This window comes from Brevibacillus sp. JNUCC-41 (genome assembly GCF_014844095.1).
Taxonomy (GTDB): domain Bacteria; phylum Bacillota; class Bacilli; order Bacillales; family DSM-1321; genus Peribacillus; species Peribacillus aracenensis.
On the sequence record NZ_CP062163.1, the window covers coordinates 115,343 to 230,685 of the forward strand.

The 115,343-nt window shown below is 43.0% G+C and carries 107 protein-coding genes, 1 tRNA gene, 1 pseudogene, 1 riboswitch and 4 other annotated features (2 of these 114 running past the window's edge); of the genes and pseudogenes, 13 read left to right on the top strand and 96 right to left on the bottom strand.

All coding sequences use genetic code 11. The annotated features are described in order from the left end of the window. From aspS to JNUCC41_RS00605, 3 genes are all read right to left on the bottom strand, one after another. Positions 1-1,729: the 5' portion of an aspartate--tRNA ligase gene (gene aspS, locus JNUCC41_RS00595; protein WP_192205926.1), read on the bottom strand. It extends 41 nt beyond the left edge of the window; only the first 1,729 of its 1,770 coding nucleotides appear in the window; the start codon lies at positions 1,727-1,729; its stop codon lies beyond the left edge, outside the window. A gap of 12 nt (positions 1,730-1,741) precedes the next feature. Beyond that, positions 1,742-3,013 (bottom strand): histidine--tRNA ligase, encoded by a 1,272-nt coding sequence (gene hisS / locus JNUCC41_RS00600; protein ID WP_192205927.1) that lies wholly within the window; start codon positions 3,011-3,013, stop codon positions 1,742-1,744. Between the two features lie 97 nt (positions 3,014-3,110). Further along, positions 3,111-3,347, bottom strand: a binding site (T-box leader). Between the two features lie 78 nt (positions 3,348-3,425). Then, positions 3,426-3,599 carry a hypothetical protein gene (locus JNUCC41_RS00605; RefSeq protein WP_048683752.1) on the bottom strand — a complete coding sequence of 58 codons (174 nt, stop codon included), beginning with the start codon at positions 3,597-3,599 and terminating at the stop codon, positions 3,426-3,428. A 128-nt stretch (positions 3,600-3,727) separates the two neighbouring features. Between JNUCC41_RS00605 and JNUCC41_RS00610 the strand changes: the two genes are divergently transcribed. Next, the gene (locus tag JNUCC41_RS00610) at positions 3,728-5,497 is read left to right on the top strand and encodes an N-acetylmuramoyl-L-alanine amidase family protein (protein ID WP_192205928.1); all 1,770 of its coding nucleotides are present in this window, start codon (positions 3,728-3,730) and stop codon (positions 5,495-5,497) included. 67 nt (positions 5,498-5,564) lie between these two features. On the opposite strand, the gene dtd is transcribed toward JNUCC41_RS00610, so the two are convergent. From dtd to JNUCC41_RS00640, 6 genes are all read right to left on the bottom strand, one after another. Next, positions 5,565-6,008 carry a D-aminoacyl-tRNA deacylase gene (dtd, locus tag JNUCC41_RS00615; protein WP_192205929.1) on the bottom strand — a complete coding sequence of 148 codons (444 nt, stop codon included), beginning with the start codon at positions 6,006-6,008 and terminating at the stop codon, positions 5,565-5,567. Positions 6,009-6,023: 15 nt separating this feature from the next. Further along, positions 6,024-8,222, bottom strand: a complete 2,199-nt coding sequence (locus tag JNUCC41_RS00620) for a RelA/SpoT family protein (RefSeq protein ID WP_192205930.1) — start codon at positions 8,220-8,222, stop codon at positions 6,024-6,026. A gap of 318 nt (positions 8,223-8,540) precedes the next feature. After that, a complete protein-coding gene (locus JNUCC41_RS00625; protein ID WP_061464220.1) occupies positions 8,541-9,053 on the bottom strand; it encodes an adenine phosphoribosyltransferase in 513 nt (170 codons plus the stop codon). Beyond that, positions 9,044-11,419: a single-stranded-DNA-specific exonuclease RecJ gene (gene recJ / locus JNUCC41_RS00630; RefSeq protein ID WP_192205931.1), complete on the bottom strand. Its 2,376-nt coding sequence runs from the start codon at positions 11,417-11,419 to the stop codon at positions 9,044-9,046. Before recJ ends, JNUCC41_RS00625 begins: the two co-directional genes overlap by 10 nt. 146 nt (positions 11,420-11,565) lie before the next feature. Then, positions 11,566-13,827: a protein translocase subunit SecDF gene (gene secDF / locus JNUCC41_RS00635; protein WP_192205932.1), complete on the bottom strand. Its 2,262-nt coding sequence runs from the start codon at positions 13,825-13,827 to the stop codon at positions 11,566-11,568. A 195-nt stretch (positions 13,828-14,022) separates the two neighbouring features. Beyond that, a complete protein-coding gene (locus JNUCC41_RS00640; protein WP_192205933.1) occupies positions 14,023-14,328 on the bottom strand; it encodes a post-transcriptional regulator in 306 nt (101 codons plus the stop codon). Between the two features lie 170 nt (positions 14,329-14,498). On the opposite strand from JNUCC41_RS00640, the gene spoVB reads away from it, so the two are divergent. Further along, the gene (spoVB, locus tag JNUCC41_RS00645) at positions 14,499-16,061 is read left to right on the top strand and encodes a stage V sporulation protein B (RefSeq protein WP_192205934.1); all 1,563 of its coding nucleotides are present in this window, start codon (positions 14,499-14,501) and stop codon (positions 16,059-16,061) included. A 28-nt stretch (positions 16,062-16,089) separates the two neighbouring features. Here spoVB and JNUCC41_RS00650 read toward each other — a convergent pair whose 3' ends face one another. After that, complete coding sequence (locus tag JNUCC41_RS00650; protein WP_192205935.1) at positions 16,090-16,764, bottom strand: DUF421 domain-containing protein; 675 nt, start codon at positions 16,762-16,764, stop codon at positions 16,090-16,092. Positions 16,765-16,937: 173 nt separating this feature from the next. Between JNUCC41_RS00650 and JNUCC41_RS00655 the strand changes: the two genes are divergently transcribed. Beyond that, positions 16,938-17,309 (top strand): TIGR04086 family membrane protein, encoded by a 372-nt coding sequence (locus JNUCC41_RS00655; RefSeq protein WP_192207988.1) that lies wholly within the window; start codon positions 16,938-16,940, stop codon positions 17,307-17,309. Between the two features lie 43 nt (positions 17,310-17,352). Here the strand turns inward: JNUCC41_RS00655 and yajC are convergent, their stop codons facing one another. From yajC to safA, 10 genes are all read right to left on the bottom strand, one after another. Further along, positions 17,353-17,637 carry a preprotein translocase subunit YajC gene (gene yajC / locus JNUCC41_RS00660; RefSeq protein WP_192205936.1) on the bottom strand — a complete coding sequence of 95 codons (285 nt, stop codon included), beginning with the start codon at positions 17,635-17,637 and terminating at the stop codon, positions 17,353-17,355. Between the two features lie 42 nt (positions 17,638-17,679). Next, on the bottom strand, positions 17,680-18,819 hold the full coding sequence (gene tgt / locus JNUCC41_RS00665; protein ID WP_076365000.1) for a tRNA guanosine(34) transglycosylase Tgt: 1,140 nt from the start codon (positions 18,817-18,819) through the stop codon (positions 17,680-17,682). 36 nt (positions 18,820-18,855) lie between these two features. Further along, positions 18,856-19,884 carry a tRNA preQ1(34) S-adenosylmethionine ribosyltransferase-isomerase QueA gene (gene queA, locus JNUCC41_RS00670; RefSeq protein ID WP_192205937.1) on the bottom strand — a complete coding sequence of 343 codons (1,029 nt, stop codon included), beginning with the start codon at positions 19,882-19,884 and terminating at the stop codon, positions 18,856-18,858. Between the two features lie 38 nt (positions 19,885-19,922). Further along, positions 19,923-20,129 (bottom strand): DUF2905 domain-containing protein, encoded by a 207-nt coding sequence (locus JNUCC41_RS00675; RefSeq protein WP_034308809.1) that lies wholly within the window; start codon positions 20,127-20,129, stop codon positions 19,923-19,925. Further along, on the bottom strand, positions 20,126-21,124 hold the full coding sequence (ruvB, locus tag JNUCC41_RS00680) for a Holliday junction branch migration DNA helicase RuvB (protein WP_034308811.1): 999 nt from the start codon (positions 21,122-21,124) through the stop codon (positions 20,126-20,128). Before ruvB ends, JNUCC41_RS00675 begins: the two co-directional genes overlap by 4 nt. Positions 21,125-21,135: 11 nt before the next feature. Next, entirely contained in the window at positions 21,136-21,750 is a 615-nt protein-coding gene (ruvA, locus tag JNUCC41_RS00685; RefSeq protein ID WP_192205938.1) for a Holliday junction branch migration protein RuvA, read from the bottom strand. 321 nt (positions 21,751-22,071) lie between these two features. After that, complete coding sequence (locus JNUCC41_RS00690; protein WP_370662556.1) at positions 22,072-22,581, bottom strand: BofC C-terminal domain-containing protein; 510 nt, start codon at positions 22,579-22,581, stop codon at positions 22,072-22,074. A 101-nt stretch (positions 22,582-22,682) separates the two neighbouring features. Continuing rightward, positions 22,683-23,282, bottom strand: a complete 600-nt coding sequence (locus tag JNUCC41_RS00695) for a YhcN/YlaJ family sporulation lipoprotein (RefSeq protein ID WP_192205939.1) — start codon at positions 23,280-23,282, stop codon at positions 22,683-22,685. 102 nt (positions 23,283-23,384) lie between these two features. Further along, positions 23,385-24,332 carry a phosphotransferase gene (locus JNUCC41_RS00700; RefSeq protein WP_192205940.1) on the bottom strand — a complete coding sequence of 316 codons (948 nt, stop codon included), beginning with the start codon at positions 24,330-24,332 and terminating at the stop codon, positions 23,385-23,387. Continuing rightward, on the bottom strand, positions 24,322-26,751 hold the full coding sequence (gene safA, locus JNUCC41_RS00705) for a SafA/ExsA family spore coat assembly protein (protein ID WP_192205941.1): 2,430 nt from the start codon (positions 26,749-26,751) through the stop codon (positions 24,322-24,324). Before safA ends, JNUCC41_RS00700 begins: the two co-directional genes overlap by 11 nt. A 321-nt stretch (positions 26,752-27,072) precedes the next feature. Here safA and ypfJ point away from each other — a divergent pair, with 321 nt between their 5' ends. Continuing rightward, positions 27,073-27,918 carry a KPN_02809 family neutral zinc metallopeptidase gene (gene ypfJ / locus JNUCC41_RS00710; RefSeq protein WP_192205942.1) on the top strand — a complete coding sequence of 282 codons (846 nt, stop codon included), beginning with the start codon at positions 27,073-27,075 and terminating at the stop codon, positions 27,916-27,918. An 88-nt stretch (positions 27,919-28,006) separates the two neighbouring features. Here the strand turns inward: ypfJ and nadA are convergent, their stop codons facing one another. The 3 genes from nadA to nadB are packed head-to-tail and all read right to left on the bottom strand — an operon-like array spanning position 28,007 to position 31,525. Further along, complete coding sequence (gene nadA / locus JNUCC41_RS00715; protein WP_192205943.1) at positions 28,007-29,113, bottom strand: quinolinate synthase NadA; 1,107 nt, start codon at positions 29,111-29,113, stop codon at positions 28,007-28,009. Beyond that, a complete protein-coding gene (gene nadC, locus JNUCC41_RS00720) occupies positions 29,110-29,961 on the bottom strand; it encodes a carboxylating nicotinate-nucleotide diphosphorylase (protein WP_192205944.1) in 852 nt (283 codons plus the stop codon). The genes nadA and nadC overlap by 4 nt, the downstream gene beginning before the upstream one ends. Continuing rightward, on the bottom strand, positions 29,942-31,525 hold the full coding sequence (gene nadB, locus JNUCC41_RS00725; RefSeq protein WP_192205945.1) for an L-aspartate oxidase: 1,584 nt from the start codon (positions 31,523-31,525) through the stop codon (positions 29,942-29,944). Before nadB ends, nadC begins: the two co-directional genes overlap by 20 nt. A gap of 102 nt (positions 31,526-31,627) precedes the next feature. Between nadB and JNUCC41_RS00730 the strand changes: the two genes are divergently transcribed. Together JNUCC41_RS00730 and JNUCC41_RS00735 are read left to right on the top strand one after the other, a co-directional pair. Next, positions 31,628-32,755: an IscS subfamily cysteine desulfurase gene (locus JNUCC41_RS00730; protein WP_192205946.1), complete on the top strand. Its 1,128-nt coding sequence runs from the start codon at positions 31,628-31,630 to the stop codon at positions 32,753-32,755. Between the two features lie 49 nt (positions 32,756-32,804). Beyond that, positions 32,805-33,335, top strand: coding sequence for a transcription repressor NadR (locus JNUCC41_RS00735; RefSeq protein WP_192205947.1), 531 nt, complete (start codon positions 32,805-32,807; stop codon positions 33,333-33,335). 493 nt (positions 33,336-33,828) lie between these two features. On the opposite strand, the gene pheA is transcribed toward JNUCC41_RS00735, so the two are convergent. The 10 genes from pheA to JNUCC41_RS00785 all read right to left on the bottom strand — a co-directional run bounded on the left by pheA (position 33,829) and on the right by JNUCC41_RS00785 (position 42,007). Continuing rightward, complete coding sequence (pheA, locus tag JNUCC41_RS00740) at positions 33,829-34,704, bottom strand: prephenate dehydratase (RefSeq protein ID WP_192205948.1); 876 nt, start codon at positions 34,702-34,704, stop codon at positions 33,829-33,831. A gap of 130 nt (positions 34,705-34,834) precedes the next feature. After that, positions 34,835-35,284 carry an ACT domain-containing protein gene (locus JNUCC41_RS00745; RefSeq protein WP_076364968.1) on the bottom strand — a complete coding sequence of 150 codons (450 nt, stop codon included), beginning with the start codon at positions 35,282-35,284 and terminating at the stop codon, positions 34,835-34,837. Between the two features lie 40 nt (positions 35,285-35,324). Next, the gene (gene obgE, locus JNUCC41_RS00750) at positions 35,325-36,614 is read right to left on the bottom strand and encodes a GTPase ObgE (protein WP_192205949.1); all 1,290 of its coding nucleotides are present in this window, start codon (positions 36,612-36,614) and stop codon (positions 35,325-35,327) included. A gap of 146 nt (positions 36,615-36,760) precedes the next feature. Further along, entirely contained in the window at positions 36,761-37,216 is a 456-nt protein-coding gene (locus tag JNUCC41_RS00755) for a Spo0B domain-containing protein (RefSeq protein ID WP_192205950.1), read from the bottom strand. A gap of 537 nt (positions 37,217-37,753) precedes the next feature. Then, entirely contained in the window at positions 37,754-38,044 is a 291-nt protein-coding gene (gene rpmA, locus JNUCC41_RS00760) for a 50S ribosomal protein L27 (protein WP_061143474.1), read from the bottom strand. Between the two features lie 12 nt (positions 38,045-38,056). Continuing rightward, a complete protein-coding gene (locus JNUCC41_RS00765) occupies positions 38,057-38,389 on the bottom strand; it encodes a ribosomal-processing cysteine protease Prp (protein WP_192205951.1) in 333 nt (110 codons plus the stop codon). 13 nt (positions 38,390-38,402) lie between these two features. Continuing rightward, a complete protein-coding gene (rplU, locus tag JNUCC41_RS00770; RefSeq protein WP_034308849.1) occupies positions 38,403-38,711 on the bottom strand; it encodes a 50S ribosomal protein L21 in 309 nt (102 codons plus the stop codon). 13 nt (positions 38,712-38,724) lie between these two features. After that, positions 38,725-38,808: a sequence feature (ribosomal protein L21 leader region), on the bottom strand. A gap of 75 nt (positions 38,809-38,883) precedes the next feature. Beyond that, a complete protein-coding gene (locus JNUCC41_RS00775; RefSeq protein ID WP_228467620.1) occupies positions 38,884-40,356 on the bottom strand; it encodes an Rne/Rng family ribonuclease in 1,473 nt (490 codons plus the stop codon). Between the two features lie 42 nt (positions 40,357-40,398). Then, positions 40,399-41,265: a M50 family metallopeptidase gene (locus tag JNUCC41_RS00780; protein ID WP_192205953.1), complete on the bottom strand. Its 867-nt coding sequence runs from the start codon at positions 41,263-41,265 to the stop codon at positions 40,399-40,401. Beyond that, the gene (locus tag JNUCC41_RS00785) at positions 41,258-42,007 is read right to left on the bottom strand and encodes a M23 family metallopeptidase (protein WP_192205954.1); all 750 of its coding nucleotides are present in this window, start codon (positions 42,005-42,007) and stop codon (positions 41,258-41,260) included. The genes JNUCC41_RS00780 and JNUCC41_RS00785 overlap by 8 nt, the downstream gene beginning before the upstream one ends. 258 nt (positions 42,008-42,265) lie before the next feature. Between JNUCC41_RS00785 and JNUCC41_RS00790 the strand changes: the two genes are divergently transcribed. Further along, on the top strand, positions 42,266-42,709 hold the full coding sequence (locus tag JNUCC41_RS00790) for a S1 domain-containing RNA-binding protein (RefSeq protein WP_192205955.1): 444 nt from the start codon (positions 42,266-42,268) through the stop codon (positions 42,707-42,709). 127 nt (positions 42,710-42,836) lie between these two features. Here the strand turns inward: JNUCC41_RS00790 and minD are convergent, their stop codons facing one another. The 9 genes from minD to JNUCC41_RS00835 all read right to left on the bottom strand — a co-directional run bounded on the left by minD (position 42,837) and on the right by JNUCC41_RS00835 (position 50,673). After that, positions 42,837-43,640: a septum site-determining protein MinD gene (minD, locus tag JNUCC41_RS00795; protein ID WP_034308862.1), complete on the bottom strand. Its 804-nt coding sequence runs from the start codon at positions 43,638-43,640 to the stop codon at positions 42,837-42,839. 2 nt (positions 43,641-43,642) lie between these two features. Beyond that, complete coding sequence (gene minC, locus JNUCC41_RS00800; RefSeq protein WP_192205956.1) at positions 43,643-44,326, bottom strand: septum site-determining protein MinC; 684 nt, start codon at positions 44,324-44,326, stop codon at positions 43,643-43,645. A gap of 116 nt (positions 44,327-44,442) precedes the next feature. Further along, positions 44,443-44,961: a rod shape-determining protein MreD gene (gene mreD / locus JNUCC41_RS00805; protein ID WP_192205957.1), complete on the bottom strand. Its 519-nt coding sequence runs from the start codon at positions 44,959-44,961 to the stop codon at positions 44,443-44,445. After that, a complete protein-coding gene (mreC, locus tag JNUCC41_RS00810; protein ID WP_034308869.1) occupies positions 44,958-45,830 on the bottom strand; it encodes a rod shape-determining protein MreC in 873 nt (290 codons plus the stop codon). Before mreC ends, mreD begins: the two co-directional genes overlap by 4 nt. A gap of 137 nt (positions 45,831-45,967) precedes the next feature. Next, complete coding sequence (locus JNUCC41_RS00815; RefSeq protein ID WP_034308871.1) at positions 45,968-46,987, bottom strand: rod shape-determining protein; 1,020 nt, start codon at positions 46,985-46,987, stop codon at positions 45,968-45,970. 149 nt (positions 46,988-47,136) lie between these two features. Next, a complete protein-coding gene (gene radC, locus JNUCC41_RS00820) occupies positions 47,137-47,811 on the bottom strand; it encodes a RadC family protein (RefSeq protein WP_192207990.1) in 675 nt (224 codons plus the stop codon). 64 nt (positions 47,812-47,875) lie between these two features. Next, positions 47,876-48,445 (bottom strand): Maf family protein, encoded by a 570-nt coding sequence (locus tag JNUCC41_RS00825; RefSeq protein ID WP_192205958.1) that lies wholly within the window; start codon positions 48,443-48,445, stop codon positions 47,876-47,878. A 192-nt stretch (positions 48,446-48,637) separates the two neighbouring features. Further along, on the bottom strand, positions 48,638-49,612 hold the full coding sequence (locus JNUCC41_RS00830; RefSeq protein ID WP_192205959.1) for a hypothetical protein: 975 nt from the start codon (positions 49,610-49,612) through the stop codon (positions 48,638-48,640). A gap of 308 nt (positions 49,613-49,920) precedes the next feature. Further along, positions 49,921-50,673: a prepilin peptidase gene (locus JNUCC41_RS00835; protein ID WP_192205960.1), complete on the bottom strand. Its 753-nt coding sequence runs from the start codon at positions 50,671-50,673 to the stop codon at positions 49,921-49,923. 518 nt (positions 50,674-51,191) lie between these two features. On the opposite strand from JNUCC41_RS00835, the pseudogene JNUCC41_RS00840 reads away from it, so the two are divergent. Then, positions 51,192-51,526: pseudogene (locus JNUCC41_RS00840) on the top strand (transposase); the annotation flags it as partial. A gap of 26 nt (positions 51,527-51,552) precedes the next feature. On the opposite strand, the gene JNUCC41_RS00845 reads toward JNUCC41_RS00840, so the two are convergent. After that, positions 51,553-52,842: a bifunctional folylpolyglutamate synthase/dihydrofolate synthase gene (locus tag JNUCC41_RS00845; RefSeq protein ID WP_192205961.1), complete on the bottom strand. Its 1,290-nt coding sequence runs from the start codon at positions 52,840-52,842 to the stop codon at positions 51,553-51,555. A gap of 98 nt (positions 52,843-52,940) precedes the next feature. Between JNUCC41_RS00845 and JNUCC41_RS00850 the strand changes: the two genes are divergently transcribed. Next, positions 52,941-53,882: an ATP-grasp domain-containing protein gene (locus JNUCC41_RS00850; RefSeq protein ID WP_192205962.1), complete on the top strand. Its 942-nt coding sequence runs from the start codon at positions 52,941-52,943 to the stop codon at positions 53,880-53,882. Then, entirely contained in the window at positions 53,851-54,693 is an 843-nt protein-coding gene (locus tag JNUCC41_RS00855; RefSeq protein WP_192205963.1) for an ATP-grasp domain-containing protein, read from the top strand. The genes JNUCC41_RS00850 and JNUCC41_RS00855 overlap by 32 nt, the downstream gene beginning before the upstream one ends. A 73-nt stretch (positions 54,694-54,766) precedes the next feature. Here the strand turns inward: JNUCC41_RS00855 and JNUCC41_RS00860 are convergent, their stop codons facing one another. Next, complete coding sequence (locus JNUCC41_RS00860; RefSeq protein ID WP_192205964.1) at positions 54,767-57,418, bottom strand: valine--tRNA ligase; 2,652 nt, start codon at positions 57,416-57,418, stop codon at positions 54,767-54,769. A 42-nt stretch (positions 57,419-57,460) separates the two neighbouring features. Further along, positions 57,461-57,689: a binding site (T-box leader), on the bottom strand. Between the two features lie 227 nt (positions 57,690-57,916). Between JNUCC41_RS00860 and JNUCC41_RS00865 the strand changes: the two genes are divergently transcribed. Beyond that, positions 57,917-58,108 (top strand): hypothetical protein, encoded by a 192-nt coding sequence (locus JNUCC41_RS00865; protein ID WP_192205965.1) that lies wholly within the window; start codon positions 57,917-57,919, stop codon positions 58,106-58,108. Positions 58,109-58,164: 56 nt separating this feature from the next. Here the strand turns inward: JNUCC41_RS00865 and ysxE are convergent, their stop codons facing one another. The 8 genes from ysxE to hemA form a co-directional block, all read right to left on the bottom strand. Then, positions 58,165-59,235 (bottom strand): spore coat protein YsxE, encoded by a 1,071-nt coding sequence (gene ysxE, locus JNUCC41_RS00870; RefSeq protein WP_228467479.1) that lies wholly within the window; start codon positions 59,233-59,235, stop codon positions 58,165-58,167. Between the two features lie 94 nt (positions 59,236-59,329). Next, positions 59,330-60,823 (bottom strand): stage VI sporulation protein D, encoded by a 1,494-nt coding sequence (spoVID, locus tag JNUCC41_RS00875; RefSeq protein ID WP_192205966.1) that lies wholly within the window; start codon positions 60,821-60,823, stop codon positions 59,330-59,332. A gap of 295 nt (positions 60,824-61,118) precedes the next feature. Then, on the bottom strand, positions 61,119-62,408 hold the full coding sequence (gene hemL / locus JNUCC41_RS00880; protein WP_192205967.1) for a glutamate-1-semialdehyde 2,1-aminomutase: 1,290 nt from the start codon (positions 62,406-62,408) through the stop codon (positions 61,119-61,121). Positions 62,409-62,449: 41 nt separating this feature from the next. Continuing rightward, positions 62,450-63,442, bottom strand: coding sequence for a porphobilinogen synthase (gene hemB, locus JNUCC41_RS00885; RefSeq protein WP_076364930.1), 993 nt, complete (start codon positions 63,440-63,442; stop codon positions 62,450-62,452). Beyond that, positions 63,439-64,236, bottom strand: a complete 798-nt coding sequence (locus tag JNUCC41_RS00890) for a uroporphyrinogen-III synthase (RefSeq protein ID WP_192205968.1) — start codon at positions 64,234-64,236, stop codon at positions 63,439-63,441. The genes hemB and JNUCC41_RS00890 overlap by 4 nt, the downstream gene beginning before the upstream one ends. After that, positions 64,236-65,168, bottom strand: coding sequence for a hydroxymethylbilane synthase (gene hemC / locus JNUCC41_RS00895; protein ID WP_192205969.1), 933 nt, complete (start codon positions 65,166-65,168; stop codon positions 64,236-64,238). The genes JNUCC41_RS00890 and hemC overlap by 1 nt, the downstream gene beginning before the upstream one ends. 9 nt (positions 65,169-65,177) lie before the next feature. Then, entirely contained in the window at positions 65,178-66,008 is an 831-nt protein-coding gene (locus JNUCC41_RS00900; protein WP_076364924.1) for a cytochrome C assembly family protein, read from the bottom strand. Between the two features lie 10 nt (positions 66,009-66,018). Then, complete coding sequence (hemA, locus tag JNUCC41_RS00905; RefSeq protein ID WP_192205970.1) at positions 66,019-67,365, bottom strand: glutamyl-tRNA reductase; 1,347 nt, start codon at positions 67,363-67,365, stop codon at positions 66,019-66,021. Positions 67,366-67,627: 262 nt separating this feature from the next. Here hemA and JNUCC41_RS00910 point away from each other — a divergent pair, with 262 nt between their 5' ends. Beyond that, positions 67,628-68,110, top strand: a complete 483-nt coding sequence (locus tag JNUCC41_RS00910; protein ID WP_192205971.1) for a LiaF transmembrane domain-containing protein — start codon at positions 67,628-67,630, stop codon at positions 68,108-68,110. 73 nt (positions 68,111-68,183) lie between these two features. Here the strand turns inward: JNUCC41_RS00910 and yihA are convergent, their stop codons facing one another. From yihA to JNUCC41_RS01070, 33 genes are all read right to left on the bottom strand, one after another. Further along, a complete protein-coding gene (gene yihA, locus JNUCC41_RS00915; RefSeq protein ID WP_034308918.1) occupies positions 68,184-68,765 on the bottom strand; it encodes a ribosome biogenesis GTP-binding protein YihA/YsxC in 582 nt (193 codons plus the stop codon). Next, positions 68,762-71,083, bottom strand: a complete 2,322-nt coding sequence (gene lon, locus JNUCC41_RS00920; RefSeq protein WP_192205972.1) for an endopeptidase La — start codon at positions 71,081-71,083, stop codon at positions 68,762-68,764. The genes yihA and lon overlap by 4 nt, the downstream gene beginning before the upstream one ends. A 254-nt stretch (positions 71,084-71,337) precedes the next feature. Then, positions 71,338-73,008, bottom strand: coding sequence for an ATP-dependent protease LonB (gene lonB / locus JNUCC41_RS00925; RefSeq protein WP_192205973.1), 1,671 nt, complete (start codon positions 73,006-73,008; stop codon positions 71,338-71,340). Positions 73,009-73,405: 397 nt separating this feature from the next. Next, positions 73,406-74,674 (bottom strand): ATP-dependent protease ATP-binding subunit ClpX, encoded by a 1,269-nt coding sequence (clpX, locus tag JNUCC41_RS00930; RefSeq protein WP_034308926.1) that lies wholly within the window; start codon positions 74,672-74,674, stop codon positions 73,406-73,408. Positions 74,675-75,105: 431 nt separating this feature from the next. Beyond that, on the bottom strand, positions 75,106-76,398 hold the full coding sequence (gene tig / locus JNUCC41_RS00935) for a trigger factor (protein ID WP_192205974.1): 1,293 nt from the start codon (positions 76,396-76,398) through the stop codon (positions 75,106-75,108). A gap of 183 nt (positions 76,399-76,581) precedes the next feature. Next, positions 76,582-77,616 carry a tetratricopeptide repeat protein gene (locus tag JNUCC41_RS00940; RefSeq protein ID WP_192205975.1) on the bottom strand — a complete coding sequence of 345 codons (1,035 nt, stop codon included), beginning with the start codon at positions 77,614-77,616 and terminating at the stop codon, positions 76,582-76,584. Between the two features lie 164 nt (positions 77,617-77,780). Next, the gene (leuD, locus tag JNUCC41_RS00945) at positions 77,781-78,380 is read right to left on the bottom strand and encodes a 3-isopropylmalate dehydratase small subunit (protein ID WP_192205976.1); all 600 of its coding nucleotides are present in this window, start codon (positions 78,378-78,380) and stop codon (positions 77,781-77,783) included. A gap of 28 nt (positions 78,381-78,408) precedes the next feature. Then, positions 78,409-79,818, bottom strand: coding sequence for a 3-isopropylmalate dehydratase large subunit (leuC, locus tag JNUCC41_RS00950; RefSeq protein ID WP_192205977.1), 1,410 nt, complete (start codon positions 79,816-79,818; stop codon positions 78,409-78,411). 70 nt (positions 79,819-79,888) lie between these two features. Beyond that, positions 79,889-81,001, bottom strand: coding sequence for a 3-isopropylmalate dehydrogenase (gene leuB, locus JNUCC41_RS00955; RefSeq protein ID WP_192205978.1), 1,113 nt, complete (start codon positions 80,999-81,001; stop codon positions 79,889-79,891). A gap of 15 nt (positions 81,002-81,016) precedes the next feature. After that, positions 81,017-82,552, bottom strand: coding sequence for a 2-isopropylmalate synthase (locus tag JNUCC41_RS00960; RefSeq protein WP_192205979.1), 1,536 nt, complete (start codon positions 82,550-82,552; stop codon positions 81,017-81,019). Further along, positions 82,539-83,567, bottom strand: coding sequence for a ketol-acid reductoisomerase (gene ilvC / locus JNUCC41_RS00965; protein WP_192205980.1), 1,029 nt, complete (start codon positions 83,565-83,567; stop codon positions 82,539-82,541). Before ilvC ends, JNUCC41_RS00960 begins: the two co-directional genes overlap by 14 nt. 54 nt (positions 83,568-83,621) lie before the next feature. Next, positions 83,622-84,134, bottom strand: a complete 513-nt coding sequence (gene ilvN, locus JNUCC41_RS00970) for an acetolactate synthase small subunit (protein ID WP_192205981.1) — start codon at positions 84,132-84,134, stop codon at positions 83,622-83,624. A 3-nt stretch (positions 84,135-84,137) separates the two neighbouring features. After that, entirely contained in the window at positions 84,138-85,853 is a 1,716-nt protein-coding gene (ilvB, locus tag JNUCC41_RS00975; RefSeq protein ID WP_192205982.1) for an acetolactate synthase large subunit, read from the bottom strand. 115 nt (positions 85,854-85,968) lie between these two features. Then, positions 85,969-86,229, bottom strand: a binding site (T-box leader). 368 nt (positions 86,230-86,597) lie between these two features. Continuing rightward, positions 86,598-86,873 (bottom strand): GNAT family N-acetyltransferase, encoded by a 276-nt coding sequence (locus JNUCC41_RS00980; protein WP_081395481.1) that lies wholly within the window; start codon positions 86,871-86,873, stop codon positions 86,598-86,600. Between the two features lie 449 nt (positions 86,874-87,322). Then, positions 87,323-87,682 (bottom strand): YidH family protein, encoded by a 360-nt coding sequence (locus JNUCC41_RS00985; RefSeq protein ID WP_192205983.1) that lies wholly within the window; start codon positions 87,680-87,682, stop codon positions 87,323-87,325. Positions 87,683-87,726: 44 nt separating this feature from the next. Further along, positions 87,727-87,900, bottom strand: coding sequence for a hypothetical protein (locus JNUCC41_RS00990; RefSeq protein WP_192205984.1), 174 nt, complete (start codon positions 87,898-87,900; stop codon positions 87,727-87,729). Positions 87,901-88,229: 329 nt separating this feature from the next. Beyond that, on the bottom strand, positions 88,230-88,586 hold the full coding sequence (locus JNUCC41_RS26585; protein WP_228467481.1) for a GIY-YIG nuclease family protein: 357 nt from the start codon (positions 88,584-88,586) through the stop codon (positions 88,230-88,232). Between the two features lie 18 nt (positions 88,587-88,604). Beyond that, positions 88,605-89,360, bottom strand: a complete 756-nt coding sequence (locus JNUCC41_RS00995; protein ID WP_228467482.1) for a DUF2087 domain-containing protein — start codon at positions 89,358-89,360, stop codon at positions 88,605-88,607. Between the two features lie 214 nt (positions 89,361-89,574). Continuing rightward, the gene (locus JNUCC41_RS01000; protein ID WP_048688856.1) at positions 89,575-89,775 is read right to left on the bottom strand and encodes a hypothetical protein; all 201 of its coding nucleotides are present in this window, start codon (positions 89,773-89,775) and stop codon (positions 89,575-89,577) included. A 192-nt stretch (positions 89,776-89,967) separates the two neighbouring features. Continuing rightward, positions 89,968-90,041, bottom strand: a tRNA-Arg gene (locus tag JNUCC41_RS01005). Between the two features lie 172 nt (positions 90,042-90,213). Next, a complete protein-coding gene (locus JNUCC41_RS01010) occupies positions 90,214-90,726 on the bottom strand; it encodes a metallophosphoesterase family protein (RefSeq protein ID WP_192205985.1) in 513 nt (170 codons plus the stop codon). A 2-nt stretch (positions 90,727-90,728) separates the two neighbouring features. After that, positions 90,729-91,340, bottom strand: a complete 612-nt coding sequence (locus tag JNUCC41_RS01015) for an XTP/dITP diphosphatase (protein WP_192205986.1) — start codon at positions 91,338-91,340, stop codon at positions 90,729-90,731. A gap of 214 nt (positions 91,341-91,554) precedes the next feature. Then, positions 91,555-92,676: a Ger(x)C family spore germination protein gene (locus tag JNUCC41_RS01020; RefSeq protein WP_192205987.1), complete on the bottom strand. Its 1,122-nt coding sequence runs from the start codon at positions 92,674-92,676 to the stop codon at positions 91,555-91,557. Further along, complete coding sequence (locus JNUCC41_RS01025) at positions 92,673-94,148, bottom strand: spore germination protein (protein ID WP_192205988.1); 1,476 nt, start codon at positions 94,146-94,148, stop codon at positions 92,673-92,675. Before JNUCC41_RS01025 ends, JNUCC41_RS01020 begins: the two co-directional genes overlap by 4 nt. Continuing rightward, positions 94,145-95,227, bottom strand: a complete 1,083-nt coding sequence (locus JNUCC41_RS01030; RefSeq protein WP_192205989.1) for a GerAB/ArcD/ProY family transporter — start codon at positions 95,225-95,227, stop codon at positions 94,145-94,147. Before JNUCC41_RS01030 ends, JNUCC41_RS01025 begins: the two co-directional genes overlap by 4 nt. Positions 95,228-95,440: 213 nt before the next feature. Further along, a complete protein-coding gene (locus JNUCC41_RS01035) occupies positions 95,441-96,520 on the bottom strand; it encodes a GerMN domain-containing protein (protein ID WP_192205990.1) in 1,080 nt (359 codons plus the stop codon). A gap of 289 nt (positions 96,521-96,809) precedes the next feature. After that, the gene (gene racE / locus JNUCC41_RS01040) at positions 96,810-97,613 is read right to left on the bottom strand and encodes a glutamate racemase (protein ID WP_098370035.1); all 804 of its coding nucleotides are present in this window, start codon (positions 97,611-97,613) and stop codon (positions 96,810-96,812) included. Between the two features lie 10 nt (positions 97,614-97,623). Next, on the bottom strand, positions 97,624-98,067 hold the full coding sequence (locus JNUCC41_RS01045; RefSeq protein WP_192205991.1) for a MarR family winged helix-turn-helix transcriptional regulator: 444 nt from the start codon (positions 98,065-98,067) through the stop codon (positions 97,624-97,626). A gap of 222 nt (positions 98,068-98,289) precedes the next feature. Continuing rightward, positions 98,290-98,514, bottom strand: a complete 225-nt coding sequence (locus tag JNUCC41_RS01050; protein ID WP_028392149.1) for a helix-turn-helix domain-containing protein — start codon at positions 98,512-98,514, stop codon at positions 98,290-98,292. Between the two features lie 106 nt (positions 98,515-98,620). After that, a complete protein-coding gene (locus JNUCC41_RS01055) occupies positions 98,621-99,100 on the bottom strand; it encodes an acyl-CoA thioesterase (protein WP_192205992.1) in 480 nt (159 codons plus the stop codon). A 268-nt stretch (positions 99,101-99,368) separates the two neighbouring features. Continuing rightward, entirely contained in the window at positions 99,369-100,142 is a 774-nt protein-coding gene (gene sdhB / locus JNUCC41_RS01060) for a succinate dehydrogenase iron-sulfur subunit (RefSeq protein ID WP_034308984.1), read from the bottom strand. Between the two features lie 17 nt (positions 100,143-100,159). After that, positions 100,160-101,911: a succinate dehydrogenase flavoprotein subunit gene (gene sdhA, locus JNUCC41_RS01065; protein WP_192205993.1), complete on the bottom strand. Its 1,752-nt coding sequence runs from the start codon at positions 101,909-101,911 to the stop codon at positions 100,160-100,162. Between the two features lie 70 nt (positions 101,912-101,981). Next, a complete protein-coding gene (locus JNUCC41_RS01070; RefSeq protein ID WP_192205994.1) occupies positions 101,982-102,590 on the bottom strand; it encodes a succinate dehydrogenase cytochrome b558 subunit in 609 nt (202 codons plus the stop codon). 384 nt (positions 102,591-102,974) lie between these two features. Between JNUCC41_RS01070 and JNUCC41_RS01075 the strand changes: the two genes are divergently transcribed. Continuing rightward, complete coding sequence (locus JNUCC41_RS01075; RefSeq protein WP_192205995.1) at positions 102,975-103,430, top strand: YslB family protein; 456 nt, start codon at positions 102,975-102,977, stop codon at positions 103,428-103,430. 62 nt (positions 103,431-103,492) lie between these two features. Here the strand turns inward: JNUCC41_RS01075 and JNUCC41_RS01080 are convergent, their stop codons facing one another. The 11 genes from JNUCC41_RS01080 to JNUCC41_RS01130 all read right to left on the bottom strand — a co-directional run. Further along, a complete protein-coding gene (locus JNUCC41_RS01080; protein ID WP_192205996.1) occupies positions 103,493-104,725 on the bottom strand; it encodes an aspartate kinase in 1,233 nt (410 codons plus the stop codon). A gap of 88 nt (positions 104,726-104,813) precedes the next feature. Further along, positions 104,814-104,990: riboswitch (Lysine riboswitch) on the bottom strand. Between the two features lie 61 nt (positions 104,991-105,051). Further along, on the bottom strand, positions 105,052-106,824 hold the full coding sequence (gene uvrC, locus JNUCC41_RS01085; protein WP_228467483.1) for an excinuclease ABC subunit UvrC: 1,773 nt from the start codon (positions 106,822-106,824) through the stop codon (positions 105,052-105,054). 103 nt (positions 106,825-106,927) lie between these two features. Beyond that, complete coding sequence (trxA, locus tag JNUCC41_RS01090) at positions 106,928-107,242, bottom strand: thioredoxin (RefSeq protein ID WP_076364856.1); 315 nt, start codon at positions 107,240-107,242, stop codon at positions 106,928-106,930. Between the two features lie 204 nt (positions 107,243-107,446). Next, positions 107,447-108,424 (bottom strand): electron transfer flavoprotein subunit alpha/FixB family protein, encoded by a 978-nt coding sequence (locus JNUCC41_RS01095; RefSeq protein ID WP_192205998.1) that lies wholly within the window; start codon positions 108,422-108,424, stop codon positions 107,447-107,449. A gap of 70 nt (positions 108,425-108,494) precedes the next feature. Further along, positions 108,495-109,268 (bottom strand): electron transfer flavoprotein subunit beta/FixA family protein, encoded by a 774-nt coding sequence (locus JNUCC41_RS01100; protein ID WP_076364852.1) that lies wholly within the window; start codon positions 109,266-109,268, stop codon positions 108,495-108,497. Between the two features lie 123 nt (positions 109,269-109,391). After that, positions 109,392-110,165 carry an enoyl-CoA hydratase gene (locus JNUCC41_RS01105; RefSeq protein ID WP_192205999.1) on the bottom strand — a complete coding sequence of 258 codons (774 nt, stop codon included), beginning with the start codon at positions 110,163-110,165 and terminating at the stop codon, positions 109,392-109,394. Between the two features lie 124 nt (positions 110,166-110,289). Next, entirely contained in the window at positions 110,290-110,877 is a 588-nt protein-coding gene (locus JNUCC41_RS01110) for a fatty acid metabolism transcriptional regulator FadR (protein ID WP_192206000.1), read from the bottom strand. Positions 110,878-111,077: 200 nt separating this feature from the next. After that, positions 111,078-112,775: an AMP-binding protein gene (locus JNUCC41_RS01115; RefSeq protein WP_192206001.1), complete on the bottom strand. Its 1,698-nt coding sequence runs from the start codon at positions 112,773-112,775 to the stop codon at positions 111,078-111,080. A 173-nt stretch (positions 112,776-112,948) separates the two neighbouring features. Then, the gene (locus tag JNUCC41_RS01120) at positions 112,949-113,707 is read right to left on the bottom strand and encodes a GNAT family N-acetyltransferase (RefSeq protein WP_192206002.1); all 759 of its coding nucleotides are present in this window, start codon (positions 113,705-113,707) and stop codon (positions 112,949-112,951) included. Positions 113,708-113,923: 216 nt separating this feature from the next. Further along, entirely contained in the window at positions 113,924-114,331 is a 408-nt protein-coding gene (locus tag JNUCC41_RS01125) for a DUF350 domain-containing protein (RefSeq protein ID WP_061464317.1), read from the bottom strand. A 65-nt stretch (positions 114,332-114,396) separates the two neighbouring features. Continuing rightward, on the bottom strand, positions 114,397-115,343 hold the end of the coding sequence (locus JNUCC41_RS01130) for an endonuclease MutS2 (RefSeq protein WP_192206003.1). 1,408 nt of this gene lie beyond the right edge of the window; 947 of the gene's 2,355 nt are visible here — the last part of the coding sequence; its start codon lies beyond the right edge, outside the window; its stop codon occupies positions 114,397-114,399.

Below are 115,343 nucleotides of genomic sequence, written 5' to 3' on the forward strand. Positions count from 1 at the left end.
ATTGCTTGTCACTTACAGTACTTGGTGCGTCAACGAGCAGGTCGCTTGCGCTTGCTGTTTTCGGGAACGCGATGGTGTCGCGAAGGTTCGTGCGGCCTGCAAGCAGCATGACCATGCGGTCCAGTCCAAGGGCAATCCCGCCGTGTGGCGGCGTTCCATATTCGAATGCATCCATTAGGAAGCCGAATTGTGCGTTTGCTTCTTCTTCTGAGAATCCAAGTACTTTGAACATTTTTTCCTGAACGTCGCGTTCGAATATCCGCAGTGATCCACCGCCAAGTTCGTAGCCGTTCAAGACAAGGTCATATGCTTGTGCACGGACGCTTGCTGGGTCTGATTCCAGTTTGTCCATGTCTTCACGGAATGGCATTGTGAATGGATGGTGTGCTGCATAGTAGCGTCCTTCTTCTTCGTCATATTCAAATAATGGCCAGTCCGTCACCCATAGGAAGTTGAATTTGCTTTGATCGATCAAGCCTCTTTCTTTTCCAAGCTTGTTGCGGAGTGCTCCAAGTGCATCGGCGACTATGCCTTTCTTATCTGCGACGAATAAGATTAAATCGCCCACTTCAGCTTCCAATGCAGATACTAATTGCTCTTGATCTTCTGCGAAGAATTTGGCGATTGGCCCTTTTACGCCGTCTTCTTCAACTTTCAGCCATGCAAGGCCTTTTGCACCGTAAATCGCTGCGAATTCAGCCAATGCATCAATATCTTTACGGGAATAATCCGCATTTCCGTCCTTAACGACGATCGCCTTAACTTGTCCTCCGTTTGCAACAGCACCGGTGAACACTTTGAAGTCACTGTCTTTGACGATTTCGGAAACATCTTTAAGTTCCATTCCGAAACGTGTATCCGGTTTGTCGGAACCGTAACGGCTCATCGCTTCATTGTACGTCATTCTAGGGAATGGCAGTGTTACGTCCAATCCTTTTACGTCTTTCATCACTTTAGCCATCATGTTTTCAGCGGTGTTGATGATATCTTCTTGGCTCATGAAGCTTGTTTCAATATCGATTTGCGTGAATTCGGGCTGTCTGTCAGCACGTAAGTCTTCATCACGGAAGCAGCGGGCAATTTGATAATAGCGTTCGAAACCGGATACCATCAATAGCTGCTTGAAGATTTGCGGTGACTGCGGAAGTGCATAGAACTCACCTTCGTGTACACGGCTAGGCACTAAATAATCACGTGCTCCTTCAGGTGTGCTTTTCGTTAAGATAGGTGTTTCGATATCAAGGAAGCCTTCACCGTCCAAGTAATCACGGATCGCTTTTGTTGTTTGGTTGCGCATTTTCAGAGTTTCGAACATCGCTGGACGACGCAGGTCCAAATAACGATATTTCAAGCGGATGTCTTCTGATACATCGGTTCTTTCATCAATGATGAATGGAGGGGTCTTTGCTTCGTTTAAAATTGTAACGTTTTCAGCTTGAACTTCGACGGTCCCTGTTGTTACGTTCGGATTGAAGTTGGCTTCATCACGTTTGATGACTGTTCCTTGGATATCAAGGACGTATTCATTACGGATCTTTTCGGCTGTGGCCAGTGCGTCTGCCGAGATGTCCGGATTGAAAACGACTTGGACAACTCCGCTTCTGTCACGTAGGTCGATAAAAATGACCCCGCCCAAATCCCGACGTTTTTGTACCCATCCTTTTAATGTTACTTTTTCACCAATAGTTGCTTCTGTCACTTCACCATTGAAGTATGTTCTGCCAAACATGGTATTTCCCCCTTAAGCCTGTAGCTTTTTGAATTGTTCAACGAATGTAGCAAGATCCATTTGGACTTGTTCACCGGTTTCCATGAACTTCACATTGATTTTATTATTTGCCAATTCATCATCCCCAAGTGTCGCCACATATCTTGCTTCAAGGCGGTCGGCTGATTTGAATTGTGCTTTCACTTTACGGTCTTGATAGTCTTTTTCAACGGTAAAACCGGCATTCCGCAATTGGTGAGCAAGTTTGACGGTATAATCCTTGGCTGTTTCCCCTAATGAAACAAGATAGCAGTCAATTCCCTTTTTGATCGGAAGCTCGATGCTTTCTGCTTGGAGGGCAGCAATCAGGCGTTCAATGCTAAGTGCAAAGCCGATTCCTGGTGTTTCCGGTCCGCCAAGTTCTTCAGCCAGCCCGTTATAACGGCCGCCTCCGCAAAGGGTAGTGATGGCGCCAAAGCCTTCTGCATCACTCATGATTTCAAATGCGGTATGATTATAGTAATCCAAGCCCCGCACTAGGGTCGGATCTTCGACGAATTCGATTTCCAAATCGGTTAAGTGCTGTTTCACCTTTTCGAAATAAATACGGGATTCATCATTTAAATATTCAATGATGGAAGGAGCCGTGTTCATCAATTCGTGATCGTGATCCTTTTTGCAATCCAGGATGCGCAAAGGATTTTTTTCGAGACGGTTTTGACAATCGCCGCAAAACTCGCCGATGCGTGGTTCGAAATGTTTGATCAACGCATTGCGATGCGCTGTCCGGCTTTCCTTATCACCAAGGCTGTTGATCACAAGTTTCAGCTTTTTCAAACCAAGTTCCTTGTAAAGGTTCATCGCAAGTGACAGAACCTCTGCATCGATTCCGGGATCCTTGCTTCCTAAAGCTTCAATGCCGAATTGAACGAACTGGCGGAACCGGCCTGCTTGCGGACGTTCGTAACGGAACATCGGCCCGATATAATAAAGCTTGACCGGTTGATTGGCCCACCCGAACATTTTGTTCTCGATATATGACCGTACAACCGATGCAGTGCCTTCCGGACGAAGGGTTAAATTCCTTTCACCGCGATCTTGAAATGAATACATTTCTTTTTGGACGATATCGGTTGTATCCCCTACACCACGTAAAAATAATTCCGTGTGCTCAAAAATCGGTGTGCGGATTTCTTTATATTGGTAACGGTGACAAATCTCACGCGCTGTGTTCTCGATATACTGCCAAATTTCCGTTTGGCCAGGCAATAAATCCTGGGTACCTCTAGGTATCTGAATAGACATGTGTGTTTCCTCCTTTAAAGCAAGACGCCATTTCTGATACGGCGCTATACTGATTTTTTCCAAACAAAAAACTCCCGCCCCTTGTAACTTATCCGTTACAAGGGACGAGAGTTTGGATATCCCGTGGTGCCACCCTAGTTGAAGCACAAAAAAAGTGCCTCCGCTCAAGAACAGTTAACGCCTGTTTTACGTCCATCTCCTATTAAGTAAATCCGTTCGGAGTGAAGCCTACGGAGGGTTCTTTCATTAAGTCATCATGTGGAATGCTTTCAGCCTCGGCATTTCCTCTCTTTTCATGTGTTTCTTAATTACTCTTCTCCATCATTGGTTATTGCAGTAATAAGTCTGATATTTTATAATCATACGGACGTTAACATCAAATGTCAAGGCAGACTGAGGATTTTGTCGCATTTTATTGGTTCATACGTTTTTTCAAATTTTTGATCGTCCGGACATTGACCCCGAATTCGGATGCCAATTCAACAAGGTTTGCGCTTTGTTCCTTTTGAATGAAATCGTGAAAATCGACACCCAGTACTTGATTGCCTCCGCTTAAGCTCGTTTGATCTTTTTCGCTGAATTTCATGTGGTTCCCTCCTAGAGTTATATAAGCTCTATTCTTTCCTAAAAAAAATGTTTTTTGCACAGGGAAAGAGGGAAATTTTCATTGAACGAGAATACATACATATAGACATTAAAGGGAGAGACAAGTTTATGAAGAAGAAATCGGGTTTATTCGGCCTGACACTGATGCTGATATTCTCAGCGATTTTCCCCATCAATCACGCTTTTGGAAAAGATGAAGGGGAAAATATCGTAACGACCCAAGTGGTCAATGTCCGTGAAGGTGCTGGCCTCAGTTTCCCTATCGTAAAAAAACTGGAAAAAGGGGAATCGTATCCCATTCTGAATGAGGATGGCGACTGGATCGAAATCCGGATCGGCGTCGGCAAAACGGGATGGGTTGCCAATTGGTTAGTGGAGAAACAAACGGGGTCTGAAACCAATCAGGTCAAAAAAGAATCCGGACAAGGCGTGATAACAGGCAGCTCCGTCCGTGTCCGCACAGGTCCCGGCACTACATTTCAAACGGTTGGGTCCTTGAGTAAAGGAACGGCTGTTGACATCATTGAAAAAAATGAAAATTGGATAAAAGTCGAAATGGCTGATATCGAAGGCTGGGTCTCATCTGACTACTTGAAGCTTCCCGCCGCACCAGGAAATGCAGTGAAGAAAGATTCAACTAAGGAAAAGGAAACGAATCCATCCGTAAAAACCGGTGTAACTTTGGTGGATCGGCTCAATGTCCGTTCGGAACCATCGACAAGCAGTGCCTCGCTTGGAAAGCTGAATAAAAATACGTCAGTGACCGTTTACGGGGTTGAAAATGAATGGGCTGAAATTGATTTCCAAGGAGTCCGCGGTTGGGTAGCTGAATCTTACATACAAGTAAGCGAAGATAAAGCTGATATGAAAAATGATACGGCAGGCGCCACCGCAAGGGTGACCGCTACGGGTTTAAATGTCAGGAAAGAAGCCTCTCTCTCAAGCAAGGTCATCGGTTCGGTGAACAAGGATGAGATTTACGCCGTGCTGCAATCAAAGGGAAATATGACACAAATAAAGCTCTCTGGTTCAAAAAAGGGCTGGGTCGTGAGTTGGTACCTGGAAAAAGAGAGTACTGAAGAAACGGGGAAGGAAAAAAAGGTTGATGTAAAAGGAAACAAGATTACCATCATTCATGATGGTACGATCCTTAGAAGCGAGCCTGATGGCAACTCAGAGATTGTAAAGCAGGCAAATGCAGGTGAAACTTTCTCCGCATCGGGTATGGAAGGCGACTGGTATTCCATTAAACTTAAGAGCGGAAAAACAGCTTATGTGGCTGGATGGATCGTGACGATCGAAGGGAATCCCGAGCAGATCCAACGGCCTGGCGTTGAGAAATACTTAAAGGATAAAACCATTGTGATCGATCCCGGCCATGGCGGCAGGGATAGCGGTACAATTGGCGTCGGTGGAACACTTGAGAAAAACCTGACGACTCGAACGGCAGAATTGCTGCGTGACAAACTTCAGGCTGCAGGAGCTAAAGTGATCCTGACCAGAAGCGGAAATACCTATGTTCCACTCCCTTCCCGGGTCAGCACTTCACATATACATAACGCGGATGCTTTCATCAGCCTCCATTATGATAGCACCAAGGACCAGATCACCAGCGGGATAACAACATACTACTATCATGACTATCAGCGTGCATTGGCGGCTACCCTGGCCAATTCACTCGGTTCTACCATGCAGGTGCCCAATCGTGGATCACATTACGGGGATTTCCATGTTATCCGTGAAAATAAACGGGTGGCTACACTCATTGAACTAGGTTATTTAAGTAATCCAGTGGAAGAATTGACGTTAACATCGAATGAATATCAAGAAAAAGTCACATCGGCCATCTATAATGGATTGGCACGGTATTTTAAATAAAGAGAAGAAAAGCCAGCTTCGCATCGAAGCTGGCTTTTCTGTTACAAAAAAAACCTGCCGCAGCAGGTTATTTTTTGCTTTCAAGTATTAATGTAACGGGACCGTCATTTGTAAGCTGAACATCCATCATGGCACCGAATTGACCTGTTTCCGTATGGACGCCTTTCTTGCGGAGTTCGTCGTTAAATGCTTCATATAATTCATTCGCCTCTTCAGGACGGGCGGCGTCCATGAAGTTGGGGCGACGGCCTTTGCGGCAATCGCCGTATAAGGTGAATTGTGAAACTGATAAAATCGAACCTCCCACATCCAATAGTGAATGGTTCATCTTTTCATTTTCATCTTCAAATATTCTTAGATTGACAATCTTATCGGCCAAATAGGCGGCGTCATCGATGGTATCCCCATGGGTGATACCAACCAACAGGACGAGCCCGCTGTCGATTTGCCCGATTATTTGGTCTGCGACAACGACTTTTGCCGCTTTGGAACGTTGTAAAACAACACGCATGGCAATAAAAACTCCTTAGTTCATTATCCTTCTGACGGAATAAACATCTGAAATTTGTTTTATGCGGTCGACGACCTTTTGTAAATGGGCAATGTTATGAATATAAATCGACATGTGAATGGTCGCTACCTTATTCCTGTCGGATTTACCCGAGACCGCTGAAATGTTGGTCTTGGTTTCATTGACGGCTTGCAGCACTTCGTTTAATAAGCCGCGACGGTCATAGCCGCTGATTTCAATTTCTACGATGTATTCCTTGCGTTCGTTAATCGTACTTTCCCATTCGACCGGTACGAGGCGATGATCAGCATCTCCGCTATCCAGGTTCGGGCAATCTTGTCTATGAACTGAAACTCCACGGCCTTTGGTTATATAACCAACGATTTCGTCCCCTGGAACTGGGTTGCAACAGCGTGATAAACGGATAAGCAGGTTATCAATCCCCGGTACCTGTACGCCTGAGTCACGTTTTTTAGATGTATTGGAGAAGGTTTTCAGATCGGCTACCGCTTCAGAAATATCTGCTTCTTGCTCGACCATTTTCTGCTTACGCCATTTTTCGGTAAGGCGATTAGCAACCTGAAGGGCTGTTATTCCGTTATATCCGACTGCTGCATACATATCCTCTTCATTCAGGAAGTTGAATTTATCCGCAACACGCCTGATATTCTCGGAAGCCAGGATTTCCTTCAGGTCGAACTCCATATCCTTGATTTCCTTTTCAACAAGCTCTTTGCCTTTTTCGATATTTTCTTCTCGGCGCTGCTTCTTGAAAAATTGGCGGATTTTATTTTTCGCTTGAGATGTTTGCGTTAGCTTAAGCCAATCCTGACTTGGGCCATATGAATGCTTCGATGTTAAGATTTCTATGATGTCGCCAGTTTTCAGTTTATAATCCAGCGGTACCATTTTCCCGTTCACTTTGGCACCAATCGTTTTATTTCCGATTTCCGAGTGAATCCGGTAAGCGAAATCAATCGGGTTGGATCCTGATGGCAATTCGATGACATCGCCTTTTGGAGTGAAAATGAATACCATATCGGAAAAAAGATCTATTTTAAGGGATTCCATGAATTCCTCGGCATTAGTCGCATCATCCTGGAATTCAAGAATTTCCCGGAACCATGTCAATTTTTCTTCCAATGAAGGCTGTTCACCGACATCTTTTCCCTCTTTATAAGCCCAGTGCGCAGCAACCCCGAACTCGGCAATGCGATGCATATCGGAAGTACGGATCTGCACTTCCAGCGGATCGCCTTTCGGTCCGATCACCGTCGTATGAAGCGATTGATACATATTCGGCTTCGGCATCGCGATATAGTCTTTGAATCGGCCAGGCATCGGCTTCCAGCATGTATGGATGATCCCTAAAACGGCATAGCAATCTTTTATGCTATTGACGACGATACGAACTGCAAGCAAATCATAAATTTCGCTGAACTGCTTATTCTGCAAAGCCATTTTGCGATAAATGCTGTATATATGTTTCGGCCTGCCGGATAGGTCAGCCTTAATGTTGACTTCCTCAACGTTTTTACGCACTTCATCAATGACTTCTTCCAGATAGTTTTCACGTTCTGCACGCTTTTTCTTCATCAGGTTGACGATTCGGTAATACTGCTGAGGATTCAAATACCTTAGAGCAGTATCTTCCAGTTCCCATTTAATCGTGCTGATACCAAGACGATGGGCAAGCGGTGCGAAGATTTCCAACGTCTCGTTCGATATCCTTCTCTGCTTTTCCTGAGGCAGATGCTTCAATGTCCGCATATTATGCAGTCTGTCCGCAAGCTTGATCAAGATGACCCGTATATCCTGGGCCATCGCCACGAACATTTTCCGATGGTTTTCCGCCTGTTGCTCCTGCTGTGATTTGTATTTGATTTTCCCTAACTTGGTCACACCATCCACAAGCATGGCGACTTCAGGACTGAAATTTTCTTCAATGTCCTTCAAAGTGATCTCCGTGTCTTCAACAACATCATGTAAAAAACCTGCCGCAATGGTTGCAGGGTCCATTTCAAGATCAGCCAGAATGCCCGCCACTTGAATCGGATGAATAATATACGGCTCTCCCGATTTACGGAATTGTTCTCGGTGAGCATACTCTGCATACTTAAACGCTCTATGGATAAATTCAGCTTCTTCCGGCTGAAGATATAAGCTGGCCCGTTCCACAACCTGCTCGGCAGTCAATATTTGATCATTAGCCATTTAATCACCTTAACCCCACTTTAACTGCCACCGGATATGATCCGGATTGAGTATGATTGGTAGCACTTCCCTTTATTCTGCAAAACGTGACAATTTTTGCGAAAAAAAATAAATCCGCTTAAACGGATAAAGTGCAAATAAACTTATTAGCAGAAAAACTCTTTATTATTACTATTATCGAAAAAAAAGGCAAGGATGTAAAGAGTTAAACGTGTATTTTATTAAGAATAGGGCATTTTTTCACTGGAAATTCGACAAAATCCAGCTAAAATGAGTAAAAAGAGAAAAAGAGCACCCTGTTAAGAGTGCTCTCGTTTATTAAAAGCTCATTAATGTCAAGACATCATAGCCGTCTAATTTATCTTTACCATCCAAGTCTGTCAATTCAATAAGGAATGCAATCCCGGCTACAATTCCGCCAAGCTGTTCAACCAATTTGATCGTCGCTTCGATTGTTCCCCCGGTAGCAAGCAAATCATCCGTGATCAGGATACGCTGTCCCGGTTTAATGGCATCTTTATGGATTGTCAATACATCCTTGCCATATTCTAACCCATATTCGACTTTTATCGTTTCACGTGGAAGTTTTCCTTCTTTTCTCACTGGCGCAAAGCCCACTTCCAATGAGTATGCGACTGGACATCCGATAATGAATCCGCGTGCTTCCGGCCCGACCACCAAGTCGATATTTTTATCGCGGGCGTACTCGACGATTTGGTCTGTTGCATATTTATAAGCTGCGCCGTTATCCATTAATGTTGTAATATCTTTGAAGACAATACCCGGTTTTGGCCAGTCTTGCACAATTGTTACATATTGCTTTAAATCCATTGCTTTGTTTCCTCCTCAAGGTCTGTTGCCTCATGAACTAAATAATGATTGAACCAATCGAATAATTGCTGATAGGAAGAATAAACAAGCTCTTGTTCAAGCTCAAATTGCTCTTTCTTTCTTGTATACGATTCAGATTCACTGAGATCGCGTTTTTTCGCATTGGTTGTAAGCATAATTAACCCATTCTCTATTGTAACAAAATCAAGCTCAAAAAACACCTTAGAAATAAAATCCACTGTATCTCTTGACCAGCCGCGATATTTAGCCAGGTCATCACCGTATCTTTTCACATCGAGCGGACCTTTTTTGGCAAGGAAGGCATAGAACCATTTAAAATGATCCCTTGTTGGCATCGTACTTAAGAAATGGTCCTGTTCATGGGAAAAGTGAGCGTAGATACGCGAAGGGTTCTTATTGGCAATCACCCGTTTCAAATATTCCCTGGACGGCGGCATGTCCATGAATGCCAAATGACCTTCGAAGCAGTCGAGCTGCTCTGCATCCAGTTCATTCTTGATATGAACGAGATCTGGATGGTTTTGCAAAAATGGGTATCTGCGATAAATATCTTCCGAGAAAATGACGATCTTCCGGTTTTGTACAGGAATGTCGGCAAGCCACTTCTCTGCCTGTCCCTTGCCGCGGTAATCGAATAACTGCCAATGGTTCACCGAGACATCCTGGACAAAGATCTGGGGCTTTTTCATATTATTCCACTCATTGATGGAAAGCTCACCAATAACCGAGACTTCAGCGTGGGGAGCTATTTCATCGACAAAATGACCGAGACCGAAGCCCACACCGTCAAGTTTGTGATTTTCACCATCTTCCAGCTGTACCTTCAAGTGATTTTGGTTGGCACCAATTTTGCGGACACTAGAAAGCTGGACGGAATCTATCAAAATCTTCGGCTTAGGATTCGTAACCCCGAATGGCGCCAGCAAGCTCATTTCCTGAATCGTTTGAATGGAAACTTCAGCTAAAGTCGTTGCCCCGTCCAAGTTTGTGATGGGTGTGAAGTCCTCTTCGTTCAGTTGTTCCTTCGCAATCAAGTTCATGCGGTCCCTGAGCTCCTGAACATCTTCTATTTTCAAGGTCATTCCAGCAGCCATCGGATGTCCACCGAAATGAGGCAGCATTTCACGGCAGGCGGAAAGACTTTGAAATAAATCGAAACCGGCGATGCTCCGAGCAGAACCTTTAGCTAATCCCTTTTCCCGGTCATAGCTCAATACAATCGTCGGCCGGTAAAAGCGTTCAACAAGTTTAGAGGCCACAATTCCCACAACTCCGGCGTTCCAGCCCTCCCTGCCGATGATGAGCACTCCATTGGACTCCGGCCGGTAGTTTTCCTCGACTTCAGCAATCGCTTCTTCCGCCATTGCCGCAACCATTTCCTGTCGCTCTTTATTGATATCATTGATTTCATTGGCAAGTTCCGTCGCTTCTTCCAGACTTTGTGACATCAATAAATCGACAGCGGGATCGGCATCTCCAAGGCGCCCGACAGCATTGATCCGCGGTGCCATCGCAAAGCCGATCGATTCTTCATTCAATGCTTCCTGCTGAACATTCGCCACTTTCATTAAGGCAACAAGTCCCGGGCGGCGCGTCAAACGTAACTGCTCGATGCCTTTCGCGGCAATGACGCGGTTTTCCCCTTGTAAAGGCACTAAATCCGCTATCGTGCCGATTGCCGCTATCTCAAGCAAATCCTCAGGCAATTCCCCAAGCAAGGCGTGTGCCAGCTTAAATGCGACCCCTACTCCGGCAAGCTCTTTAAATGGATAGGAACTGTCCTCAAGTTTAGGGTGGATGATTGCCAATGCCTCAGGCAGTTCCGGTCCCGGTTCATGGTGGTCGGTCAAAATATAATCCATGCCAAGCTCGCCGGCAAGTTTCGCTTCATCGACTGCAGAAATTCCGGTATCGACGGTTATTAATACCTTCACCCCTTGCTCGGCTGCAAGGCGGAATGCCATTGGATTCGGGCCATATCCTTCTGTAAACCGATTCGGGATATAAAAGTCAACATCGGCCCCCAATCTTGTCAGCGCCGTCATCATCACTGTCGTCGATGTCACGCCATCCGCATCATAATCACCAAATATACGTATTTTTTCTCCATTTTGAATCGCTTCTTTTATTCTATATACTGCTTTATCCATATCCTTCAATAAAAATGGATCATGAAAAGTTTGATTTTTTACAAATAAAAATGATCGGGCACTTTCAATCGTATTCAGGCCTCGATTCACAAGCAGGGCTGCAACCAAAGGTGTGATATGAAGCTCTTCAGCTAGTACAGCAACTTTGTTTTCATCGGCAGTTCGTAAGTTCCACCGGGTTTTTGGCTTTAACATTTATTCACCCCTCAACTTACTCATTATACAAAACGAATATACCAGTTTCAATTTTATTTTAAACTCATAATTGGCTGTAATTCCCTGTTCGATAAGCTTAGTTCAATAAAAAGAAGGCTGGCATCATGCCAGCCCCCTTTCACCTATTAAACTTGTCCTTCAAGACTTTGTTTCTTTTCTTTCGCGGTATTCAGCGGACCTTTCTTCTTCAATTCCCTGATTTTCAAATCAAGCCAGAATTGGGAAGCGATCAATAGCGATGAATACACGCCGCAAATTAAACCGATAAACAGGGCAATGGAGAAGTTACGGATAGCTTCACTGCCGAAGATCATCAATGCGATGACCGTGATGAGAACGGTCAGAACCGTGTTAATGGATCTCGTCAAAGTTTGCCTGATACTGATGTTCACAATGTTCTCAAGTTCTTCGACGGTTTTGATTTTACGGCTGAAGCGCAGGTTTTCACGAATACGGTCAAAGGTTACGATCGTATCATTTATCGAATAACCTACGATCGTCAGAACCGCAGCAATGAAGGTGATATCCACTTCGAGCCGGAGCAAGCTAAAAATCGTGATGATGAAGAAGGCATCATGTATGAGCGCGACCACGGCAGGTACGGCCATTCGCCATTCAAATCGTATCGATACATACAATATGATTCCGATTGATGCGATCGCTAACGCATACATGGCATTTTTCGCAAGCTCTTTTCCTACAGTCGGTGATACGGTGCTGACATTCGGTTCCGCTCCGTAATCCTTCTTGAAATGGTCCTTCAATTCAGCGATTTCCTGTTTATCGAGGACACCGACTGTCCGAACGACAGCATTTTTATTGTCTTTACCAGCGAGCCTGACATCCTTGATATCATCCGCGTCGATACCGACCTTTTCCATTTCGGTTTTGACTTGCTGAGTCGTCAAGACGTTTTTGGACGCAACCTCGATTCGGGTACCGCTCGTGAAATCAATCCCAAGATTCAATCTGAAGACGAGCAGGAAAATGATCCCGATAATGGTGACACCGATTGAAATGCCATAAAAAACTTTCCGATGTTTGACGAAATCAATTTTATCAAAGCGTGTTGGCAATGACATTAAATCCATTTTCTCGGATAAATCGTGAATGTATTTCTTCTTCACACCAAACCACGATGCATGTTTGTCCAGGAACCCGCTATTCACCCACAGGCTCATGAAGAGGCGTGTACCATAGACGGCTGTAATGAAACTCATTAAAATTGAAATGATCAAAGTGGTGGCAAACCCTTTAACCGAGCTTGTTCCATAATAGAACAGAACAGCCGCAGCCAGCAGGGTCGTTAAGTTGGCATCCATGATCGTAGCAAGTGAATTCTTGGTACCTTCTTTATAAGCCGCTTTAACCGATCTGCCAAGTTTCAATTCATCCCTGATCCGCTCATAGGTTATGATATTGGCGTCGACGGCCATCCCGACCCCGAGTACCAATGCTGCAATACCAGGCAGCGTTAGGACCGCATTCATCCAATCAAACACTAAAAGCGTCAAGAAAAGGTATATGCTCAACGTGACGACCGCAATGAATCCCGGGAAGCGGTAATACACTAGCATGAAGATAAAAACAAGTGCAATTCCGATGATTCCTGCGAAAATAGTATCATGCAGTGCACCTGCACCGAACTGGGCACCTACAGAAGTCGAATACTTTTCTTTTAAATCTACAGGCAAAGCACCGGCATTAAGAAGGGCTGCAAGCTCTTTCGCTTCTTCCACCGTGAATTGACCGGTAATATACACCTTCTTCGTATTGAAAACTTCACTGACAGCCGGAGCGGATATCATATTGTCCTGTGAGGCTGTATCCTTAATCGAATCTTTTCCTTCCTCGAAATCCAGCCAGATTGCAAGTACATTAGTCGGACTTGGCATCGAGGATATTTTTTGAGTGATGTCCTTAAATTTATTTACATCTTTCAATGTGACTTCGACAACCGGTTTATTATCTTGGAACGTTTGTTTCGCGCCGCCTTCTTTCAGGTCGGCACCGGTCATCATTTCCTTATCGTTGTAGTCACGAAAAGATAATTTAGCTTGTGTCGAGAGGATTTCGCGAGCGTTGTTTTGGTCTTTGACTCCAGCCAATTGAACGCGAATCCGGTCTTTCCCTTCGATTTGAATGTTAGGTTCGCTAACGCCCAAAACATTGACACGCCGCTCAAGCGAGCTTACTGTAGCCCGTAAAACTTCCGGGGTGATCTTTTCCCCAGACAGCGGTTTTACTTCATATAACACTTCAAAACCGCCTTGAAGATCAAGACCCAGCTTGATATCCTTTAGGATTCCTTTTGAAGTCGTCCCCATCGCTGCGAAAATCAATAGTGCGATTAGAAAAAACGCAACGATCCTGCTTCTTTTTACCATTATGTAGTAGGCCCCTTTCTATAATACGCCTGTTCCTGAAGTTAAAAAAACTGTCATTTTTAGTTTATATGATAACTGCAAACCCTTTGCTTCTTGAGAAAAAGGATACAGCTTCCCTGCTTTTTCCAAAAAAAGCATAACCATATCTATTATGAGTCATATACAAACAGCTGTCAATTTAAGTATATCTTTGCTTTATTCTTTAAAAAGTTCCTTCAGTTCTTCTTCAGAAAGCGGCTCAAATAGGTTTGGTGATTTATATGCTTCAACCATTTGGAAGTTCATGAACTGATTGCTCGAAAATGTCACGATATCTGCGACAAGTTCATGAAGGTGAATATTTTCCTGCGGACGCTTCCATTTATTTTTCGTTAAAGTTCCCCAAATGTCTTCCTCCGTTACGGCATTCAATCCGACCATTTGGAATTCCTCACGCTTGCTCTTCAAAAATGGACGTACCTTTAGATAATACCTTTGATAGGGATGATTCTTTTTTGCCATCACTTTGCCTCCAGTAAAAATGATTCTCAAATAAATGCGCATTTTCTTAGAAGGGTTTCGATCATTTGTTAGAACGCAAACAAACACTTTTGTCATGCTTTGTCCAAGTACAAGCATATAGATAATTGTATAGCATAACCGCTTTTTTGAGAAGGCAGGGAGGGAGTTCAATGTCCAAATTTTTAAAAGGGACGCTGATTTTATTAATCGCAAGCCTGATTACAAGGGTTCTTGGTTTCATTAACCGCATTGTCATCGCCCGCTTCATCGGCGAAGAAGGCGTTGGTTTATATATGATGGCATTACCGACCCTCTTTCTCGTCGTGAACATAACCCAGTTAGGCCTGCCAATCGCCATTTCGAAATACGTGGCTGAGGCCAATGCCAGAGGTGATGAGCGGAAAATCAAGAAAATCCTTGTCGTCTCTTTGGCCTGCACCATTACTCTATCGATGATTTTCACTCCTGCGATGCTGCTTTTCGCGCCGGTTCTCTCAGATTACCTATTCACTGATAAACGGACGCTATGGCCGCTCATGGCGATTGCCCCTATCGTACCGATCATCGCCGTCTCATCCGTACTGCGCGGTTATTTCCAAGGCAAGCAAAATATGAAGCCCTTCGCTTTCTCGCAAGTTATCGAACAGGTGGCCAGAATCACTTTCATAGCCGTCCTGACGAAGGCCTTTTTGCCATATGGAATTGAATATGCAGCAGCCGGTGCGATGTTCGCATCGATTATCGGTGAACTTGTATCCCTCTTCTACTTATTGACAAGCTTTAAATTAAAGAAACATTTTAAGTTCAGAAAGGGTTTCTTCAAGAATGTCAAATCCGGAAAAGGAACGTTCACGGAATTGATGGGGATCGCCCTTCCCTCCACAGGAAGCAGGATGATCGGATCGGTTTCGTGGTTTTTCGAACCGATCGTGGTCGCTCAAAGTTTGGCAATCGCCGGAGTCACCGCGGCCGCAGCCACCAGTCAATACGGGGAGCTGACAGGGTACGCACTGCCTTTACTCATGCTTCCATCATTTGTTACATCATCATTGGCGACGGCACTTGTCCCGGCAGTGAGTGAAGCCCGTACGACCGGAAACTTTTTACTCGTTGAACACAGGCTTCAGCAGGCCCTGAAAATCACCTTTATTACAGGCTGTTTAGCTATCGTCATTCTGTTCATCTTTGCCGAACCGATTTTACAAGTCATGTATGGCTCATCGCATGCTGCTGTTTTCATTAAATTCCTGGCACCTTTTTTCATCCTTTATTACTTTCAATATCCGCTGCAATCCATGCTGCAAGCATTGGATCTTGCAAAGGCCGCAATGTTCAACAGCCTGGCTGGGAACATCCTTAAAATCGGTGTGATCTGGTTACTGGCGTCAAAGGAAAGCTTCGGGATCATGGGTGCCGCAGTGGGGATAGCTGTCGGTACGATGCTCGTTACCTTCCTGCATTTTTCAACCGTGCTGAAGGTCGTTCCTTTCACGCTTCATTTCCGCAGCTATATATCAGCTTTGGTCCTTGCTTTAATTTCAGGATGGGGCGGTTATTATCTTTATCAATTCCCGCTCTCCTCACTGCCACTTGGCACACGGCTTATGTTTTCCGTGACGATCGTTATCCTGCTGTTCACATTTTTCCTGCTCATGACCGGCAGCATAAAAAAGGCGGATCTGATCAGGATTCCTGTAGTGGGCGGCTTTTTATCAAAATTCGCTTGGAAATAAAATGAACCGAAGCATTAAAAGGCTTCGGTCATTTCTTCGTTTCATTTTTATCGATATAAAATTGGCCATCTATGTACCCACAAATCGAAATTTCTGTAATCTTCGTTTCTCCCCGTTTTTTCAACTGGTGCCGGAGCCAAAAATGATTTTTGCCAATTCTATCGAGATTCCTCTCCTGTATTTCCCCGTCTATTATAAGGGGATAAGGTGTTTCCTTGGTTTTAGACCTTTTACCTTTGGTATTTTTGATGATTGAAAGCTTTCCTGAGGATTCGAGGATGGCGAATTGTACTTCATTTAAATCGCTTATCCCCTGTTCACGCAGCTGGGTCAATAAATCATCGAAATTATATCTTTGCCTACGCATCGCTTTTTCATCTATTTTCCCTTGATTGATGATGATTTGCGGCTTACCGTCCACGATGTTTCGAAACCTTATGCTTTTCAATGAAATGTAGGCCATGATTATTTGGATGAAAGCAAGTACGAACATCGGTATGATTTGCCTTAAAAATGGTTTATCCAAATCTTCAAAGGAAAGGACGGCAATGTCCCCTATCATGATGGATACCACCAAATCAAGAATGCTCAGTTCCCCAACTTCCCGCTTACCCATCAATCGGAAAAGTAATAATATGACTAGATAGATCACTGTTGTTCTAAAAATAATAGCCAGGGTATCCAATGAATAACACTCCTTCATCCATAGCATGGCTTGGGAGCTGAAAAATTACTCCATAATCTTTTCTAATTTTTCCGGAAGCTCATTAAACCTGGTCTAAAGGTTCGATATCGGGAATATGCTTGTACAAACACATAAACAGGCTATACGTATCAGCCTTTCAAAAAGGAGGAATACCCATCGAAACTAAAAAAATGAGTGTCGCCGTGATTTATGGCGTAGGCTCCATCTTTGCAATAGCGATGATTGCTAGTTTAATCGTTTCCATCCTTCTTCGTTTTACTTCATTGACGGAATCATCCCTGACATACGTGATCATGATCGTGTCCTTTTTATCGCTGTTCATTGGTGGATTCATTTCAGGAGGCAAAGGGAAAAAGCAAGGACTATTCTTGGGCGGGAGCACTGGGCTGCTTTATCTGTTGGTCGTGTTCCTTTTTCAATATTTAGGCCACGATGCACTCTTCACCATCAAGCAATGGATATACTATGGCTGTTTTGTGATTACGGCCATGATGGGCGGCGTGCTTGGGGTCAACATGAGTTCCGACTCCCGTCCCGATTAAAAAACAAACGAAAACCGGGCACATGGCCCGGTTTTCGTTTGTTTTATACGGATACTTCTTTATTCGGTGCGCTTTCCGTAATTTCACGGATTGCTGCACGGTCAAAAGTCAGTTTTGTGCCGTCTGGTGATTTAATGACGATTTTCAAGTCATCGATTGCATCGATTGTTCCGTGCATGCCGCCGATTGTAGCAACTTTATCACCTTTTTTCAAACTGCTTTGCATGTTTTGCGTAGCCTTTTGGCGTTTTTGCTGCGGGCGGATCAATAAGAAATAGAACAATACGAACATTAAAATCAATGGAAGTATTTGTGTTAAAGAACCCATCTTGTATATTCACTCCTTTCGTTCATTAAAATATTTATGGAATTAGAAGTTTCTCGCATTTGGTTCATTGAAACCATACTGCTCAAAAAACTCTTCCCTAAAGTCTCCAAGACGATCTTCTCGAATAGCTTGTCTGACCTGTTCCATCAAGTTTAACAGAAAGTGAAGATTATGGTAAGTCGTAAGACGAATCCCAAAGGTTTCTTCACATTTAATCAAATGGCGGATATATGCCCGGCTATAATTCTTGCAAACATGGCAATCGCAATTTTCATCGATTGGACCGAAATCGCGTGCATATTTCGCATTTTTCACAACCAGACGCCCATTGCTTGTCATGAGCGTACCATTACGCGCAATTCGCGTCGGCAGTACACAGTCAAACATATCGATACCGCGGAGTGCACCATCGATCAATGAATCCGGTGAACCGACTCCCATAAGGTAACGCGGTTTGTCAGTTGGCAAAAGCGGACTTGTAAACTCAAGGACGCGGTTCATGATATCCTTCGGTTCCCCTACGGATAGTCCTCCAATAGCATAACCCGGGAAGTCAAGGGAGACAAGGTCTTTTGCACTTTGTTTGCGAAGATTTTCAAACTCCCCGCCTTGAACGATTCCGAACAGACCTTGGTCATTTGGGCGCTCATGTGCATTCAAACAGCGTTCCGCCCAGCGCGACGTCCGTTCTACCGACTTCTTCATATACTCTTCAGTCGCCGGAAATGGAGGACATTCATCGAATGCCATCATAATATCGGAACCAAGCGCATTTTGTATTTCCATCGCTTTTTCCGGAGATAAGAATAATTTATCGCCATTCAGATGGTTCCTGAAATGTACGCCCTCTTCTTCAATTTTACGGAACTCGCTCAAACTGAAGACTTGAAAGCCGCCTGAGTCGGTTAAAATCGCCCGATCCCAGTTCATGAACTTATGCAATCCGCCAGCTTCCTTGATGATTTCATGCCCCGGACGCAGCCATAGGTGGTACGTATTGCTCAGGATGATGCCTGCCCCCATTTGTTTCAAATCTTCCGGGGACATCGTTTTGACAGTAGCCATCGTTCCAACCGGCATAAATGCCGGCGTTTCAAAAGAACCATGCGGCGTATGGACGCGGCCTAGCCTTGCCCCTGTCTGTTTACATGTTTTGATTAACTCATATCGTATTGCAGTCAACGCAATAACTCCCTTCAAGAGCCTCACACTCTTATATTACTTAATTAACATTGCATCTCCAAAACTAAAGAACCTGTATTTTTCTTCCACAGCCGTTTCATAAGCATGTAGGACATGCTCCCTGCCTGCGAGTGCAGAAATAAGCATGATTAAAGTAGATTTTGGCAAATGGAAATTCGTTATCATCGCATCGATCCCTTTGAACTCATAACCAGGATAAATGAAGATGCTCGTCCAGCCATTCTCTTCCTTGAAAACCCCATCATTGCGGGACGCAATCGTTTCCAATGTCCTTGTGGACGTTGTGCCGACCGTAATGATTTTCCCGCCCTTAGCTTTCACATCATTCAGCAATCTGGCTGTGCCTTCCGTCATTTGATAAAATTCCGAATGCATTTCATGGCTGTCAATATCGTCGACACTTACTGGACGGAATGTACCAAGTCCAACATGCAGCGTGATGAAGGCGATGTGGACCCCCATCCCTTTAAGTTTCTCAAGTAAATCCTCCGTAAAATGCAGGCCAGCAGTAGGTGCCGCAGCAGATCCACGTTCACGTGCATATACCGTTTGATAGCGGTCCTGGTCGTCGAGTTGCTCCTTGATGTATGGAGGTAACGGCATTTCGCCAAGCTGCTCCAGTATTTCATAAAATATGCCGTCATATTTAAATTCAAGGATTCGGCCGCCATGCTCAAGCACACCTGTACAGACGGCACTCAGCTTACCATCGCCAAAAACGATCGTCGATCCTTCTTTAATCCGTTTGGCCGGCTTCACAAGCGTTTCCCATACATCATCATGCTCTTGCTTAAGCAGCAATACTTCGATTTTTGCACCGGTTCCTTCTTTACTGCCGTATAGTCGGGCCGGAAGCACCTTTGTATCATTCAACACCAGGCAATCTCCCGGTTTGATATATTCCGTAATATGGCTGAATACATCATGCTGAAGCTTACCGGTTTCTTTGTCCAGCACCATCAATTTACTAGCTTCCCTATCTTCCAAAGGAACTTGGGCAATCAGTTCCTCCGGTAAATGAAAATCAAACATATCCAATTTCATCTGTTCCACTTCCTTACGTGTCTATCAAGCTGTAATCATTATTTAAAACGGCCGATCAAATAAAAAATCGCGGACAACACAACACTGACGATGATTGATGTAACGATAGGAAAGTAAAACGTCGTATTCCCCTTTTTCAGAAAAATATCTCCCGGCAGCCTGCCGAGATGTATATATTTCATCGCAAAACCAATCACGAATATAATCACACCCAGAATCATAACCATCTTTGGTATATTCATCATTCAGGCATCTCCATGCCGAAATGCTCATAAACTAGCTGTGTTGCCATCCTGCCTCTTGGGGTACGCTGAAGAAAACCGACTTGTAACAGATATGGTTCATACACATCTTCGATCGTATGTGCCTCTTCGCCAATCGTTGCCGCAATCGTTTCCAGACCCACTGGTCCGCCACGGAATTTTTCAATGATCCCTTTAAGTAATTTATGGTCAATATGATCGAGTCCTAAACGGTCTACCTGCATTAATTCAAGCGCATAATCGGCAAGCTCGGCCGTTATCGTACCATCACCGCGCACCTGGGCGAAATCCCGGACCCTCCGTAAAAGCCGATTGGCAATTCTCGGGGTGCCCCTTGACCTTCTTGCAAGCTCGGCCGCTGCTTGATCATCCATTTCCGTATCCATGATTCTTGCTGTACGGATGATGATATCAGTCAAATGGTTTTCCGTGTAATATTCAAGACGGCTCAAAACGCCAAAACGGTCCCTGAGCGGTGCAGACAATGAGCCTGCACGTGTCGTGGCCCCTACGAGGGTGAACGGCGGCAAGTCGATCCTGATCGAACGGGCTTCCGGTCCCTTACCGACTACAATATCCAGACAGAAGTCCTCCATAGCCGGATATAGCACTTCTTCAACGACACGCGGAAGACGGTGAATCTCATCGATGAACAATACATCACCTGGTTCAAGTGCACTCAAAATGGCCGCCAGATCTCCCGGCCGCTCAATGGCGGGACCGGAAGTCGTGCGGATGTTCACACCCATTTCATTGGCGATGATGACGGCAAGCGTCGTCTTTCCAAGACCAGGCGGTCCATATAAAAGTACATGATCGAGCGTTTCTTCACGCATCCTTGCCGCTTCGATGTATACACTTAAATTCGCTTTCACTTTATCCTGTCCGATATATTGCTTTAAGTTTTGCGGCCGCAGGCTTTGTTCAAAGGACAGTTCGTTCAAATCGGCTTCCTGATTGAATATTCTCTCCTCCATTGCGCCACTCCTTATCTTAACATCATTTGCAATGCTTTCTTAATATATTGCTCGGTCGTCATATCTTCAGCCTGCAATTTCTTGGCAACCTTTTGGATTTCCTTTTCAGAATAACCAAGAGCCTTCAATGCAAGAATGGCTTCATCCAATTCCTCCGTATAGCCATTTGGACTGAATGCAGCCGTTACGCCTTCGTTAAACAAGCTTGGAAACGCATCCGGAATAATGTTCTCAAGTTTCCCTTTTAAATCGAGAATCATCTGCCGTGCCGTTTTCTTTCCGACTCCCGGGAATTTCACCAAAAACGATTCATCTTCATTTTCGATTGCCTGTACCACCTGATCAACCTGGCCTGATGCCAATATGGCTAGAGCACCCTTCGGCCCGATTCCCGTTACATTTAATAATTTTGTGAATAACGCCTTTTCTTGACGAGTCTGAAACCCGTATAATGCGACCATATCCTCACGAACATAATGATACAAGAAAACTTGAATTTCTTTCTGGAATTGAGCGGAAAAAATAAAAGGATTCGGTGTCATCACTTGATATCCGATTCCCCCATTTTCCACAACTATGTATTCAGGTCCAATATAATCGACCTTGCCTTTTATATAATCATACAAATTCATTCTCTCCCTGATTTTGCTGTACCTCTCATTTTATCATAAAAAGGGGCGTTGTTCATTAAAAGTTATTTAGTGGGCGCAAAGACTTTTACAATGGAGGATATCCCGTTTCATTACATTTGGGTATTATCCATTCGTAGACAATTGGGGTTCTACCTAAATTTTAAACAAGTTGATTGGAACGGGTGTACTGGACTCCCTCGGGGAAAGCGAGTGACAGCAGTCAACGTTCACTTAGCACTAACCCTAAAAAAACTGCAGACAAACCCGATTTTCATCGAGTTTACCTACAGTCTGGAGGGTGGGTATCATCCCATCCTAGTTTACCGAATATGGCTCATATTCTTTAATGAGCTGTTTATATTGGTCTTTATTCATGATTGGAATCCCTTTTTGCAGTTCCTCCTGCTTGTATGCTTCAAGTTTACCAACGTCTATTTGGTAGAAAGTATGAATGATCTTGGCGTGCTCGGGCCTTCCGATAAAAATGGATAACGTACCATCTTCCCTCATCCCAAGGTAACCATTCGCTTTTAAAAGCGGCGATATGTCATTTTCAATTTTCTTCATGACAATCTGCTCTTCATTTTGATCGACCACTATCCATCCTTCATATTTTGACCAAAAGTCCTCCATCGACCAAATTGTTTCTGTCAATTTCTCTTCACTTAATTCACCATCCAGATACATACGCTGAAGAATGACCTTCCTTTCAATAGGCTCATTTTCCTTTTGAACGGTTTCTTCCGCAAAAACGGTTAGGCAAATTGGCAATATGAAAAGCGTCATGAAAAATTGGATTCTAAGTTGATTAATCAATATATTCACCTCTTAAGGCGTTTACTTTTTATGTAGTTTGACCCCAAATAAGGATTATTAACCAGAAAAAAATCAAAAAGAGCTGACTCCATATTGGGTCAGCCCACTTGTTATTTTAAGTGTTTTTCGTGAATGTTAAGGTTATCGAACATGTCATTGGCATCCAAAATGATCATTTCCCGCGTATCGCCATCCCGAAGATTGTTATCAAGTGTCATCGTCCTGAAATAGACACCTTCATCGGTGGTTACATATAGGGTGCGGCCATTTGTAAGGGGTTCGATTTCCCTCCTGATTCCCTCTTTAACATCATTTGCATGGCTGTAGTCATCAAGCCGCAAAGCGACCAGCATTTCATCTTTCATAATGATTGTCCTGGCATCGATGACCGGCTCCGCTTTCTTGGCGATACCATTAACTTGATCGGCAAAAGTACCTTCATAAGAATTATAATAAGATGATTTTGCCTTAAGCGGTTTACTTTCATGTCCATGGTAGTTACGGTCACTCTTACTGTACGCATCATCTTTATTGTATAAACCTTGCACCATATTCTCATAATTGATGTTGCGTACCAATGCATCTTTTTCATGGTACCCTGTATCATTCGTTATTTTTTCATTTTCCGCTGTATCATTATTAGCACATCCAACCAAACTGACGGCAGCCAATACCGTACAAAGCGGATGTGCCCATTTTATTTTCTGCACCAATAACCCTCCCATTGCAATAGAATGAGCTATATTCCGCTCATAATTAGCATGGGTGTCGAACGGGAAATGTACTCTGTAAGATACGGCCAAAAACCCGTTTTAATTCCTATTAAGGGAAGAAATCCTTTCCTTCAATTTTTCATTCATCTCCATTCGCTTCGAAAATCCTTCCACGGACATTTTCCAAACCGAATGAATCTGGGAAGAACTTTTATTAAGACGATTCCATTCACGGAAAATATCGGTAGGATAAGTTAAAGCATATAAAAAGGCCGGGTCTGACTGATACCTTTGCAATTGCGGAACTTCCCACATTTCGGTGGCCGCATCTCCCAAATGAGGCAAAATACGATTTGCATACTGTAAATAATCAATGCACCTCGGGGCATTCGCCATTAAGTCAAAATCGATTAACGTCAAAGTGCCGTCCGCTCTCCGCAAGAAATTATGGTGGGCACAATCACCATGAATGATGACTTTCTTTTCCTTATTCCATAAAGACTGATTTTTATCAAACCCCTCTAGCGACCATTCCCCCCATCTAATCCATTCCTTGATAATATCTTCGGAAACATATTGGCGAACATAAGAAAAGTTCTTTTTAAATAGTGATAAGCGTTCTTTCCACTTTTTTGATTGATTGAACACTGGAGCGTTAATGGAGACATGTTCCGACACATCATGGAAGCTTTCCAGTAACTGAATGCCCTCTAAGCGGTCCTTATGATTGGAGTATTTGAATTTTTTCTTACTCGGCGGAAAATAGTCCATACTGCCATACCATTTCCCTTTAAATTGAAAGGGCATTAGATTCTGATGAATATAATACGTTTGATGAAACCCCTTTTGTTTTAACAAAGAAGTCAATTCCCTTTGCCGATCCCATTTTTCAAAACTGTCGAATCCTTTAAGGATCATAGGATGACCCTTTTCAAAAGTTAATAAATAGACACTGCTTTGAATATGGTGGACATTCTTTGGCTTACGATTTAAATAAGAGAGGAGACGAGTGTTAAAAACACTGTCTCCTTGATAATTAGTAGTCATCGCTTTCATCTACATATGTCGGTATCCCAAATGTTTCAGGCGCACGGACGCCCCCGAATTGGCCTGGCTGGCCTCCCATTTGTCCAGGTAACATAGCTTCCGGCTGACCACCAAGCTGGCCGCGCATCATGTCTCGCTGACCACCAAATTGCCCCGGCATCATTCCTGGCTGACCACCAAACTGTCCCGGCATCATTCCTGGCTGGCCACCAAACTGTCCCGGCATCATTCCTGGCTGACCACCAAATTGTCCCGGCATCATTCCTGGCTGACCACCAAATTGTCCCGGCATCATTCCTGGCTGGCCACCAAACTGTCCCGGCATCATTCCTGGCTGACCACCAAACTGTCCCGGCATCATTCCTGGCTGACCATCAAACTGTCCCGGCATCATTCCTGGCTGACCACCAAACTGTCCCGGCATCATTCCTGGCTGACCATCAAACTGTCCCGGCATCATTCCTGGCTGGCCTGGGTTTTGACCGCCCATCATCATACCTGACTGACCTGGGTTTTGACCGCCCATCATCATACCTGACTGACCTGGGTTTTGGCCGCCCATCATCATACCTGACTGACCTGGGTTTTGGCCCCCCATCATCATACCTGACTGACCTGGGTTTTGACCGCCCATCATCATACCTGGCTGATCTGGGTTTTGGCCGCCCATCATACCTGGCTGGCCTGGGTTTTGACCGCCCATCATCATACCTGACTGACCTGGATTTTGACCGCCCATCATCATACCTGACTGACCTGGGTTTTGACCGCCCATCATCATACCTGGCTGGCCTGGGTTTTGGCCGTCCATCATCATACCTGGCTGGCCTGGGTTTTGGCCGCCCATCATCATACCTGGCTGGCCTGGGTTTTGGCCGCCCATCATCATACCTGGCTGGCCTGGGTTTTGGCCGCCCATCATCATACCTGGCTGGCCTGGGTTTTGGCCGCCCATCATCATACCTGGCTGGCCTGGGTTTTGGCCGCCCATCATCATACCTGGCTGGCCTGGGTTTTGGCCGCCCATCATCATACCTGGCTGGCCTGGGTTTTGGCCGCCCATCATCATACCCGGCTGACCTGGGTTTTGGCCGCCCATCATCATGAATCCATCATATGATTCTTCTGACTCATCTTCATATTGGGATGGCATCGCTATTCCCATCTGAGACTCTTTTGGTGACACCCCTGGGTATGGGGCATGTGATTGAACGGATTGATATTGGTGATAATCTGGATGGTGATGTGCATTGGCATCCATTTTCTTGTTCCCTTGATACTGCCCCTTCACTTCCGGCCCATAAGTTCCAAGTAACCCCTTATTACAGCCGCAATCCTCCTCACCAGCAGTCTGGGAATAATGCTGAGGGAAGTTTTGATTGTATAAAGAAGGCGATTCGCCTGGTGACTCATAACCTTGTTGCATATATGAACCTGCTGCATGAGCTTGTTGATTCATCCCTCCATAATAATGGTGCGGAACCGGTGCGGAGGCTTGATATGGATAATGTTGCGGGCTTGTTGCATTCATGCTCGCCCCTTGGACGAATCCTTGATCCATCATTTGCATGTCAGAAGATTCCTCAAAAATTTCAGAGCTCTCTTCCATCATTGGATAACCTTGCATTTCCGGAGCCGCCTGATACCCTTGTGCACCTTGATATGGTGCTTGCATGCCATTCATATGCGCCCATGGTGGCGGCTGAATGCAATAACCGCTTCCAGGCAAGATTGGCGTTACTGGAATACAATCATCCACCGGCTCACTATATTCCTGAGCTGGCTGTACAGCTGGCTTTTTCTTCTTTTTGGTCACTGCAGGCTTTTCTTTTTTCTTCGGTAAAGGTGGTGGTGCTGGAGGCTTTTGCACACTCATATTGGTCATGTTGACCATATAATAATTATTGACGTCAATCTCCGGGATCACCGGCATGGGCACCGGCACTTCTTTTGGAACGATTACTTGCTTCTCTTTAATGATTGGCTTTGGCTGAGCGATCTGCTTCTCTTTCTTAACCGGCTGTGGAACGATCTGCTTCTCTTTCATTGGTTTTTGAATGTTTGGCTGCTCTTTTACAGGCTGTTGAAATTTCGGCTGTTCTTTTACCGGCAGTTGAAATTTTGGCTGTTCTTTAACAGCCGGTTTTTTCATAATTTGCTGCTCTTTCATATTTGCTGACTGATTCGGTTGCGGTTGAATTTGGGATTCTTTCATTCCCGACTGAATATTCACGTTTGGTTTACCCGTTTCTTTAATTACTGCTCCGGATGTCCCTGGTATTTTAATTTTCATTCCGGGCATCATCATGTCCGGGTTGCTCAATTGCGTGTTAACTTTTTTAAGTTCTTCAAAACTGACGCCGTATTTTTTGGCGAGTTTCCAAAGTGTATCGCCTTTTTGGACTATATGAATTTTCACGCTGTTAACCCCTCCTGTGCATATGTCCATATATTCTATGAAGCAGTGGGTGAATTGCTATTATTTTTATCATGAAAACTTATGCGTGAAAAATGACTTTTATGATTGGATCAATGATTTAGGGACATAGAAGGTACTTTTTGGGAGAGGAAATAAATGATGGGACGGTCTCAAAAAAGGAAGTTCGCCCCTTTGAATTCCATTCCTGAAACTACATCTTTCAGGCTTCTGTCTAAACTCAGGGAAATCCGGGTATAAGAAAGGAAATGACCTAAGGCTTTGTCTTCAGGTACTTATCTTACATCCCTGGGGGTAATAATAATGAAATGGAAAGGTAGACAGGGCAGCACGAACGTCAAAGACAAAAGAGGCATGAGCGGAAAAGGCATGGCCGGAATCGGCGGAGGTATCGGATTGGTAATTGTCTTGATCGTGACGCTCCTTGGCGGTAATCCAAGCGAATTGCTAGGCAGCTTGAATTCCACTGAATCGAACAATGGCGGCTCTTATGTCGAAACTGATGAGGAGAAGGAACTTGCGCAGTTCGTATCTGTCGTCCTTGCAGAAACGGAGCAGGTCTGGACAGAAGAATTCCGTAAAAATGGGCTGGAATATAAGGAACCGAACCTTGTCCTGTATTCGGGCAGTGTCGAATCGGCATGCGGGGTGGCAGCTTCTTCGGTAGGGCCATTTTATTGTCCGGGTGACATGAAACTATATATTGATCTCAGCTTTTATCAAGAGTTAAAGCAAGAATTCCAGGCACCCGGGGATTTCGCCATGGCCTATGTCATTGCCCACGAAGTCGGACATCACGTTCAGACACTTTTAGGGACAACGGAAAAAGAAATGCCCGATCGTTCAAAGGTCAGCGAGACCGAATATAATAGGTTTTCTGTCCGTCTTGAATTACAGGCCGATTATTTGGCTGGAGTTTGGGCACATCATGTCCAAGGAGAGAATTTGCTTGAAGAAGGCGATCTTGAGGAGGCCTTGAATGCAGCAAGTGGTGTGGGGGATGACCGTATCCAAGAAAGGGCACAAGGTTATGTGGTGCCAGACAGCTTCACGCATGGTACTTCCGAACAGAGGAAACGGTGGTTCACTAAAGGATTTAAATCCGGTGATATGAATGAAGGCAATACTTTTAAAGCGAATAACCTTTAAAAGTAATTGCCTGTTTCGATTGCATAAGAAAAAGGGGGTCTAATCCCCCTTTTTCTTATGATCCAAAATCCTCTTAGAAAGCACTGACTCAAACGCGCTCCAGCATTCTGTTTAATGCTAGGATGGCATTATCCGCAATGCTTTTCTCCACTTTTATCGGATTGATGATGATACCTTTTTCAATGGATTCAAGCGCCCATAGCAGGTGAGGCAGATCAATCCGGTTCATTGTAAGACATGGACACATATTCGGATTTAACGAGATGATGTTCTTGTCAGGATTATTGGCGATAAGACGCTTGACAAGGTTCATTTCCGTGCCGATTGCCCAAGAACTGCCTGGTTCGGCTTTTTCGATCATATTTATGATGTACGATGTCGAACCCGCATAATCTGACAGGGCCACTACCTCACGGCGACATTCGGGATGAACGATGATATTCATTTCAGGCTGCTCCGCTCTAAGCGTTTCAATATTTGCCGTAGTGAAATTTTCATGGACTGAACAATGTCCTTTCCAAAGAAGTACCTTCAGATCTTCCAGTTCCCCTTCATAGATCAATTCATCTTTATGCGGATCCCAGACAGCCATTTCATTCAATGGGATCCCAAGGTCAAAGGCAGTGTTCCTCCCAAGATGCTGATCGGGAAGAAATAGGATTCTTTCTTTTTGCGAGAGGGCCCACGAGACCATCCCTTGTGCATTGGAAGACGTCACCGTCGCCCCACCATTTTTCCCTACAAAAGCTTTGATGGCCGCAGTGGAATTCACATAAGTTAGCGGAAGGATCGTATCGCCAAATAAATCCTGAAGCTTTGTCCATGCCCGTTCCGTTTGTTCAATATCCGCCATATCTGCCATGGAGCAGCCTGCACGCATGTCAGGTAGGATAACCGTCTGCCCTTCTTCTGTCAAAATATCGGCTGTTTCAGCCATGAAATGCACGCCACAGAACACGATATAATCCGCTTCACGATTTTGCGCGGAAAGCTGGGCCAATTGAAGTGAATCCCCCGTTGAATCTGAAAATTGAATGACTTCCTCCCGTTGATAATGATGACCTGGAATATAAAGACGGTTCCCCAGTCGTTTCTTAATATCAAGGACCCGATTCTCCATCTCTTCTTTTGTCATCGTTTTATATTTTTCAGGCAATGCATTTCCTGCTGTTTTAGCCATCTCCAATATATTCATTTCAATATCTCCTCCCCCTCTTTGACCTTTGCGCTAATATCAAGTGCTCTGACACTGTGCGTCAAGCTGCCCAACGAAATATAATCTACCCCTGTTTCCCGATATGAGGCTAGATTGTCTAAATGGATCCCTCCTGAAGCTTCCGTTATGATGTGGGCGGGAACCAATTTAATCAGTTGCTTGATTTCTTCGGGGCTCCGGTTATCGAACATGATGATATCTGCACCGGCTTCCACTGCTTCAAGTACCTGTTGTGGTGATTCCGTTTCCACTTCCACTTTAATGGTATGTCCCAGTTTGGATTTTACCGTTTGGACCGCTTTCGTTATGGACCCAGCGAAAGAAATATGGTTGTCCTTTATCATGACTGCATCATAAAGACCATATCGGTGATTGAATGCCCCGCCGGAACGGACCGCATATTTTTCAAGCATCCGCAGGCCTGGTGTTGTTTTCCTCGTATCACAAGCTCTCGTCTTCGTCCCCGCCAAAATCATGGCAGCTTTATGAGCCTGTGTCGCAATGCCGGACATACGCTGCACTAAATTCAAAATTACCCGTTCCCCTTTTAAAAGGGAGGCCATATCGCCGGTCATTTTCGCAAGCTGCTGTCCTTTTTCGAAAAATTCGCCATCTTGAACAAAAAGGAAAACCTCGATTTGCTTATCCAACAATGCAAATCCCGTCTTGATGACGTCCCCTCCACTAAAGACCCCTCCTTCTTTGGCGATGAATGTCAAAGTTCCTTGTTCACCTTGATCAAAAATCGTATCACTCGTTACATCGCATTCCCCTATATCTTCCATTAAAAATTGTTGCAGCATCTGCTTAAGCTTCAATATATTCATATAGTCGTCTCCCTTTCACTCGGTTTTTTACATCCTTGCAAGCAAGGATAACCGAATTCTCAAGCCATTTTGCGTCATCTTCGTCAGGATAGTCACTGCGGAAATGGCCGCCCCTGCTTTCCGTTCTGGTCAATGCGGATTCGGCAATCAGCCAAGCCACGATGATGGCGTTGATTTTCGTTATTTCTTGTATCGATAATGCCGTTACTTCCATATGCAGCAATTTTTCGATAGGAAATGTCTCAAGATAATCCTTCAGTCGAGTTAAACCCGTTTCATTTCGAACGATTCCCGCTTCGTTCATTAATTTTTCCCGCAATGTCGTAAGATCAGGTAGAAAGGGAATTTGACTGGAACTCTTGGACTGCTCTTTTTCTTCCGGTATCGACCTTGCCGGGACTTTAGCAAGGAAACGGCCAAGCGCATTTCCAAAAACCAATCCTTCGAGAAGGGAGTTGCTTGCCAATCGGTTTGCACCATGTACACCAGTGCATGCCACTTCACCAACTGCATACAAAGAGGGCACTGAGGTTTGCCCCGCTTCATCCACTTCAATCCCTCCCATTAGAAAATGGTTTCCTGGTGCAACCGGGATTTTCCCCAAATGAAGGTCCAGCCCGCTTTTTTCACATAATGAGCTCACTGTCGGAAAACGATTTTTAAAATCCTTAATCATCGAAATATCCAAAAATATCTTTTCACCGCGCTGCAAATAAGAAAAAATCGTCTGTGCAACAATATGCCTTGGTGCTAGATCTTTCAAGCTATGGACATCCTCCATGATCGGCCTTCCCATTTCCGTCACTAATCTCGCTCCATCCCCGCGAACCGCTTCTGAAACGAGCCCTTTCGCTTTGCCATTCACAAAAAGCAAGGTCGGATGGAATTGTATGAATTCCATATCACGAACTTTTGCACCGGCCTTGAATGCAAGTGCGATTCCATCACCTGAAACCGTTTGTGAATTTGAAGTGAAATGGTATAGGGAACCACAGCCGCCTGTAGCCAAAACCGTCTGTTCCGCATGATAGGCAACAAGTTCCCCTGCCTTATCAAGTGTTTTGACGCCTATGCAAGTATCATCTTGCCCGATGATCAACTCCACTGCAGCAACATTCTCCATCACAGTAATCGATGATTTTTTCAAGCACCCTATAAGATGTTCCATCATGTACTTTCCTGTAGCATCCCCGTGACTGTGGAGGATTCTTCGTTCACTGTGGGCGCCCTCCATGCCAAGCAATAGAGTTCCGTCATCATCATGGTCAAATCGCATACCCGAATCAATAAGTTCAGCTATAACAGAAGGTGCCTCTTCAACGAGCTTTTCCACTGCCTTCACCTTGTTATATCGCTGACCAGCTGCCAGCGTATCTTTTTTATGAAAGGATACTCGGTCACGATCAGATAATGCTGCGGCAATCCCGCCCTGGGCTAAATAAGAATTACCATGACGGATATTTGATTTTGTGATGAGTATCACATGCTTATGTTCACTTGCTTCCAATGCCGTTTTCAAGGCAGCAATCCCACTGCCTATCACGATGATTTCCGCTTTTACCATTCTTTCATTCCTCCTGTTTATTACAGGTGTCTTGACAACTATATTTACATATTATTAAACTATTATCAAGAGTTTTTTAGATTAAAGGATGGAAGTGATTTCTTGATTTATTTGGATTACGCTGCTACAACTCCGATTGATGAGGAGGCTCTCGACGTATTCAGCCAAGCAGCCCGGAAGTTTTTCGGGAATGCGAGCAGTTTGCATGATATTGGCTCTGAAGCGGCACGTTTATTGGATATGTCACGGCAGCAACTCGCAGAAATGCTGAACATAAAAAAGGAAGGAATCATCTTTACGAGCGGCGGATCGGAAAGCAATATGCTTGCGATCGATACATTCATCGCTTCGAAACCCTCCTGGCAGAACCACTTGATTGTAAGCCGAACTGAACATGCATCTCTTGCCAATTTCGTGGAAAAACTTGAACAAGAAGGATTCGAGGTTACTTATTTACGGCATTTGGAAGATGGCCGGGTTGATATTGAACATCTGCAGGAATGTATGTCGGAGAAAACATGCTTGGTCATTGTCCAGCATGTGAATTCGGAAATCGGGGTCATTCAACCCATTGAGCAAATAAGTGAAATCGTTCGAAAACACCAGGCTTTTTTTCATGTGGATTGTGTCCAATCATTTGCTAAAGTACCGCTTGGGAAGATAGCTGCCTCATGTGATGGACTATCCGTTTCCAGTCATAAAGTTTATGGTCCAAAAGGGATTGGGGCCGTCATTTTCCCGGCCATCCATCAGTTGAAGCCTTCGGTACCGAATATCACTCATGAATATGGTTTCAGACCAGGAACAGTGGATGTCCCCGGAATTGCTTCCTTCGTAACCGCTGCCAAGAAATTGGGGGATATCATGGAAGATGAACGAAAACGGATTTCCACACTTAGGATGCAATTGATCCGACTGCTAACGGAAAGGAAAATCAATTTTCAAATCATCGAAGCAAAAAACGAGCAATTGCCTCACATTCTGGGGCTGACCTTCGCTGGATTGCAAGGTCAGTACATCATGCTGGAATTAAATCAGAAAGGATTCGCTGTTTCGACGGGAAGCGCCTGTCAAATCGGTAAACAGGATCCTTCAAAAACGATGATGGCCATTGGGAAAAGTGAAGATGAAGCCCATCAATTCGTCCGCCTTTCCTTTGGCAAAAACACGACGGCCGACGACATTCACAAGTTGGCGGACTGCATCGAAGGAATAGCTGCCATTCGATAAAGCCCTCCAATCTGTGTTAGAATGTTTGTAATTAAAGAGGTGAATGTTTATGGAAAGAAAAAAATTACTCGGGGAAGAAAGACGGACGAAACTCTTACATTTATTGCAAACAAGCTCAGAGCCTGTAACGGGCAGCGAGCTTTCGCAGATAACGAATGTAAGCCGGCAGGTTATCGTTGGTGACATAACCCTACTCAAAGCGCGGAATGAACCTATCATTGCCACAAGCCAAGGCTATCTGTACTTACAAACGGGGAGCACGCAAAAGCCGGAAAGGATCATTGCTTGCCAACACGATCCTTCCCGGACCCAAGAAGAGCTATATTTACTTGTGGATATCGGCATCACGGTGAAAGATGTCAAAATCGAGCACCCCGTATACGGCGACCTAACCGCTTCCATCATGGTCAGCAGCCGGAAGGAAGTCCAGCAATTCCTTTCAAGGGTGACGGCAACGAACGCATCTTTTTTATCGGAACTGACGAGCGGCATTCATCTCCATACACTGAGCGCAGCATCTGAAGAACTGCTCGACGAAGCGGAGTGTGCTTTAAGGGATGCTGGCATTTTAGTCGATTGAAAGAAACGCAAAATCCTCAAAAGCCATATATTTTGAGGATTTTTTTATTGGCCATTATGCTCACCCATCAACGGAATTGCTTTCATTTGAGCTGCCTTCCCCGGAGTTTTCTTCCTCGTTACTATTCAACTGCCAGATAAGACGAATGACGGTACCGACCGCCTGAACCCAGCATCCCGTCACTTGGATTAATTCAGCATCAGATGGCTTCTCTTCCAAATAAGGATATTGATATTTTTGTAGTCCCTGTTCCTTACCTTGGTCTTTTTCTAGAACACTATTTTTTCTGCAATTCCGCTTATCGCCTGCAACAAATTTTCCTTAGCATGGAAAGCCTGCTCCGGTTAAACGAATTTTCGTATGCCTTTCCAAAGCGGTACCTCCGCCATACGCTTGAATAAAATCTTAACGAACACAAAAAATGCCCCGGAAAAACTCCCGGGGCACCCTTCTTATTCAGTGTATAAACCTCAGCTGAGGTTATACCATTCATTCATCGTTGCGGTATACCTGTTTGGACTTTAAAGCATGAATAGCTTCCCATGATCGAAACCGTACATCCTAATGCCTCGAGCTCAGAGATCGCTCCTGGGATGAGGACATCATCAAGGGACATTTCGATGTCGATGATGAAGAAGTAATTGCCCAATCCTGTTTTCATTGGTCTCGATTCAATCTTGGAAAGGTTAAGTTTCCTCCAGGAAAAAGCGGAAAGGACTTGGTGCAGCTGCCCTGAGTGGTCAGCAGGCAGCTGAATCATCAAGGTCGTTTTCTTGTCCCCTTCAACGGTCAAATGCCCTTCAAAGTCGACTTCACTGTTGGATACGACGATAAACTTGGTGTGATTATGTTCGTAATCGTGAATATTTTGTTTTACAATCGTCAAACCGTACTCTTCCGCAGCCATATCATTTGCAATCGCAGCAATATTGATATCGGGATTCTCCATCACCATCTTCGCAGCGGCTGCAGTGGATGTGACATACTCATATGGAACACCCCTTAGCTCATTATGTAGAAATTTGCGGCATTGAGCAATGGCATGGGAATGCGAATAAACCATGTCAGGTTTGAAACCAGGATATGCATGATCCGGATGCACCATATAATGCTGTTGGATTGGAATCGTGACTTCGCCTTTCATCGGTAATGTGACTTCATGGACTAAGTAATCCATCGTTATATTTACCGAACCCTCCAAAGCATTCTCGATCGGCACGAGCGCGTGATTCACTTCCCCGTCCCGAACAGCATCAAGGCAGTCCGGAATCGTGTTCATCGGTATTTTTATATCATTAGGAAATAGTCGCGATACAGCTAAATCCGTGAATGTTGCTTTTGGTCCAAGAAATGCAATTTTTGATGTCATATTATAAACTCCTTCTCACGGAAAATCTACTGTTTATGTTATGCCATTTTCTGATTTTTTACAATACTTAATCGTTAATTTCCTCTTTCAAAAGAAAACAGCCTGTACATCTGAAATGTACAGGCTGTTTTCATGCGCCGTTACCAATGATTTCGACTTTTTCGACGAACTCCATTTTACGCAGTTTAGTGAGCAGATCATCAATATCCATCGTCATCCCGCCCGTATTAAGGGATAGGGTGACATTTGCACGTCCCTGCAAAGGAATCGTTTGGTGGATGGTCATGATGTTGCAACCGGATGAGGCGACGAGCCGTAAGAGCTCCGATAGAGTACCAGAACGATCTTCGAGATAGAAGAACAGTGTAATCAGCTTTTCCTTAACAACTGTATGAAACGGAAAAACCGTGTCACGGTATTTGTAAAATGCACTCCTGCTTAGGTCCACCCGCTGTACCGCTTCCCAAACTGATTCTGCTTTTCCCCGTTCAATCATTTCTTTTGCATCCAGCGTTTTTTTCATCGCTTCGGGAAGGACATCCTCTCGAACGAGGAAAAATTTCTGATCGGCCTTATTCAAACTCCGCACGCCTCCTTTTGCCTGCCATCATGGTTTACAATCAATCCACAAATTCAAATTCATATTCAAGGATACGCACGATATCGCCATTTGTCGCACCTCTTTGGCGAAGGCCTTCGTCGACTCCGAATGAACGAAGCTGTCTGGCGAAACGACGTACGGACTCTTCACGGGTAAAGTCAGTCATTTTGAATAGACGCTCGACCTTGAATCCTGATACGGCAAAGCTGCCATCGGATTCGCGTTCAATGTTAAATTCATCAGACTGTGATGTATGTTTATAAAGAACCCGATGGATTCCAGTATTCTCTTCTTCATGATCAAGAGGGAACTCAGGAGTTTCTTCGATTTTATCCGCAATTGCATAAAGAAGCTCACGGATCCCTTCACGGGTCACGGCAGAAATCGGGAAGACAGGATAGTCCTCTTCCAGCTTTTCCTTGAAAGCCGCTAGATTATCTGCAGAGTCCGGCATATCCATTTTACTTGCAACAATGATTTGCGGACGTTCAGTCAAGCGCAGGTTATACTCTTCCAACTCTTTATTGATTGTTTGGTAGTCTTCATACGGATCACGGCCTTCAAGACCCGACATATCGATTACATGAACGATTACCCTCGTTCTTTCAATATGGCGCAGGAATTGATGTCCAAGACCCACTCCTTCTGAAGCACCTTCAATCAGACCAGGTAAATCGGCCATGACAAAGCTACGGTGATCTTCCGTTTCCACCATTCCGAGGTTCGGTACGATTGTCGTGAAATGGTATTCGGCAATTTTAGGCCTTGCTGCGGATACGACGGAAAGCAAAGTGGATTTCCCTACACTCGGGAAACCAACCAAACCGACATCAGCCAACAGTTTCAATTCCATGACGATATCGCGTTCCTGGCCCGGTTCGCCATTCTCAGCGATTTCAGGTGCAGGATTGGCAGGTGTGGCAAAGCGGGAATTTCCCCGGCCTCCGCGGCCACCCTTGGCAATGATGGCGCGTTGTCCGTGCTCAACTAAATCAGCAATGACTTCCTTCGTTTTATCATCAATGACAACCGTGCCTGGTGGAACCTTGATGACCATATCCTTTGCAGCCGCACCATGCATGTTCTTGGACATGCCATGTTCTCCGCGAGGTGCCTTAAAGTGACGTTGATAACGGAAATCCATTAATGTACGCAAGCCCTCTTCCACTTCAAAAACGACATTGGCCCCATTACCGCCATCTCCGCCAGCAGGTCCGCCTTTAGGTATGAATTTCTCGCGACGATAAGCAACTATCCCGTTACCACCGTCTCCGCCTTTTACATAGACTTTCGTTTGATCGACAAACATGCTATCACTTCCTTGTTTTCTGCAAGTCTTTTCTTGCTGTATACTTCTCTAAAAGTTAATATCCATCTTAAAAAATATTTCATCCTCATTACATTCAAGAATTTCAATTGATTGCTCGGCCGTCAATGAACGTTCCAAAAACTCGATCACTGGGGATTGATCACTGGGGATTGATCAATGAACCTGCCTTGCATATGAAATGAACAGTGCATATCGCTCACTTCTTTTTTACACATGGAAACAGCCAGTATATTTTCAAAAAACGGATCCAGATTCTTATCCAGAATATTAAAGAAATCGTTTGTCCAGCGATACATCAGCCCGTCCATCTCAGTTGAGCCTTCAAAAACATCAATGATTTCATATTCGCAATAAAAGGATCCATTATTCCAATTCGACGTCAACAACATCTCGGTGAATTTAGGTAAATTCAAACTGGAAAGGCGTGCTTCATTCTGGGTTTCAACAATGATTTCATCGATGATGCCTTTGACACGGTCGATTCTGTTCAACTCCAGATTCCCTTTGATGATTTGAATTTTATTCAGCCAGTCATGCCTGGTTTGACGCAGAGTTTCAATAGTCGTCCAATTTTTATCCATTATTAACACCTTCAATTATGATAAAGAAACTTTTTTCGGCTCTATCATGTTGAATACTTCCATTTGTACAGTATAACAAAAAAACAACAAACAGGAAATGAAGCTTGATTCACATGCCTTCACATGAAAGCCCCCGTCCAAAAAATACAGCCGCACACCCTGAGTTCTTTGGACGATGGTAGAGCCATTTGAACTAAAAAAGAGAATGGGCCTTATTTATGCACCAATTGGAGATATTATAGTTGAATTGGAGTGTCTATTTGGTTTAACCAAATCGGATGGATGAGTATTCTTGGATTTCCCCCTGAAAGTTTAAGAAAGCCCGCCTATTGGCGAGCCATTTGTAAGTCAGAGGTTGTTTTCCTTATACTAATGACTAAAGTCTCCTGCAAAATGCTGGTTCGTTCCTATAGTATAAATAAAGGGCCGGACCCCTTCATCACTATATAACATACCATTATAAAAAATGACGCGGTATATAGTGTCTTGTAGAAGGAATCAGACCCTTTTGAGTCAGCCTCTGTTCAAAGATGCCAATTATGCTTCTTGTGCAACTGGATATACGCTTACTTTTTTACGGTCACGTCCGAAACGTTCGAATTTAACAACACCGTCTACTTTAGCGTATAGAGTATCGTCTCCACCACGGCCTACGTTCTCACCAGGATAGATTTTCGTTCCGCGTTGACGGTAAAGGATAGAACCACCAGATACGAATTGACCATCTGCACGTTTAGCGCCAAGACGCTTGGAGATTGAGTCACGTCCGTTCTTTGTAGAACCTACTCCTTTTTTCGAAGCGAAGAACTGAAGATTTAATCTTAACATTTGTTCCACCTCCTATTGGTTGAGGATAATTTTCATGTATTTACCATAATCACGTTCGATGGTTTGCAGCGATACGAGCATGCCGTTCAAAAGCAACTGAACCTTCCCTTCCGATTCCGGCGAAAGATTCCCCGGAATGACGCAGCGAAGGTAGCCGCCTTCTCTCCCTTGCTCGATCTCAGGTTCAACGTCCGTTAAGGACATGATTGCATTGACTGCCCCGAAGGAAACAGCCGATACACCTGCACAAACGATATCAGAACCTTTTTTAGCAAAATTAGCATGTCCGCTTAAGGTGAACGAAGCAATCCGTTCCTGCGGAGCATCAAATACAACTTTAATCATCTAGAATCAGCCCTTACGCGTTGATTGCTTCGATAACAACTTTAGTGTATGGTTGACGATGACCTTGTTTTTTACGATTGTTCTTCTTCGCTTTGTATTTGAAAACAGTGATTTTCTTTTGCTTACCTTGTTTTTCGACAGTACCTGTTACAGTAGCGCCTTCAACTAGTGGAGCACCGACTTTCACGTCTTCGCCACCTACGAATAAAACTTTGTCAAATGTAACAGTTTCGCCTGCTTCTGCGTTTAATTTTTCAATGTAAACCGCTTCGCCAGCTGCTACTTTAATTTGTTTACCGCCAGTTTCGATAATTGCGTACATACTTGCACCTCCTTAAATGTCTCAGACTCGCCAATCACAGGCGTTTTACCAGATAGGCAAAAGCTTAAAACCTGTTGTTGAGCGGTTGTAGCACGGGTGCTACAAACATAACATTAAAATCCTAACATGAAACAGGAAAGGCTGTCAATATATTTATTAGAATTCCCGCTCTTCAATTGAAAGCCCGCTCGATTTCCTGCATGCTTCCGAAGCGCTTGATGGAATAGGCATTGATCGAACCTGGGATAAAAGATAGGAAAATCTTTTTAGCGATCAATTCCTCCAGTGTCGGCCGATATGATTCTTTTTCGCCAAGCAGCACGTCCGCCACCGCTTTACTGACTTCCACCCAGACCGCTTCATCATCCGTCTTCCTGTGTTCCAGCAGTTCCCGTTCCAACCGGAAGGCCACCGTTTCCGGGCTCTCGATTTTACCGCTTCCACTGCACACCGGGCATGGTACCGACATCATTTCACTTAAAGACGGGGAGGTTCGTTTTCTCGTCATTTGTAAAATGCCCAATTCCGTAAAGCCGATGATCTGAATTCGCTTCTCATCTCTCACCGCTTCCTTTTTGACGATGTCGATGATTTCCTGCTCATGCCGCGAATTGTCCATATTGATGAAGTCTATCAAGATGATTCCGCTGATATTCCTCAATCTCAGTTGACGTGCGACTTCCTTTGCCGCAGCCTGATTAACCGCAAACAATGTAGCTTCCTTCGCCACCTTGCCGGTGAATTTACCTGAATTGACATCGATTACGGTGAAAGCTTCCGTTTCTTCAAAAATTAAATATCCGCCATTCTCAAGCCAAACGATTTTCTTGGCCATCTTCTCCACTTGCGCTTCGACATTCCATTCGGAAAAAATGTTCTTTGGACCCGATACATGGGATATTTCCCACTCCTTACGGTTCTCCTGTATCCACTTTTTCAGCTCCCGATAAGCCTCGAAATCATCGATGGCCAGTTCCCCTGTCGCCGCTCCCGACATTTCAGAAATGATCATGTCCAGGTATGCGTCCCTCTCATAGAGTATGGACGGGGCCTTGAGGGAAGCAGCCTTAACTTCAAGCCCTTTATAGAGCTCGCGCAATCCAGTTAACCTGTCAAGGAATACCGCTTCACTTTCGTTCTCCATCGAGGTGCGGACAATCAATCCCTCATCAGCATTTTTATACTGTAAGGCCGTTTCCCGCCACCGCTTTTGAAGATCATCGTTTTTGAATTTCTTTGAAACACCAACATAATCTATTCCATGTATGTATACGAGGGATTCTGTTGAAAACTCGATCAGCCCAGTCAATTTAGCTCCTTTAGTGCCCGTTTCATCCCGAGTCACCTGAACTAGCAGCTTTTCTCCCTGATGGACAAATTGACCGATGGATGCTTTCCCATCCGTTTTTTTTGTCTGCTGGAAAGAGGGAATCTCGTCACGGTGTAAAAAACCATTCTTCTCTGCACCATAATCAATGAAGACGGCATCCATTCCCGGTAAAACCTTCGTCACTTTCCCAAGATAAATATTGCCGACCGTACTGCGCTTTTGAGGCGGCATGATTTCAAGTTTACGTAAAACACCATTCTCAAGTACGGCCACTCTCTTTTCGCGTGAAGCTAAGTTCGCGATCATTTTTTTCATCAAAAAAAATCCTCTCCTCAATTTGAAGAAAGGATAACATATTTAATAAGAATATAATAGGTCGCCGATTTTCCCGTTTGTCATTTTCTCGGAAAAATAGGCGTGAAGGATTTCCGTTTCATCCAACGAGCCGGTCTCTTTCCCGTTTTTCATGATGATGACGGGGTGTTTACAACCGCGTTGAAACAGTTCCAGCACTTTAAAAATCGGTTCTTGTGAATCCACCGAGATCGGCTTCAGTTTCGCTAAATCATTCGTATGCCCATAATGGCGCTGCAAAAGAAAACGGATGAAAGCATAATATCTCTGCCGCCATTCCATGACCAGTGAGAGACTTATGAAAAAGATGATGAGCCAGATGTTCAAATTGAGCGGATCCAGAATGATCCAGGTCACAAAAGCCAGGACAGCGAATACTGCAGAAAAGTGAAGTGTATGTTTCTGCGCTTCCAGAAAGGTGCAGTATAGGGATACACCGATGAATAGCAGCCGTCCCCCGTCCAAGGGCCAAATTGGCAGCAGATTAAAAATCAGCAGCATAAGATTCATATACAAAAAGGGCTGATACAGCTCATATGGGATGATAGAAAAGAAATAGAGCAAAAAAGCTGCACCAATGAGCCAAACATGTTGAAGCGGACCGGCAAGCACCACCGCCAAATCCTCCTTCAAACTCTTATTTCCGTACTCCTCAGTCTCGACAGCCCCGCCAAAAGGAAGCAGCTGTATTGACTTTATCCGCCATTTGAAATGCTGGGCACAGACAGCATGCCCCATTTCATGAATGAAGACGATGAGCAACAGCATCATCACTTCAACGAAATGGGCAGTGAGGATGGCGATGCCAATGACAAACCACAATGTCGGGTGCACCCTGATTTTAAACAGTAATTTCCCATATTCACTCAAAGGAAATCACCTTTTTAGGATCGACGAAAGCATCATTTTCTTTTATCGCCAAATAAAATCTTCCCTTGGATCCATCTTCACTTAGTGTAACCTGTCCGACTTCATTGCCCTTTTTAACGAACTCATACAATTTCACATCAATTCCTTCCAGCTGCCCATACCAAGACTCACTTTTATTGGCATGCTGAATGACGACCGTCTTTCCAATCCCCTCCTTTTCACCGGCAAAGATGACTACCCCTTCATTGACGGCCTCGACCTTTGAGCCTTTGCTCGTTTCCAATATGATTCCCTCACCGTTCGTCTCGAAGTTTTGGGTAATCTTCGCAGAGGCTGGCATTGCATATTCTTCATTCGAATCCACAGTTTCCTTATCGGCTTCTTTCGGTAAAAAGGCGATCGGTTTACCAAACGCACTTTCATACCAGTTGGAGATTGAAGCGAACTGAAATTCCTTGTTCATGTTCTCCGTGACAAAACTTCTGGCAGGGTCCAGCCGCACAGAAGGGTGTTTGAACATCACGGCGATAATCAGGAACAGGCATACACTGGCAAGGATTTTAAAGAAAAAATATTCTTTCTTGAAAAGCGGATGATCTTTCTCGGAATACCCGTTATATGAATCAATCCCATATGGTTCTTCATTGTTGATCTCCGTCCAACTGCTGCCACCTGCCGGTTTATCATTGAACTTGCGTCTCTTGGCGATACGATTTCGGATATCTTTCCTGCGATCATCCATTCCAGATTTCCCCCCTGCTCATGTCAAAGCGCTATATTACAGCGTATGAGCAACTTGTCCAGACTATGACGGAGAAAAGATTTTCTTTCTGCACTTCCCTGAAAAAATTTTTTTCAATGAAAAATCATCCGCAAACTTATGAATTTCCAAAGGGATTTCGATATCAATTCAGAAAATCGAATAATTGAGATTGATATTGTTCCCCGAAATTTGTTATAATAAAGTGGTTTTAACATTATTGAGGGGGAACATTTTTTTATGTCAATCGAAATAGGCAGCAAAGTACAAGGTAAAGTAACAGGTATCACTAATTTTGGAGCATTCGTAGAATTACCAGGAGGCTCAACAGGTCTTGTGCATATCAGTGAGGTAGCAGATAGCTATGTAAAAGACGTAAATGACCATCTTAAAGTAGGCGACCAAATTGAAGTAAAAGTGATTAGTGAGAAAGACGGAAAAACTGCCTTGTCCATCAAAAAGGCTATAGATAGACCCGAAGGGCAAACCTCTTCTTATACCAAACGCCCACCACGCCAAGGGGATAGCCGTTCTAAAGATTTTCGTTCTAAAAGTAATTTTCAACCAAAGGAAAATTTCGAAGATAAAATGGTTCGCTTTTTAAAGACTAGTGAAGAAAATTTATCGACTCTTAAACGCAGCACCGAATCAAAACGCGGCGGAAGAGGCGGAAGACGCGGATAAACCGCGCTGCATTTTTAGCATATAGATCAGGCAAGCCAATATGGCTTGCCTTTTTTATTTTGCAAGAAGCATAAAAAATAAGCGAGGGCATCAAATGCACCCCGCTTCCTGACAAAAGAATATAGATTTACCGCACGCTAAAGAATTTTTTCAATTTGGACATGAAGCCCTTTGGTTCGCTGCCAATTGGAGTCAAGGGCACAGATTCACCAAGGATCCTTCTGGCAATGTTCCGATAGGCAAGTGAAACTCTATTGTCCGGATTATAGGCAATGGGTTCCTTTTTATTCGCTGCCACGATGACTTGGTCATCATCAGGAATGACGCCGATCAAATCAATCTTAAGAAAATCGGCAACACCATCGATATCCATTTCTTCATCCTCATGTAGCAAATGGCCGCGTATCCGGTTGATGATCAATTGAGGCGGTTCAATATGCTCTTCTTTTTCAAGCAAGCCAATAATACGGTCCGCATCCCTGACAGCCGGTCTCTCTGCAGTCGTAACGATGATTGCCTTATCCGCCCCAGCTATGGCATTTCTGAAGCCCTGTTCAATGCCTGCAGGGCAATCAATGATGACATAATCATAGTCAGGCTTCATATCGCTTATGAGTTTCCTCATCTGCTCTTCATTCACCACTGTTTTATCACTATTTTGCGGAGCTGGAAGCAAGTAAAGCAAATCCTCGAAATGTTTATCCTTAATGAGCGCCTGGTGTATCTTACAGCGCCCTTCGACCACATCGACCAAATCATAGATGATGCGATTTTCCAATCCCATGATCACATCCAAATTCCGAAGACCAATATCCGTATCAATCAAGCAAACCTTCTTGCCTAGAAGAGCTAAAGATGTTCCTAAATTGGCGGAGGTGGTCGTTTTCCCGACACCACCCTTACCGGATGTTATAACTATTGCCTCTCCCACGATTAGAGACCCCCTTCTAATCTATTTAAATTAGGTCTATATTTCTTTAAGACTTGCAGTTTTTCTATTATGATATTTTTTTCTTCATCCATGAAGGCACATTCCAAGTCATGTCCCCATTTCGTATATTGGTCAGGAGATAAATTCACTTGTCCGGCAATGCGCAGCTGGGCAGGCTTCATGACAGAGGCTGCTATTATGGCCTCATTATTCCCTTTATAACCGGCATGGGCTATTCCCTTTAGCTGTCCCATGATATATATGTTGCCACCCGCACGAACCGTACCGTCGGGATTGACATCCCCAATTAAAAGTAAGTCTCCGGGAACTTCAAAAACCTGTCCCGACCTTATGACCTTGGTCACGGTCGTCACTTGGTTTTCATCTTTCCATCGTTTCGCTTCATCCTTCGTCAGGACATTCGAAATTATCTCATCCACGAAAAGCTTCTTCTTTTTATGGATGACCTCTTTAATCTTTTCTTCTTGTTGTTCATCAAGATAGCGGTTCCCTGTATGTACTTTTACGGAAATGGACGGGTCATTTTCTTGAAACTGATAGTTTGCCGAAAGCTTCACTTCTAACTCTTTCAATAATTCGGAAAATGAGCAAGAATCATCGAGATGAAGCATAAACCCGTCTTTTGTTCCCTTGATCATTACATTTTGCTGAATTCTTTTATTCATGACGTTTGTTTCACCTCAATGAAATATAATTCGACATAGGAAAACAAATTTCCTTTTTCTACGTACAAGGAAAAGAGAAAATACATTTCCCCCCTGCTTCTTAAGACACAGGAACGTTATTCCGTTTCTCCTTGCAAATCAAGCTTTTCAATCATTCTTTTTAAAGGATAGCAGCTGATGATAATGAACGCTAGATTCAATAATAATGTCGGAATCAATCTCCGTTCCGCAAATTCACCAAATCCCATATCTGCAAAAGATAGGATGATATTCATCTGAAAGATGACAACCTCTAAAACTGCCGTGGATAAAAGCGCAGTAAGGCAGGCGATCAATATGTTATTTTGCAGGATTTTCATGCTTTTCGATATCAGATAGGCAAGAAAAGGCAGCAGGAACATGTAAATCCCCAGGATTTCCGTATATACAACATCATAAGTCAACCCAAGAATCGCCCCATAAAGCATACCCATTTTCCTGGATCCGTACATGGTCAGGAAAAAAACGAAAATCATCATGAAATGGGGCACGAGTATTTTATCGGACCCGAATGCATCTCCAGCGAACATCTGGGCGAAGATGCTTTCAAAAACAAAAAAAACCAAGGCTATAAAAGAAAGGATGAAATATCTCACTCAGCTTCATCCTCCCCTTCACTTTCTTTCGGTACACCGTCCACTTCGCGCTGAACGACCATAACATTATTAATATCATAAAAATCCGTCGAAGGTTCAATATATGCGGTCTGGTTCAATCCATATTGATCCACTTTTACATCGACAACTTTCCCGATCAGCAGACCTTTCGGAAAGATCCCGCCATAACCGGATGTGATGACCAATGAATTTTTCTTGATCTTTTTATCATATGGAATCCGTTTCATCAGTAAAAGGTTCTTTTTATCATCGAACCCTTCAATCAAGCCATATGCTTTATCATCACCTTGAACGATGGCCGAGACACGGTTGGCTTTATCGATCGAACTTAAAAGTTGAACCGATGCCGTGAAATCCGTCGCTGATTTCACCTTACCGACTAACCCATTGGACGTGATGACTGCCATGTTTTTTTCTACCCCATTACGCTTCCCTTTATTGATTGTCAGCATTTCATGCCAGCGGTCGGGATTACGGCCAATGACCGTCGCCTGAGTTGGTGAATATTTCCGCAGGTCATCTTCTTTTTTGAGGTTATCGCGAAGTTCTTCATTTTCTTCTTTTAAATCCTGGACTTGGGTTTTCAATAATACATATTCATCCAAGCGGGCTTTCAATTTTTTGTTTTCATCGTATGTATGTTGAAGGTCTTTTAAGCCCCCTACAAAACCTGTTATACCCGATACTGGCTTATTAAACACATTACCTACCCAGCCTGTCGTATCTTTCAGGAATTGCTCCGGCCAAGTCAACTCTTCTCTCTCCCTTAATGAAAAACCGATCAATGCCACGAGAACGATAATACTAACGAGCAAGAGAAGGAGCTTTTTATTAAAAAACTGTGGCATGGTGATTACACCTCTATCTAAAAATTTACTCTATGGTTTTAAACTTACACTATGGATTTAATTAAACTGTAGAACATAAGAAAAACCGGCTCAAAATTGCACCTTTTGTTGAGCCGGCCCTATTTGAGAAGTAATGCTTATCGCGAATCTCTTGATTTAGTCTTGAATAAATGAATGTGGTCCAGCGCTTTTCCCGTTCCGATTGCAACACAATCCAGTGGATTCTCGGCGATGATCACTGGCATTTGCGTTTCTTCACTGATGACTTTATCCAAATTGCGCAGCAAAGCACCCCCGCCTGTCAATACAATGCCTCTGTCCATGATGTCAGCGGCTAATTCAGGTGGTGTTTTCTCTAAAGTGTTTTTCACGGAATCCACAATTGCAGAAACTGTGTCGCTTAATGCTTTGGATATTTCTTCAGCTGTGATTTCGATTGTTTTCGGTAATCCAGTCAATAGGTCACGGCCGCGAATTTCCATGTTTTCTACGCCTTCCGTGTCACCGGCAGAACCAATTTCCATTTTGATCGCTTCAGCAGTACGCTCACCGATCATCAAATTGTAGTTCTTACGGATGTAAACGATAATGGCATCATCCATTTCATCACCGGCAATACGGATCGATTGGCTTGTAACGATTCCGCCAAGGGAAATGATTGCCACTTCCGTCGTTCCTCCGCCGATATCAACGACCATGCTTCCTGTAGGCTCCCAAACCGGAAGGTCTGCACCGATCGCTGCTGCAAACGGTTCTTCGATAGGATATGCGTCCCGTGCTCCAGCTTGTCTAGCTGCATCGATGACTGCACGCTGCTCAACTGCCGTAATTCCAGAAGGCACACAAATCATGACATATGGCTTGTTGCCGAATACACCCTTCTTTTGAGCTTCCTTCATATAGTACTTCATCATGGTAGCCGTCGTTTCATAATCAGCAATGACTCCATCCTTCATCGGGCGAAGGGCAACCACGTTACCAGGTGTACGGCCTATCATGTTTTTCGCATCGTTTCCGACTGCAACGATTTGCTTTGTATCTGTTTGCACAGCTACAACCGATGGTTCACGTACCGCGATGCCTTTTCCTTTCACATAAACAAGCGTATTCGCCGTTCCTAAATCAATCCCTATATCTCTAGCGCCAATTCCAAACATTATGGTATCTCCCTTTCGTAAACAAAAATGCCTTTTTATAAGTTCAAATAATAATTTGTCGTTTTTTGACAATAAGACTCTTTGAAAAAGTTTCCTCTTTTAAAAATCATAAACAATATTATATCGTATCGTCAAAAATTTTGATAGTGTCATAAATAACCTTTTTCCTTCAAACTAACATATTTATGCTCCCCGATAATGATGTGGTCCAATACTTCAATCCCAATTATTTTACCACATTCGACTAACCTTTTCGTCACTTCAATATCTTCTCTGCTGGGAGAGGGGTCTCCGGAGGGGTGGTTATGAAGACAGATGATAGAGGCAGCGGACCTTTTGAAAGCCTCTTTAAAGATCTCGCGCGGATGCACGATCGATGCATTGAGGCTGCCGATGAATACCGTAGTTTTTTGAAGCACTTGATTTTTCGTATTTAAATAGAGACAGACGAAATGTTCCTGTGATAAAAACCGCATTTCTTCCATGCAATAGTTGGCTCCATCTTCAGGAGACCGAATCACATAACGGTCTTGATCATTCAAATTGTTAATTCTCCTGCCAAGTTCGACAGAGGCCAGGATTTGAATCGCTTTTGCTTCACCAATCCCTTTGATCACGGTCAGTTCTTCCACTGAGGCTTCCTTTAGCAAGCGCAGGCCCTTGAAGGAGTTGATGAGCCTGCCGGATAGTTGCAGGACTGATTCCTCCCTTGACCCAGTCCTGAGCAGCAAAGCAAGCAATTCCTGATTGGAGAGACTTTGCGGCCCGTCCTGGAGAAACCTTTCGCGCGGCCGCTCTTCTTTCGGGTAATCCCGTATTAACATTTTTTCGCTCAAAAGATCAACCCTTTCTTAGAAAAGGGAAGATGCCAGACGAAATCAAATTATCTTATCCTAACTCTTCCTGCATCGCTTTAAGCTCCCGGGCCAGTCTTGAGACCGGAAGCCCGACGACTGAGAAATAGTCTCCTTTGATTTGTTCGACAAGAAGAGATCCGTATCCTTGAATCCCATAGCCGCCAGCTTTGTCAAAGGGTTCCCCGCTATCCAGATAACGTTCGATTTCAGCTTCTGGCAGCTCCCAAAATGTCACTTCCGTTTTTTCTGCGAATACTCTGCGATGCTTGCCGAATAGGATGGCGACACCTGTGTATACTTCATGTGTCCGTCCTGATAACATTTCCAGCATTCTTTTTCCATCCGCCCGGCTTGTCGGCTTACCCAATATCTCACCATCAAGGACAACAACGGTATCCGAGCCGATCACCCAGCTTTCCTGAAACTTTGCTGCGATGGCTTCCGCTTTACGGGATGCCAGTTCTTTCACCGCTGCATCAGGACACATGTTTTCATCAATACTTTCATCGACATTGGAATTCATGCTTTCAAAGGGGATTTGAAGAAATTGTAGAAGTTCTTTACGACGTGGTGATGAAGAAGCTAAAATCAATGGCTGCATAATAAAAAGTCACCTTTCTTTACATAGGGAGATACAATATCTATCCTACCAAATTATGTTGCAATCCACAATTATTGTTTACTAGGAATCGACAAATGCCTGTAAGTATTTCCCGGAAAATAAAAAAGGTGTCACAGATGGTTTCATATTGGGGAGCTTGTCCCATTAGGCAGCCCCCCCTTTTTTCTTTCCTTAACTCGATATATTTTGGAAATTCAATAAAAAGTCAAGCAGGCTTTCTTGAGCCTGGAATAGCTTTTCTTCATTTTTGGAAGTCCCATATTCGTCAATCGACTTGGCGGCAGCAGTCAGGTCATCGTTCATTTTTGAAAACTCCGGCGATAATTTCGCCGCCTTCAGTTCTTCCATATTTTTTTTCAGGGTTTCTTCGTTTACCGTCCCTTCCTTTCCACGAAGTTTAGTTGCGGATGTTTCTGCCAATGAAGCATATACTGCCTTCATCTTATCGAGGGTTTTCTCATCTCCCTGGCTTGTCCCGGCCGCTTCTAAATTGATTTCCTTCCAATATACGTCCACATCATAGGACTTTAAGAACAAGGCCAGCTCCTTACTTGCAGCTAGACTCTCTGCCGATCCCAAGAATAGATAATAGCTCTCTTCCAATTTGAAAATTTCAGCGGGAACCTGCTTTTCAATGATTTTCTTTTGTATTTGCCTTGCTGCATCCTCGCTGCTGAATACTCCTCCCTGTACAAGGAATGTCTTCAGCTGGTTTCCTGGTTCAGTCACTGCCGCTTTTTTATCCTCAACAGTGGCTTCCGTTGGAATCGGGGTCTCGACCGAAGATACTTCTGCTTTTTCCTTTGTAATCGTTTTAACGGCGATCAAGCCGAGAATCGACCCAAAAAAAACGGCACAAATGACAGCGATCAAGAATGTCTTGATCGGTCTTTTATCCGGGCCTTTCAGTGAACTGGTGCCAAAGCCGATGAACTTCGGCATTTTCTTCTTCGGCGGTGAGGGAACCAATACGATTTTGTTTTCGTTTGAATCCTCAGGGAGTATCCATTCGAAACTCTCATCTGTGTGTTCCTGTTCGTGCTCCTTACTCGCCGCCTCTTGACTTTCAATCTTTTTATCTGGAAATACTTTTTCTTCCCCATTTATTTTAATCGTTACACCCTTGCTTTGTTCCGGCTTGCCCAATTTTTTTCCTCCCCTCCAAATCATTTTTTTCATCCTAACATAGAGGTAAAAAAAAATAACAAGACTTTTGTCGTCTTGTCATTAATAGGTTTCGTCAAATTTCCCTATTCATATATGGGTAGCCAACCAAGGTTTCCAAGGTACTGGTACTTCCGGTTCATGAACCATTCCATATCGCCACTCACCAATTACATATACTCTTCTTTCATGTCATCTCCACTTGCAGCCATTTGGGGATAGTTCCCTACTTCGCTATTGTTCAGGTGATTTTTGACAAATTCCTCTTGCATTAGAATGGCCCTATAAGCTCACCTTAAAAAAGCTACATACCAATGTAAAAGGGCATCGCCCCAAAAATAAGCAGTCAATGTCCCAAAAACGATATACGGTCCGAAAGGAATAAGTGTTTTCTTTTTTAGGATTCCGGTCAGCAATCCGATAATGCCAAGAAATGCCCCATAAAAGCACGCAAAAAGAAACGATAATAGCACCATTTTCATTCCCAGTACAAAGCCAATCACTGCAAATAGCTTGATATCACCACCGCCCATGCCACCCTTGCTCACGACAGCGATCAATAACAGCAAGCTAAAGCCAACCGCTGCCCCGACAATTGAATCCCACCAGGGCGACAGCGGAAAGGGGAATCTTAGAACGATAAAAATCACCGTAAAGAAAAGCAGGATTTTATCAGGAATGAGCATATAGGCGACATCAGTCACGAAGATGATCATAAATAATGAAATCAATGTCCAGCCAATCAAGAGTTCGTCCGACCAGCCAAGGAAGATGGGAGCAGAGGTAAACAAAACACCGGTCAGCATTTCCACTGCCGGATAAAGGGGTGAAATCCTTGTTTTACAGCCACGGCATTTCCCTTCTTGCAACATATAAGAAATAACCGGTATCAACTCGAAGAATGTCAATGTACGCCCGCAAGAAGGGCAGGCGGAGCGACGATTAGCAAATGAATGACTAGCTGGAACACTTAAACCGACAACGTTGAAGAATGAGCCTAAAATTAAGCCCAAAACGAAGAGATAGATATGGATAACCATCATTTATACATAGTGCATGAGGATTCGATTGCCTTTCTGTGAAACCCTGATATAAAAGTCCCTTCCGCTATGTAATAATCACTTCGGTTCTTCATGATTATCATTCCTCCCGTTATTTTATTAAGTAGATCCTACTATTCATCTGTCATATAGAACCAATATATAAACATATTTTAACAAATATACTTGGTGATTTGTTATCAATCACTCTATTAGAGTTTTTTCTTTTCAAGAGACTCTGTTAACAAGAGAAAAGGACCTTTGAAAAGATCCTTTTCTCAGACTGTAGACAAACTCGATGAAAATAGAGTTTGTCTACAGTTTTTTAGGGGTTTGTGCAATTTGAACGTTAATTTCCACTCCAGGCACTCGCTTTCCGCGGGCGGTCCGGGAGCCTCCTCGGCGCCTTTGCGCCTGCGGGGTCTCCCTTGGACTCGCTTCTCCCGCAGGAGTCTCGTACCTTCCGTTCCAATCAACTTTGTTTTAACTTATAGATAGAACCCTTTTGCCAGGTGATGAGGATGCTTTCTAAATATGATTCTATTCAGCGTGATCAACTTGAAATGATTACTTTAGATCAACTGGTGCCTGCGAACCATTTGGTTCGTAAAATTGAGGCTGTCATTGACTTCACTTTCATTTATGACTTGGTGAAAGATTTGTATTCAGAGATAGGACGCCCAAGTACTGATCTAGTGTTATATTAGTCAAACTGACTTTCATTCAATATTACTTCGGTATTCGTTAAATGCGTATAACAGTTGAAGAAGTTGAAACAAATATGGCTTACCGTTGGTTCCTAGGCTTTGGTTTCCATGATAAAGTGCCTCATTTCTCAACATTCGGGAAAGATCATTAGTCCGCCGGTAAAGGCACATCCCTTTAGGCACCTTCTCTAATCAGGAACTCCCTCACAAGTGAAAGGAAATGAAGGGACCCTGTGATGACAAGGATCTCTTTTCCTCCTGTTTTCCTTCTGCCTTCCGTTATTGCCGCCTGCCAATCCCTGTTTATACTTTTATTTGGATGACTGCACTTTTCATAAAGCGTTTTCGCATCCGCCGCCCGTTCATGGTCGAATTCGGTAATGATGATTTCCATCGCTTCCGTTTCCAGTCCATGAAGCATCTCGGAATAATTTTTATCTTTAAATGAACTGAATACGAACCGGTACTTATAGTCGGGGTAATGCACTTTTAGCGTTTCCTTCAGTACGTCGATGCCGGCAGGATTATGTGCACCATCAATGATCACCAATGGCTCATCCGATATTTTTTCAAAGCGGCCATCCCATTTCGCTTCCCCTATTCCCTTAAGTATGCTTTTTTCATCGATATTTTCCATTCCTAATGTGACAGCAGCAATGGCCAGTGCCGCATTCTCCATTTGATGGCGCCCTAACATCCGCATTTCCACATTTTCGATGGACCTGTCTGCAAGCGAAAAGGAGAAACTTTGCCCTCGTTCACTTTGCTTTATTTTGCCTACATGAAAGTCTTTGCCTAATTGGTAATAAGGTACGCCTAATGACGACGCTTTTTCTTCAATTACTTTTGCTGGTTCCCCGGCTGTGACTCCGCTAATGATCGGCGCCCCGCTTTTAATGATACCCGCCTTCTCAAAAGCAATTTCCCCAAGTGTGTTTCCCAGGATGTTCGTATGTTCCAAAGAAATCGAGGTAATGATCGAAAGAAACGGCTGGATGACATTCGTTGTATCGAGCCTGCCTCCCAAACCGGTTTCCATCAAAACCAAATCCACTTCCTTTTTGCTAAAATAAGAGAATGCCATGGCAGTCAAAATTTCGAACTGAGTGGGACCATTCCCCTTACTGTCCATTCCTTGGATGATCGGCCAAAGCTCCTGGAAGACAGCGATAAAATCCTTATCACTGATTTCATCCTCGTTTATCTTCAGCTGCTCATTCATCCGTATTAAATAAGGCGAAGTGAAGGAAGCGACCCGAATGCCTTGGGCAAGCAGGATTTCTTTAATATATTGCAGTGTTGACCCTTTCCCGTTGGATCCTGCAATGTGAATATACTTTAGTGCCTTGTGCGGGTCACCTAATTCAGTTAACAATGTTTCCATTCGTGATAGGCCAAAATTCATGCCCAATTGAACTTGGCGCCGTTCAAAAAAATGATTGATTTCTTTCATGGTTGTTACCATTATCGTTGAGCCTCCTCTTTCTTTATACCGCTCTTATGCGTTAAGATTATTTTATCAATATATGAACGATTAACCTAGATGAAAGGTAGTGTTTTACCATGAAACCTTCAGATTTCCACTGTTGGATTGTCGTTAACGGCTATTTACAGCATGATAAGTTTTCCAGTTTGGCTTTGTTCATTAAAGAGGCGGCTGAAAGGAAAGATATCATGGCAACCCTTATCCGGAATTCAGATCTCTTTCCCATTATCGAAAAAGGAGTGCCGCTGCTTAAAGGTGCCTTTGATAAGCTGCCAGATTTTGTCCTGTTCATGGATAAAGACATTCATTTGGCGCGCCATTTGGAATTGCTCGGCATCCCCGTATATAACAGCAGTACAGCGATTGATATTTGCGACAGCAAAGCAAAAACACATCAAGCATTGACCGGCCATGGCATACCGATGCCGAAAACCATATTTCCCCCTTTTACCTACGAAGGGATAGAAAGGGGCCATATGGATGCTTTCATGCAAATCGGCAATGAACTTGGGTATCCCCTTGTCGTTAAGGAAGCATACGGTTCTTTTGGGGAACAAGTATATTTAATCCCAACAGAGGATGAGTTACTAAAGACGATCCATGATCTTGGCCACAAGCCATTTATACTCCAGGAATTCATCAAGCACAGCAAAGGTCGGGACATTCGTGTGAATGTCGTGGGCAATCAAGTCATAGCAGCGATGCAACGCCATTCCGAGCAAGACTTCCGAGCTAATATGACTGCCGGGGGACAGGCTGCACCATATATACCCACCAGTGAAGAAGCACAACTTGCCATCCGATGTGCGCAAATTCTGGGTGCCGACTTCGCTGGCGTCGATTTGTTGTTCGGTGAAGAAGGTCCGCTTTTGTGCGAAGTGAATTCGAATTCGCATTTACTGAATATTTATGAATGTACAGGCATCAACATCGCTGATAGCATGTTCGATTATATCTTGAAAGAATTAGGAAAAGGAAGTGCATCTGATGAAAAAACAAGCAGGCTGGTTGATTTATAACCGTGAAGATGCCTTGAAGAATAAGGGATACATAGATTGGATGCTTAATGAAGCAAGTAAGCTTGATCTTGATTTACACTTTCACTTTCGGGAAGACCTTAGGATCGGTCATCGTTTCAACGAGTTGTACGTGGAACATGTGACACAGCCCATTTCATTGCCGGACTTTGCTATCGTCCGGACCATCGACCCTTTTTTTACAAAGCAACTTGAGCAACTGGGGATTGCTTGCTTTAACTCCTCCTTCGTATCGGAAATCGCGAACGACAAAGCAAAGACGCATCAATATTTGTCCTCGCTCGGGATTCCAATGGCCGATACCGTATATTGTAACGGGAGGCCGAGTGCCGATGACATGGAGTTCCCTTTCATTGCTAAGGAAACAAGTGGTCGCGGCGGGAAACAAGTATATCTAATCGAGCATGCCGATGATCTTGCCGAACTGGATGATGGAAATTGGATAGTCCAAAAACCTGGCTTATTCGGCAGGGATATCCGCGTCTTTGTGGTTGGGAAAAAAGTGAAGGCTGCTGTACTTAGGGAATCCGCTTCCAGTTTCAAGGCAAATTATACGCTGGGCGGATCGGCTTCTCTATATGAGCTGACTGCATCTGAATTAGCCCTTGTTGAAAGGGTAATGAGTTCGTTTGATTTTGGCCTGGTCGGTATCGATTTCATATTGGCGGAAGATGGCAGCCTCATGCTTAACGAAATCGAGGATGTCGTCGGCAGCCGGACATTAAGTGCACTAAGTGATATGAATATCGTACGGGAGTACCTTTCATTTATAAAAGAAAGAATTTCATCCTAATGGAATATTTTTCTTGAATAGCGTTTAAACACAAAAAGGATGAACCGGCTTCAAGCTGGTTCATCCTTTTGTTTTACAGTTGTTTCAGTTCGCTGATCCTGTGGATTACAGAGTCGCGTTTTTCGCTATAGTCTTTTTCCTTGGCACGTTCTTCTTCGATGACGCTTGCCGGCGCCTTTTTAACGAAGCCCTCGTTGCCCAATTTTTTCTGTACGCGCTCAACTTCTTTATTAAGTTTGTCGAGTTCTTTTTCAAGACGTTTCACTTCTTCGTCAATATTGATCAGTCCTGTAAGCGGAAGGATTAGCTCTACGCCAGTTACGACAGCTGTCATGGCTTGAGCAGGCTCTTCGACTTCGATTCCGATCGTCAATTGTTCAGGATTACAGAAACGCTCGATATAGCTGCTGTTTTTCTGTAAAGTCCCTAAGATGGATTCATCTTTCGCTTTTAAGATTAAATTGATTTTTTTGCTTAGCGGTGTGTTCACCTCAGCACGGATATTACGGACTGAGCGGATGATTTCAACCAGCAGCTTCATTTCCTCTGCTGCAACTGTATCCGTCAACCCTTCATTCACTTCCGGCCAAGCGGCAACAGTGATGGACTCACCTTGATGCGGTAGGTTCTGCCAGATTTCTTCGGTAATGAATGGCATGAACGGGTGTAACAATCTCATCGTATTATCCAGTACATAAGCCAAGATCGAGCGCGTCGTCTTCTTAGCTGCTTCGTCTTCGCCATATAGCGGAAGCTTCGCCATTTCAATATACCAGTCACAGAAATCATCCCAAATGAAGTTGTAAAGCACACGGCCCACTTCACCAAACTCATAACGGTCCGCAAGTCTGGTTACGTTTGAAATCGTTTCATTCAAACGCGTCAAGATCCATTTATCAGCTACAGACTTCTCACCGCTTAAATCGATTTCGTCATAAGTCATGCCGTTCATGTTCATCAAAGCAAAACGGGATGCGTTCCAAATCTTATTGGAGAAGTTCCAAACCGCTTCCACTTTTTCCGTGCTATAACGAAGGTCCTGGCCTGGCGAGCTGCCCGTGGATAAGAAGTAACGCAGCGAATCGGCACCGTATTGATCGATTACATCCATCGGATCGACACCATTGCCAAGCGATTTACTCATCTTGCGCCCCTGTTCGTCACGAACCAGACCGTGTATCAGCACATCTTCAAATGGACGTTCACCTGTGAACTCAAGAGCTTGGAAAATCATCCGCGATACCCAGAAGAAAATGATATCATAGCCTGTCACAAGTGCCCCGGTTGGATAGTAGCGTTGGAAATCGACATTGTCCTTGTCAGGCCAGCCCATAGTCGAGAACGGCCATAATGCCGAGCTGAACCATGTATCAAGAACATCTGTATCTTGTTCCCAGTTTTCAGCGTCCGCAGGTTCTTCGTGACCTACATACACTTCACCTGTTTCTTTATGGTACCAGGCTGGAATGCGGTGACCCCACCAAAGCTGACGGGAAATGCACCAGTCGCGGATATTTTCCATCCAATGCAGGTACGTTTTTTCGAAACGGTCCGGTACGAAATGAACTTTTTCCTCATCGGTTCCTTTTTGAAGCTCAACGGATGCATCAGCCAACGGCTGCATTTTAACGAACCATTGAGTCGAAAGATACGGTTCAACAACAGCACCGCTTCTCTCTGAATGGCCGACTGAGTGAAGGTGATCTTCGATTTTGAAAAGTACTCCTTCTTCCTGAAGGTCCTTGACGATTTGTTTCCGGCATTCAAAACGGTCCATGCCTTCATATTTACCAGCCTTTTCATTCATCGAGCCATCTTCATGCATGACAAGGATGCGTTCCAAATCGTGACGGTTCCCGATTTCGAAGTCATTCGGATCATGAGCCGGAGTAATTTTGACCGCGCCTGAACCGAATTCCATATCGACATAATCATCACCGACAATCGGGATTTCCCGGCCTGTAATTGGCAAGCGGACCATTTTGCCGATCAAGTGTTTATAACGGTCATCTTCAGGGTGTACAGCCACAGCAGTATCGCCAAGCATAGTTTCTGGACGGGTGGTGGCAATTTCAATTTCTCCTGATCCGTCAACCAAAGGATATTTCATATGGTAAAATGCGCCCTGCACATCTTTGTAAATAACCTCGATATCGGATAACGCCGTTTTCGTTGATGGATCCCAGTTGATGATGTATTCGCCGCGATAAATCAAGCCCTTGTTATAAAGCGAAACGAACACTTCGCGCACAGCTTTTGAAAGCCCTTCATCAAGAGTGAAGCGTTCACGTGTATAATCAAGTCCAAGACCGAGCTTTGACCATTGATCACGGATATGGCTCGCATATTCCTCTTTCCATTTCCAAGTCTCTTCGACGAATTTTTCTCGCCCAAGGTCATAACGGCTCACGCCTTCCGCACGAAGTTTTTGTTCTACTTTCGCTTGAGTGGCGATACCGGCATGGTCCATGCCCGGTAACCATAAAACGTCATAGCCTTGCATCCTCTTCATGCGTGTCAATATATCTTGAAGCGTCGTATCCCAAGCGTGGCCAAGATGAAGCTTACCTGTCACGTTAGGCGGCGGGATGACAATCGTATATGGTTCTTTTTTATCGTCAACCGTCGTTTCGAAAAACTTTCCATCAAGCCACCATTTGTAGCGGCCTTTCTCTATCGTCTGCGGATCATATTTAGTCGGCATAGAAATTTGGTTCTCTTCCATAACATTTCCTCCTTTTTGGGCATAAAAAAACTTCCATCATCACAAAAGGACGAAGGAAGTTGTTCGCGGTGCCACCTTTTTTCCGAAAAAGAAAAAAATCTCTTTCGGCTCTCAAATCGGATAACGGCTCTTCACCGGCCTTCGCTACTAAGAGGTTCACGAAGACTGCTCGCGGACGACTTCGGATGCTGCTGCCTGGAAACCTCGCACCAATTTGGTTTCCTCTCTGAAAAGTGCATTTCATCTTACTATTTCCGGTCTTTGCATTGATTTATATTCATATGTAAAATCATTGAATGCATATAGTATATAGTACAAAAAACATGGGGCTCGAGTCAATCATCTTTTCGCTTACTTTCTCAGGAATCATCCCTTTTGATACAATTCAAGTTCATTTTCTTTATTTTATCCGCCAGAAACAGTGAATGTGACGGCTGTTTCACCTTTTCCACTGCCCACCCATACAATATAAGAAGTCCTAAAAAGGAAGGTAATATTATGAAGCGAAGATATACTCCCTATACTTTACCGCCTTGGGTGAAGAAATTCCGCGGTGTCTGCCAGCAGTTCATCTTCCCCTTTATTGTGTTCCAAGGATTACGTACGCTGATTTTCCCGACTTTCTTCGATATGCTCCTGCTAATCGCCTTTATTTTCCTGGCCATGTCTTTGTATTTCGAATGGATTTAAGTATTCCCTTACAGCAAAAAAATATACATGACTGGAGATGATCCAATCATGTATATTTAGCTTGGGGGTGATTGTTCTTCTTTGGCAGCCTCGGCGGCAGCCTTTTTCTGCTGTTCGATTTCTTCAATTTTCATCACCATATATTCAATATTTTTCAAAAGCCAAAATTGCCGCTGCAGTTGTGTAACATTATCTAGCTCTGAACGATGGCCCGTGCCATCGGAGTAACCCTTCACTAATTCCAAAGCTGACCCAGGGAATGCCAGATAGCTTTGCATGAGCAGCAATTCTTCTTCTTTCAACGGAAAATAACGAAAATAGTTATATAGCCAGTCAACGCAGTCATCGCATTGGACAGGATAGGTCCTGGCCGATTTAACGAGAAATGGCAGTAAATCGAAATGCGGCGGAGCTGTATTCGAATTCTCAAAATTGATGAAGTAGCCATAACCCCGCTCATCATAAACGAAATGCTTCATGGAAACCTTTCCGTGCGTGACGACGGTTCGAACCTTTTCACTATCCTTCGTTTTTTCATACCAGGTTTCAAATTTCTTGATCGAGTACCTCAGCGCCTGTGAAATATCAGTGTAGAAAGAACAAACCGTCAGTTCGAATGGAGACATATACCACTTCTTTTCACAGCTGACAATATACTCATCTATGAATTCCTTCTCGTTATTCCAGGCATCAAGCGTCCGCTCATAATGGGCTTCCCGTTCATCGATATCCACTTGTATTTCCTTAACGGAAAGTGTATGCATCCGAGCGAGCTCCCTGAACATTTGCTTATGATTTTCATCGCGCTCCCCGTCCCTATCATTATTGAGCCAGGGCATCAGGTAATACAAACGTCCATTATGAAGAACGGCGTAACGCTGATCCATCGTTTGATAAATGGGAACGATCCGGTTATAGCCGCGATGGTACAATTTTTGAACATTTTTGATAAAATCAATGCCGTTCTGCGGTAACATGGATTTCAAGGCAAATGTACCACGATCACTGTAAACTTTTTTTACACGTCCGAAGTCCTCAATATATTGTACATACATGGCATATTCCTTCAATACGGTCTCCGCGTCCCAATCCCGATTGGCAGGCTGCTGATTCTCGTTTTCCCTCACGAGACTCACTCACTTTCTCTAAAAAACTAAACGATCCGATTCCTCTAGCACCTAAAAAACAGGAGCAGACCATATGCTCTGCTCTCTGTCCTGGTCAATTCTTATATGCAACCGCCTTCGGTATATAGATGACTTGCCCTTCATGGACGTTCTGATTCGACTCCAATTCATTGCTGAAAAGTATCGATTGAACCGTAACATCATATCGTTGAGCCAAGTCATCAAGCGTTTCCCCTTGCTGAACAATGCAAACCTTCATCCTTACTAGTTCTTCTTCTTGTTTCCGTCCGAATAAATCCATGATGGATAGCTGCTTTTCATCATGATTGGCCGTTTCTTTATCATCACGTTCCGCGGCTTGTTTCCTGCCTTTGAAATTCTTACCATCCTTAGCCGGAGGCGCTGGTCTTTCCCTCTTTTTGAATAGATCTCTTATGGACGAATTGGATTCCTCTTCCTGTTCCACCTTCACATTCTCATTAAGGATAGGGCCCGCTGCAACGTCATCTTCTCCCTGCCGGATAACATCCTCGGATTCTATATTCGAAACAGGGCTATTTTGATGCTTGGTTGCATGATTTGGCTCTTCCACTACATCTTCTCTCAATGTCACCTTAGGAATCTCCATCTTCTCCATGGAATCCTGACTGCTTGGTACTTCCTCCAGTTTTGCCTCTCCCATTGAAGGTACTTTTTCCGCGGAGTCAGGAGGATCGCCGATTACTTCTTCTTCTACAGCTTCTTCCTCTCTATGCACTTCCGCTTCCCACTCCTCCTCTTCCGGATATGGTGAAACGGGCATTTCAAAAACTGGGGCATTATGCTGATCGCTTAAAAAAATCGGTTCCTCTTCTTCTTCTTCGTTTGCTTCGGAAACTCGTTTTGATTCTGCAGTAAAAGGCGCGTATAACTCTTCTTCCTCCTCATCACGGAAAATAGGCTGAAAATCCGGGATTGGCGGCACTGCAGCTGCATAAGGAATATATGACTCATTTTCCTCCCCATCCGTTTCTTCCTGTTCCTCTGTTTCCCCAACTTCCTGCTCAGTATCGTAACGTTCTTCCACATATGAATCATTATAGATTCCGGTTATCAAAAGGTCTGCCTGCAATTTCAAACAGTTATGCTCTGGCATGGCATAATCAAAGCTTTGAATCGAGACATCGACCTCATCCAATGAGGCAATCCGATTATTCGGAATCGTTATATCAACCGGAAAACGGTGTGTGAACTCATTAAGTCCATCGAGATGCCTCTCGACCTTTTGAACCGCTTTTGGCAAAAAGGTCTGCGAAAACTCCTCTTCTTCACCATTTTGCGAGCCTTTGTATTCACCGCTTAAATCTAACGAGCCTCGTATATAAACATATTGATCACTTTCTTGAATCGCCACATTCGGATCAAGGGAAATGGAATATAGCTCAGCCACTTCCTGTCCCTTCTGGAACCAAACGGATTCCTCTAAAGAAAATCGTAAATACGATTCATTTTCTTGCGACAAGACAACTCCTCCTTTCAGCTTCAGGAAACGGTACCTATACCAATACCAATCTATGAAGGAAGGAAGCTGATTATTCCTTAATTTCATTTGCAATACTCCTTATCTTTCCTAAGCCTTTTAATAAGAAGGAGATCCAATTTTTAGGCAGGATTGTATCAATCGGGCTGAAAAATCCGGCATGATCCGGGCTACCGTCTTATTAATTCGGCCTATCTACATTCGGGAATTCTACCAATTCATTCGGCCTCCTACTTTTGATTCGTCTCTTCCATTAATGATTGAATTCAAAAAAACTGGCTACCTTTCTCCAAAAGCCTTTGGAGAAAGGTAGCCAGTTCAAATTATTTATATCTAATATAGCGGTAGTTCATGACGACTTGCATCATTTTTTTAATTTTGCAAAAGCCTGTTCTGCCGCTGCAATGGTCTTTTCGATATCTTCATCACTATGTGCAGTGGAAAGGAATAAACCTTCAAACTGTGATGGCGGCAAGTAGATGCCTTGATTCGCCATTTCCCTATAGTAAGAAGCAAAGAACTCTAAGTCGGATGTTTTGGCTGTATCATAGTTTATGACTTCTTCATTAGTAAAGAAAAGTCCAATCATGGAACCGGCACGGTTGAATGTATGGGGAACTCCGTACTTTTCCGCTGCTTCTCCAATTCCTTTTTCGAGCATATCCCCTTTTCGGGTGAACTCATCATAGGATTCTGGAGTCAATTGGCTCAGCGTTTCAAGGCCAGCCGTCATCGCAAGAGGATTACCAGATAATGTCCCTGCTTGATAGATTGTCCCACTCGGGGCAATCTGTTCCATGAATTCGCGCTTGCCTCCGAATGCTCCGACAGGCAATCCGCCGCCAATTACTTTCCCAAGGCAAGTCAGGTCAGGTACGATGCCAAAATAGCCTTGTGCACAATTATAGCCGACACGGAACCCTGTCATAACTTCGTCAAAGATCAATAAAGCCCCGTATTGGGTCGTTACTTCACGTAAGCCTTCAAGGAAACCAGGTTGTGGCGGAACCACGCCCATGTTCCCTGCAACAGGTTCCACGATGATGCAAGCGATGTCTTCGCCAAATTGTTCAAACGCATATTTGGTTGCAGCAAGATCATTATATGCCACGGTAATCGTATTTTTAGCAATGCCTTCCGGTACTCCAGGGCTATCCGGTAAACCTAACGTTGCAACGCCTGAACCCGCTTTGATTAGCAATGAATCGCCATGGCCATGATAGGAACCTTCGAATTTCAGGATTTTATCCCGGCCTGTAATGCCTCGTGCCAGCCTTAGTGCACTCATCGTCGCTTCGGTTCCTGAAGATACCATCCGGATCATTTCAATCGATGGTACCCGTTCAATGACCAACTTGGCCAGTTCATTCTCGATCAGCGTAGAAGTCCCGAAGCTTGTACCTGATTCCGCTACCTTTTTCAATGATTCCACGACACGGTCATTCGTGTGACCAAGGATAAGCGGTCCCCATGATAGAACATAGTCGATATATTCATTTCCATCGATATCATACATTTTTGAGCCTTTTCCACGCTCCATGAAAATGGGATCCATGTCCACAGATTTAAAGGCACGTACCGGGCTGTTCACGCCGCCTGGCATCAAATTTTTTGCTTCGGCAAACGCTTTTTTCGATTTTTCATATGACCGCATGATTCCATCCCCTTTTTCCATTACAGGTTATATTTTTTATATCATTGATTATCTTCGTTTATCCAGCGTGCTACCTCTTTTGAAAAATACGTAATGATCAAGTCGGAACCTGCGCGTTTCAAGCCTGTCAGCATTTCCATCACTATCGCTTTTTCATCAATCCAGCCATTTTGGGCAGCAGCCTTGACCATTGAATATTCACCGCTGACATTATAGGAAACAACCGGAAGATTAAAGTTATTCTTAACGTCCCTGATGATGTCCATGTAGGAAAGGGCTGGTTTCACGATTAGGAAATCCGCACCTTCAGCAACATCGGATTCAGCCTCACGGAATGCTTCAAGGCGATTGGCGGGATCCATTTGGTAAGTTTTCCTGTCGCCAAATTGTGGCGCACCATTCGCAGCATCACGGAATGGGCCGTAAAAAGCCGAAGCGTATTTCACCGCATAGGACATGATCGGAATATCTTCATACCCCGCTTCATCCAGACCTGTACGGATGGCCGCAACGAAACCGTCCATCATATTGGAAGGCGCAATGATATCGGCGCCGGCCTCTGCCTGGCTGATTGCCGTTTTGGCAAGAAGGTCAAGAGAAGCGTCATTAAGGATTTTTTCCCCTTCAACGACCCCGCAATGGCCATGGCTTGTATACTCACAAAGGCAGGTATCCGCAATGACAATAACTTCTGGATATTGTTTTTTAATAAAGCGGGTTGCCTCTTGCACAAGTCCGTTGTGATGAAATGCCCCTGTGCCTTGTTCGTCTTTATCATGATCAAAAGGGACACCGAATAAAATGACTGATTTGATTCCCAGACTCACGACTTCATCCATTTCGGCCCCCAGATTATCCATCGATAGCTGATAGATGCCTGGCATGGAGTTGATTTCATTTTTCACATTTTCCCCGTCGATGACGAAGATCGGATAGATCAAATCCTCTTTATGCAATTGCGTTTCACGGACTAATGCCCTCATGCCAGCACTTGCACGCAAGCGACGGTGGCGATTGAATGGAATGTTTTTCATTTTAAAGTTCCTCCCTTTTTACTTCTTTTCAAGATGAAGCGTATTAACTCCGCAACCATGGCATCCGTCGTATATACATCTGGACAGACATCGACGGATAGCCCATGTTTTTCAGCTGTTTTAGCGGCAATCGGCCCGATGCAGGCGATGATGATCCGGTCTATGTATGTATCCAATTCATGGCGTTTCATGATCTGCAAAAAATGATTGACCGTCGATGAACTCGTAAAGGTTATGATGTCGATTTCATGGTTCTTTATAAGACGCACCAGTTTTTTTTCACTGCTTCGGGGAAGCACTGTATGATAAATAATCACTTCATCACAAGATGCACCAGCTTCATTGATCGCCTCCGCAATGACTGCCCTTGCGAGATTTCCTTTTGCCAGCAGCACGCGTGCCCCCGGATCAAGCCGGGTATTGAACTCCGCCACGAACCCTTCCGCAACAAACTGAGCTGGAACGAAATCCGCCTTATATCCATGCCGTTTCAGGGCCGCTTCTGTTTTGGAGCCGATTACGGCTATTTTCGGAAGGTTTAAAGGCTGGTCTCCAAGTAGCTTAAAGAAGAAATCCACCCCATTTTGACTGGTCAGAATGATCCAGTCATATGTAAGCAACTCTTCTAACCGCTGTTGTACATCTTCCAAATGATCAGGAAGAGTGAACTCAAGCAATGGCACAAGAAGCGGCGTTCCGCCATTTTTTTCGATCGACTCTTTTAAACCATCTGCCTGTCCTTTCCCTCTGGTGATTAATACCTGATAATCCTTAAGAGGTTGAACGGGATTCATTACTGATCAAGCTCTTCTTTTACGCGATCGATCAATGCTTTACCGCCCATTTCACTAATCTGTTTGGCTGCAGCATGCCCAACCGCCTCGGGATCAGCGCCCTCAACCATTTCTTTATAAATCACCTTTCCATCCGGGGCAGCGACCAAAGCCGTCAACGAAACGGATCCATTTTCTTTTGCCACCGCAAATCCGGCAATCGGCACCTGGCATCCGCCTTCCATTTTATCCAAAAAGGCACGTTCCGCTTCAACCGTTCTTTTCGTTTTTTCACAGGTCAATTTCGCAAGTTCCGCCAACAGATCCTTGTCATCTGCGCGGCATTCAATGGAAAGTGCTCCTTGTCCAACTGCCGGAATGCAAATATCCTCATCTAAAAATTCCGTTACGATGTCCTGTTCCCATCCCATTCTTGATAGTCCGGCCGCTGCTAAAATGATGGCATCATAATCTTCCGTTTTCAGCTTATTCAGACGGGTATCGATATTACCGCGAATCCATTTAATTTCAAGGTCCGGCCTTCTAGCCAAAATTTGCGCGCCGCGGCGCAAGCTGCTTGTACCTATGATGGAACCGGGCTTCAGTTCGGAAAGAGTTTCATGGTTCTTTGAAATCAAGGCATCCCGATGGTCCTCCCTAGGTGGTATGCAGCCAATCGTCAAGCCTGGAGGCAGCACTGCAGGCATATCTTTCATACTATGTACGGCCATATCAATTTCTTTATCAAGCATCGCTTGTTCGATTTCTTTAACGAATAAACCCTTTCCGCCTACCTTGGAAAGTGTAACATCAAGGATTTGGTCACCCTTTGTGACAATTTCCTTCACCTCGAACTCGTATGGGACCCCAAGCCCTTTAAGTTGATCGATAACCCAGTTCGTTTGGGTAATCGCTAATTTACTACGTCTAGAACCGACAATTATTTTTCTCATAGTTTCCTCCTAAGTATTCCAAAAGTGGAATGTTGAAAGGCTTCCGAAAAGGAAAAAGTTAATTAACACAATCATGAAAGATCCAATATTCAGAAAGGCTAGCGTCCTTCCATACATTTGTTTCCGAATTTTCAAGTATAAAAACACACTGTAAGCGATAAGCAAAATGAATGAGCCGATGATTTTCATGTCCAGCCACGATACCCCAGGCACTTTTATATAAGCCCATTGAATCCCCAGGATAAGGGAGACCACTAATAATGGAACACCTATTACCGCGAGGACATAAGACATATGCTCGAGCTTTGTTAAATCGCCGAGTCGAAGCAGGCGTTTCCCCCATTTCTTCCTTTTCAGTAAATCATATTGAATTAAGTATAAAAGTGAAAAGACGAAAGAAAGTGTGAATGCCCCATATGATAGGATGGCAAAAGTGATATGTATGAGCAATAGCTCCGAAACCAGGCGCTGTGCAAGCACTTGAGATTCTATCTGAACAGGCGCGAAGGTATGGATGGCCATGACCATGAAACCTAGTACATTCGTAAAAAAGACCGTAAAATCGACTCTTAGCAATCGGTTAATGATTAAAGATAGCGATATGAGGACCCATGCATAAAAATATAAGCCTTCAAAAATCGTCAATACCGGGAACCTTCCCGTTTTCAACACATACAGAAACAAAAAAATTGTTTGCAGTACCCAAACAATAGAAAGCAACCAGAAGGCGACCCTATTCGCCTTCTGGTTATTATTAAGGAAATCGATAAAATATAAAAGCATACTGACGGCATACAACAAAACAGTGGCTTCATGCAATCTTGTCATTAGTAATTCCATATCTACCCCATTACTGGACAGGAACTGGATTCAATAGGGATGGTTTGGAGCTGCTCCGTTCTTTTTCATCCGCAACCAGCTGGTCTTCAATCAATTCCTCTAAATGGAAGATTTTCACGAAATTATTCAATTGCTCTTTTGCATTCGGCTCATCTGCCAGCTCTTTTGCATAAAGGATCGGATCTTTCAGCATTTGGTTGATGATGCTTTTCGTATGCTTGTTCAGAACCTTTTTGTCACGTTCGCTTAAATGCGGAAGCTTTCTTTCGATGCTCTCCATCGTTTCCTTCTGGATCGATAGGGATTTTTCCCGTAAAGAAGAAATGACGGGAACCACACCAAGCAAATTAATCCATTGGTTGAAGTCCACAATTTCCGATTCGATCATCAATTCTATTTTCTCGGCAGCTTTTTTACGTTCTTCGATATTGGCTTGCACGATCCCTTCAAGATCGTCAATGTCATACAAGAAGACATTTTCCAGCTCGGCCAATGTCGGATCGAGGTCACGCGGCACTGCGATATCGACCATGAAAATAGGACGGCCTTTACGAAGCTTATTGATGAATGACATCATTTCCTTTGTTACAAGAAGATCTTTTGATCCAGTTGAAGTAATCAGGATATCAGTTTCCACTAAAGCGCATTGCAGCTCTTGAAGCTGTTTCGCCGTACCATTGAATCTCTCGGCCAGGTCAACCGCTTTCTGGAACGTACGGTTAATGACCGTAATGCTGTCTGCGCCATTGCTATGAAGATTTTGTATGGCCAGCTCACCCATCTTACCGGCCCCAAGAATCAAGACATTCTTGCCGTTCAGGCCTCCAAAGATTTTTTTTGCAAGCTCGACTGCCGCATAGCTGACGGAAACGGCATTGGTATTGATTTCGGTTTCCGAATGAGCTTTTTTAGCTAATGTAAGGGCTTGCTTGAAGAGATGGTTAAAAACGGTACCGATCGTATCTTCCTTCTGACCTAACAGATAGCTTGAACGTACTTGTCCCAAAATCTGAGTTTCTCCCAGTATCATGGAATTCAAGCCGCAGGTAACTGAAAATAAATGCTCGACAGCCCCATCGCCTTCATAAATGAACAGATATTTAGAAAATTCTTCTTTATCGATATTGAACCATTCCGAAAGAAATTCCTTTATATAATACCTGCTTGTATGAAGCTGATCACCGACCGCATATATTTCCGTCCTGTTGCATGTAGAAATAATAATGTTTTCCAAGATGCTTTTTTTATTTTTAAGAGCTTTCATTGCCTCGGCAAGTTCGGCTTCGTTAAACGATAGTTTTTCCCGAATTTCTACAGGGGCAGTTTTGTAATTTATACCAACCGCTAGAATATGCATCCTTTTGTTTTGCACCCCCAAAATTTTTCATGTAAATTTATTATACCATGTACTAAAATGGTTTCACGCAAATAATATGAACAGTTTATGAAAACGTATGCTACCATGGAAAAGACAGCCAAAACGCCAGAATTATTACAAAAGGTGTCTAAGCGGATTTGTAAGTTACATAAGTTACATACATGTTTCGACATTGTGTACAAAAGTACCATATCAAAAATGGCAAAAAACTTCAAGTAATCGAATTGCATAGGAGGATAAAATGAAAACGCAGCGTATTTTCCCAGGAATCGTTTTAATGGGTTTCGGGCTCTATTTTTTTCTAGAACATTCCCAAATCGAAATCTTTCCAGGCTTTTTCAGCTGGCCCACTTTATTATGTATAGTAGGTGCCGCCTTCCTGATTCAGGCATATAGCGGTAATGAATATGAGTCCATCCTGCCAGGCGTTATCTTACTCGGGTTCGGGGCTCACTTCCACATCGTCGAGAACCTGGATATTTGGCCGGATAATATAGGTATCTTTATTTTAATCATCTCTCTGGGATTTATTCTCCGGGCACGCAAAACAAATTCTGGAATGTTTCACGGCATGGTACTATTCATCATCTCGATCACTTTATTATTCTATGATAAAATCAAAACGTCTTTCGGGTTTGATGTTACAACTACCGCGAACATCGAAAGGTTTTGGCCATTTGCCTTGATGGCAATCGGCATTTATTTTTTGGTTCGAAAAAAGTGAAAATTTTTGATTGGCAATTTATACGAATTACATAATGAAAAAGGGTATTCCAGATGCGGAATACCCTTTTCTTTTACATATATTTCTTAAGGACGCCCCATGCTTGTTCCTTACCTTCGCCTGTTTCACCAGAGAATAGAAGCAATTCATCTTCTTTTTCCATATTTAACGTTTGGCGCGTGATTTTCAAGTGCTTCTGCCATTTGCCTTTTGGAATTTTATCCGCTTTAGTGGCAATAACGATCCGGGGCAGATCATAATGCTTCAGGAATTCATACATTGCGATATCATCCTTTGTCGGCGGATGACGCAAATCGACGATCAGAAGCGCAGCGCGGAGCTGGTCACGGGAAGTGAAGTACGTTTCAATCATCTTTCCCCAAGCATCACGCTCGGTCTTAGATACTTTTGCATAACCATAACCAGGTACATCCACAAAATGGAGTGCTTCATTTATGATATAAAAATTCAAGGTTTGCGTCTTACCCGGTTTAGAGGATGTGCGCGCCAAGTTTTTTCGATTGATCATTTTGTTGATGAAACTGGATTTCCCAACGTTGGAACGGCCTGCCAAGGCAAATTCCGGTATTGGGGTATTAGGATATTGTTCAGGCTTCACAGCACTGATGACAATATCTGAACTCGTCACTTTCATTCGTTCACACCTACCAATGCATGCTCAAGGACTTCATCGACGTGTGAAACTGGAACAAAAGTTAATGCTTTACGGACACTTTCCGGGATATCATCAATATCCTTTTCGTTATTTTGCGGGATGATGATTTTCGTAAGTCCTGCGCGATGGGCCGCTAAAGATTTTTCTTTAAGCCCGCCGATCGGAAGAACCCGTCCGCGTAATGTAATTTCGCCTGTCATGCCTACCTCTTTTCTGATCGGCCTATTTGTAAGGGCCGATATTAACGCTGTTGCAATCGTGATGCCTGCAGAAGGGCCATCTTTTGGGACCGCACCTTCGGGGACATGAATATGGATATCGTATTTTTCATGGAAGTTCGCATCAATCTGAAGTTTCTCGGTTTTTGAACGGACATAACTGAAAGCAGCCTGTGCTGACTCTTTCATTACATCGCCAAGCTTTCCTGTCAGAATCAGCTTGCCTTTACCTGGTGATAAGGAAACCTCGATTTGCAGCGTATCGCCACCTACCGACGTGTACGCTAACCCATTGGCTACACCGACTTGGTTCTCGACTTCCGCCTGTCCATAATGGAACATGGTTTTCCCTAAAAACTCCTCGACATTCTTTTCAGAAATGACGACCCGCTTTTTATCTCCGGACACGATGATTTTTGCAGTCTTCCGACAGATGCTTGCAAGCTGTCGCTCCAGACTCCGAACGCCGGCTTCCCGAGTATAGTAACGGATGATTTTTGTTAGAGCTTCCTCACGTATTTGCAGTTGTGTCTTCAATAGACCATGGTTTTCCAGCTGTCTAGGCAGCAAGTGATCCTTGGCTATATGAAGTTTCTCTATCTCAGTATAACCTGCAATCGAAATGATTTCCATACGATCACGAAGCGGACCGGGAATCGATCCCAAATTATTCGCCGTCGCGACGAACATGACTTTGGAAAGATCGTAGGTTTCTTCAATATAATGATCACTGAAATTATGATTTTGCTCCGGATCAAGCACCTCCAGCATCGCTGCAGATGGGTCTCCCCTAAAGTCATTGGACATCTTATCCACCTCGTCCAGTAAAAAGACAGGGTTGATCGTTCCGGCTTTTTTCATGCCTTGAATGATCCGTCCCGGCATCGCCCCTACATATGTGCGGCGATGTCCGCGGATTTCTGATTCATCGCGCACTCCGCCTAAAGATATACGGACGAAATTCCTATTCAGGGATGAAGCGATCGATTTAGCCAGGCTCGTTTTCCCGACCCCTGGCGGTCCCACCAAACAAAGGATCGGTCCCTTCAATGAATTGGTCAATTGCTGGACGGCCAAATACTCAAGCACCCGCTCCTTCACCTTTTCCAAACCATGGTGGTCCCTGTTCAGGATTTTTTCGGCTTTATGAATATTCAAGTCATCTTTGGTCGCTTTAGTCCATGGAAGCGAAATCAGCCATTCGATATAATTGCGGATGACAGAACTCTCGGCTGAGCTCGAAGGAACTTTTTCATAACGGTCCAATTCCTTTAATGCCGTTTCTTTGATATGCTCAGGCATATCCGCTTCTTCAATCTTTTCGTTGAGGACCTCAATCTCCCCTGTTTTTCCTTCTTTATCGCCCAATTCCTTTTGGATCGCTTTCATTTGTTCTCGTAAATAATATTCCTTTTGAGTCCGTTCCATCGAACGCTTAACACGCTGGCCGATCTTTTTCTCGAGAAAAAGAACTTCCTTCTCGTTATTGATGATCTCGATGACACGGCTTAAACGCTCTTTCATATCAATGGTCTCAAGCACTTCTTGCTTCTCCTTCAATTTCAAAGGCAAGTGTGAAGCGATTATATCCGCCAATCGCCCAGGCTCTTCAATATCCGCAGTGGAAGAAAACGTTTCACCGGTTATCTTTTTGGACATTTTTATGTATTGTTCAAAATAATCCAGTAGTGTGCGCATTAATGCTTGATGTTCAGCATCCTTTTCATCACTGTCTTCATATATTTTAATCTTGGCACCATAATGTGTCTCATAATCGTAAAATTCAATGACTTCTGCGCGGTTCAACCCTTCCACCAACACCCGGATTGTACCATTCGGAAGCTTCAACATCTGTTTTACCTTTGTTAAAGTTCCCATTGTAAATAAATCTTCTTCACCTGGTTCGTCCAACGAAACATCTTGTTGTGTCGTCAAAAATATAAGATGGTCTTCCACCATTGCTTTCTCAAGGGCTTGCACTGATCTATCTCGGCCTACATCTAAATGAAGTACCATCGTTGGATATACAAGCAATCCTCTTAGCGGCAGGAGGGGGACGATGATTTCTTTATCAGTCATTTCCTGACACCTCCATCTAATTAGTATCGTCGTTGTAAACTATTTACCCATGTTCTCAACCTTTTAACAATTCTATCCTATTTATATAGAAGTGTCTATTCGTTTACCTTAACACGTTTCGACTGCTTTTATTATCTCCAATATTGGATAAAAAAGCACGTCTGAATGCGTGTTTATTTTACGTCAGATTTGTCGGGAACGCCAATATGGTCCTTAAAATGCCCCGGTTCCATTTTTTAGCCGGGGCATTTCCTTTATACACTTTCTTTTTTCGATAGGTCCAAGGTTGTAAGGATTTGTTCCGACATCAATTCTTTTTTCAGTGCCTGATCCAGCACTTCTTTTACATTCGTAACGGGAATGATTTCTATATCCTTGATTTCAGATAGAAGTGGCTGCATGTTTTCGGCTGGGATGATTACTTTCTTAGCCCCAGCCAGTTTAGCCGCCTTGATTTTCGGAATGACACCTCCGATCGGTTTAACGCCGCCATGAATGCTTATTTCCCCAGTCATCGCCACGGTGTGATCAACAGGGATTTTATATATGGCCGAGTATATGCCTGTGGCCATTGCAATTCCTGCAGAAGGGCCATCTACTGGACTTCCGCCTGGGAAGTTCACATGGATATCGAATTGATCGGCAGGCACTCCCATCGACCGTAAAACCGTAATGACATTTTCTATCGAACCTTTTGCCATGCTCTTGCGGCGAATCGATTTGCCACCCCCGCCGCCGATACTCTCTTCTTCAACGATGCCGGTAATGTTTATCGAACCTTTTTCATCAGAAGCAGCCATGACCGTAACCTCGATTTCCAGCAACGCCCCGCTGTTGGGACCATAGACTGCAAGACCGTTGACAAGGCCTATTTTAGAATTCGATTCTATTTTCCTGTCCATTCTTTGTGTCAGCTGGCTGCTATGGGCCATCCAATCTATATCTTCTTCCCTGATAAACGTCCTGTTTTCATTAATTGATATTCCTGCAAGAGTCTGAATCATGTTGACAGCTTCCCTGCCATTTCGGGCATAATCCGAAATAGACTGCAAGCCTTTTTCACTGATGGTGATCTCCACTTTATCAGAGGCATTCTTAGCCACGGTGATTATTTCTTCCCGGTCAAGTTCTCGGAAAAACACTTCTATGCATCTTGAACGTATCGCAGGCGCGATTTCATTTGGCGTTCTTGTTGTGGCTCCAATCAGCCGAAAATCAGCCGGTAGCCCATTTTTAAAAATATCATGGATGTGAGTGGGAATATTTTGATTTTCCTCTTGATAATAAGCACTTTCCAGAAAGACCTTACGATCCTCCAATACCTTTAACAGTTTATTCATCTGTATTGGATGAAGCTCTCCTATTTCATCTATGAACAGTACGCCGCCATGAGCATTGCTGACTGCCCCCTGCTTTGGCTGCGGAATGCCAGCCTGTCCCATTGCCCCAGCTCCTTGGTAAATTGGATCGTGCACAGAACCAATGAGTGGATCGGCAATCCCTCGTTCATCGAACCTGGCTGTAGTGGCGTCCAATTCAACGAAAACGGCCGAATTCTTAAAAGGGGACTTGCCATTTTTCTTCGCCTCTTCCAAAACAAGTCTGGCAGCTGCCGTTTTCCCTACCCCTGGGGGACCGTAAATTATCACATGCTGGGGATTCGGCCCACATAAAGCAGCTTTTAAAGATTTAATCCCATCTTCTTGACCGACGATTTCATTAAATGTGCTTGGTCTAACCTTTTCTGCCAATGGCTCTGTTAACGAAATCGATCTCATCTTCCGTAATTGGTCCATCTCTTTACGTGAATCACGGTCAATGGAAACTTTTTGTGTCCGCTGGCCTTTCAATAAGTTCAAAAAATACAATCCAATAATGATCCCAAAAAAAAGCTGGATAAACAACGCCAATCCTGTCCAATTCATCGTATTCCCTCCTGCACTCTCCTAGTTTGTCATTTCTGTTAGTATCTCCTTTGGAAGGGCGAAATTATCCAAGAAATTCGTGTTGAAAATTTTGGCGTTTTTATCCTGAATAACAATAATTTATAAAAAGACAAAGAAAAAGACTGCCAGGCTGAACTGGCAGTCTAAACTGTAAATAACTCAAAATTAATTGGTTTTACCCTACTGTTTTTTTAAAGTATAAACGTTGATTTCCACTACAGGCACTCACTTTCCGCGGGCGGTCCGGGAGCCTACTCGACGCTCTGCGCCTGCGTGGGTTCCCTGTGACCCGTATTCCCCCAGGAGTCTCGCACCTTCCGTTCCAACAAAGAAAAAGACTGCCAGGATGAACTGGCAGTCTTGCTTTTCCATATGATCAAGCAGATGTTTTCTTTTCTTGTCCTTTGATTGTTGTACCGTCTTTTAGGACGAGCTTTGGAGATTCGTTTTTCGAAATCGTGCTGCCAGTGATTACACATTTTGCAACGTCATCACGTGAAGGCAGATCGAACATCACTTCAAGAATGATGCCTTCGATGATGGAACGCAGACCACGTGCACCAGTTTTACGTTCAATTGCCTTTTTAGCAATTTCACTTAGCGCTTCCTGTTCGAATTCCAATTCAACATCGTCAAGCTCAAGCAATTTTTGATATTGTTTAACAAGCGCATTTTTCGGCTGTGTAAGGATTTCAATCAAAGCAGCTTCATCCAATTGCTCAAGAGTCGCAATTACCGGAAGACGTCCGATGAATTCCGGAATTAATCCGAAACGAAGCAAGTCTTCAGGAAGGACTTTGGAAAGCAATTCTTTTTCTGCAATATCATCCTTTTTCACATCAGAGCCAAAGCCGATGACTTTTTGACCAAGACGGCGTTTGATGATCGGTTCGATGCCATCAAAGGCACCGCCGCAGATGAACAAAATATTGGTCGTATCGATTTGGATGAATTCTTGATGTGGATGTTTACGACCACCTTGAGGCGGAACGCTTGCAACCGTTCCTTCAAGTATTTTCAATAAAGCTTGTTGCACACCTTCACCAGACACGTCACGTGTAATGGAAGGATTTTCTGATTTACGGGCAACTTTATCGATTTCATCAATATAAATGATGCCTTTTTCCGCTTTTTCCACATCATAATCTGCTGCTTGGATCAATTTTAGCAAGATGTTTTCGACATCTTCCCCAACATATCCAGCTTCAGTCAATGAAGTCGCATCAGCAATGGCAAAAGGAACATTCAGTAATCGCGCCAATGTTTGCGCAAGAAGGGTTTTCCCGCTTCCAGTCGGTCCGATTAGGGCGATGTTACTTTTTGAAAGCTCCACATCGTCGACTTTGCTATTGGAATTGATACGTTTATAATGGTTGTAAACAGCGACAGCCAAAGATTTCTTCGCCTGTTCTTGTCCAATCACATATTCGTCAAGAATTTCACGGATTTCCATAGGCTTAGGAACATCTCTGAATTCTACTTCTTCATCAGTTCCCAGCTCTTCTTCGACGATCTCCGTACAAAGTTCTATACACTCGTCACAAATATAGACACCTGGACCAGCAACCAGTTTACGGACTTGTTCTTGTGTTTTACCGCAAAAAGAACATTTTAACTGTCCTTTTTCATCATTAAATTTAAACATGTACGTTCACCCCTTTAAATACTCTTCCAACTCTATTACATAGCGGTACCCAATCATAATAAAAAGAAACTAGGCACACATCTACTTAAACATTCCAAAATCCTAAGTATGTTTTGCATTTTATCATGTTCTTGGAAGTTTAGTAACAAAAATGCTCACGGTCCGAGTTGTTAAATAAGTACAATAATCAATCAATATGTATTTGCCCTTTACCAGTATGCCCAAAACTTTAGATCTTTAAAAGCAGGATTTGCTGTATAAATATGTATATGCGGTATTAGAACTAATCTACACCGAAATCCCAAAAAAATCAATCAGGAAATAACCGATATTTGAAATTTACACCGATTCTCAATATGTATAAAACAAGGCACGATTACTCGCGCCTTGTTTTTTAAAGGAAATATTTTAATCTACTTATTTATTAACAATTATTTTGCGTCAACTGTTTTGCTGTTTTCCACCAAGAAGTCAATTGCTTTCTTAATTTTAAGATCGCCTTTGATTCCTTCTAAGTTTCCAAGAGCTTGTTTGATCGCGTCAACTTCCATATTGTACATAGTAGCCATTTGTGCAAGTTCAGCTTCTACATCTTCGTCAGTAGCTTCAAGTTTTTCAACTTCAGCGATCGCTTCAAGAGTTAAGCTCGTACGAACTTGTCCTTCAGCTTCTTCTTTCATTTGCGCTTTTAAAGCTTCTTCATCTTGACCTGAGAATTGGTAGTAAAGCTCCAAATTAAGACCTTGAGATTGAATGCGTTGAGAGAACTCATTCATCATGCGGTCAACTTCGTTTGAAATCATTGCTTCAGGAACGTCTATTTCTACACCTTCAACAGCTTTGCCAATTACAGTGTTTTGAATGAAGTTTTCTTCTTCATGTTTTTTGTCATGCTCTAATTTATGTTTTGTTTTTTCTTTAAGTTCAGCCAAAGTTTCCACTTCGTCGTCGACATCTTTCGCGAACTCATCATCCAACTCAGGAAGTTGTTTTGTTTTGATTTCGTGAATTTTCACTTTGAATACAGCTGGTTTACCTGCAAGTTCAGCAGCATGGTATTCTTCAGGGAATGTAACTTCGATATCTTTTTCAGCGCCAGTTTCAAGACCTACAAGTTGCTCTTCAAATCCTGGAATGAAAGAGTTTGAACCGATTTCCAATGAATGGTTTTCTGAAGCTCCGCCTTCGAATGCTTCACCATCAACGAATCCTTCGAAGTCAAGAACAACTGTATCGCCTTCAGCAACTTGTCCTTCTTCTTTAACGACAAGCTCAGCTTGACGCTCTTGCAAAGTTTTCAATTCGTTTTCAACATCTTCGTCAGTTACTTCAGTATTGAATTTTTCAACTTCAACACCTTTGTAATCTCCCAATTTAACTTCAGGCTTAACTGTTACAGTTGCAGTGAAGATCAGGTTTTCGCCTTTTTCCATTTTCTCGATGTCGATTTCTGGACGATCAACAGGCTGAATTCCAGCTTCTTCGACAGCATTTGCATAAGCATCTGGAAGAATGATATCAAGCGCATCTTGGTAAAGTGATTCTACGCCGAATTTTTTTTCGAACATTTGACGTGGCATTTTACCTTTACGGAAGCCAGGTACATTTACTTGTTTCACTACTTTTTTGAAAGCTGCGTCTAAACCTTCGTTTACTTTTGCAGCGTCAACTTCGATTGTTAGTACGCCTTGGTTACCTTCTTGTTTTTCCCATTTTACAGACATGTGTTTCCCTCCAAAAATCTATATACTTCAATAATAAGCATTGGATGAATATGCTTTGCAAGTGTTAACAAGTCATCCTTCAAATATACCCCAAAAATATTGGGGTAATCGTCAAAATTAGACGATTATACATTACAACCACTACATTATACCACAGGATTAATCTGTTACAACAGCAATAGCTTAAATAATGGGATAAGAAATTTCTTCAATTTCTTTTATATTGGAAAGAATATCCGCAACGCTTTCCTCATCAGCCTGGTAAAGGTCCGCCAATTCCCTCATGAAAACTTCCCCGGTCATGTATTCTTCCGCCAAGGCATGATAGGCAGCTGCCCATGCAGGCAAACTTTCCGGTCCGGGTTCAAAAGGAAACAATAAAAAAGATTGACGTTCAATCAAACTATGGACCATTTCAAATAAGCTCGGATTATCCTGACTGATTTCCTCTTCGGTCAGTCCGGTTACCTTCTTATAAAAGTCCGTCTCCTTCAAACTTTTCAATTCGCTTGGTATGACCGACTTTGATTGATTGAATTTCTTCAACGTCACTTCCTCGTTATATTCCTGGTCGATAAGGATGTTAAGGAGCATCGTTTTAAAGAAAGGGTGTTCCTCCTCTTTTTGTAGAAATTCTTCGATTTGAGGGATAAATGGTCGAATATTGATATTCGTGAGTTTTGAAATGACCATAAGCCTGTCATTATCCGTTTTCCCTTCAAAAAGTCCATCCTCCTGCAATTCCTCTGAAAGCTGCTGATTTTGCCTTTCCTTTTCCTCTTTTTTATCCTCAAGGGCCCTTTTACTGAACTGAAGCATCTTTTCGAAATGCTCCTCTTTATCAAAAGGAATTTGGCTTTCTTCAAATAGCAGTTCGATCGTCGTGACCATTTCTTGATGCTCGCCTAATTGCAGCAGTACCATCAAATAAATATTGATCAGTTGAAAATAGTCGCCGATGCCTTTATTCAGCATCTCTATACACAACTCTTTTGACTCCTGGTAATACTCAAGTTCGACTAATGAGACCACTAGTCCCATGTAAACTTCATCATTTTCAGGCTCATACTCCCGGGCTTGGCTGAAAAGCTGTGCAGCCGCTTTAAAGTTTCTGTTTCCTAGCTCATCCAGCCCTTTTACAATCAGCCTTTCACCGAGATTTGGAAAGGCGATAATTTTGGTTTCTCCGACCTTCTTTTCGTTGTTCTCATTATCCATCCTATTTTCCGCCTCACCGTTCGCTTTTTGAGAAACAGTTTAGCATGTAATAGCTGGAAACACAAAAAATTATATGCCTGATGAACGCCTTTTCGTCTTTCCCCGATAAAAAAATCCCGCATCCTTTCAATTATGAAAGGAGAACGGGATATGACCTTCTTCGATTAAATACTCGATACAGTCTTTTTTTGAGATTCATAGGCAGAAATCTCTTTATCATATTGAAGCGTTATCGAAATTTCATCCCAGCCTTTGATGAGCATTTCCTTCCAATATGGATGAATTTCAAAGCTTGTTTCAAACCCTTGACCATCTTTCAATGCCTGATTGGGAAGGTCGATCGTCAACTCATAATCAGGTGCCGAAACCCTCCCCATTAAATAGCTTACTTCAGTCTGGGTTAAAGCGATGGGGACCATGCCATTTTTCATGCAATTACTTTTAAAGATATCAGCATAAGAAGGAGCGATGATGATATCGAATCCGTAGTCTTTCAATGACCAAGGGGCATGCTCACGCGAAGAACCGCAGCCAAAATTCTCACCGGCTATTAAAATGGACGTGTTTTGATTATATGGCTGATTCAATTCAAAATCAGGACGTTCCTTTCCATCTTCATCAAAACGCCAGTTATAGAATAAAAACTCGCCAAATCCGCTTCGCTCAATCCGTTTTAAAAATTGCTTCGGAATGATTTGATCCGTATCCACGTTTTTACGGTCAAGTGCCGCCGCTCTTCCTTTATATATTGTAATGGGTTCCATTCTTTGCACCTCCGGTTAATTCGTATTCTTAATGGACTTGTTCAGTTCTTTTCAAATTCCTGATATCGACAAACTTCCCATGAATGGCGGCCGCGGCAGCCATGGCCGGACTAACAAGGTGCGTTCTTGCTCCAGCTCCTTGCCTGCCTTCAAAGTTCCGATTACTTGTGGAGGCACAATGCTCACCGGCAGGAACAACGTCAGGATTCATGCTCAGGCACATGCTGCAGCCCGATTCACGCCATTCGAAGCCCGCTGATTTGAAAATCTCATCCAACCCTTCATCTTCCGCTTGCCTTTTGACGCTTTGTGAACCAGGAACGACCATCGCCCGAACCCCTTTATGAACAGTTTGGCCTTCGATCATTTCTGCGGCTTGCCGTAAGTCCTCAATGCGTGAATTGGTGCACGATCCTATGAATACATGTTGTACGGGAATTTCCGTGATCGGCATACCTTCCTCAAGACCCATATACTCAATGGCCCGATTCAGTTCTTTAGGATCCATGATATCTTCTGCGAAGGTAGGTACTTTTCCGTCCACTCCACTAGCCATTCCAGGATTCGTCCCCCAGCTGACCATTGGTGAAATCAGACTGCCATCAAGAATGATTTCTTGGTCGTAAACAGCATCCTCATCACTGGAAAGTGACTTCCAGTCCTGAACACATCGCTCGAACTCTTCTCCTTTCGGCACATATTTACGACCTTTCAAATAAGAGAATGTTGTTTCATCAGGAGCTACCAGCCCAGCTCTTGCCCCGCCTTCAATCGACATATTGCAAACCGTCATTCTTTCTTCCATTGACATATCCCGGAAAACTTCCCCACAATACTCAATGATATGTCCCGTACCAAAATCGACACCGAATTTAGAAATCACATATAAAATGACATCTTTCGCCATCACACCATGACCAAGCTTGCCATTAACCTCAAGCTTTAATGTTTTGGGTTTTGTTTGCCATAGGGTTTGTGTGGCCAAAACATGCTCGACCTCACTCGTACCGATTCCAAACGCAATCGAGCCAAACGCACCATGTGTGGAAGTATGACTGTCACCGCAGACAATCGTCATCCCTGGCTGTGTAAGGCCTAATTCCGGCCCGATAACGTGAACGATACCTTGATCCGGGCTGTCTAAATCAGCAAGACGGATACCGAACTCCTTACAGTTTTGCTCAAGCGCCTCTAATTGTTTCCTTGCAATATCATCCTCAATGAAATAGCGATTAACGGTTGGCACATTATGATCCATTGTCGCGAAAGTGCGGTCTGGTCTCCTGACTGTGCGTCCTTTTAATCTCAAACCTTCAAATGCTTGCGGAGAGGTCACTTCATGAATATATTGAAGGTCAATATAAATTAGATCCGGTTTATTCTCCTCTTCATTTACAATATGGCGATCCCATATTTTCTCTATAATCGACTTTCCCATCACTATCCCACCTCGATCAATCTTGTATTTTTTTAAAAAACACGGCCTAATGTTAGGCCGTGAAAGAAGTTTATGCGTAAGCTCCCATGATGTTGGAAATGGCTTCCTGGTCTAAAAGATTTGCTTTAATTTCTGCAATCATTTCTGAAGTAGACGTAATATTCGGTTGGCCATTTGCGATATCGCCTGTTCTCAAGCCATATTCTAGGACCCTTTCCACCGCCTGCTCAACGGCTTTTGCTTCATCTTCCAAACCAAAGGATAGGCGCAGCATGGAAGCCGCCGATAAAATCGTCCCAATCGGATTGGCCAGATTTTTTCCCGCGATATCCGGGGCAGAGCCATGAATCGGTTCATATAGATTTGGCCCTTTTGTTGAAATGGAGGCGGAAGGAAGCATTCCAAGCGAGCCAGTCAATACCGAAGCTTCATCGCTTAAAATATCGCCGAACATATTCTCCGTCACGATAATATCAAATTGTTTCGGGTTTTTGATCAATTGCATGGCTGCATTATCAACAAGCATATGTTCAAGGGTTACATCCGGATAGTCCTTGGCAATTTCTTCAGCCGTCTCACGCCACATCCTGCTGGATTCAAGAACATTCGCTTTATCCACGGATGTTACTTTTTTCTTGCGATCCGATGCTAATGCAAAAGCAAGTTCAATGATGCGTTTCATTTCGCTTTTCTGATAGAAAAGGGTATCGACGACCGCCTCTTTCCCCTCTTTTTCAACGCGCTCACTTGGCTTTCCGAAATAAAGGCCGCCAGTTAGTTCCCTGACAATCACGAAATCCACATCTTCAATGAATTCCTTTTTAAGAGGAGAAGATCCCGACAAGCTGGAATAATAGCTGATTGGACGGATGTTGGCATAAAGATTCAAATCTTTTCGGATTTTCAGCAAACCTCGTTCCGGTCTTAGGTGTGCAGGCTGGTCATCCCACTTAGGTCCTCCAACGGCCCCTAATAATACCGCATCGCTGTTTTTACAAATCTCCACTGTTTCATCCGGCAGGGGTGAACCTGTGTTATCGATGGCCCCGCCGCCAATCTCACCATATTGAAATTCAAAATCGTGTCCATATCTTTGGGCAACGGCTTCGAGGATTTCTACAGCGCCTCTTGTTACTTCTTTCCCGATGCCATCTCCTTGAAGCACCGCAATATTCCTTTTCATCGAAATCTCCCCTTCCTATAGTAATACTGCTTTTTCTTCTAATTCCTTCATGATGATCACACGGTTCACAGCATTCAAATATGCTTTGGCGGATGCTTCCAAGACGTCCTGATCAAGACCGCGGCCGCTTGTTTCCACCCCGTTATAATCTATTTTCACAAAAACCTGGGCAAGGGCATCCATTCCGCCGCCGACCGATTGAATTCGATAGTCCAGCAAGCTGATCTCGCTGCCCAAACATCTTTCAAGCGTGTTATATAGGGCTTCTACACTTCCTGCACCTGTAGCCGCTTCCTGAATCTCTTCATTATCGCCTTTTTTCAGCGTTACCGTCGCAGTCGCAGTCTGATGGGTACCATGGGAAATCTGTAAGGCAACCATGTCATAAAAACTGATATCCGTCGCTTTCTCTTCAAGCACCAGTGCAACGATATCTTCATCCGTCATCGTCTTTTTATTATCGGCCAATTCCTTGAATTGGACGAATAACGAGTTCATTTCTTCATCCGTTACCGTAAAATTCAACTCTTGTAATCTTTCTTTGAAAGCATGGCGTCCTGAATGCTTTCCTAAAACGAGTGAATTGGACGAAACACCGACGAGTTCAGGTGATATGATTTCGTACGTCGTTTTTTCTTTTAACACGCCATCCTGGTGAATGCCAGATTCATGTGCGTATGCATTGGCACCAATAATGGCTTTATTAGCTGGAACTTGCATTCCCGTAAGGCGGCTGACCAAGTCACTGGTCCTTTTAATTTCATTCAATACAAGATCCGTTCCCGCTTGATAGAAATCTTTACGGATGTAGAGTGCCATCGCCACTTCTTCGAGCGCCACATTTCCGGCACGTTCTCCGATTCCGTTGATTGTGCCTTCAACTTGCGTAGCCCCTCCTTCGATGGCAGCCAATGAATTGGCTGTCGCCATTCCAAGATCGTCGTGGCAGTGTGCGGATAAACTAACTTTATCAATAGAAGGAACATGTTCACGAAGGTACCTGAAAATGTTTCCGTATTCGATTGGAGCTGCATACCCTACAGTATCCGGGATGTTAATGACCTTGGCGCCAGCTTGAATGACCGCTTCAACGATTTCAGCCAAATAGTCAAGTTCTGTACGGCTTGCATCTTCTGCAGACCATTGCACGATCGGAAAACGCGCTGCCCCGTACTTAACCATTTCTACCGACTTTTCAATCACTTGCTGCTTCGACATTTTCAACTTATATTCACGATGAATGGGCGAAGTGGCGATGAACGTATGCAATCTTGGTTCTGCGCCGCCCCTTAATGAATCCCAAGCTGCATCAATATCTCCTTTTACAGCACGCGCCAGCCCTGTGACAGAGCTGTTTTTGATTTTGCGCGCGATTTCCTGTACGGAGTTGAAATCCCCTTTGGATGCTGCCGGAAAACCGGCTTCGATAATATCAACACCCAATCTTTCAAGCTGATAAGCAATTTCAAGTTTTTCGGTAAAATTCAAATTTACACCGGCTGATTGCTCCCCATCTCGAAGTGTAGTTTCAAATATATTAATTTTTCGCAACGGCTACCACTTCTTTCTCTTGTTGTTGAGGTTTCACGAATGGCATCATTTTTCTTAACTCACGGCCAACCACTTCGATTTGATGTTGGTTTTCACGATTATTGATTGCATTGAAGACTGGACGATTCGCTTGGTTCTCCAAGATCCATCCCTTAGCGAACTCACCGTCTTGGATGTCTTTCAAGATCGCTTTCATTGACTCTTTCGTAGTTTCCGTCACAACGCGTGGTCCAGAAACGAAATCTCCCCATTGAGCTGTGTCAGAAATGGAATAGCGCATGTTTTCCATTCCGCCTTCATACATAAGGTCGATGATTAATTTAAGTTCATGTAAACACTCGAAATACGCTACTTCCGGTTGGTATCCAGCTTCTGTCAATGTTTCGAATCCAGCTTTCACAAGGGCAGTCAATCCGCCGCAAAGTACTGCCTGCTCTCCAAATAGATCCGTTTCCGTTTCTTCCTGGAAAGTGGTTTCCAAACCGCCAGCTCTTAAAGAACCGATTCCCCGAGCGTACGCAAGTGCCAATTCCCTTGCTTCACCCGTTACATTTTGATAGATGGCGAATAATGCCGGCACCCCTGCACCTTGTTCATATGTACGGCGAACAAGATGTCCCGGGCCTTTTGGAGCGACTAATAATACATCCACGTCTGCCGGAGGAACGATTTGATTGAAATGGACGTTGAATCCGTGTGCGAACATTAACGCTTGACCCGCACGCAATACCGGTTTGATTTCTTCTTGGTATACTTTCGGCTGAGTTTCATCCGGTAATAGGTTCATGATTACGTCTGCCTGTTCAGCTGCTTCTTTCACTGTGTAAACATTAAAGCCGTCTTCTACCGCTTTATCGAATGATTTACCTTTCCTGATTCCGATGATTACATCTACACCGCTGTCACGTAAGTTTTGTGCGTGTGCGTGTCCTTGTGAACCATATCCGATTACCGCTACCTTTTTATTGTTGAAAAAATTCTCGTTTGCTTCTGCGTTATAATATACTTTTGCCATAATAATTACATCTCCCTTTTCATCATTGTTTTTGTTTTGTTTTTTGGTTTTGGTTTATACGATTGTCGCACTCTTAGCGTGAGCAATTTGCATTCCACGCGGGATGGCGGCTGTCCCTGTCCTTGCCAATTCCTTGATGCCATATGGCTTGATCAGTTCAATGAAGGCTTCGATTTTATCTGATTCCCCAGTGATTTGAACTGTCAGGCTATCTTTACTGACATCTATAACTGATGCTCGGAATGGTTCGATGACTGAATAAATCTCGGCTCGGGTTTGTGTGGTCACCAATATTTTAATGAGTGCAAGTTCCCTCGCCACAATCGATTGATTCGTAATATCATATACTTTCAAAACATCGATTTGCTTATTCAATTGCTTGGTGATCTGTTCAATGACAGCTTCATCATCAACATCGACCACGAAGGTCATCCTTGAAATGCCATCCTGTTCGGAGGGTCCGACAGTCATGCTTTCAATGTTATAATTTCTTTTCGTGAACAGGTTCGTAATCCGATTCAGGACGCCTGGCCGGTTGTTCACGGTTAGGCTAAGAATTCCTTTCATTGATTAAACTCCTTCCATTTCATCAAGCCCTTTTCCTTGTGCTACCATCGGGAAGACATTTTCGTTTTGTTTTACACGGAAATCAATCAACACTGGACCATCAGTCTTTAACGCTGCATCCAGGCAGTTGCTTGCCTCTTCCTCCGTCGTCACTTTGTATCCTGGTATTCCATAAGCATCGGCCAATTTCACGAAATCCGGATGCGATTGAAAAATACTGTGTGAGAAACGATTATCATGAAAGAGTTCCTGCCACTGTCTTACCATCCCGAGTGCCCCGTTGTTGACGATGATGATCTTGATCGGCAGATTCATTTCGGCAATGACCGAAAGTTCCTGCAGGCACATTTGGAATCCACCATCCCCCGAAATGGAAAGCACTGTCGCTTTCGGATTCGCCAATTGCGCTCCGAGAGCCGATGGTAAGCCAAAGCCCATCGTCCCCAATCCACCGGAAGTGACCCATGAATTCGGTTTGTTAAACGGATAGTATTGTGCTGCCCACATTTGATGCTGTCCAACATCCGTCGTAACAATGGCCTCCCCATTCGTTTTTTCATGAAGCATCTGGATGACACGCTGAGGTTTCAGTACGCCTTCTTCATGTGTATAACGCAATGGGAACTCTTCATTCCATGCCGTCAGCTGCGTTGTCCATACATCAATTTCCGGTTTCTTGCCATTTTGCTCAATCAACTCCGCCAGTGCTTCCTTGGCACTTCCGACGACCGGAATTTTTGTCTGCACATTTTTACCGATTTCCGCTGGATCAATATCGATATGGGCCACTGTTGCATGCTGTGCGAATTTCGCTAGATTCCCAGTCAATCGATCATCGAACCTGGCACCGATATTGATTAATAGGTCACATTTCGATAACGCCATGTTTGCTGCATAGCAGCCATGCATGCCACCCATTCCGATAAAGAGAGGATGTTCCGCTGGAAAGCCTCCAAGACCCAATAAAGTATGGACGACTGGAATGCCTTGCTGCTCGACATATTCCTTTAATAGATGGGAGGCCTTTGCATGCAGGACACCTGCCCCTGCAAGAATGACCGGTCTTTTAGCTCCGCTTACGGCTTCAACAAGCTTTCTGATCTGTAAGTAATTAGGCTTGGTCGTCGGCTGATAGCCAGGGAGATCCATTTCTGGCTCCTTGTCCGTCGATTCACCTTGTATAATGGCCATATCCTTAGGTATATCGATTAATACTGGACCGGGACGGCCGCTTGAAGCGATATAAAAAGCTTCTTTTATAATGCGCGGAAGATCTTCCGGCTTCCTCACCTGATAGTTATGTTTTGTGATCGGGGTAGTAATCCCCAGTACATCAGCTTCCTGGAAAGCATCCGAACCAATTACACTGGTAGCAACCTGACCCGAAATTACCACAAGCGGTAAAGAGTCAATCATCGCATCGGCCAAACCGGTGACAATGTTCGTTGCCCCTGGACCGGATGTGACTATGACCACCCCCGGCTTGCCGGTAATCCTGGCGTATCCTTCCGCTGCATGAATCGCACCTTGTTCGTGCCTTGTCAAAATATGAAAAAGTTCTGAACTGTAAAGCTTGTCATAAATCGGCAATACAGATCCACCCGGATAACCAAAGATGACTTCAACATTTTCCTTTTTCAATGCATCCAGCAGAAATTCGGCTCCACTATAATGTGTCTTTCCACTCTTCCGATCAGCAACAACTGACTTTTGTGTCATTTCGTAAAAACCTCCTTCACTTTTTCACTAAACGTTTTCCTAAGATTCAGAATTTTCAGCTTTTTAAGCATACAAAAAAGCCTTTTCACCCCAAATGTACTTGCACTCGGCAAGTTAAAGGGGTGAAAAGGCTTGATGAGCCACTCCACGGTACCACCCTTTTTCGCATGAAACTCCATGCGCACTTTGAATAGCATACACTATTCTCTGTTTTGGTAACGGGTACTGGTACGCACCCGTTCAGCCCTACTAGTCTGACGTTCAAGCTGAAACTCCAAGGTGAGTTCATCTTTCGGGGGCAATACCGGCTCTCAGCTACCCGGCTCTCTGTGACTGCCTTTTTTAAAAGACTACTTATCCTCTTCAATGCTTTTCGCATTATTCACATTTTTCAAAACGATTATGTTTGATGTCTTGTATTTGTGATTATCTTACGTGTATTTAAGGTAGTAGTCAACAGGTTTTTTGAAATTTTTTGATAATTCCAAATTGGAAGATTTGTTGTATACGCTTACATACCTACCATGACCACATTCTACAAAAAAAGTTTTTTCAATTTTTAATTTTTAAAAAATCAACCATCCCATTAAATTTAACTCCCCCACCGAAATATCATCACACTACCCACATGATGCCAGTCACCGGTAATGATTTTCCCAAATAGCGGGGGTGAAGATCATCTAAAAAAATGACAGAGGGCTGAACACAGGTGATATTACTCATCCCCTGGTCCAGCCCTCTGGTTCATTTAGCCAATACATCCTCGTATTCTGCATTTTTTTCAAATTGTTTTTGAACGAAAGAACATACCGGAACAATTTTCAGTTTTTCCTCCCGTGCGAACCCTATTACCTTTTCAACTAGGGCATTTCCTACCTTTTGCCCGCGAAGCTTGTCAGAAACAACAGTATGATCCACCGTGATTTCATCATCACCTGATTTAAAGAATGTGATTTCCGCTAGTTTCTCACCAGATTCTTCGACAAAAAAAGAACTTTCACCTTTTTTGATATCCACCATCTTGATGACCTCCTTATCGTTCCTCTTTATCATATCTCACAAAACGGAAATTAAACAAATATTAGAAACGTAATCGAAATTGAATAAAGTAAAGTTCTTCCAAAAGGTTTAAAGCTAGCGTTGACCATGTTAAGTTTATTCACAAACTGATGATGGCTGTTATATTTTTTCAAAGAAGGCAAAAGACAATACTTGATTGATCTTTTCCTTGCAGCTTATATTCCCTTCCGGTGAAAACTAAGTTTTCCCATGGCTGACGTGTAAAATACTGAATGAAATTCTTTTAAAAGGTTTTTATTACTCTTTCAAACTCAAGATGAAATACCGTATTTTTCAAGCTTTCGTTTTTTGATACCATTTACTTAATGGGATAAATCTTCCCGTGACGATGTAAGAATAAGTATATAGTAGAAACTAAAAAAACTGCCCTATATAGGTTAGGGCAGTTTTTAAAATTTTATGAACACAAAATATAAAATGATCATCGATAACAATATGACCATAAAAACAGCGATTAGAATTACTTGCGAACTTGAAGGCCGGAACGTTCCTTCATTGATTTGCCGCTTCTTCTGAAGATATCCGATTGTCGCCAGAACTGTAATCACAAAGCCCAATGCACATGCAAACATCCCCAGCACGATACTGATCAAATCAATCCGGGCATCCCGATGCACACCGATAGTAAAATGCAGGCTTGTCGCAAGAAAACCAACCCCCACTATCGCAATCACCGTTCTTATCCACGCTAAGAAGGTGCGTTCATTAGCCAGGTGCTGCTGCGCATATTTCAATTGGTCTTTCTCCATGTCATCACCTTAATCGCACGATTTTAATCAACATTCAAAATCAATCATCTTTTCAGCAGCCGAAAAGCCCTGATCATAGACCCGACAAACATTAGCCCTGCACCGCCAAGCAATAAATATATACATAGTGTTTTATCAATAACATTTAAAGGATAAAGAAAGGCTCCCAGCGCAACGATTGTCCCTATCCCCGTTATCGTCCATCCTATTTTTTTCATTCGCAACTCCTAAAATTAATTATTTAGTGAAGGTCCCCCACGGGTTTCCCCTTATTTTAAAAAGTTCCCTCATTACTAGCTTAAACCATTTAAAAACTAACAACAAGTGGGATCCCTTAATATCTTCACGCAAAAAAGGAGCCATAAATGACTCCCTGTTTGAACACGCCCAAATTCAGCCGTTTTTATTATCCTTATCCATGTAGTCTTTATTTTTTTCTTCCCACCCAAATCCGAAGTTCCTTTGTGCAAGTTTAGTAATTCGTGTAAAAGGACACCAATCACCGGGAGCCGGGAATCATTCAGAATCTCTAAAGGCTGCATACAAGTCAGTTGGTTTTCATTCTATTGTATCCCCGTTCTTCGTATGGCCGTATTTTTTCAAGCCACTCTTCTTCAAGTTTTTTCAATTCCCGTTTAGCATCAAAAAAAGCTGTTTCTTTCGGTTTCATTACCTGCAGTACCTCAAAAGAAAAAGCCTCTTTCCCATATTCGTTCCACTCACCTTGCAGCACTTTATTCGTGTTTGTGCCGAGTTCCAATTCAAATTGTTTCCCCTTCAACGTCTTTAAATTCCTGGTGCTTCCGATAAAAACTTTATTATTCACCTTATTTCTTATTTGGTATACACCTGCTTCTACTTTCGTTTCTTTATATAATTGCTTCAATTCTTTTTTACGATCCATATTTCATGCCTCCAGTCATCATTTCTTCAGCCAATATTGGCTCCCATCAGGCTTTCTATCCAAGAATCCATATTCTATTAAATATCTTCTCAATAGAACATGATCAGGATAAACGGCACCCAATATTTGATTGATTTCTTTCTCTTCATATTTCCGCTCTTTTTCAAAACGGTTCATAATTTCTTGAAGAATGATCAGCCTTTGTTTTTCCTTTGGCGGGAAAGACTTTAATGCATCCTGACTGCCTTTAGGGAAGTATTTTTTCAGTACAGTCACCTTTTCATCCTCGGTAACGTTATAACGATCATCGACCATCCTTGCTCTTTGATGAAGCGGGATAAATGCCGGCGCATGTTCATCTTTATCTTTCAAAAGTTCCATCAGGGCTAAAAACAACTTAGCCTGACGCTCTTTCTCTTTCAACACAAAGCGATGGTTCCGAATGGTGGAAGGACTCCCAATCCCCATTTCCTCCTGAACCTCAGCATCATTCTTCCCTTGGTAAAAAAGACGAAGAAGGCGACTTTGATGGTCCGTGAGACCTGTAAGTTTTTTATCGAGATCAATCAAGTAATCGAAAACGGAGCGGTGTGCATGTTCAATATGAATTCCCATATACCTCTTCGCTTCATAAAGAACTCCATCTTCCGGGTATACGATCCCCTTTTCAACTGCAGTTCCGCACAGCAAACAAACATATTGATTCTCACCTTCGATATACCCTTGTTTAAGCTCATCCTGAGTCGCGCTCCAAAATATTTCAGCGTCCTTCATAAAACAAACACTTCCCTATAAAGTTTATAATATAATAAACATATTATTAATTTGTTTGCTTTGTGTCAATGTTTTTCCTGATTTTTTTATAATTCCAGCAACCGTGAAATCATAAAAACAATACATTGAATGAGAAATACAAAAAAGGCACCCGATCACGGATGCCTTTTTCTATGGAGCATAGTATTTGTCCTTCGTCAGAGCTCATTAAGTATTAGCTAGGCACAAACTTAAGTATTCCTTCCAGATAAACACCTTGTTCTTTACGTGTGCATTCCCTCAACTTGATTCTTCCTTCTTTTTCTAACTCCTTGGCTAATTGGACCACTTCAGTTCCATCTTCGGTTATTTCGACTGAGAAAAAATTGCCCCGAGTGGAAGTTTGAATGAACTTGAATAATCTATCTTTATTCATTTAAACATCTCCTTATTTATAACAAATTCGACATAAAAGGATCATCCACCTGCGATAAATATGAAATAAAAAACTTCTTATCATTATACGAACATTATAAAAGGGGGCGAATCGAAATTATCCTCGTTATTTTATACAGCCCAAAAAGTAAAAAAAGCCAAAACCTTAGAAGGTTTTGGCTTTTTTAGTTAGTGTCCCAGGAGAGATTCGAACTCCCGACCGACGCCTTAGAAGGGCGTTGCTCTATCCAGCTGAGCTACTGAGACATTTATGATATGAGTTGCGGTAAAACTTATGTATTACCTTAACTGTTCCCTTAGGACACTTCTTATTATATTAGGATATCAAAAGAAAGTCAACGGTTTTTCAAAAAAAGTTTTTTCTTTTTTTATGAACCAGGAAGCGGGGAAAAACGCTTCCTGTTCATTATACATGAAGTCATTCCATTTGATAAGCATTTCTTAGTTCCTCAACGATTTTTCCTTCAAGGTCATAAAAGGTGATTTCAAGTTGGTCATTTCCGATATCCAAAATGGCATAGGTTTTCTCTTTTCGTCCACGCGGCTGCCTTATGCTTCCCGGGTTGATGAAGAGCTTGCCGTCAATCAATTCTGAGCCTGCAGCGTGGGAATGACCAAAGCAAATAATATCCGCCCCTGTCTCTTCACTTTTATATGAAAGGTTCATCAAGGTCATATTTATGTTATAGAGGTGTCCATGTGTAAGGAAGAAACGTTTGCCTGCGATACTCTCCACAATATCATTCGGATATGCAGAATCATAGTCACAATTCCCACGAACGGCTAAGAACTCCGACATGTGAGGGTCATTTCTTTCCAACTCTGAATCACCGCAATGGATCATGGCAGCAACCTCTTGTTTATGACGGTCGGCAATCATGCTGATTTCATGAGTTAAGCCATGACTGTCACTCATTATTAGCACTTTCATCGTCACATTCCTTCTTCCCTTTTTAAAAATGGATCAAGTTTTTCATCTAGAGCCCTCAATGCGTTGGCACGGTGGCTGATTTTGTTTTTTTCCTCTTTTGTCAATTCGGAGTTTGTTTTGCCCTGTTCCTCAACAATAAAGATGGGATCATAACCGAATCCATTTGTTCCAGAAGGCTGTTCTGTAATCAAGCCTTCCATCGTTCCTGATACCGTAATCGTTCCCTGGTTGGGTGACGCAAGTGCCAAGGCGCAATAAAATCTCGCCGTTCTATCCTCTTTTGGTACGCCTTCCAGCTCCCTGAGGACTTTTTCCGTGTTTGCTTCATCACTCTTGGACTCTCCAGCATAGCGCGCAGAATATACGCCAGGACGGCCCTCCAATGCATCTACAATCAATCCGGAGTCATCAGCAATGACAAAGTGGCCCAGCTGATGGGCAATGGCCTCTGCCTTCAGGATCGCGTTTTCTTCAAAAGTCGTGCCTGTTTCCTCAACATCCGGAGCATCGGGTACATCGAGAAGTGTTTTGACTTCATATCCTTTTGCAGAGAATAAGCTTTCGAACTCCTTGGCTTTCCCTTTATTTTTCGTTGCAATGATTACTGTCTTCATTTTTCATTTCACCCTTTTTTATTTTATCGGCATGAAGCTTTTGGGGGCAAAGAAAGAATCCGCTGTAACTCGTTATATGTAAAAGCCACTTCTTCTCCAGTGCCAAACGGAAGAATTCAGCGCTCCCTTTCACGATAAAAAAAGGCCGCTGTATCATCCAGATAACTTAAGTCTAACACAACTCCCTCATCTGCAATAACCCGAAACATGTAATCTAACGTTTGTAATTTTCACTATGTTCAATATGGATATTAACTTTTATGTTATTTATTGAAGTCTTATCAAAGGAATTAATAATTTTATTATCCCACTTATTGACATGGTATCTGTATGCCTTTTCACTGATGTTAAAAAGGTCTGTATTGATTTTCTCCCCTGTCTCCAATGTCTTCAAAATATCTTCCTTAACTTTTATTTCTACCTTTTTTTCGATTTTTTCCATATCAAGGTTTTCTATGTTTTGTTTCAATATTCCATTTGCGCCAACTTCTAAATCATATAAAGGTTTCTTTTGCTGTTCCAACACCATGATGTTTGTTTTGGGGTCCATGATTTCAACACTTACCTTTTGTTCGTTCAGCGAAAAGAACATCACTGTCGCCTTATTTTCAACCCATTTTAAACCTATCAAATCTTGTTTACTTACGAAACCTTTATATTGTTGTTTTGATAGAACATAGCCGCCATTCAACGTTGGTATCTTCTTTCCTTTCCCGCTCTCTGAGAAATGATGCTCATCTATGACCAAAGAGGGAATTAAAATGGAACCAACCGGTTGATAAAACTTTGAAACCAGTTCATTGAATTTTAACGGTGAAATGAAATAGTTCTCATTAATAACGGTCTCTGGCCTCTGAATGATCGTGAATAAGTTAGGAAGATTAAAGAAACTATCACTGCTAAACACCTTTTTAATATCCTCATTAGTAACGAACAGCCATGAATTGTATCGCAATAAAGGCTCTTTCCCTACATATTCAATGAAATCCTTCATTTTATTCTTGATTATACGCTCACTTAAAATAAAGGAGTTAATATGCCCGATATACAGCGGTAATGCGGCATGTTGTTCTAATTCGGTAAAAGCTTCCTCAATACTTTCCCCTTTACCTTCCCCAATGACAACAGAAGATTTTTCTTGTAATATAGCGGCCCCCTCTTGCTTTGCAATATCCGCAAAATTCAATGCTTGAAAGTACAAGATGAATTCGCCCTTTTTATAATCGATCCCTAGGGCTGATCCATATGTTTGGGCTTGAATTTCCTTCATTCCCCAGCAACCTGTCGTCAGTAAAAGTTGACAGCCAATAACCATGACTGCAATTAGCTTTCTCATTTGTTTGACTCCTTTTGAGGTTCATTATCACTGGACTGTAAAGCTTGATTCCGCTTTCTTAACATCCCATACGGAAGCTTAAATAAGACTTTTAGCAAATCCGATTTATTTGGTTTGGAAAGTGGATTCACAAAAGGCTGGCCGAAACTTTCCAAGGAAAGCACAACAATCAAGACAAGGAATATTCCCATGAAGAATCCAAACAAGCCTAAAAACGCTGAACACGCAAATATGAATAACCTTATAAGAACGATATTCCCAGCAATATTCTGATTGATTAAGGTATAGCTTGCGAGAACTGTAACAGCTATTATTACAAGCATGGAGGGTGAAGTCAGCCCTGCCCGAATCGCTGCATCACCTATGATCAACCCTCCCAATACAGAAACCGTCGGACCTACAGCTTTTGGCAGGCGAAGACCAGCTTCTTTAAATAGTTCAAACAATATGATCATCATGAAAGCCTCCAACGAAGCAGGTATCGGCAATCCTTGTCTCGTGATTGAAATCGTCGCAAGAAGCGAAAAGGGAATTTGGTCGAATTGATAGGAAACTAACGCTATAAAAAAACCAGGTAACGTAACCGTTACAAATAAGGCGACTACACGAAGAACGCGCATGAAACTGATGTAATAAAAGCTTGCATGTGCGTCATCAGCAGCGTACAGTAACTGATTAATGCTTGTAGGTCCGATCAAGCATGTGGGATTCCCATCCACCAGGATGGCAAAGCGCCCTTGATTCAAGGCTTCAACAACATAGTCCGGTCGACCGATATAATCCATTAAAGGGAAGATGGAAAATTGAGTATCATAAAGGTGCTCTTCAACTTGGTAACTGCTGACTATGATATCAACCTTTAATGAATCCAATCGTTTTTTAATATCCATAAGAATAGAGGGATTAATAATATCATCTATATAAAGCAGCAATATTTTAGTTTTACTTCTTTTCCCGACTGTATATTCAATGCATTTAAGTGTTGACGTTTTTAACCTTTGGCGAATTAAAGACATGTTATCCGATATATTCTCAACAAATCCATCTCTAGGTCCGCGAATGGAAGATTCTATATTAGACTCTTCCGGACTGCGCTTAGGGGAATTAGCTAATGGGGTATAGTAAATTTCATTAGAAGATTCATTAATGATGATTAGGTCTCCTGAAAAAAGGATGCTTTCTACTTCCTCTTTTAAATCGGAGTCTTTTTTTAGCGTACTGATTTCCAAAATATTGCTCAATCGGTCAATTGTTAATACTCCATTTTCTTGAACCGCTTTTGATATTGCAGGCAGTATCACTTCATTGATGAATTGCATATCGACTAAGTTTGGCGCATATAAAAACCCCAACAAATAACGACCCTCAGGATCAAATGTTTTTTTTCTTAAAACAACATCAGAGGAATGTTCGAACCATTTTTGGATTTCGTCAATGCAAGAATGAGTTCCATTCAATTTTCCCTGCCTCATAATGTTTCACCTTTTCCTTTTCCCTTTTTTATAATAAGGAATAACAGTATAATTGCAGCACTCAAAAGAAACAGACTACTGATTGGAAAGAAATATTTGTATATAAAATAAAAAAATGAAGTGGCATCCCAATGGATCAGCGTCCCAAAAACAATCATCAAATATAGGGAAAGCAGTATCCACTTCTGATGTTTTGAATTTGAGATTAATTTATATCCTATAAATAAACATAAACTTATTCGAATCACAGCACCTGAAAGCCATTGGAAAATGGACAGGAAATCGAGTCGAGTAATATAATAGCCAAACCTTAACAACTTCCATTGTTCATAAGCTGGATTCCTCATTTTCGCTGCTTCCACAGAACCAAATTCTGCAATCGCTCCCATGAGGGGCCCTAACGTAAGCATGATTAAAATTACACTAACTAATAAAAGCCACTTGGCTTTTAGCTTACCTTTCAGGTAAGGAGTCAAAAATAGAAAAACGATAATTTCCAAATATCCTGCACTCGTATACAAAATTCCATTTAGAGTATTGCGATAACCGCTTTCAAATATCGGGAACAATAATTCATAATTCTTATTACTCATATTCCCCAGCCCCACAAATATCCCGAAAAAAGTGACGAACGGAAGAAACAGGAGAGCCAAAGTGCTTATGGTCCGTATTCCTTTATAGGTTGCAAACATACAAGTAAAAGTGAATAGGCTAACGACTACGATGTTTGGTATGTCATGAGTATAATTAGCCTTTGCCCAAATCACTGTAAATTTGACGGTAATGAAGGCGTTAAATATAAAGTACAACCCAAATGATATTGTGAAAATATATGTAACGAAAGGCGTAGACCATTTTTTCAGAAAAGCAATAATATCTTCTTTATCTAGTTTTTTATAAATATAAAAAATAAATAGGGTCCATATGATACAGGGAACAACACTTATTATGACACTTATCCATGCGTCGCGTTGAGATGCGGTCAAGATATTGGGAAGGAGCAGGACATGTACCATGAATCCTGTATTCATAATGATTAAAACATAGATGTGTACAGCCTGAATGACTTTTTGATCCATAATACCCCCCCATTGATTGCATTGTTATAAGTAATTTCCCCTTTCAAAAATTTATTTATGTAAAAACTTTCTCACGATACTTTTCAACTAATGCAATAATTAGGGTTATACGACAGGGGCTCTAAAAAGGTGGTTATTCAATTCTGGAGGCAAAAAAATAAGAGACAGCTTCAGGCTGCCTCATTGTGCTATTTCTAAATATAATATCGTTCTTTAAAAACTGCCTGTGTTGACTTTCTCTGGACGGACCACTGGTTCGGATAATTTCTTTCCTTCTTCATTAAGTACATCTGCGCTGCCCTGCACTTGTACTTCAACGCTTTCAATTCCTTTCTGTTCCGTTAAAGAAAGGACCAAGGCATCAAGTACTTCTTGTGATACCTTTTTCTCTTTAAAGCTTCCAAGGATATTTTCGTTAAAATTGAGGCTGACCTTACCTTCTGCCACCTTAGGCTCGTCAAGTAAAGCTACATCACTCATGAACCCTGTTTGCAGGCTAGAACCCGAAGGACTCTTCGTTAATTCCTTAATGACGGCTGTTACATTATCAGACACCGTTTCACTGATCCTGCGCGTCACCGGAACATAATAAGTGTACTCCTCGTCACCGCCTACATAATAAACGGTCAGTGCTTTTGTATTGGAAATGTCGACTACGTCACTCGTATCGATATTGATTCCTGACGACCTTGAGATATTTTCATCTATCGGTGTGCCATTGACCGGCATTTCGGAAATATCTTCTCCATTGATTCTCATTTTGATTTTATCGACCGAGTCGAATTGTGTCAGGGTCCATGTAATGGCCTGAAGGATTTTAAGTTCATCCTCTTTCTGATAGTTTTTGAACTCCGGCGAAAAGTCCGCCACAGCCACTCCGTCTTTAATGTTCACGCTTATTTGGGTATCGGCAGGAATGACGGCCCTGAACCCATTTGGAAGTTTATCCGTGACTGGGCCGTTACTGACAAGGTAATCTAGGGCCTGTTTAGCGACAGCCTCCGATTTAGGAAGTTCCAATGTTTGTGGAACCACATACCCGCTTTTATCAATTAAATATAACTCCGTCTTCACCGTTTTCGATTCAACGGCGCCTTTTTCTCCATCAGCCGCTGGCTTTTCCCCACCATTCATTTCTGTTTCTTTCAATGAAGATTCATCCTCGACTAATGTAACATCCTTTGGTGGATCAATTTCCTTTTTCTCTTCACCGCCAAATAATCCGCAGCCCGAAAGCCAAAAAGAAGATGCCAGAATGGTCACAGCCATTGTTACTTTTGATTTATTGGACATAAAATCACTCCTAGGACAGTTTGTACTCCTATTTATACGAGCCCTAGGGGAAAATAGACCAATTATTTTTCTCTCTAATAATGGAGCCGGGCAACTTGCCCTTACTGCTTCTTCTTTGTCAGCTTCTTTGGGATTTCAGGAAATCCTGATAGGAACAATCTTAATTCCCTTTCTATCCCTTGAAAAAGCCCAACTAGGCTTCATCTTCTCTAGCGATATATCCATCCTGGGTTGCAGCTATATATTTCCGTTTTTCCCCACCGAAAAAAAAGACTTCCAAATGGAAGCCTTATAAGTGATCAATTTTAATTGTTTCGATGTCATTGACATGAATACCGAGCCAGCTCGAAGCGATGGAACCAAACATATCTCTTGAACCGGTTGTGTAAAAGCGATGAACTGGACGGAGCTTGCTTTTATTGATTAATTTATAGTAATCCAAAATGACACTTGCCTCACGGGCCGTCTCTTCCCCAGAGGAAATGACTTGTACTTCATCCCCCATATAGGAAGAGATTACAGGCCCGAGCAGTGGATAATGGGTACAGCCAAGGATCAATGTGTCGATCTTCGTTTTCTTCAACGGGTTCAAGGTTTGTGCCACGACCCTATTGACGATACCCCCTTGAAACTCCCCGCTTTCCACGATTGGGACAAATTTCGGGCATGCTAAACTATCTACTTTCACATCGGAATTGATGGAAGCAAGCGCGTCATCATAAGCTTTGCTTTTTACCGTGCCTTCCGTACCAATAACGCCAATATGCAAGGAATCAGAAACTTTCAATGCCGCCCTTGCCCCTGGATGGATGACACCCAACACAGGAATCGGAAGTATTGCCCTGATCTCATCCAGTACAGCTGCAGTCGCCGTATTGCAAGCGATGATCAGCATTTTTATATCCTTCTTCATCAAGAACCTCGTCATCTGCCATGTGAAGGTTTGGACATCTTTTTTAGTCCTCGGCCCATAAGGGCATCTTGCTGTATCACCTAAGTAAATTATATTTTCATTTGGAAGCTGACGCATGACTTCTTTAGCTACTGTCAAGCCGCCTACCCCTGAATCAATGATGCCTATCGGTTGTTTCAAAAAACTCGCCTCATTTTTCTTTCATTTCTAGATGTAGTTTTGCTAAAATCCCTTTGAGGGACCTGATGTCAGATTCGTTAAAATTGACTAACACGCCACTCAAGTACTGCTGCCGTTTATTAATTACTTCTTCGATAATCCGTTCACCTTCTTCAAGAAGGTGAATTCGAACCACACGCCGGTCCTTTTCATCCCTGACACGCTGAACAAGCTGATGTTTCTCCATGCGGTCAATCAGGTCCGTCGTTGTGCTGAAGGCGAGGAACATCTTCGTGGACAATTCACCAATCGTCATGTCGCCTGATTCAAAAAGCCATTGCAAAGCCACGAATTGAGGAATGGTAATTTTATAATCATGGAGAATTTCTCTTCCCCTTTGTTTAAGCCATGTCGATACATAGCGCAATTCCCTCTCGATATCGGCTACATATGCCGACTGCTTCTCTTCATCCATACACACAGCTCCCCACTTCATGAAACTTATCATACTACCATTTTGGATGAAAGTGAAATGATTTTCAAGATTGATTGCCTGGAAGCATTATGAAACCCCATACATAAAAATAAGCAGCATCCAAAGAAGTCAAAACAACCAGGTTGCTTTGCCCTTCCTTATATGCTGCCAATAAACGGGAGAGAAATTATTTATAAGGCTTACGTATTAAGAGTTAACACATTAAAGCTTAAGTTCTCCCATACGAAGGAGTTCTATGACTGCCTGCGAACGTCCTTTAACTCCAAGCTTCTGCATCGCATTCGAAATATGGTTTCGAACTGTTTTTTCGCTAATAAACAATTCACCTGCGATTTCTTTTGTTGTTTTGTCTTGTACTAGTAACTCAAATACTTCTTTTTCTCTTTTGGTGAGTAGTGGCTTATGAGTGAATTCGTTCTCCTTCAAGTAATGTTACCCTCCTTGCCTTCACCAGCATAAAACCCGGAGTGGGTGTCTATTTAGTCAAGATATAGTATGTCGGCTGGCGCAATGGAGTGACTCTTTTACTTGTCTAAATGGAAATATTTTTAGGATTGTTCAACTCTGTATGCCACATCGATCGTTTCATCTCTTCCGTCCAAGGTACGGGCTTTCCGGTGGCCTTTGAGACTTGTACAATCGTCCCCCTGCCCGTTAAACAAATTGAACCATCTTGTTTGGTCCCCATATAATGCAAGTCCACTGAAGAATTTCCGATATGGTCAGCTTTCACATGGATTGTCAACTGATCATTGAAAAACACCTGTTTCAGGTAATCACACTGTAAATTTGCAACAACCGGCATCTCACCGCATTCAGCTGAGGCCCAATCCTTCATGAACCCCATACTGTTGAAATACTCAATCCGAGCTTCCTCAAAATAAGTAAAAGGAATCGTGTTATTCAAGTGCCCAAACATATCAGTTTCCGAAAAGCGGACCTTAATCTCATGATTAAAAGAAAAATCATTGATCCACTCCGTTATATTATCGATATATGATATTCTGCCCAACTTGTGCACACCCTTTCTGAATTGAATGACTATTCACTCATTTTATAAGAAAACAACGATAATGAAAAGGATTTTCTATTGAAGCAGGTTAATTTTATCAAGCTCACTTCATTAATCAAATGTTCACCGTTGGCTTGGGCCGCATTTACACTTTAATCCCAGTTATCAATCGTTTTTATATTGCAATCGATTCCCGACCAAGTCAGCGTGCGTAAAACAATAAAAAAAGAACCCATATCATAAGATACAGGTTCTTTCATGTTCGTTATTAAACTTCATCACTGCCGAAGAAGTTACGGAATTGTTGGATCGTAGTATCACGGTTCAACGCGGCAATTGAAGTCGTCAATGGAATGCCTTTCGGACAAGACTGCACACAGTTTTGCGAGTTACCGCAGTTTGCAAGCCCTCCATCACCCATGATCGTATTTAAACGTTCAGCTTTGTTCATTGCACCTGTTGGATGTGCATTGAATAAACGAACTTGCGATAATGGTTGTGGCCCAATGAAGTCTGAATTGCTGTTTACGTTCGGACAAGCTTCCAAACAAACACCGCAAGTCATACATTTAGATAACTCGTAAGCCCATTGGCGTTTCTTTTCTGGCATACGAGGTCCTGGTCCAAGATTGTACGTTCCATCGATAGGAATCCATGCTTTTACCTTTTTCAATGAGTCGAACATACGGCTGCGATCGACTTGCAAATCACGAACAACAGGGAATGTACGCATTGGAGCTAGACGAACTGGCTGCTCCAATTGATCGATAAGAGCTGTACATGATTGTCTTGGTTTACCATTGATAACCATTGAACAAGCACCACATACCTCTTCAAGACAGTTCATGTCCCATGCGATTGCTGTAGTGTGCTTGCCTTGTACAGTTACTGGATTACGACGAATTTCCATTAGAGCGGAAATTACGTTCATATTCGGGCGGTACGCTAATTCGAATTCCTCATCATAAGGAGCTGAATCCGGTGTATCTTGACGAGTGATTATAAAACGGACTGTTTTAGTCTCAGATTTAGTTTCAACCATTTTTTTGCTCCCCCTCTTTAGTGTTTCGTTGTGTAGTCACGTTTACGCGGTGCGATAAGTGATACATCAATATCTTCGTAGTGGAATTCAGGTGCTTGATCCAAGCCTTTGAATGTCGCCATCGTTGTTTTCATGAATTTATCATCATTACGTTCTGGGAAATCAGGTTTGTAATGAGCTCCGCGGCTTTCGTCACGGTTTAAAGCACCAATTGTGATTACACGAGCTAATTGCATCATGTTTTGAAGCTGTCTAGTGAAGGCAGCTCCTTGGTTGCTCCATTTTGCCGTGTCGTTGATGTTAATTTTCTTGTAACGTTCCATCAGCTCAAGAATCTTGTTATCCGTTTCTTTCAGCTTGTCATTGTAACGAACTACAGTAACATGCTGTGTCATCCACTCACCAAGTTCTTTGTGTAGAATATACGCGTTTTCATTACCATCAAGAGACATGACTTCATTCCATTTCTCCTGTTCTTGTTTTTCGTACCCTTCATACAATGAAGAAGGAATGGATTCTGAAGTTTTATCAAGGCCTTCAATATATTTAACGGCATTCGGTCCAGCGACTGAACCACCATAGATTGCAGAAAGAAGTGAGTTCGCACCAAGACGGTTACCGCCATGTTGTGAGTAATCACACTCACCTGCAGCGAATAAACCTTTGATGTTAGTCATTTGGTCATAATCCACCCAAAGTCCGCCCATAGAATAGTGAACGGCAGGGAAAATTTTCATTGGAACTTTACGAGGATCTTCACCCATGAATTTCTCGTAAATTTCAATGATTCCGCCAAGTTTGATATCAAGTTCTTTAGGGTCTTTATGAGAAAGATCCAGGTAAACCATGTTTTCTCCGTTAATACCAAGCTTCATGTTCATACATACGTCGAAGATTTCACGAGTCGCGATATCACGAGGTACAAGGTTACCATAAGCAGGATATTTTTCTTCAAGGAAATACCAAGGTTTTCCGTCTTTATATGTCCAGATACGTCCACCTTCACCACGAGCGGATTCACTCATTAGACGAAGCTTATCATCTCCAGGGATTGCTGTCGGGTGAATTTGAATGAACTCACCATTTGCATAATTTACACCTTGTTGATAAACGATGGATGCTGCAGATCCTGTATTGATCATTGAGTTAGTTGATTTACCGAAAATGATTCCAGGGCCGCCGCTCGCCATGATGACTGCGTCGCCAGGGAATGATTTGATTTCCATTGAAGTCAGGTTTTGAGCTACGATACCGCGTGCTGTTTGCTCATCATCGATAACAGCTCCAAGGAATTCCCAGCCTTCATATTTCGTTACAAGGCCTTCAACTTCATAACGGCGAACCTGCTCGTCCAATGCGTAAAGTAATTGCTGACCAGTTGTTGCACCAGCGAATGCTGTACGGCTATGTTGAGTACCACCGAAACGACGGAAATCAAGAAGACCTTCCGGAGTACGGTTGAACATTACACCCATACGGTCAAACATGTGGATGATCGATGGTGCTGCTTCGCACATCGCTTTAACCGGCGGTTGGTTAGCCAAGAAATCTCCGCCATAAACTGTATCGTCGAAGTGGATGTATGGAGAATCCCCTTCACCTTTTGTATTTACTGCCCCGTTAATTCCGCCTTGGGCACAAACTGAGTGAGAGCGTTTAACAGGCACTAAAGAAAATAAATCAACCTGTTGTCCCAGCTCTGCTGCTTTGATCGTAGCCATTAATCCAGCTAGACCTCCACCAACGATAACTATTTTACCTTTACCCAATTCTGTCACTCCCTTATTTCCATTAGCCAAGCTATGTTTTTCCTAATACTTATAAATGAACTCTATCTTCTTATACGAAAGCGAAAATTGCGCTAACTCCGATATAAGAAAGAAGAACGAAAACGATCAATGTAAAGTATGTCATGATTCTTTGCGATCTTGGTGAAACTGTCAGACCCCAGCTCACTGCAAATGACCATAATCCATTAGCAAAGTGGAAAATTGCTGAGATAATACCGACAATATAGAACCCGATCATGAATGGATTAGAGAAAATTTCTGCCATCATATCGAAATCAACTGTTGCCCCTAGAGCTGCTTGGACTCTAGTTTCCCAAATGTGCCAAACAAGGAAGATCAATGTTATGATTCCAGTCAAGCGTTGCAGCATGAACATCCAGTTACGGAAGAATCCAAATCTCCCCAAATTGTTTTTTGCTGTAAAGGCAATATAAATTCCGTATACAGCATGGAAAAGGATTGGTAGATAGATGACGACCCATTCAACCAAAAGCTTTACGGGCGTAAACTCAATCAAATGAACTGCCCCATTAAAAGTCTCTTCTCCCTTTGTTGCCATAAAGTTTACCGATAAATGAAAAATTAGGAATAGACCAATTGGAATTACTCCTAGAAGTGAATGAAGCCTGCGATTCCCAAACTCACGATTCTTTGCCACTAAGTGCCCCCCCTTAATTTGTGAAAAATCATGCAAAGATAATCTGGTGGCTACCTTTTATCTCCGCGTGAAAATATAGTATAGAGTCAAAAAAACTCCTCTATACTTCCTTTACAATTATGTGACATGTCCATTTTACTCCTGACTTCAATGTGCGTCAAGAAAACGGATACAAGAAATCTCTTTTTCAGAATAGATTTTATTGGTTTAAATTGTCAACTTTTAATCTATCAAGTATATATTTTGGAGAAATTACAAATTAATCTATTAATATCCCGCTATAATTTATCATTTTTTTCCATTTGTTATTTAAATAAATAAAAAACAGTATAATTTGCAAAAGAAATACGTTTATAATAGATTTACAGAAAGAGGCGATAAATTATGAAAAAAAATATTGCTGCTGCGATAGAAGAAGAGATTCAAACTGAAGAATTCAAAGTTCCAGCTTTCGGGTACGAATTAATCAGAGAAGTTCTATTGAACGATATTCTCGGAAAAGACTCTAATCAAATCCTCTATTGGGCAGGTAAACAATTAGCAAGAAAATTCCCATTGAATGGCGATCAGGAAGTTATTGAATTTTTCCAAAGTGCCGGATGGGGAAATCTGGAAATCCTGAAGTATACGAAACACGAGATGGAATTATCCCTGACGGGTGAAATAATCAGCCGCCGCCTGGACTTACACCCTGATTGTCACTTCCAGCTTGAAGCCGGTTTCCTTGCCGAGCAGTTTTCACTGCAAAAAAAATTCCTCAGCGAATCAACGGAAGAAATCAAACGCCGCGCAAAAAAAGTGATATTCACCATCCAATGGGATCCCAGAGATCCAATCTAATTAGCCCTTAAAACAGACTTACCCTTTTTACCGGAAGTCTGTTTTTTATTGGACTCCTGCACTTAAGCTAGCACATTTGCATGCTGACCAAGTTTAAATGCTTCATGAAGGGATTCAACCGCCTTCACCATTTCCTTTTCATTGACGACAGTCGAAACTTTAATTTCCGATGTGCTGACCATTTTCACCTGGATGCCTGTATTGGCCATCACTTCAAACATCTCGGCAGCCACTCCGGGATTGGATACCATACCAGATCCGACGATGGACACTTTGGCCAACCCGCTCTCCGTTTCGACCCGGTCGAATCCCAATTGTTCTTTATTATTTTCCAGCACGATCAAGGCCGCTTCCGTATCTTCACTTTTTGTGGAAAAAGATAGATTGGTCGTATCCTCGGCTGTCATGCTTTGTATGATGATGTCCACATTAATTTGGTTTTTCGCAAGTGTCGTAAAGATTGTGGATAATGCACCAAGTGATTGGGGCAAACCATAAATTGTGACCCTCGTAATACTGTCTTCAAAAGCAATGCCGCGTACAATTAAATTTTCTTCCATAGTTGCTTCCTCCTCAATGATCGTTCCTGACTCTCTCACCATGCTTGAACGGACTTCAAGCGGAATTTGATAATTTTTTGCATATTCGACTGCCCTTGGATGAAGGACGCCCGCCCCCAGGTTGGCAAGTTCCAGCATTTCATCGTAAGAAATGGATTGGAGTTTTCGCGCGCCTTTTATGTAGCGTGGATCCGTTGTGAAAACACCCGTTACATCCGTATAAATATCGCATCTATCCGCATTTAGCGCGGCGGCGATGGCAACCGCCGTCGTATCGGAACCGCCTCGCCCCAAGGTAGTGATTTCCCCATTTACGTCGTTACCTTGGAAACCGGCCACAACCACTATTTTCTTCCGTTGAAGCTGAGCTTGGATCCTTGAAGCATCGATGTTTAAAATTCGGGCATTCCCATGAACGGATTCCGTTTGCATGCCAGCCTGCCAGCCAGTATACGAAATGGCTTCATGCCCTTCTTCAATCAATGCCATCGTTAACAGGGAAATCGTTACCTGTTCCCCAGTAGTCAATAGCATATCCATTTCCCTTTTGCTCGGGTTTCCGGAAATATCACGGGCCATGGCAACCAATTGGTCCGTTGTTTTCCCCATGGCTGAAACAACGACGACTACCTCATTTCCATTCTCCGCTTCCTCGATTACCCGATTGGCAACATTTTTGATTTTTTCTACGCTACCGACGGATGTTCCGCCGAATTTTTGAACGATTAATGCCATCCTCATGCACCCTCTCTACTTTTTAGGCAATAAAAAAAGCAATGAGAAATATCTCATTGCTGTGATCACATATCCAATACTGTAAACACAGTGAGATAGCTCTCCAGGGTATAAACCCTGACAATCCGCCATTTATTAAATGTCGGACCAGGAAAACAAGGTATGAGTCTTGTCTTCCTTCGGCGTCATCCCCTTTCAAAACCTTTCATGGAAGCTCATACTTCTCCAGGTCTTTACTCTTGAATTCCGCACCTCTATCAGCACTTTTAAGTTGTCTAGTTAAAAATTCCTTTTAATCATAGCATAGTGATTTATCGGTAGCAAGATTATTCTTGTAATTTTCTAACGATTCCCTCGGCTACCCCTTTTGGCATACCAGCTTCCATGATTTCCTCGACTGTTGCCTCTTTGATTTTCTTCAATGATCCAAAATGCCTTAATAATTGCTTCCTTCTTTTTTCCCCGACTCCTGGAATATCATCAAGCTGGGAGTGAACCGCATTTTTCCCACGCAGCTGGCGATGAAAAGTAATAGCGAACCGATGCACTTCATCCTGAATTCTTTGCAATAGGTAAAATTCCTGGCTCCGAGAATCAAGAGGTACGATTTCAAGAGGATTTCCGATCATCAATTGCGATGTCCTATGCTTTTCATCCTTAATGAGGCCTGAAAGCGGAATCTCAAGGCCCAATTCATTCTCCAAAATATCCCGAACGGCTTCGACATGTCCCTTTCCGCCATCAATGATGATCAAGTCCGGAAGCGGCAGCCCTTCTTTCAATACTCGTGAATACCTTCTTCTGACCACTTCACGCATCGATTCATAATCATCAGGTCCTTGGACCGTCTTGATCTTATATTTTCGGTACTCTCTTTTTTCCGGCTTCCCATCAATGAACACGACTAAAGCGGAAACAGGGTCACTTCCCTGGATATTGGAGTTATCGAAAGCTTCAATTCGATGCGGGGTGTAGATACCCAGTTGGTTCCCGAGGTTTTCCACCGCATTGATCGTTCTTTCTTCATCCCTTTCAATCAAAGAGAATTTTTCCTGAAGGGCGATGGAGGCATTTTTATTCGCCAATTTAAGCATGTCTTTTTTCGCCCCCCTTTTGGGGTGAATCGTTTTGACCCCAAGCAGTCCTTCGGCCATTTCGGCATCCACTGATTCAGGCAGCAAGATTTCCTTTGGTTTAAAATGGTTCGTAATCTCGTAAAATTGACCGAGGAATGTAAGAAGTTCCTGTTCGGGTTCATCATAGACCGGAAAAAGTGAAACATCCCTTTCTATTAATTTACCCTGCCGAACAAAAAATACCTGTACGCACATCCAGCCTTTATCATAGGCAAACCCAAATACATCCCTGTCGATGAAATCGGTCGTCATCATTTTTTGCTTCTCCATCGTAATATCAATGTGGGCAATCTTGTCACGGAACTCCTTGGCCCTCTCGAAATCGAGCTCTTCTGATGCCACTAGCATTTTTTCAGTCAGTTCTTTTTTTATTTCAGTATGCCCGCCGTTCAAGAACCGGTTGATATCATCCACCATTTTTTTATATTCCTGTTCCTCTACTTCATATACACATGGGGCCAGGCACTGTCCAAGATGATAGTAGAGACAAACGCGATCTGGTAATGTATTGCATTTTCTTAGGGGATAGATGCGGTCGAGCAATTTTTTCGTTTCGTTAGCTGCAAATGCATTCGGATAAGGACCGAAATATTTCCCTTTGTCTTTTTTTACTTTTCGCGTAATGATTAGACGTGGGTGGCGTTCCGCAGTCAGCTTGATGAAAGGATACGTCTTATCATCCTTTAGCATGACATTATATTTTGGGTCATGTTTTTTGATTAAGTTCAACTCTAAAATAAGAGCCTCGATATTGGAAGAGGTGACGATGTATTCGAAATCCTCAATCTCATTCACGAGCCGAAATGTTTTTCCATCATGAGATCCCGTAAAATAAGACCGGACACGATTTTTCAACACCTTCGCTTTGCCTACATATATGATCGTTCCCTGACGATCCTTCATTAAATAACAACCAGGTTGATCGGGAAGAAGGGCAAGTTTATTCTTTATTTGTTGATTCATGCATTCAGCCTCCTGTTCTCCCATTTTTACAATCATTATATATCAAGATAGCGAAAAAAGCTTCAAGTCCGCAGACTTGAAGCTTTTTTTAGCTATCTTACTATTACGCGTGTTTTGCAATAAGTTCAGCAAGTGCTTCTTTAGGTTGGAAACCAACAACCTTATCAACCACTTCACCGTCTTTAAGGACGATTAATGTCGGGATGCTCATTACACCGAATTTTCCTGCTGTTTCTTGGTTTTCATCTACATCCACTTTTACGATTTTTGCTTTATCGCCAATTTCAGTATCAAGCTCTTGAAGAACTGGAGCGATCATTTTACAAGGTCCGCACCATGGAGCCCAAAAATCTACAAGAACAACACCTTCGCTAGTATCTGTTGTGAAAGTTTGGTCAGTTGCATTTACAATAGCCATATATATTTCCTCCTCAAATTTACTCAAATAACTAAAGACAGTATACCATTGTTGCTCGAATCGATGCTAATATTTTGCTTCAGTGGTAGGATGTCCAAAAAAAGAATAAATATGCAGGCCGAAGTCCTTTCCTCTTAGCCCAAAGAAAGGGGCAAGACATGTATCGGCTTATGCCAAATGCCTTGCCCCCTAATTTGTATTATTTTAAGCGTTAACTTTTAGTTTTTTGAATTCTTCCGTAAGTAATGGAACGACTTCGAAAAGGTCTCCGACAATTCCGTAATCAGCTACATTGAATATGTTAGCTTCCGGATCTTTATTGATGGCAACGATAACCTTGGAGTTGGACATACCCGCTAAATGCTGGATCGCACCGGAAATTCCGCAGGCGATATAAAGGTCAGGTGTTACGACTTTACCCGTTTGCCCGATTTGCAAAGAGTAATCGCAATAGTCCGCATCACATGCTCCGCGGGAAGCTCCTACCGCTCCGCCAAGAACTTGTGCAAGTTCCTTTAATGGTTCAAAACCATCTTCACTTTTCACGCCCCGTCCACCTGCGATGATTACTTTCGCTTCTGAAAGGTCGACCCCTTCACTAGCTTTTCTGACAACATCTTTAATGATTGTGCGTAAATCCTTAATGTCCACACTTAATGTAGAAACATCACCAGAGCGGGACTCATCTTTAGCTAATGGTTCGATATTGTTCGGACGGATTGTCGCGAAAATCACGCCATCCGTAACAATTTTCTTTTCAAATGCTTTACCAGAATATATCGGGCGGGTGAAAACGATATTTCCGCCTTCTTCTTCAATAAATGTAACGTCCGAGATCAAACCTGATTCAAGCTTTCCAGCCAATTTAGGTGCAAGGTCTTTTCCTAGGGCCGTATGTCCAAAGAAAATGCCTTCTGGCTTTTCCTGCTCGATGACGGCAAGCAAGCTTTGCGCATATCCATCTGAAGTATATTGTTTCAATTGGTCATTTTCCACTGCGACAACCCGGTCCGCGCCATACTGGATCAATTCATTCCCGAAATTTTGAACACTGTCACCAACTAAAACACCTACGATTTCCCCGCCATCTGCAGCAAGTTTAGCCGCACCGATAGCTTCAAATGATACATTTCTTAGTGAACCGTCACGAACTTCGCCCAATACAAGAAACTTTCTAGCCATTTATAAAAACCTCCTGTGCTCTATTTTTCATTTTTGTCGTGTGTATTGTTTTGAAAAGTACCGTTTAAGATTAAATCACTTTTGCTTCACTGCGTAATAATTGAACAAGTTCGCTAACTTGATCACTGATTTCTCCGTCCAATACTTTTCCAGCTTCTTTTTTAGCAGGAAGGTAAATTTCAATCGTTTTTGTTTTTGCCTCAACATCTTCTTCTTCCAGATCCAGGTCATCCAATTCCAATTCTTCAAGCGGTTTTTTCTTTGCTTTCATGATTCCTGGCAATGAAGGGTAACGCGGCTCATTAAGCCCTTGTTGAGCTGTCACCAACAATGGAAGGGATGCTTCGATCGTTTCGGAGTCCCCTTCGACATCACGGATAACGCTTACATTTCCATTTGCTATGTCCAGTTTAGTAATGGTTGTAATATAAGGAATTTCTAAAATTTCGGCAACGCGTGGCCCCACTTGACCAGAACCGCCATCGATTGCTACGTTTCCTGCAATGATTAAATCGGCATTTTTACCTTTTAAGTATTCACCTATAATTTTGGCAGTCGTGAATTGGTCGCCATTTTCTATGTCGTCTTCTATATTTATCAATACGGCTTTGTCAGCACCCATTGCCAGCGCTGTACGTAATTGCTTTTCGGCCTCTTCGGTTCCGACAGAAATAACCGTCACTTCGCCGCCTTGTGCATCACGTACCTGGATTGCTTCTTCAACCGCATACTCATCGTATGGATTAATGATGAATTCTGCTCCATCCTCATTAATTTTCCCATTGGATAGTGTAATTTTTTCTTCTGTATCAAATGTTCTTTTCAGCAGTACATAAATGTTCACGATAATACCTCCCGAATGATTTGAGTTTTGAAGATTATGAATTTTATTGATATATAGTATTGTTCTACAGATTTCATCAAAATCCTGCATAATATATAAAAATAGTTATTTATACGAAAATCATCATTTACCTTTGAATACAGCTTCCCTTTTTTCAATGAAAGCGCTGATTCCTTCTTGTGCATCAGCGGTATCGAAAGCCTGGCCAAAGAGGGCGGCTTCCCTTTCCACACCTTTATGATAGGAATCATGCTTAGAATAATTTAATAACTCAATGGCCGACTTTAAAGCCAGCGGGCTTTTCTTGGCAATTTTATTGGCTAGTTCCTTTGCTTTTGGAATCAGTTCTTCATCCATGAAGGCATGATTCGCCAATCCGCATTGCACAGCTTGCGTACCCGATATCGGTTCACTTGTAAACAGCATTTCAGCAGCCTTTGCCATGCCTACATAACGAGGAAGACGTTGGGTCCCGGCAAATCCAGGGATTAAGCCCAACTGCAGCTCAGGCAAACCAAGTTTAGCCCTTTCGGTGACCAATCGGATGTGACAGGCCATGGCCAGCTCCAACCCTCCGCCAAGCGCTGCTCCATGGATGGCTGCAATGACCGGTTTTGGAAAAGATTCGATTTTCTCAAATACAGATTGACCATTCTTGGTCAGTTTCTCGAAAGCTTTCCCGTTCTCCACTTCCGTAAACTCTTTAATGTCTGCTCCTGCAGAAAAGAATCTTCCTTCACCATGAAGAAGGACAACCCGTACGGCCTCGTCTTTCTCAATTTGATCGAAGGCCTGTGAAAGCTCTCCGATGATAGCAGAAGAAAGCGCATTTGCAGGTGCATGATCAATCGTTATAAAAGCCACATGATCTTCGACAGAAAGCTTAAGATATTCCATATCAATCCCTCCAGGCATGCTAGTCGAACTTTTTTGAAAATTCAATATGTATTACTTCCCGATAAAGGGGAAGCAGAATTAATCGATTCTTTGGAGGATGGCTGGCCATCCTCTATTTAAATATTTAACTTTTCAAGCCACAGCCGCCAATTAGCAGGCGGTGAACGTCTGGTGCAAGGTCAGGAAGAGAGTACTTTTGCTCATTCATGACCCAAGTCGTCACTGTTTCGTCAATCGTTCCAAAAATCATCTGCCTGGCAAGTAAATTATTTAAATCAGGCAGGAATTCGCCGTTCTCTTTTCCTTCAATAATGATCTGATCGATTAAGTTTAAATATCCTCTTAACACATCATTAATTCTAAGGCGCAATTCTTTATTCGACTGTCTCAATTCCAATTGAGTGACAATTGCTAAATTCACGTCTTCTGAAAGGTTTTTAAAATGTTTTTGGATGAGCACACTCAGTTTATCCGAAGCAGTGGTCTTTCCTTTTATTTCTTCTTCGATCTGTTCCACGAATGAGCCCATCTTTTCATGGAATAATGATATTAGAATATCTTCTTTATTTTTAAAATATAGATATATGGTGCCATCCGCTACGCCTGCCTGCTTGGCGATTTTGGATACTTGGGCTTGATAGTAACCGTTTTGGGCAATTACGATAACGGCCGCTTCAATAATTTGATTATACTTTGGTCTGTTGCTTTTCACTGGATGTCCCCTTTCAGAAAATGAATGAATCATCATTCATATTTCTATCATAAAATGACGTCCCTTTACTGTCAAGCAAAAACTTCTAGGGGTCCTGACATTCACTTCAGTTCATTGTACAGCCCCCATCCATAGGTTGTCCAGCCGTTCTGCAAAACACGGAGCTTTCTTCTGCTGCTCCGTTAAAAGGGGGTGCTAGTTTAAGCTTCTTTTCTTTCCTCGGATATTTTTTTCTTTTCTTCCTCGATAAGGACTCTTCTCAGGATCTTTCCTATCGTCGTTTTAGGAAGTTCATCCCTGAATTCATAGCTGCGCGGCACCTTATAGGAAGCCAGGTTCTTTCTGGCAAATTCATTCAATTCCTCTTCAGTGGCATTGGCATTTTTTTTCAGTACGACATAGGCCTTAACGGTCTCACCGCGATAGGGGTCAGGGATACCTGCCACAACCACTTCCTGTATGGCCTCATGCTCGTATAGCACCTCCTCCACCTCTCGTGGATATATATTGAATCCGCCTGCAATGATTGTATCCTTTTTCCTCTCGACCACATAAAAGAACCCCTGCTCATCCATGTAGCCCAGATCTCCTGTAAGCAGCCAGCCATTTCTAAAGGTGTTTTCCGTTTCCTCCGGACGGTTCCAATATCCTTTCATTACCTGTGGTCCTTTTATGGCAATTTCGCCTATTTCATTCGGGGGAAGCTCTTCAAAGGTTTCCAGGGACAGAATCACCGAGTCAGTATCCGGCCACGGCAGCCCAATGCTTCCTTTTACACGCGGCTGATCCCAGATGAAATTAGCATGGGTCACCGGTGAGGTTTCAGAAAGTCCATAGCCTTCAACAAGTTTCCCGCCGGTAATTTTCTCAAACTGCTCTTGAACCTCTATGGGCAATGATGCAGAACCGCTTATACAGGCATTGATGGAAGAAAGGTCATATTTAGCGATATCCGGATGGTTCAAGAGGCCGATATACATCGTGGGCGCTCCTGGAAACATGGTCGGTTTCTGTTTCTGGATGGTTTTAAGCGTCGCTAAGACATCGAACTTTGGCATGATGATCATGGTGTTTCCTTCCATGACGGAAAGAACCAAGACTGTAGTCATACCGTACACATGGAAGAAAGGCAGAATTGCAAGGATCCTTTCCTCACCGCGCTTATTTCTATAAAGCCATGCATTGCACATTTTCGTATTCGCAAGCATATTCTTATGGGTAAGCATGACCCCTTTGGGAAAGCCTGTTGTCCCACCAGTATATTGCAAAAGGGCGAGGTCATTATCCACATCGATCGGCACAGTGACTTCTTCGGTCATCTTTCGTTTCATGATTTCGGAAAATAAATGATGATTCCCTTCATGTTCCACATTGATAACAATGCCGTATTGCTTTTTTTGAATAAAAGGATAGATAAGATTTTTTGGAAAAGGTAAATATTCCTTGATAGCGGTTACAATTATATGTTCTATATCCGTTCTTGATGCCACTGCTGCAACACGGGGAAATAAAATATCCATCGCCAAAATTATTTTCGCTCCGGAATCTTTCATTTGATATTCTAATTCACGTTCAGTATAGGTTGGATTCGTTTGAACCACGACTCCGCCGGCCATCAATATCCCAAAAAAGCCTATGACACCCTGTGGGCAGTTAGGAAGCATGACGGCAACACGTTCCCCTTTTTGAAGACCGATACTTTTTAAATAGGCTGCAAACTTTAAAGCAGATTCATGCACTTCCCGGAAAGTTAATTCTTTTCCCTGGAAATGAATCGATACTTTATCGGGGAATTCTTCGGCTGATTCCTTTAAAAAAGAATAAAGAGGTTTATCTTCGTAAGACAAAACAGCGGGTATCTGTTCCGGATAAATAGCTTGCCATGGCTTATTGCTCATTTGCCCCCTCCTTCTGAATATTCTCAATACTCTTTTCATTATAATACAATCGGGATTTTCTTACAATTGCAGAATTTCAGTGTAAAAAGACCCCCTGATGAGAAAAATGCCCTATACCCCACAGGGAATATTGGATGCAACACTTAAAAAGGGAAACAAAAAAAGGAGTGGTTCTACTCCTTAGTTTTAATTCTATACCAATACTTATATTTTTCTTCAAACCCCAACTTTCCGTACAAGCTTAGAGCGGGCGCGTTTGTTTTTATCACCTGAAGATAAGCATTTTTTGCTCCATTTTCTTTACCCCAATGCAATAAATTACGAATGAGGATAGCACCATTGCCTTGGTTTCGAAAATTTTCATGGGTTATGATATTGTACAGGCCTATGTATTCGTCTTCCAAAACGCCCAGTCCACATGCTGTCACGGTTCCACCCTCATCAGTCAACAACATAAAGCATTTTTTTTGAATGATATTCCCTAACATCTTTTTCAAAATGGTTTGATCATGATCATTCATTTTACTTAGTAGGCAGAAATCATGAAACCAGTGATCATGTAAATGATCATACTTTATGACATTGATTTCATTAAGTGATTCAGTTTCTGCCAAATTCAAAACTTGGACACTTGTTGTTCCCTCCAGGACATACCCAGACTCTTCCAATACACTATCCAAGTTGTTGGGCTTTGACTGTGGAGTCATTTTGTATATTACCTTACCATTCCTAGCAAAATATAATTGTTCACAATTCAATACTTTCTTTTTCACATTTTCATTCGATAAATAGATGGGAGCGATAGAATTCGCCCGTTTCATATATCCATCCGCAAATCGGATAACCCATCCGTCATAGATTTGGGTTTGCATGGCCGGTAAAGCATTCAGCGATAATTCTTCTATCTTTTGTATCAATTGGGACTGATCCATAATCCTCCTCCTCTTTTAGAAAAGTCTATTTGACCATTATTATTATACATGCCACCACCCACTCTTTTTAATTGAACTCAAATAAAAGAAGCGGCATAATGGCCGCTTCAGTTGAAGAATGTCATATAAATGATTCCAAACAGAAAAAAGATTCCGCAACAAACAATTAGGACTTTTGCTAGTTTCTCCACAGCTTACTCCCTCTCATAAAGGGCATTAAGAAATCCCTGCGCCGATGACAAAAGATAATGCGATTGAAATGATCATCGATAGGAATCCAACTGCCCGATTATCTTTTTGTATCTCTTCATCTATTTTAAATCGAGGAGTCATAAATTCAAAAATGAAATAACCGATCAACAGAAGGACAAATCCGTATACGCCCCAGCCAATCATGGTAAGAAGCGAATTCTGATGGAGGATGGACTGTTGGAATACATAGGCGATCCCAAATATTTTACCGCCAGTTGCCATCGCGACAGAAAGGTTTCCCTGTTTGATTTCCTCCCAGTTCTTGTACTTTGTGACAAGTTCAAAAATGGCTAAAAAAACAATCATGCACAGAATAACGACACTGTAACGAGCAGCTATATATACATATTCATTTTCCCACATGTTCTCCATGGTCCAACTCCCGAATGGTAACTAGTCACCCGGCTTGACTGAATGGCCGGAGTGACCGCTTTCCTTTATTTAAATTCCACCACCGTAACACCTGTTCCGCCTTCACCGGCTTCACCGAAGCGAATCCTTTTGACAGAGCGGTGATTTTTCAAGTATTCCTGGACCCCGGACCGAAGAGCACCCGTTCCTTTACCATGAATGATGGAGACACTCGAATAACCGGCCAAAAGAGCATCATCAATGTACTTTTCAACTCTTGATATTGCATTTTCAAAGCGTTCTCCACGGAGGTCAAGTTCGACGCTAACGTGATAATCGCGGCCTTTGATCGTGGTGAGGGGCTTTGTTTCTTTTACTTTTGTGGCCTTGATGAATTCCAGGTCAGACTCCTTCACCTTCATTTTCATGATGCCGATCTGAACCTGCCATTCATTATTTGAGACCTTCTCGATCAAGTGACCTTTTTGACCGAAGCTTACGACCTTTACTTCATCTCCAGGTTTCAAGCTTTTATCCAGCGGCCTTGCAACTTTATTTGACGTTTTTTTCACTTTTGGCGCTGCTTCTTCAAGCCGCTTTTTAGCATCGATCAGTTCATGCTCTTTAACATCGGCATGCTTTTCAAGTCGCAGTTTACGCAAGTCGGCAATAATCGCTTCCGCTTCCTTTTGTGCATTTTCAACGATTGCCGCAGCCTCTTTTGCTGCCTTTTCAACCATCGCATCCCGTTCTTCATGGTATTCACCAATTTGCCTTTGAAGGTCTTTATGAAGAATTTCCGCCTGTTCCAGGTGATTCTTGGCTTCCTGTTCTTCTTCCTCGGCCTTTTTGCGGCTGTCTTCAAGGGACGCTATCATATTCTCAACTTTATTCGTATCCTCACCAATATGGCTGCGGGCGCTGCTTATCACGCTTTCTTCCAAACCAAGCCGTTTGGAAATTTCAAACGCATTACTCCTACCTGGTACACCGATCAAAAGTTTATAGGTGGGACTTAAGGTTTCCACATTAA

Bases quoted from the DNA above. Each gene is read 5' to 3' on its own strand.
- JNUCC41_RS01030 (WP_192205989.1), bottom strand. From the start codon at position 95,227: ATGGATCAAAAAGTCATTCAGGCTGTACACATCTATGTTTTAATCATT.
- JNUCC41_RS00785 (WP_192205954.1), bottom strand. From the start codon at position 42,007: ATGGATGATCGCAGGAAAGATATCCGAAATCGTATCGCCAAGAGACGC.
- obgE (WP_192205949.1), bottom strand. From the start codon at position 36,614: ATGTTTGTCGATCAAACGAAAGTCTATGTAAAAGGCGGAGACGGTGGT.
- JNUCC41_RS00675 (WP_034308809.1), bottom strand. From the start codon at position 20,129: ATGATGAATATACCAAAGATGGTTATGATTCTGGGTGTGATTATATTC.
- JNUCC41_RS00980 (WP_081395481.1), bottom strand. From the start codon at position 86,873: ATGGTGGATATCAAAAAAGGTGAAAGTTCTTTTTTTGTCGAAGAATCT.
- JNUCC41_RS00640 (WP_192205933.1), bottom strand. From the start codon at position 14,328: ATGGCAAAAAAGAATCATCCCTATCAAAGGTATTATCTAAAGGTACGT.
- JNUCC41_RS00985 (WP_192205983.1), bottom strand. From the start codon at position 87,682: ATGGAGAAAGACCAATTGAAATATGCGCAGCAGCACCTGGCTAATGAA.
- recJ (WP_192205931.1), bottom strand. From the start codon at position 11,419: ATGTTAAAGCCAAAAACCCGGTGGAACTTACGAACTGCCGATGAAAAC.
- hemA (WP_192205970.1), bottom strand. From the start codon at position 67,365: ATGCATATTCTAGCGGTTGGTATAAATTACAAAACTGCCCCTGTAGAA.
- sdhB (WP_034308984.1), bottom strand. From the start codon at position 100,142: ATGGTTGAAACTAAATCTGAGACTAAAACAGTCCGTTTTATAATCACT.
- secDF (WP_192205932.1), bottom strand. From the start codon at position 13,827: ATGGTAAAAAGAAGCAGGATCGTTGCGTTTTTTCTAATCGCACTATTG.
- JNUCC41_RS01095 (WP_192205998.1), bottom strand. From the start codon at position 108,424: ATGGCTAGAAAGTTTCTTGTATTGGGCGAAGTTCGTGACGGTTCACTA.
- JNUCC41_RS01115 (WP_192206001.1), bottom strand. From the start codon at position 112,775: ATGAGCAATAAGCCATGGCAAGCTATTTATCCGGAACAGATACCCGCT.
- hemC (WP_192205969.1), bottom strand. From the start codon at position 65,168: ATGAGAAAAATAATTGTCGGTTCTAGACGTAGTAAATTAGCGATTACC.
- dtd (WP_192205929.1), bottom strand. From the start codon at position 6,008: ATGCGTGTTGTTTTACAACGTTCCAAAGCGGCAAAAGTCGTTGTCGCA.
- JNUCC41_RS01045 (WP_192205991.1), bottom strand. From the start codon at position 98,067: ATGGATGAAGAGAAGCAGTCGGCATATGTAGCCGATATCGAGAGGGAA.
- JNUCC41_RS00825 (WP_192205958.1), bottom strand. From the start codon at position 48,445: ATGCAGCCATTGATTTTAGCTTCTTCATCACCACGTCGTAAAGAACTT.
- JNUCC41_RS00940 (WP_192205975.1), bottom strand. From the start codon at position 77,616: ATGGATAATGAGAACAACGAAAAGAAGGTCGGAGAAACCAAAATTATC.
- JNUCC41_RS00890 (WP_192205968.1), bottom strand. From the start codon at position 64,236: ATGAATCCCGTTCAACCTCTTAAGGATTATCAGGTATTAATCACCAGA.
- JNUCC41_RS01025 (WP_192205988.1), bottom strand. From the start codon at position 94,148: ATGAGGCAGGGAAAATTGAATGGAACTCATTCTTGCATTGACGAAATC.
- queA (WP_192205937.1), bottom strand. From the start codon at position 19,884: ATGAAATTGGATATGTTTGATTTTCATTTACCGGAGGAACTGATTGCC.
- JNUCC41_RS00775 (WP_228467620.1), bottom strand. From the start codon at position 40,356: ATGAAAAAAATGATCGCGAACTTAGCTTCACGCGAAAAGAGAGTGGCC.
- JNUCC41_RS00735 (WP_192205947.1), top strand. From the start codon at position 32,805: ATGGAAAGAAAAAAATTACTCGGGGAAGAAAGACGGACGAAACTCTTA.
- JNUCC41_RS00790 (WP_192205955.1), top strand. From the start codon at position 42,266: ATGTCAATCGAAATAGGCAGCAAAGTACAAGGTAAAGTAACAGGTATC.
- lonB (WP_192205973.1), bottom strand. From the start codon at position 73,008: ATGAATTGGACAGGATTGGCGTTGTTTATCCAGCTTTTTTTTGGGATC.
- ruvB (WP_034308811.1), bottom strand. From the start codon at position 21,124: ATGGAGGAGAGAATATTCAATCAGGAAGCCGATTTGAACGAACTGTCC.
- JNUCC41_RS26585 (WP_228467481.1), bottom strand. From the start codon at position 88,586: ATGGATCGTAAAAAAGAATTGAAGCAATTATATAAAGAAACGAAAGTA.
- JNUCC41_RS00655 (WP_192207988.1), top strand. From the start codon at position 16,938: ATGAGTGTCGCCGTGATTTATGGCGTAGGCTCCATCTTTGCAATAGCG.
- nadC (WP_192205944.1), bottom strand. From the start codon at position 29,961: ATGAATATATTGAAGCTTAAGCAGATGCTGCAACAATTTTTAATGGAA.
- leuB (WP_192205978.1), bottom strand. From the start codon at position 81,001: ATGAAAAGGAATATTGCGGTGCTTCAAGGAGATGGCATCGGGAAAGAA.
- radC (WP_192207990.1), bottom strand. From the start codon at position 47,811: ATGTTAATACGGGATTACCCGAAAGAAGAGCGGCCGCGCGAAAGGTTT.
- mreC (WP_034308869.1), bottom strand. From the start codon at position 45,830: ATGCCACAGTTTTTTAATAAAAAGCTCCTTCTCTTGCTCGTTAGTATT.
- ilvC (WP_192205980.1), bottom strand. From the start codon at position 83,567: ATGGCAAAAGTATATTATAACGCAGAAGCAAACGAGAATTTTTTCAAC.
- JNUCC41_RS01125 (WP_061464317.1), bottom strand. From the start codon at position 114,331: ATGGAGAACATGTGGGAAAATGAATATGTATATATAGCTGCTCGTTAC.
- JNUCC41_RS00650 (WP_192205935.1), bottom strand. From the start codon at position 16,764: ATGAAGGAGTGTTATTCATTGGATACCCTGGCTATTATTTTTAGAACA.
- leuC (WP_192205977.1), bottom strand. From the start codon at position 79,818: ATGGGAAAGTCGATTATAGAGAAAATATGGGATCGCCATATTGTAAAT.
- JNUCC41_RS00910 (WP_192205971.1), top strand. From the start codon at position 67,628: ATGAAAACGCAGCGTATTTTCCCAGGAATCGTTTTAATGGGTTTCGGG.
- JNUCC41_RS00755 (WP_192205950.1), bottom strand. From the start codon at position 37,216: ATGGATAAAAATTGGACGACTATTGAAACTCTGCGTCAAACCAGGCAT.
- JNUCC41_RS01010 (WP_192205985.1), bottom strand. From the start codon at position 90,726: ATGAAAGTGCTAATAATGAGTGACAGTCATGGCTTAACTCATGAAATC.
- uvrC (WP_228467483.1), bottom strand. From the start codon at position 106,824: ATGAATCAACAAATAAAGAATAAACTTGCCCTTCTTCCCGATCAACCT.
- JNUCC41_RS00765 (WP_192205951.1), bottom strand. From the start codon at position 38,389: ATGATTAAAGTTGTATTTGATGCTCCGCAGGAACGGATTGCTTCGTTC.
- JNUCC41_RS01120 (WP_192206002.1), bottom strand. From the start codon at position 113,707: ATGGATCAGTCCCAATTGATACAAAAGATAGAAGAATTATCGCTGAAT.
- rpmA (WP_061143474.1), bottom strand. From the start codon at position 38,044: ATGTTAAGATTAAATCTTCAGTTCTTCGCTTCGAAAAAAGGAGTAGGT.
- hemB (WP_076364930.1), bottom strand. From the start codon at position 63,442: ATGAAAAACATTCCATTCAATCGCCACCGTCGCTTGCGTGCAAGTGCT.
- hemL (WP_192205967.1), bottom strand. From the start codon at position 62,408: ATGCGGTCATATGAAAAATCGAAAAAAGCGTTTGCCGAAGCAAAAAAT.
- yajC (WP_192205936.1), bottom strand. From the start codon at position 17,637: ATGGGTTCTTTAACACAAATACTTCCATTGATTTTAATGTTCGTATTG.
- JNUCC41_RS00815 (WP_034308871.1), bottom strand. From the start codon at position 46,987: ATGTTTGGAATTGGCGCTAGAGATATAGGGATTGATTTAGGAACGGCG.
- JNUCC41_RS01035 (WP_192205990.1), bottom strand. From the start codon at position 96,520: ATGTCCAATAAATCAAAAGTAACAATGGCTGTGACCATTCTGGCATCT.
- JNUCC41_RS00610 (WP_192205928.1), top strand. From the start codon at position 3,728: ATGAAGAAGAAATCGGGTTTATTCGGCCTGACACTGATGCTGATATTC.
- JNUCC41_RS00855 (WP_192205963.1), top strand. From the start codon at position 53,851: ATGAAAAAACAAGCAGGCTGGTTGATTTATAACCGTGAAGATGCCTTG.
- trxA (WP_076364856.1), bottom strand. From the start codon at position 107,242: ATGGCTATTGTAAATGCAACTGACCAAACTTTCACAACAGATACTAGC.
- tig (WP_192205974.1), bottom strand. From the start codon at position 76,398: ATGTCTGTAAAATGGGAAAAACAAGAAGGTAACCAAGGCGTACTAACA.
- JNUCC41_RS00845 (WP_192205961.1), bottom strand. From the start codon at position 52,842: ATGGTAACAACCATGAAAGAAATCAATCATTTTTTTGAACGGCGCCAA.
- JNUCC41_RS00625 (WP_061464220.1), bottom strand. From the start codon at position 9,053: ATGGATTTAAAGCAATATGTAACAATTGTGCAAGACTGGCCAAAACCG.
- JNUCC41_RS00605 (WP_048683752.1), bottom strand. From the start codon at position 3,599: ATGAAATTCAGCGAAAAAGATCAAACGAGCTTAAGCGGAGGCAATCAA.
- JNUCC41_RS01080 (WP_192205996.1), bottom strand. From the start codon at position 104,725: ATGGCATTAATCGTTCAAAAATTCGGCGGAACATCCGTCGGTAGCGTA.
- JNUCC41_RS00865 (WP_192205965.1), top strand. From the start codon at position 57,917: ATGAAGCGAAGATATACTCCCTATACTTTACCGCCTTGGGTGAAGAAA.
- spoVB (WP_192205934.1), top strand. From the start codon at position 14,499: ATGTCCAAATTTTTAAAAGGGACGCTGATTTTATTAATCGCAAGCCTG.
- minC (WP_192205956.1), bottom strand. From the start codon at position 44,326: ATGAATAAAAGAATTCAGCAAAATGTAATGATCAAGGGAACAAAAGAC.
- spoVID (WP_192205966.1), bottom strand. From the start codon at position 60,823: ATGAAATTAAGGAATAATCAGCTTCCTTCCTTCATAGATTGGTATTGG.
- JNUCC41_RS00700 (WP_192205940.1), bottom strand. From the start codon at position 24,332: ATGACTACTAATTATCAAGGAGACAGTGTTTTTAACACTCGTCTCCTC.
- JNUCC41_RS00835 (WP_192205960.1), bottom strand. From the start codon at position 50,673: ATGATGGTTATCCATATCTATCTCTTCGTTTTGGGCTTAATTTTAGGC.
- JNUCC41_RS00995 (WP_228467482.1), bottom strand. From the start codon at position 89,360: ATGAAGGACGCTGAAATATTTTGGAGCGCGACTCAGGATGAGCTTAAA.
- JNUCC41_RS01105 (WP_192205999.1), bottom strand. From the start codon at position 110,165: ATGGAATATCTTAAGCTTTCTGTCGAAGATCATGTGGCTTTTATAACG.
- JNUCC41_RS01000 (WP_048688856.1), bottom strand. From the start codon at position 89,775: ATGAATAAAGATAGATTATTCAAGTTCATTCAAACTTCCACTCGGGGC.
- clpX (WP_034308926.1), bottom strand. From the start codon at position 74,674: ATGTTTAAATTTAATGATGAAAAAGGACAGTTAAAATGTTCTTTTTGC.
- rplU (WP_034308849.1), bottom strand. From the start codon at position 38,711: ATGTACGCAATTATCGAAACTGGCGGTAAACAAATTAAAGTAGCAGCT.
- leuD (WP_192205976.1), bottom strand. From the start codon at position 78,380: ATGGAACCCATTACAATATATAAAGGAAGAGCGGCGGCACTTGACCGT.
- JNUCC41_RS00990 (WP_192205984.1), bottom strand. From the start codon at position 87,900: ATGAAAAAAATAGGATGGACGATAACGGGGATAGGGACAATCGTTGCG.
- JNUCC41_RS01075 (WP_192205995.1), top strand. From the start codon at position 102,975: ATGAAAAAAAATATTGCTGCTGCGATAGAAGAAGAGATTCAAACTGAA.
- lon (WP_192205972.1), bottom strand. From the start codon at position 71,083: ATGACTGATAAAGAAATCATCGTCCCCCTCCTGCCGCTAAGAGGATTG.
- yihA (WP_034308918.1), bottom strand. From the start codon at position 68,765: ATGAAAGTGACGAGTTCAGATATTGTCATCAGTGCTGTGAAGCCTGAA.
- JNUCC41_RS00900 (WP_076364924.1), bottom strand. From the start codon at position 66,008: ATGGAATTACTAATGACAAGATTGCATGAAGCCACTGTTTTGTTGTAT.
- JNUCC41_RS01020 (WP_192205987.1), bottom strand. From the start codon at position 92,676: ATGAGAAAGCTAATTGCAGTCATGGTTATTGGCTGTCAACTTTTACTG.
- ilvB (WP_192205982.1), bottom strand. From the start codon at position 85,853: ATGACACAAAAGTCAGTTGTTGCTGATCGGAAGAGTGGAAAGACACAT.
- JNUCC41_RS00850 (WP_192205962.1), top strand. From the start codon at position 52,941: ATGAAACCTTCAGATTTCCACTGTTGGATTGTCGTTAACGGCTATTTA.
- ilvN (WP_192205981.1), bottom strand. From the start codon at position 84,134: ATGAAAGGAATTCTTAGCCTAACCGTGAACAACCGGCCAGGCGTCCTG.
- pheA (WP_192205948.1), bottom strand. From the start codon at position 34,704: ATGACATCAAAAATTGCATTTCTTGGACCAAAAGCAACATTCACGGAT.
- JNUCC41_RS00860 (WP_192205964.1), bottom strand. From the start codon at position 57,418: ATGGAAGAGAACCAAATTTCTATGCCGACTAAATATGATCCGCAGACG.
- JNUCC41_RS00620 (WP_192205930.1), bottom strand. From the start codon at position 8,222: ATGGCTAATGATCAAATATTGACTGCCGAGCAGGTTGTGGAACGGGCC.
- nadB (WP_192205945.1), bottom strand. From the start codon at position 31,525: ATGGTAAAAGCGGAAATCATCGTGATAGGCAGTGGGATTGCTGCCTTG.
- nadA (WP_192205943.1), bottom strand. From the start codon at position 29,113: ATGAATATATTGGAGATGGCTAAAACAGCAGGAAATGCATTGCCTGAA.
- JNUCC41_RS01015 (WP_192205986.1), bottom strand. From the start codon at position 91,340: ATGAAGACAGTAATCATTGCAACGAAAAATAAAGGGAAAGCCAAGGAG.
- ypfJ (WP_192205942.1), top strand. From the start codon at position 27,073: ATGAAATGGAAAGGTAGACAGGGCAGCACGAACGTCAAAGACAAAAGA.
- hisS (WP_192205927.1), bottom strand. From the start codon at position 3,013: ATGTCTATTCAGATACCTAGAGGTACCCAGGATTTATTGCCTGGCCAA.